79 protein-coding genes and 3 pseudogenes (1 of these 82 running past the window's edge) are annotated in these 93,510 nt (G+C 65.7%); 24 read left to right on the top strand and 58 right to left on the bottom strand.

Annotated features, from left to right (window positions below):
- Positions 1-151: 151 nt before the first annotated feature.
- Together DID96_RS04525 and DID96_RS04520 are read right to left on the bottom strand one after the other, a co-directional pair.
- Entirely contained in the window at positions 152-439 is a 288-nt protein-coding gene (locus DID96_RS04525) for a YciI-like protein (RefSeq protein WP_124598039.1), read from the bottom strand.
- Between the two features lie 345 nt (positions 440-784).
- A complete protein-coding gene (locus tag DID96_RS04520; protein ID WP_124598038.1) occupies positions 785-1,273 on the bottom strand; it encodes an adenosine-specific kinase in 489 nt (162 codons plus the stop codon).
- A gap of 159 nt (positions 1,274-1,432) precedes the next feature.
- Here DID96_RS04520 and DID96_RS04515 point away from each other — a divergent pair, with 159 nt between their 5' ends.
- Positions 1,433-2,407, top strand: coding sequence for a cysteine synthase A (locus tag DID96_RS04515; RefSeq protein WP_124598037.1), 975 nt, complete (start codon positions 1,433-1,435; stop codon positions 2,405-2,407).
- A gap of 101 nt (positions 2,408-2,508) precedes the next feature.
- Positions 2,509-2,994 carry an aminoacyl-tRNA deacylase gene (locus tag DID96_RS04510; protein WP_124598036.1) on the top strand — a complete coding sequence of 162 codons (486 nt, stop codon included), beginning with the start codon at positions 2,509-2,511 and terminating at the stop codon, positions 2,992-2,994.
- 463 nt (positions 2,995-3,457) lie between these two features.
- Here DID96_RS04510 and DID96_RS04505 read toward each other — a convergent pair whose 3' ends face one another.
- Positions 3,458-4,483 (bottom strand): IS110 family transposase, encoded by a 1,026-nt coding sequence (locus DID96_RS04505; RefSeq protein WP_124598035.1) that lies wholly within the window; start codon positions 4,481-4,483, stop codon positions 3,458-3,460.
- Positions 4,484-4,769: 286 nt separating this feature from the next.
- Here DID96_RS04505 and DID96_RS04500 point away from each other — a divergent pair.
- A pseudogene (locus DID96_RS04500) lies at positions 4,770-5,150 on the top strand (ISNCY family transposase); the annotation flags it as partial.
- Positions 5,151-5,624: 474 nt separating this feature from the next.
- Positions 5,625-6,275, top strand: coding sequence for a response regulator transcription factor (locus DID96_RS04495; protein WP_124598065.1), 651 nt, complete (start codon positions 5,625-5,627; stop codon positions 6,273-6,275).
- Between the two features lie 72 nt (positions 6,276-6,347).
- Here DID96_RS04495 and DID96_RS04490 read toward each other — a convergent pair whose 3' ends face one another.
- The 6 genes from DID96_RS04490 to DID96_RS04465 all read right to left on the bottom strand — a co-directional run bounded on the left by DID96_RS04490 (position 6,348) and on the right by DID96_RS04465 (position 12,688).
- The gene (locus tag DID96_RS04490) at positions 6,348-7,766 is read right to left on the bottom strand and encodes a cytosine permease (protein ID WP_185732170.1); all 1,419 of its coding nucleotides are present in this window, start codon (positions 7,764-7,766) and stop codon (positions 6,348-6,350) included.
- A gap of 17 nt (positions 7,767-7,783) precedes the next feature.
- Positions 7,784-8,857: a porin gene (locus tag DID96_RS04485; RefSeq protein WP_260463802.1), complete on the bottom strand. Its 1,074-nt coding sequence runs from the start codon at positions 8,855-8,857 to the stop codon at positions 7,784-7,786.
- Between the two features lie 308 nt (positions 8,858-9,165).
- Positions 9,166-9,657: a nuclear transport factor 2 family protein gene (locus tag DID96_RS04480; RefSeq protein WP_185732169.1), complete on the bottom strand. Its 492-nt coding sequence runs from the start codon at positions 9,655-9,657 to the stop codon at positions 9,166-9,168.
- Positions 9,658-9,730: 73 nt separating this feature from the next.
- Entirely contained in the window at positions 9,731-10,072 is a 342-nt protein-coding gene (locus tag DID96_RS04475; RefSeq protein WP_124598033.1) for a hypothetical protein, read from the bottom strand.
- A 14-nt stretch (positions 10,073-10,086) separates the two neighbouring features.
- The gene (locus tag DID96_RS04470) at positions 10,087-11,289 is read right to left on the bottom strand and encodes an SRPBCC family protein (RefSeq protein WP_124598032.1); all 1,203 of its coding nucleotides are present in this window, start codon (positions 11,287-11,289) and stop codon (positions 10,087-10,089) included.
- 58 nt (positions 11,290-11,347) lie between these two features.
- Positions 11,348-12,688 (bottom strand): acetamidase/formamidase family protein, encoded by a 1,341-nt coding sequence (locus DID96_RS04465; RefSeq protein ID WP_124598031.1) that lies wholly within the window; start codon positions 12,686-12,688, stop codon positions 11,348-11,350.
- Between the two features lie 214 nt (positions 12,689-12,902).
- Here DID96_RS04465 and DID96_RS04460 point away from each other — a divergent pair, with 214 nt between their 5' ends.
- The 4 genes from DID96_RS04460 (at position 12,903) to DID96_RS04445 (ending at position 16,247) form a co-directional block, all read left to right on the top strand.
- Complete coding sequence (locus DID96_RS04460) at positions 12,903-14,399, top strand: PAS domain S-box protein (RefSeq protein ID WP_124598030.1); 1,497 nt, start codon at positions 12,903-12,905, stop codon at positions 14,397-14,399.
- A 183-nt stretch (positions 14,400-14,582) separates the two neighbouring features.
- Positions 14,583-14,912 carry a non-heme iron oxygenase ferredoxin subunit gene (locus DID96_RS04455; RefSeq protein ID WP_124598029.1) on the top strand — a complete coding sequence of 110 codons (330 nt, stop codon included), beginning with the start codon at positions 14,583-14,585 and terminating at the stop codon, positions 14,910-14,912.
- Between the two features lie 14 nt (positions 14,913-14,926).
- Positions 14,927-15,937, top strand: a complete 1,011-nt coding sequence (locus DID96_RS04450) for a 2Fe-2S iron-sulfur cluster-binding protein (RefSeq protein ID WP_124598028.1) — start codon at positions 14,927-14,929, stop codon at positions 15,935-15,937.
- A gap of 31 nt (positions 15,938-15,968) precedes the next feature.
- On the top strand, positions 15,969-16,247 hold the full coding sequence (locus DID96_RS04445; RefSeq protein ID WP_124598027.1) for a SemiSWEET transporter: 279 nt from the start codon (positions 15,969-15,971) through the stop codon (positions 16,245-16,247).
- A 324-nt stretch (positions 16,248-16,571) separates the two neighbouring features.
- Here the strand turns inward: DID96_RS04445 and DID96_RS04440 are convergent, their stop codons facing one another.
- Genes DID96_RS04440 through DID96_RS04430 form a run of 3 tightly spaced genes read right to left on the bottom strand, consistent with a single transcriptional unit; the run spans position 16,572 to position 19,183 of the window.
- Entirely contained in the window at positions 16,572-17,384 is an 813-nt protein-coding gene (locus DID96_RS04440; protein WP_124598026.1) for a glucose 1-dehydrogenase, read from the bottom strand.
- A 1-nt stretch (position 17,385) separates the two neighbouring features.
- Positions 17,386-17,928 (bottom strand): flavin reductase family protein, encoded by a 543-nt coding sequence (locus tag DID96_RS04435; RefSeq protein WP_124598025.1) that lies wholly within the window; start codon positions 17,926-17,928, stop codon positions 17,386-17,388.
- On the bottom strand, positions 17,918-19,183 hold the full coding sequence (locus tag DID96_RS04430; protein WP_124598024.1) for a styrene monooxygenase/indole monooxygenase family protein: 1,266 nt from the start codon (positions 19,181-19,183) through the stop codon (positions 17,918-17,920). Before DID96_RS04430 ends, DID96_RS04435 begins: the two co-directional genes overlap by 11 nt.
- 280 nt (positions 19,184-19,463) lie before the next feature.
- Between DID96_RS04430 and DID96_RS04425 the strand changes: the two genes are divergently transcribed.
- Together DID96_RS04425 and DID96_RS04420 are read left to right on the top strand one after the other, a co-directional pair.
- Entirely contained in the window at positions 19,464-20,504 is a 1,041-nt protein-coding gene (locus tag DID96_RS04425; protein ID WP_124598023.1) for a type IV toxin-antitoxin system AbiEi family antitoxin, read from the top strand.
- Positions 20,485-21,357 carry a nucleotidyl transferase AbiEii/AbiGii toxin family protein gene (locus DID96_RS04420; protein WP_124598062.1) on the top strand — a complete coding sequence of 291 codons (873 nt, stop codon included), beginning with the start codon at positions 20,485-20,487 and terminating at the stop codon, positions 21,355-21,357. Before DID96_RS04425 ends, DID96_RS04420 begins: the two co-directional genes overlap by 20 nt.
- Positions 21,358-21,544: 187 nt before the next feature.
- On the opposite strand, the gene DID96_RS04415 is transcribed toward DID96_RS04420, so the two are convergent.
- The 16 genes and pseudogenes from DID96_RS04415 to DID96_RS04340 form a co-directional block, all read right to left on the bottom strand.
- Positions 21,545-23,875, bottom strand: coding sequence for a bifunctional diguanylate cyclase/phosphodiesterase (locus tag DID96_RS04415; protein WP_124598022.1), 2,331 nt, complete (start codon positions 23,873-23,875; stop codon positions 21,545-21,547).
- 27 nt (positions 23,876-23,902) lie between these two features.
- Positions 23,903-26,032: a bifunctional diguanylate cyclase/phosphodiesterase gene (locus DID96_RS04410; protein ID WP_124598021.1), complete on the bottom strand. Its 2,130-nt coding sequence runs from the start codon at positions 26,030-26,032 to the stop codon at positions 23,903-23,905.
- A 416-nt stretch (positions 26,033-26,448) separates the two neighbouring features.
- Positions 26,449-27,453: pseudogene (locus DID96_RS04405) on the bottom strand (reverse transcriptase family protein); the annotation flags it as partial.
- A 10-nt stretch (positions 27,454-27,463) separates the two neighbouring features.
- Positions 27,464-28,120 carry a type II secretion system protein gene (locus tag DID96_RS04400; protein ID WP_311767721.1) on the bottom strand — a complete coding sequence of 219 codons (657 nt, stop codon included), beginning with the start codon at positions 28,118-28,120 and terminating at the stop codon, positions 27,464-27,466.
- Positions 28,117-28,515, bottom strand: coding sequence for a type II secretion system protein (locus DID96_RS04395; protein ID WP_124598020.1), 399 nt, complete (start codon positions 28,513-28,515; stop codon positions 28,117-28,119). Before DID96_RS04395 ends, DID96_RS04400 begins: the two co-directional genes overlap by 4 nt.
- 9 nt (positions 28,516-28,524) lie before the next feature.
- Positions 28,525-29,076: a type II secretion system protein gene (locus DID96_RS04390; RefSeq protein WP_124598019.1), complete on the bottom strand. Its 552-nt coding sequence runs from the start codon at positions 29,074-29,076 to the stop codon at positions 28,525-28,527.
- A 3-nt stretch (positions 29,077-29,079) separates the two neighbouring features.
- Positions 29,080-31,431, bottom strand: a complete 2,352-nt coding sequence (locus DID96_RS04385) for a type IV pilus secretin PilQ (RefSeq protein ID WP_124598018.1) — start codon at positions 31,429-31,431, stop codon at positions 29,080-29,082.
- Positions 31,431-32,045, bottom strand: coding sequence for a hypothetical protein (locus tag DID96_RS04380; protein WP_124598017.1), 615 nt, complete (start codon positions 32,043-32,045; stop codon positions 31,431-31,433). The genes DID96_RS04385 and DID96_RS04380 overlap by 1 nt, the downstream gene beginning before the upstream one ends.
- Complete coding sequence (locus DID96_RS04375; protein WP_124598016.1) at positions 32,042-32,608, bottom strand: hypothetical protein; 567 nt, start codon at positions 32,606-32,608, stop codon at positions 32,042-32,044. Before DID96_RS04375 ends, DID96_RS04380 begins: the two co-directional genes overlap by 4 nt.
- On the bottom strand, positions 32,605-33,135 hold the full coding sequence (locus tag DID96_RS04370) for a hypothetical protein (protein WP_124598015.1): 531 nt from the start codon (positions 33,133-33,135) through the stop codon (positions 32,605-32,607). Before DID96_RS04370 ends, DID96_RS04375 begins: the two co-directional genes overlap by 4 nt.
- Positions 33,132-34,025, bottom strand: coding sequence for a hypothetical protein (locus DID96_RS04365; RefSeq protein ID WP_124598014.1), 894 nt, complete (start codon positions 34,023-34,025; stop codon positions 33,132-33,134). Before DID96_RS04365 ends, DID96_RS04370 begins: the two co-directional genes overlap by 4 nt.
- On the bottom strand, positions 34,006-35,667 hold the full coding sequence (locus tag DID96_RS04360; protein WP_124598060.1) for a GspE/PulE family protein: 1,662 nt from the start codon (positions 35,665-35,667) through the stop codon (positions 34,006-34,008). Before DID96_RS04360 ends, DID96_RS04365 begins: the two co-directional genes overlap by 20 nt.
- 80 nt (positions 35,668-35,747) lie before the next feature.
- Positions 35,748-36,950, bottom strand: a complete 1,203-nt coding sequence (locus DID96_RS04355; RefSeq protein WP_124598013.1) for a type II secretion system F family protein — start codon at positions 36,948-36,950, stop codon at positions 35,748-35,750.
- A gap of 53 nt (positions 36,951-37,003) precedes the next feature.
- Positions 37,004-37,462 carry a type II secretion system major pseudopilin GspG gene (gene gspG, locus DID96_RS04350; RefSeq protein ID WP_124598059.1) on the bottom strand — a complete coding sequence of 153 codons (459 nt, stop codon included), beginning with the start codon at positions 37,460-37,462 and terminating at the stop codon, positions 37,004-37,006.
- A gap of 183 nt (positions 37,463-37,645) precedes the next feature.
- Positions 37,646-38,320, bottom strand: coding sequence for a response regulator transcription factor (locus DID96_RS04345; RefSeq protein ID WP_260463801.1), 675 nt, complete (start codon positions 38,318-38,320; stop codon positions 37,646-37,648).
- Positions 38,321-38,430: 110 nt separating this feature from the next.
- Positions 38,431-38,964, bottom strand: a pseudogene (locus DID96_RS04340) (SCO family protein); the annotation flags it as partial.
- On the opposite strand from DID96_RS04340, the gene DID96_RS04335 reads away from it, so the two are divergent.
- Both DID96_RS04335 and DID96_RS04330 read left to right on the top strand, forming a co-directional pair.
- Complete coding sequence (locus tag DID96_RS04335) at positions 38,951-39,523, top strand: hypothetical protein (protein ID WP_124598011.1); 573 nt, start codon at positions 38,951-38,953, stop codon at positions 39,521-39,523. The pseudogene DID96_RS04340 and the gene DID96_RS04335 sit on opposite strands and share 14 nt — an antisense overlap.
- 169 nt (positions 39,524-39,692) lie before the next feature.
- A complete protein-coding gene (locus DID96_RS04330; protein WP_124598010.1) occupies positions 39,693-40,823 on the top strand; it encodes a histidine kinase in 1,131 nt (376 codons plus the stop codon).
- Between the two features lie 36 nt (positions 40,824-40,859).
- Here DID96_RS04330 and DID96_RS04325 read toward each other — a convergent pair whose 3' ends face one another.
- On the bottom strand, positions 40,860-41,645 hold the full coding sequence (locus tag DID96_RS04325; protein ID WP_124598009.1) for a response regulator transcription factor: 786 nt from the start codon (positions 41,643-41,645) through the stop codon (positions 40,860-40,862).
- 547 nt (positions 41,646-42,192) lie between these two features.
- Between DID96_RS04325 and DID96_RS04320 the strand changes: the two genes are divergently transcribed.
- Positions 42,193-42,825, top strand: coding sequence for a lytic transglycosylase domain-containing protein (locus tag DID96_RS04320; protein ID WP_124598057.1), 633 nt, complete (start codon positions 42,193-42,195; stop codon positions 42,823-42,825).
- Positions 42,826-42,972: 147 nt separating this feature from the next.
- Here the strand turns inward: DID96_RS04320 and DID96_RS04315 are convergent, their stop codons facing one another.
- The 11 genes from DID96_RS04315 to DID96_RS04265 form a co-directional block, all read right to left on the bottom strand.
- Positions 42,973-43,482, bottom strand: a complete 510-nt coding sequence (locus tag DID96_RS04315; protein WP_124598008.1) for a DUF1269 domain-containing protein — start codon at positions 43,480-43,482, stop codon at positions 42,973-42,975.
- Between the two features lie 150 nt (positions 43,483-43,632).
- Positions 43,633-44,871 (bottom strand): c-type cytochrome biogenesis protein CcsB, encoded by a 1,239-nt coding sequence (ccsB, locus tag DID96_RS04310; RefSeq protein ID WP_124598007.1) that lies wholly within the window; start codon positions 44,869-44,871, stop codon positions 43,633-43,635.
- A gap of 155 nt (positions 44,872-45,026) precedes the next feature.
- Positions 45,027-45,698 (bottom strand): cytochrome c, encoded by a 672-nt coding sequence (locus tag DID96_RS04305; protein WP_124598006.1) that lies wholly within the window; start codon positions 45,696-45,698, stop codon positions 45,027-45,029.
- A gap of 156 nt (positions 45,699-45,854) precedes the next feature.
- On the bottom strand, positions 45,855-47,243 hold the full coding sequence (locus DID96_RS04300; protein WP_185732168.1) for a cytochrome C: 1,389 nt from the start codon (positions 47,241-47,243) through the stop codon (positions 45,855-45,857).
- A 172-nt stretch (positions 47,244-47,415) separates the two neighbouring features.
- Positions 47,416-49,113 carry a c-type cytochrome gene (locus DID96_RS04295; RefSeq protein WP_124598005.1) on the bottom strand — a complete coding sequence of 566 codons (1,698 nt, stop codon included), beginning with the start codon at positions 49,111-49,113 and terminating at the stop codon, positions 47,416-47,418.
- Entirely contained in the window at positions 49,110-49,946 is an 837-nt protein-coding gene (locus DID96_RS04290) for a hypothetical protein (protein WP_124598004.1), read from the bottom strand. The genes DID96_RS04295 and DID96_RS04290 overlap by 4 nt, the downstream gene beginning before the upstream one ends.
- 5 nt (positions 49,947-49,951) lie before the next feature.
- Positions 49,952-50,791, bottom strand: coding sequence for an outer membrane lipoprotein-sorting protein (locus DID96_RS04285; RefSeq protein ID WP_124598003.1), 840 nt, complete (start codon positions 50,789-50,791; stop codon positions 49,952-49,954).
- A gap of 63 nt (positions 50,792-50,854) precedes the next feature.
- Complete coding sequence (locus tag DID96_RS04280; RefSeq protein ID WP_124598002.1) at positions 50,855-51,358, bottom strand: hypothetical protein; 504 nt, start codon at positions 51,356-51,358, stop codon at positions 50,855-50,857.
- Complete coding sequence (locus DID96_RS04275) at positions 51,355-59,967, bottom strand: Ig-like domain-containing protein (RefSeq protein ID WP_185732167.1); 8,613 nt, start codon at positions 59,965-59,967, stop codon at positions 51,355-51,357. The genes DID96_RS04280 and DID96_RS04275 overlap by 4 nt, the downstream gene beginning before the upstream one ends.
- 17 nt (positions 59,968-59,984) lie before the next feature.
- Complete coding sequence (locus tag DID96_RS04270) at positions 59,985-61,595, bottom strand: multicopper oxidase domain-containing protein (RefSeq protein ID WP_185732166.1); 1,611 nt, start codon at positions 61,593-61,595, stop codon at positions 59,985-59,987.
- Between the two features lie 66 nt (positions 61,596-61,661).
- Complete coding sequence (locus tag DID96_RS04265; protein WP_124598001.1) at positions 61,662-63,272, bottom strand: multicopper oxidase family protein; 1,611 nt, start codon at positions 63,270-63,272, stop codon at positions 61,662-61,664.
- 707 nt (positions 63,273-63,979) lie between these two features.
- Here DID96_RS04265 and DID96_RS04260 point away from each other — a divergent pair.
- The 3 genes from DID96_RS04260 (at position 63,980) to DID96_RS04245 (ending at position 66,791) form a co-directional block, all read left to right on the top strand.
- Positions 63,980-64,432: a MaoC family dehydratase gene (locus tag DID96_RS04260; RefSeq protein ID WP_124598000.1), complete on the top strand. Its 453-nt coding sequence runs from the start codon at positions 63,980-63,982 to the stop codon at positions 64,430-64,432.
- A gap of 150 nt (positions 64,433-64,582) precedes the next feature.
- The gene (locus DID96_RS04255; protein ID WP_124597999.1) at positions 64,583-65,767 is read left to right on the top strand and encodes a thiolase family protein; all 1,185 of its coding nucleotides are present in this window, start codon (positions 64,583-64,585) and stop codon (positions 65,765-65,767) included.
- Between the two features lie 316 nt (positions 65,768-66,083).
- Positions 66,084-66,791, top strand: a complete 708-nt coding sequence (locus DID96_RS04245) for an SDR family NAD(P)-dependent oxidoreductase (RefSeq protein WP_124597998.1) — start codon at positions 66,084-66,086, stop codon at positions 66,789-66,791.
- A gap of 59 nt (positions 66,792-66,850) precedes the next feature.
- Here the strand turns inward: DID96_RS04245 and DID96_RS04240 are convergent, their stop codons facing one another.
- Positions 66,851-67,783 (bottom strand): LysR family transcriptional regulator, encoded by a 933-nt coding sequence (locus DID96_RS04240; RefSeq protein WP_124597997.1) that lies wholly within the window; start codon positions 67,781-67,783, stop codon positions 66,851-66,853.
- A 318-nt stretch (positions 67,784-68,101) separates the two neighbouring features.
- Here DID96_RS04240 and DID96_RS04235 point away from each other — a divergent pair, with 318 nt between their 5' ends.
- The 3 genes from DID96_RS04235 to DID96_RS04225 all read left to right on the top strand — a co-directional run bounded on the left by DID96_RS04235 (position 68,102) and on the right by DID96_RS04225 (position 69,652).
- A complete protein-coding gene (locus tag DID96_RS04235; protein ID WP_124597996.1) occupies positions 68,102-68,566 on the top strand; it encodes a RidA family protein in 465 nt (154 codons plus the stop codon).
- 235 nt (positions 68,567-68,801) lie between these two features.
- Positions 68,802-69,221: an organic hydroperoxide resistance protein gene (locus DID96_RS04230; RefSeq protein ID WP_124597995.1), complete on the top strand. Its 420-nt coding sequence runs from the start codon at positions 68,802-68,804 to the stop codon at positions 69,219-69,221.
- Between the two features lie 89 nt (positions 69,222-69,310).
- On the top strand, positions 69,311-69,652 hold the full coding sequence (locus tag DID96_RS04225) for a DUF4148 domain-containing protein (RefSeq protein ID WP_124598054.1): 342 nt from the start codon (positions 69,311-69,313) through the stop codon (positions 69,650-69,652).
- Positions 69,653-69,914: 262 nt separating this feature from the next.
- Here DID96_RS04225 and DID96_RS04220 read toward each other — a convergent pair whose 3' ends face one another.
- The 10 genes from DID96_RS04220 to DID96_RS04175 form a co-directional block, all read right to left on the bottom strand.
- On the bottom strand, positions 69,915-70,382 hold the full coding sequence (locus DID96_RS04220) for a MarR family winged helix-turn-helix transcriptional regulator (protein WP_124597994.1): 468 nt from the start codon (positions 70,380-70,382) through the stop codon (positions 69,915-69,917).
- A 261-nt stretch (positions 70,383-70,643) separates the two neighbouring features.
- A complete protein-coding gene (locus tag DID96_RS04215) occupies positions 70,644-71,018 on the bottom strand; it encodes a GFA family protein (RefSeq protein ID WP_124597993.1) in 375 nt (124 codons plus the stop codon).
- A gap of 204 nt (positions 71,019-71,222) precedes the next feature.
- Entirely contained in the window at positions 71,223-72,149 is a 927-nt protein-coding gene (locus DID96_RS04210) for a LysR family transcriptional regulator (RefSeq protein ID WP_124597992.1), read from the bottom strand.
- 455 nt (positions 72,150-72,604) lie between these two features.
- Positions 72,605-72,817: a hypothetical protein gene (locus DID96_RS04205; RefSeq protein ID WP_124597991.1), complete on the bottom strand. Its 213-nt coding sequence runs from the start codon at positions 72,815-72,817 to the stop codon at positions 72,605-72,607.
- A 77-nt stretch (positions 72,818-72,894) separates the two neighbouring features.
- On the bottom strand, positions 72,895-73,332 hold the full coding sequence (locus tag DID96_RS04200; RefSeq protein WP_124597990.1) for a hypothetical protein: 438 nt from the start codon (positions 73,330-73,332) through the stop codon (positions 72,895-72,897).
- A 150-nt stretch (positions 73,333-73,482) separates the two neighbouring features.
- Positions 73,483-74,424: an ABC transporter permease gene (locus tag DID96_RS04195; protein WP_124597989.1), complete on the bottom strand. Its 942-nt coding sequence runs from the start codon at positions 74,422-74,424 to the stop codon at positions 73,483-73,485.
- On the bottom strand, positions 74,424-75,299 hold the full coding sequence (locus DID96_RS04190) for an ABC transporter permease (protein WP_124597988.1): 876 nt from the start codon (positions 75,297-75,299) through the stop codon (positions 74,424-74,426). Before DID96_RS04190 ends, DID96_RS04195 begins: the two co-directional genes overlap by 1 nt.
- Positions 75,296-76,375 (bottom strand): ABC transporter ATP-binding protein, encoded by a 1,080-nt coding sequence (locus DID96_RS04185; RefSeq protein WP_124597987.1) that lies wholly within the window; start codon positions 76,373-76,375, stop codon positions 75,296-75,298. The genes DID96_RS04190 and DID96_RS04185 overlap by 4 nt, the downstream gene beginning before the upstream one ends.
- An 82-nt stretch (positions 76,376-76,457) precedes the next feature.
- Positions 76,458-77,624, bottom strand: coding sequence for an extracellular solute-binding protein (locus DID96_RS04180; RefSeq protein WP_124597986.1), 1,167 nt, complete (start codon positions 77,622-77,624; stop codon positions 76,458-76,460).
- 583 nt (positions 77,625-78,207) lie between these two features.
- The gene (locus tag DID96_RS04175) at positions 78,208-78,486 is read right to left on the bottom strand and encodes a type II toxin-antitoxin system death-on-curing family toxin (RefSeq protein WP_124597985.1); all 279 of its coding nucleotides are present in this window, start codon (positions 78,484-78,486) and stop codon (positions 78,208-78,210) included.
- A 445-nt stretch (positions 78,487-78,931) separates the two neighbouring features.
- Between DID96_RS04175 and DID96_RS04170 the strand changes: the two genes are divergently transcribed.
- Entirely contained in the window at positions 78,932-80,500 is a 1,569-nt protein-coding gene (locus DID96_RS04170; RefSeq protein ID WP_124597984.1) for a prolyl oligopeptidase family serine peptidase, read from the top strand.
- A 94-nt stretch (positions 80,501-80,594) separates the two neighbouring features.
- Here the strand turns inward: DID96_RS04170 and DID96_RS04165 are convergent, their stop codons facing one another.
- From DID96_RS04165 to DID96_RS04140, 6 genes are all read right to left on the bottom strand, one after another.
- Positions 80,595-81,170, bottom strand: coding sequence for an alpha/beta hydrolase (locus DID96_RS04165; protein WP_124597983.1), 576 nt, complete (start codon positions 81,168-81,170; stop codon positions 80,595-80,597).
- A 25-nt stretch (positions 81,171-81,195) separates the two neighbouring features.
- Entirely contained in the window at positions 81,196-82,527 is a 1,332-nt protein-coding gene (locus DID96_RS04160; RefSeq protein ID WP_124597982.1) for an MFS transporter, read from the bottom strand.
- Between the two features lie 161 nt (positions 82,528-82,688).
- Entirely contained in the window at positions 82,689-83,744 is a 1,056-nt protein-coding gene (locus DID96_RS04155; RefSeq protein WP_124597981.1) for a 3-keto-5-aminohexanoate cleavage protein, read from the bottom strand.
- Between the two features lie 50 nt (positions 83,745-83,794).
- A complete protein-coding gene (locus tag DID96_RS04150; protein WP_124597980.1) occupies positions 83,795-84,643 on the bottom strand; it encodes a TauD/TfdA family dioxygenase in 849 nt (282 codons plus the stop codon).
- Between the two features lie 10 nt (positions 84,644-84,653).
- Complete coding sequence (locus tag DID96_RS04145) at positions 84,654-85,634, bottom strand: quinone oxidoreductase (protein ID WP_124597979.1); 981 nt, start codon at positions 85,632-85,634, stop codon at positions 84,654-84,656.
- An 18-nt stretch (positions 85,635-85,652) separates the two neighbouring features.
- A complete protein-coding gene (locus tag DID96_RS04140) occupies positions 85,653-86,576 on the bottom strand; it encodes a hemerythrin domain-containing protein (RefSeq protein ID WP_124597978.1) in 924 nt (307 codons plus the stop codon).
- A gap of 271 nt (positions 86,577-86,847) precedes the next feature.
- Here DID96_RS04140 and DID96_RS04135 point away from each other — a divergent pair, with 271 nt between their 5' ends.
- The 3 genes from DID96_RS04135 to DID96_RS04125 all read left to right on the top strand — a co-directional run bounded on the left by DID96_RS04135 (position 86,848) and on the right by DID96_RS04125 (position 91,865).
- Complete coding sequence (locus DID96_RS04135) at positions 86,848-89,559, top strand: LuxR C-terminal-related transcriptional regulator (protein ID WP_124597977.1); 2,712 nt, start codon at positions 86,848-86,850, stop codon at positions 89,557-89,559.
- Between the two features lie 198 nt (positions 89,560-89,757).
- Positions 89,758-90,882, top strand: a complete 1,125-nt coding sequence (locus DID96_RS04130) for a porin (protein WP_124597976.1) — start codon at positions 89,758-89,760, stop codon at positions 90,880-90,882.
- 278 nt (positions 90,883-91,160) lie between these two features.
- Positions 91,161-91,865 (top strand): glutathione S-transferase N-terminal domain-containing protein, encoded by a 705-nt coding sequence (locus DID96_RS04125; RefSeq protein WP_124597975.1) that lies wholly within the window; start codon positions 91,161-91,163, stop codon positions 91,863-91,865.
- 134 nt (positions 91,866-91,999) lie between these two features.
- Here the strand turns inward: DID96_RS04125 and DID96_RS04120 are convergent, their stop codons facing one another.
- On the bottom strand, positions 92,000-92,506 hold the full coding sequence (locus DID96_RS04120) for a MarR family winged helix-turn-helix transcriptional regulator (protein WP_124597974.1): 507 nt from the start codon (positions 92,504-92,506) through the stop codon (positions 92,000-92,002).
- Between the two features lie 159 nt (positions 92,507-92,665).
- On the opposite strand from DID96_RS04120, the gene DID96_RS04115 reads away from it, so the two are divergent.
- A protein-coding gene (locus DID96_RS04115; protein ID WP_124597973.1) for an MFS transporter crosses the window boundary here: on the top strand, positions 92,666-93,510 show its 5' portion. Its footprint extends 328 nt past the window's final position; 845 of the gene's 1,173 nt are visible here — the first part of the coding sequence; its start codon is at positions 92,666-92,668; its stop codon lies beyond the right edge, outside the window.

The raw sequence follows: 93,510 nt of genomic DNA, 5'->3' as shown, positions 1-93,510 counted from the left end.
TCACAGGTCGTCTGCCGCCTCTCCAAGTCTGGTCGTAGCAGGCGACAGGTAAGGAACATTACTTTGCATGACGAAATGTATATCTCAGACGGGGCTTGACTTCTGACTCCCCATAGAAGGGTCTGTTCACGCTAAGCGGGAACAGGCCCTTCTAGCGCGGCGCGTGCTTGCCGATCACGACGCGCCACGGACGCACGCGCCACGCCTTGACGAGGCCGTGCTGCACGTACGGATCGGCGCGCGCGAACGATTCGGCCACTTCGGCCGAATCGCCTTCGAAGACGAGCACGGCCTGGTCGGCCGGGTCCGCGAACGCGCCCGCGAGCACCAGTTCGCCGCGCTCGGTGGCAGCATGCGCAAGCGCGAGGTGCTCGGCGCGGAACGGTTCGCGTTTCGACAGGTAGTCGTCGACGAGTTCGTAGATCAACTGGTAATGCATGAATGGCTCCATGAGTCGGCGGGCTGCCGGCCAGCGGCGGACGGCAGGCAGTGTGGCGTCCGCTGGCGGATGTCGAAGTCAGTATAGGGCACGCGTGTGCCGTGTGCTGGATGGTTTCGGGCGCTGGTACGAATGCTCGACCGGGCATCCCGGAGAGTCATGGAAATCACGCTGCCTCGCTAAATGCAACTAACGGTCGAGTGCGATTCCACCAGCGGATTGACTCGAGCTTGCGCGTCGAAGCAATGCATTTCCCGGCTTGCCTGCAGGGAAGAGCGGGGTGCCGGGATCGGAATCGATCGATCGGCGTCGAGCCATGCCCGACGCGTTTATGCCTTTATGCAGTCACGCCTTGTAGCCGATCGTGCGCAGCAGGTCCTTGCGCCAGCGCACATCGGCCTCGGTTTCGATGCCGAGCGGCGGAAAGCCGTCGACGACGCCGACGATCGCGCGGCCTTGCGCGGTTTCCGTGACGATCACTTCAGTCGGGTTCGCGGTCGCGCAATAGATCCGGCAAACCTCCGGCACGGCCTTGATCGCGTTGAGCACGTTGACCGGATAGAAACCGTCGCCGAGGAACACGATGAACGCATGACCGGCGCCGATCGCGCTGGCGTTCCGGCATGCGAGCTCGACGAGGTCGGCATCGGTGCCGGAGCGGCGCACGAGCCGCTTGCCGGACGCCTCGCAGAACGCGAGTCCGAAGCGGATGCCTGGCACGGTGCCGACGAGCGCCTCGTGAATGTCTTCGACGGACTTGATGAAATGCGACTGGCCGAGGATGAAGTTCAGCGTTTCGGGCTTCTCGACGGCAACGGCTTGCAGCTGCAGCATGGCGGACCTCGTGTGGCGATGCGGCGCGGGCGTCGCGATGGGCTCTCCAAGCTTAGTACGCGGCGGTGGGCGGCGAAAGCGGTGAAAGCGGCAGGGCCGGCGGTCGCGTCCTATCCTTCGTTCTGTGGCGCGAGCGATGCGCGGCGGGAAGGAGGCATCATGGACGTGCGAGAAGGCTTCGTCGACTGCGTGGGGCGCACGCCGCTGATCCGGCTGGCGAAGCTCTGCGCCGAGACGGGTTGCGAGATCCTGGGCAAGGCGGAATTCATGAATCCGGGCGGGTCGGTCAAGGATCGCGCGGCGCTCTACATCATCCGTGACGCCGAGCGGCGCGGCACGCTCATGCCGGGCGGCACCGTTGTCGAGGGCACGGCGGGTAATACGGGCATCGGTCTTGCGCATATCTGCGCGGCGCGCGGCTATCGCTGCGTGATCGTGATTCCGGAAACGCAATCGCCGGAAAAGATGGAGATCCTGCGCACGCTCGGCGCCGACGTGCGTCCGGTGCCGGCCGTGCCGTACCGCGATCCGAACAATTATCAGAAGATTGCCGGTCGGCTCGCGGACGAGCTCGACAACGCGGTGTGGGCCAACCAGTTCGACAACGTGGTCAACCGGCAGGCGCACTACGAGACGACCGGGCCGGAAATCTGGCGCGATACGGCGGGCACCGTCGATGCGTTCGTCTGCGCGACCGGCACGGGCGGCACGCTGGCCGGCGTGAGCCGCTACCTGAAGGAGCAGAATCCGGAGGTGCGGATCGTGCTCGCCGATCCGTATGGCAGCGGGCTTTACAGCCAGGTGAAAACGGGCGAAATCAAGGCCGAAGGCAACTCGATCACCGAGGGCATCGGCTCGACGCGCGTCACCGCGAATCTCGCGGGCGCGCCGATCGACGACGCGGTGCGGATCGACGACCGGCAGTGCGTGACGATGGTCTACCGGCTGCTGCGCGAGGAAGGACTGTACGTCGGCGGATCGAGCGGCATCAACGTCGCGGCGGCGGTCTGGCTTGCTCGACAGATGGGGCCGGGACACACGATCGTGACGCTGCTGTGCGATCGCGGCGACATCTACCGCGCGCGGCTTTTCAATCGCGAATGGCTGCGCGAAAAGGGGTTGGAGCCCGTGTGAGGAAACGGGGCACCGAGGATTTCCATCCGCGCGAATGCGACCTATGCTGAACGAATCCGGTGCGAACGCCGTTCGCCCGTTTCGCCCAGACGAGGTGTGCCATGTCCATGTCTGCCACGTTGCAGGATTGCCTGCGTCAGAAGTCATCGCGGTACGAAGTCGTGTACCACCCATATAGCCATACGAGCATGGAGACGGCCGCGGCCGCGCATATCCCCGGCGATCGTCTCGCCAAAACGGTGCTGCTCGAAGACGACGACGGCTACGTCGCGGCCGTGTTGCCGACGACGCATGCGGTGCGCTTGTCGGATCTTTGGGCAAAGACCGGCCGGCATCTCGTGCTGGCGAAGGAAATGGAACTGCGCGAGCTGTTCAAGGATTGCGATGCGGGCGCATTGCCGCCGGTCTGCATGGCGTATGGCATGCAGACGTTCCTCGAGGAAAATCTGGCCACGCAGCCGGAAGTCTATTTCGAGGCCGGCGACCACGAAGCGCTGATCCATATGATGCAGGATGAATTCCTGACATTGATGGAAACGGCCGAGCGCGCGCATTTTTCGCACAAGATGCAAGGCATGGTGTCTTGAGCGGCGGTTTGGCGGTCGGTTGGCTGACGACGGCTGGAATGGCGGCCGCGGGGGGGGCCGTTTGAGCCGTGCCCGCGTCTGATGGACGGACGCGGGCGGGTGTTCGTGTGCGGGATTTGGGGCGCGTCGGCCGCGGTTAGCGACGGGGTTCGACGCGGGAGGGTCCGTAGAATCGGGTGGATATTGTATTTGACATAAGGTGAATTATCGCCGTTAAATCTGTAGCGGCTAAGTTGTAATCTATGGCCAGCCCGAATTTTGCAACCCCTGGTTCTGATGTCCTCATGGCTTGCGCAAATCTATCCGGAATCGTTGTTCCGCGATGAAAACCGCACCGGTCGATCCTCAAAATGTCGGCAGCTGCTGTGAGCTGTACAACTTGTCAGGTTCTTCGTCCGGTCGCTGTGCCGTTGGATCATCAAATTGCCAGCAGTCGCAAAACCTTGTTGGGTGAAACGGCGACTCAGTCCGCGAGCTTCAAGCGCGCGGGATCGTATGTGGTGTGTCTGGTTAGCACCGCCCAGGCGATACGCGCGAGCTTGTTCGCGACGGCACACGCGACCACGTTTGAGTGCCGACGAGTCAACATCGAGCGAATCCATTCCCCGAGCCTGTCCGTACGCTTTTCCACGCGCTGGATAACGGCTCGGGCGCCTTGCACGAGCAAGTGTCGCAGATGCCTGTCGCCTCGCTTGCTGATGCCGCACAGGACACTTCGTCCACCCGTGCTGTGCTGACGCGGCACCAACCCGATCGAAGCTGCAAAGTTCCGGCTGCCCTCGAACTGGGCGACGTTGCCGACTTCCGACGCGAGAAGGCTTGCCGTGATGGTGCCGATGCCGGGGATGGACAGTAACCGGGCTGCGTTCTCGTCTTCGCGAAGCTGTACCGTCAGATCCCGCTCGAGATCATCAACCTGCTGATCCAGGTAACAATAGTGAGCATGGAGTCGGTGGATGAGCTGGAGCAGCCGCGGTGGCAGATCGTGTACTGCAAGCACATCGGGCAGCCGGCGTAGCGTGGCCCTCGACAGAGGAACGACGATGCCGAACTCGAGCAGGATTCCGTGAATCCGGTTGATGGTGGCTGTGCGCTCTGCTACCAGTCCCTCACGCGCCCGATGCAAGGCGGCTAGAAGTTGTTGTGCCTCCGTTCGAGGCTCGACGAAGCGCATCGAGGGGCGGCACGCTGCTTCGCAAATCGCTTCGGCATCGATGTAGTCGTTCTTGTTGCTCTTCACGAAAGGCCGCACGTATTGAGCTGAAATCAGCTTCGCCTCGTGCCCCATCGCATTGAGCTTGCGCGCGAGCCAGTGCGAACCCGCACAAGCCTCCATGACGACGGTAACCGCCTTGAGATTGCTGAAGAACGGGAGCAACTGTACGCGCGAGAGCTTCTTGCGAAACACCTCGTGTCCCTTGGCATCTTGTGCGTGCAGATGGAAGACATGCTTGCCCAGATCGATGCCGATCAGCGTGATCTCGTTCATGGCGCTCTCCTCTACTTCGGACCGAATTGCCTATCGTAGAACGGTCGCAGGGATCGGGCTGGCCATTTCATTATGTCCGTTTCTAGCTAAGTTCAAATGTCCGCTTTTCGGTCCATCGTAAGCTGAGCGGCCGCCGGTTGTCCGGCGCTGGGAGCTTCGATGGCTGCGACAGAACGGATCACGATGACGATGCGAGAACTGGACCGATTCAAGGTCATTCAGGACGTCGCGGACGGCAAGCTCAAGCCGTGGCGCGCGGCCGAGCGACTCGGGCTGACGACGCGGCAGATTCGGCCTCTGGGTGCCGAGGCGGCAGCGCCCGCCCAAGGTCTACCAGCCGCGGGCGCGACGCGCGTGCCTGGGCGAGCTGATCCAGATCGACGGCAGCGAGCATCGTTGGTTCGAGGACCGGGTGCCGCAATGCACGTTGCTGGTGTACGTCGATGACGCGACGAGCCGGCTGATGCACCTGCACTTCACGGCGACCGAGTCGACCTTCAGCTACTTCGAGGCGACGCGCGCGTATCTCGAACGGCATGGCAAGCCGGTGGCGTTCTATAGCGACAAGGCCAGCGTGTTCCGCAACGTGAATCCGGGCAAGACCGGCAACCGGGCGACGCACTTTGGGCGTGCGATGTACGAACTGAAATCGGCCTGCTGCTGTGCAAGGAGAAAAATCGGCTCGATTCCCCGGTCCTCATATCCGCGCCGTTTTAATTCGATATCCAGATTATCCGTTCCACAGCGAATCAGGATGAAATCTGGATGCCGCTCGGGCGCATCCATGCACACATAAAATGCGGCATCTTCATCGAATCAAACCCGCATCGCGTCATGCAGCCGACGTGCCGCCCACGTGAATTCGGTGCAATTGCCGAGACCTGCGCATCCTGAGCGGCAGCCGCGCTGCTTTGCCTGTCCCACATTGGCGATCACCTGCTTCGTCTACGACAAGCCGTGAGGATTTTCCCGGCTGTCTGCGGGAATATTGAGACGTTAGAATTTCCCCATCCGCCCATCTGCGATTGAGCGCGCGTCGCGCGGCATGCGCCTCGAACGAATCGTGACGTCAATCCAGAATCAACACATCAAACTCCCCCGCTCACTTTCCCGACAAGTAGCGACGAGACAGGGAACCCACATGGACAGCCGTCGATCGAACACCCCTCCTTCCGAATGTGAGCCGAAGGTCTACATCGTGGACGACGACGAAGCGGTTCGCGTGTCGCTGCGATGGCTGCTCGAATCGGTTGGACACAAGGTCGACGTGTTTTCGAACGGGCGCGAATTTCTCTCCGGCGCCGATCCCCGTACCCCTGGTTGTGTGCTGCTCGACATCCGCATGCCCTATATGGGCGGATTCGAGCTGCAGGAAAGCATGCGTTCCACCGGATTCCGGTTGCCGATCATCTTCCTGACCGCCCACGGTGACATTCCGATGACCGTTCGCGCAATGAAGGGCGGCGCCTACGACTTCCTCGAAAAGCCCTACAACGATCAGGACCTGATCGACAAGGTCGCCGACGCGCTGAAGGTCGGCATGCGCGAATACCGGCAGGCCCAGGCGAACAGCCAGACGCAGGACCTGCTCAAGCAATTATCGGCCCGTGAGCGCGAAGTGTTCGACCTGCTCATCGAGGGCAAGGCCTCGAAGGTGATAGCCGCCGAGCTGAATATCAGCTACAAGACGGTCGAAGTGCATCGCGCGCACATCCGCGAGAAGCTCGGCGCGACGTCGCTCGCCGAACTCGTGCGGCTCGGAATGCGCGGAGCGACGCAGCACCAGGACTGAGTCGTTCCGATTCGTCCGGCATCTCCTGCGGGATGTGCCGGACGAACGCGTTGCCGCCAGTCAACCCGCGATCTAGCCGCGCGCCGGGTTCACGCGGCGCAGCATGCCGAGGCGCAGCACCGGATACAGCACGAACGACGTGAACAGCGACGTGAAGAACTCGATCGGCACGAGACGTTCGAGCACGTAGTGCGCGAGCACGAAGCCCGTCGCGACAGTCACGACGCCGGCCCAGTTGATCTCCTCCCCCGCCGGCGCGGAAAATCCGAGCTTGCGCTTGACGAACAGATAGTCGGCGATGATGATGCCCGCGAAGCACGTGGTCAGGACACCCAGCACGGTGATGAACGAGTTGAACCACGCGAGGATGGAGCCAACCAGCATCAGGCACGCGAACACGTTGGCCAGGACGACGAACGTGAATCGGCCGGGCCGCCAGCCGAACAGCGCGTCGGCGAGGTTGGTCAGCGACAGCGACGCACTGTACGTGTTGAGCACCTGCGCCTTCGACTGCGCAAACACCATCAGCAACGTGCCGAGCATGCCGCCGAACACGATGAATGCAACGGCAACGCTATCGGGGCTTTGCAGCGCGAGCGCCCGCGCGGCAGCCTCGGTCATGCCGCCGACCTTCACGTGATGGGCGACGATCTGGTCCATCCCTGCATACATGACGATCCCGCCAACGGCGACCATCACGACATCCATGAAGATATTGCCGATGACCGCGGCAATCGCGATATCCCGCGACGACTTCGCATAGCGCCCGAGGTCGGCGTCGATGAGTGCCAGTGCGCCTGCCGAGCCGATCATCACGTTCACGCAGAAGCTGAACTTGCCGGCGTCGGTGTCCGCACCAAGCGCGCGAAGCGCGTCGACCGGCATCTGCGCGCCGAATTGCGTGACCGACGCCCAGGTTTGGCCCGACGCAGTGATCACCTCGACCATCATGTAGGCGAGCACGGCCAGGAATGCCAGCAGCGCCATCGACGACACACGTGCGACGAGCGTGAAGCCGAACGCCGTCAGCAGGACCCACGCAACTGACAACGCACCGTACACGACGATGCGCATCGCAAGCGTATCGGGCTGGTTGAGGTAGAACAGGAAGCCCTTGTAAAGCAGTGCGTTCTCGAGGGCGATGAACCCCGTGATCATGAAACCGAACACGAGGGCAAGCAGCGCCGAGCCGCGTTGCCCAAGGCCGTGCTCGCGCGAAAGCACGGTGCTCGACAACCCGGTGCGGTACGCGATATGGCCGGCGCCCCAGCCGAGCAATGCGCCGATCACGGCCACGAATACGCCGGCGAGCAGCCCGATCCGGATTCCGGCAACGAACGTGACGAGTGCGCCGACGAACAACTGAATCAGCGTCGTGACGATGCCCGCGGTACTCCACGACAATTGCAGCCAGTTCTGGCGCTCGCTGTCCGGAACGGCTTCCAGCGCATGATCGTCGGTACGCGACGTGATGTTGGATTCGCTATGCATGATGAAGTCCCCTGTGCTCAGAAAAGGTGGCGCATGCCGACACGCACGGCCATTTGGTTGCCGCCGGCGGCAGGTCCCGCCAGTCCGGGGATCCACGCGTTCGCATCGGCATTGCCGCTCGCGCGCTGATAAACGAGATTCGTGTAGACATCCGTGCTCTTCGACAGCCAGTAGTCGAGCGTCACGCCGAACTGGTGTGCCTTGTTGTTGCCGAGATGCTCGTTGCCCTTCATGTATTGGTAGTCGCCGTGCAGGATCGTGAACGGTGAAAACATGTAGTCGATACCCGCCTGATAAACGTCGACGTGCGCGTTGTTGAACGTGTTCCGCGTATTGGTGTACATCGCGTCCAGCTGCAGCTTGCCGATCGTGTACCGGCCGCCGAGCCCCCAGTTGCGGATGCCCTCGTGTCCGTTATTGATCGACGGGTCCTTCGCATAGGTGTAGGCCGCATTCAGGCCGACCGGCCCGTTCGCATAGTTGACGCCGGCGCTGATCGTACTGTCGGTTCCGAACGAGCCGGCGACGCCGCCGAAGCCGTACATGACGCCGGCATTCAGCCCCCGGTAGTCCGGCGTCTCGTACTTCACGGAGTTGGCGACACGGAATGCCCCGGCAACGCGGTTGAAGTCGAGGCCGCCGACCGGCGTACCCAGCCCCTGAAATGGCCCCTGCTGCAGGTTATAAAGGCTGACGTAGCCGAGCGACTGGCCAAGACGCTTGGCCGACAGCGACTCGAACATGAACTCATACTGGTTCCCCAACATCAGCGTGCCCCACGGGCTCGCCAGCCCGACATACGTCTGCCGGCCGAAGGTGCCGCCGCCGATGGATTGGCCGTTCTCGACGCCGAACTGCCCTTCCAGCTTGAAGATCGCCTTGAGACCGCCTCCCAGATCCTCGGTGCCTTGCAGACCGAACAGGTTGGGAACCTGCATCCCGGTCGACAGAACCGTATTACGGCCGCCGCCCTGATTGCTGATGAACGTCACGCCGGCATCCAGCAGGCCATACAACGTAACGCTACTTTGCGCGGCGGCCGCCAGCGGTACCCCCATGACGGCCATCACGATCCATCTGGTTTTCTTCACTGTGTGTCTCCCGGGTTGTCGGTAGTTCGAGTCATGCCTGTTTGCGCTTGCCGGAAACGGTCGACCCGCGCATGCATCGACGCACGGTCCGATCCGTTCACGAATTCGGCGGATACGCATGACCTCAAACTTAAGAAGCCGAAATTGGCACCGACATTCGGTCGCGCACGTAAGAAGCTAGATGGGAATACTTATTTGTCTTTTGAATCGCCGTGATGGCCGAACGGCACTGCGTCGCGTGCCGCCATGAAAAAAGCCGCGTCCGTACGCGGCCCGAGTGAAGCTCTCGTAATTCGGCGCAAAACCGGTTACGTCGATGGACGTGGCAACCACGCCGCGTCGTGTCGATGGATGAGTCGCAGATCGAGAAAGACGCTCTGAAAGCACCACTGCCCCTCCTCGATCACGACGCGGCTGTCGTACTCGCCGCCGATCCAGTATGCAGCCGGCGGCTCGGCAACGTCATGGCCCTGGCGGATCTGCGCCAGCTCCCACAGATGCCATCGGCACCGTCCGTTCCGCAGAGCGTCGTCGATCTCGATCACCGGCGCGGTCATGTAATGCAGGCTCCAGACGATCTGCTCCGTGCCGATGCGCGCGAGCTGCGCAGCAATGACATCGCGGCCTTCGTGACGCCCGAAGCCGCCTGCCTCCCACACGGCATCGCGGCTGAACAGCGGTGCCATCAGCGCCGGATCATTGCGACGATCTGCCCCGTGGGCATAGCGGCCAACAAGCTGGCTGACGTCGGCAATTGCCTCGAGCCGGGCCATGCGCCGGGCGAGTGTCGATGCGGCCATCCGCATGTCTCCTTGCAAGAATGCCCGCGATTTCCTGCAGGACATCGCGGGTGTGCGGTCGAGCGGCGCCGGCTCAGTACCTTGCGTCGCCGTGTTCGGCGACGAAGCGCGCTTCGTCGAAGCTGTACGGCACATTCGGATCGCCGCGGTACAGTTCGATGTGCGGCGCGACCTCCGCGAGCGACAGCGCCAGCGACATCAGACGCGCGCCCTGCGCCGGCAGCTCGCCGATGGGAAACGTGTCGAGGTACGTCAGGATGGCCGGCAGGCGCGGCAGCATGTTGTCGTAGAAGTAGCGAAGCTCGCCGCGCGACGACGCGATGCGGCGTTGCTGCCGTTCATTCTGGGTCGGAAGCGCCCACGCCGCGACGAGCGGCTCGAGCATGTCGAATTCCTTCGGAAGCAGATTGTCCATTGCGTGCGTCTCCGTCATTGTTCCATGTATTGCTCGAGGACCTTGTAGCCATGCCGGAGGAGGATTTCCTCATCCTGAAGAAACATGTGCTGCTTGGCACCGGATTCGAGTGCGGCATGCGTGTCCTCCATGGTGGCTGTATCCTCGAGCCACGCGTTCCGCTGCAGCACCTGCGCAAACTCCACGGCCCAGCGTTCACTGTTGGTCTTCGGCGGCTTCACGTAATACTTGCCTTCCCACAGCGTCTTGTTGTGCGCGAGCGGCCAGAACTGATGGGTGAACCAGATGCCTTCCGAAATGTGGATCAGGATATTCGGGAACACCACGCTCAGCTCGAACGAGAAATCACCGCGGCGGTCAGGGTTGACGCCCGGCGGCAACATCGACGAGCCCCGTTGCGCGACGAGCGACGCCCCCGTGATGCCGTTCGCGATGCCGGCGACCGGCGTCGGCGTGGCATTGAGCGTCAGGCAAATGCCCGTCGTACGGTGCTCGCCGAACAGCGCGACGTCAGTGAGCCCGCTCGAAAACACGTTCGGAAACGAGCCGGCATGGATGGTCGACACGTGATAGGCCTCGGAGAACGCGTCGAGCGCGATCTTCCAGTTGCAGTCGAGCACCGTGTTGTAGCTGAAGCACTGGCTCATCTCCTGGAACGGAAAACCCGCGAGATGATGGCCGAGGCCGCCGAGGTAGTCCTGCAGCGACCGCTCCGGCTCCGCGCTCAGGTTGATGAAGATGAAGCCCTCCCACACATCCGTATGAACCGGCGTCAGGCCGCTCGACGATTTCTCGAAGCACGACGGAAAGCGCTCTTCCTCCGGCACCTGCACGAGCTTGCCCTGGCCGTCGTAGACCCAGCCGTGGAACCGGCATGTGACGACCGCGGCCTTGTTCCGGCCGAAGGTTTCCTCGCCCTGCTCGACGACGACCTTGTTGCCCCGGTGCGAGCAGGTGTTGTGAAAGCCTCGGATCTTGCCGTCCTTGCCGTGCATCAGGATCACCGACGTCTTCGCGAAGTGGATCTTCTTGACCTTGTAGTCGCCGACGTTCGGAATTTCCTCGATGCGCCCGACCTTCAGCCACGTCTTCGAAAACACGCGTTCCTTTTCGCGTTCGTAGAATTCAGGCGATACGCATGGCTCCACGGGAATCGGCTCCGTGCCGAGTTCGGGGTACTTGGCTGCCCATCTCAGGGTATGGGTGGTTGTGTCCATCGCTGCTCCTCTCAATGAATCGATTCGTCGTCTGTTGTCCTGATGGCCGGCGCGCGGCTCACGCGCGCTCTGGCGCGCCGTCATCGAGCCCGTATTGCGCGCGCGCCAGGTGCGCGATGCCGAGCCGCTCGAGAATGGCCATCGGGCACAGGAACGTGACCCGCACGACGCCCGGCAATCGGCTGATCTCGATCGAGCCGGCGATCGTGGCCCGGTTCAGAATCTCGTCGTACGCAAGGCCCGTGACGTTCGCCGCACGCTGCAGGCCGTTCTTCGTTGCGTCGTTGAGCGTGGCCCCCGATCCGATGAAGGTGATCGGGGCGTTTTCTTCGATCTCGTGCTGTCCGTAGCGCTCGGCGAGCGCCCTCACGTGTGCCCGCTGCGCCGCGTTCATCGGCCGCGCCATCGGCGGCAGGTCGTCCGGCCGCTGGAGCAGGATCGGCCCGTCGAGCGTCAGCCCCTTGATCACCTCGACCTGCAGTTCGACCTCGCCTGCGACGTCGGTCGCGTGGCCGGCGATCTCCCCGTTGCCTTGTTGCGCGTGCATGTCGCCCATGTACACGCCGGCCCCGGGCACCTTGACGGGGCAAATGACGATCGCCCCCTCGCGGACGCTGTTGGTGTCCATGTGTCCGTCGGTCTTGTTGGCGTCGAGCGTTTCGCGCGACATGCCGAACGCATGTGGCGCATCGACGAGGAATGCCCCGAAGTCGCCGGCGTTGTGCGAGTCCGGCATGTCGACCGACGGGATCGTCCCGATGTTGCCGAGAAACGGCTGCATGTGCGCCGCCAACCCGCTCAGATCCGCGCGGGCGAGCGACAGGATCGAATGCTGCTCGGACAGCTCCGGCAAGCGCGCCATCTTGCCCGGCATCCCGGCGATGCGTTGCGCGGCATCCTTGTCGACGGTCAGCGACACACGGTTCTCGCGGTCGAGCACGATGACGTAACCGTGGCTGAAGCGGAACGCGTTGACCTCGGCGCCGCAGACGCTGCAGTGGATCGCGTCGTCGCCTGTCCCCTCGACATGGCTCGGCGGGCTTTCGGTTCCGCATGTGGTGCAGCGCTTCGCGACGAACGGGTCGCCGACGTAGCGGCCTTCGACAAACGCCATCACGCCTGACGACGTCGCGAGCGACGTCACGTCGCAGCGCAGGATCTTCAGCGCCACCGCGTCGCCAATTTCGGCGCCGTCGACGGCGACGGGCTGCGTGACCTCGTGTCCGCCCTGGAAGATCGGCGTGATCATCGGCCCCCAGCAACCGGGGGGCGTGCCCGTCACGATGCGCCCGCCGTTCCTGACGGGGCCGAGCATGGTCAGGCGTGGCCCGATGACGCCCCGCGTATAGGCGCTCACCTCGACGACGTCCCGAGGCGCTGCCGACTGGGGATGGCTCATTGTTGTCTCCTCGCTCGAGTGCGGAGCGAGGCATCGCGCCCCGCCTTCCGCTTCATGTTGATCAGTGCACTCAAGCGTAGGGAAATCGCCTGCGGGCCGTTATCCGGTCGGACAATTAGCGCGTTAGGTGATAACACTTAACGGCGTGCCGGGACGCAGGGCGCCGCTTTCCCGGTGCTATGCTGACAAACGAATTACCGCGAGCGCCGATGCCATGAATGCCGTCAGTCACCTGAGCAGGACCAACTACCAGGAAGTCTTCGTCTACGCGAACGACATCATGGTGATCCACGACATGGACACCGGCGAGATTCTCGAAGCCAACCGCAAGGCGTGCGAGATGTACGGCCACACGATCGAGGAATTGCGCGGGATGTCGATCGGCGATCTGACCCGGAACCATTACCCTTACGACACGGAAGGAGGCTTGGCGCGCGTCTGGGAAGCGCGCGATTCCGGCGACACCGTGATCTTCGAATGGGTGATCCGCAATGCGGCCGGTCGCGAAACGCCCGTCGAGGTGAGCCTCAAGCGCATCACGCTGAACGGCATCGACCGGGTCATTGCGATGGCCCGCGACATCACCGAGCGCAAGGAGGCCCATGCCGCGCTCAAGGAGCGCGAGCGGTACTACCGCAAGCTGATCGAGAGCTCGTCCGACGGCATCGCGATCCTTTCCGCCGACGGCGTCATCCGTTTCCTCGGGCCGTCGATCCATTCGCTGCTCGGTGTGTCGGCGCGGGTGCTCGTCGGCCGGTCGGTATACGCGTTCATCGCGCCGGAAAACGTCGAACCGGTTCGCGATGCACTGCGCTCGCTCGCGCCAGGCGCGAGCGTCAACCTCGGCTACCGCATCCGGCACCGCAACGGCACGTGGCGGATCCACGAGGCGCGCTGCCGGAACCTGCTCGACGATCCCGCCGTGAACGGGATCCTGGTCAATTTCCGCGACATCACCGAGCGCGTCAGGGCCGAGGAAACGGCGCGCGCGCGCGAGCTCGAACTCAGCCGGATCGCGCGCATCTCGACAACCGGCGAGATGGCCACCGCGCTCGCGCACGAACTGAACCAGCCGTTCTTTGCGATCGTCAATTTCGTCGCGGGTTGCCGCCGGCGCATCCAGTCCGGCAATTTTTCGGCCGGGGATCTGCTGCGCGCGCTGGAGCTGGCGCAACACGAGGCCGAGCGCGCCGGCCGCATCATCAACAAGGTGCGCGAATTCACGTGCAACCGCACTTACCAGCGCCAGCTCATCGATGTACGCACGCTCGTGCATGACCTCGCCGACCTGATCGCGTTGCGGGCCCGGCAAAACGACGTGACGGTCGCCTACGCGCTGGATGACGCACCGTGTGAAATCGAATGCGATGATGTGCTGATCCAGCAGGTCGTGATCAACCTCGCCGTCAACGGGATCGAAGCGATGGCCGGCTCCCCGCTCGAGCGCCGTGAACTGCACATCTCGGTTGCGAAACGGGCCAACGGGAATGTGCAGATCACCGTTGCCGATACCGGCCCTGGCTTGCCGCGCGTGAGCCCCGACCGGATCTTCGCGTCATTCTTCTCGACCAAGCACGCCGGCCTCGGCCTCGGACTGTCGCTTTGTCATTCGATCGTCGACACGCACGGCGGGCATCTGTGGGTCACGAGCGCGGAGACGCCGCCCGGCACCCGCTTCCACGTGATGCTGCCGCGTACGGCCGGTGCATAGCGGCTGCGGCTGCTTGATCGACGCGCGGCCACGATAAGCGAAAACCTGTATTCGCTAAGCAGTCGATCCAATTTACCCGTCAGGAAGCCGTCACTACCCTGAAGCCATGACGTCCCGCATGCAGCGGAATCGGAGCGGCACCGCGTGCCGATCCGTGCACGTCGACAACCAGGGAACACCATCATGACGGTAGCCGAGCACACGATTCACTTTCTTTGCCACACCTCCGACGTGCCGCGCGGATGCGCGAAACGCATCGAACTCGCCGGCCGCGCGCCGGTTGCGGTCTACAACCTCGACGGCCAGTTCCACGTGACCGACGATACGTGCACGCACGGCGAAGCCTCCCTTTGCGACGGCGAGATCGACGGCGACGTCGTCGAATGCCCATTCCACCAAGGCGCATTCGACATCCGCTCGGGCAAGGCCGTGGGCGCCCCCTGCATCGTCGATCTGAAAACGTATGCCGTCGTCGTCGAAGACGATGCCATCGGCATTCGCATCACCGATTGACGGAGGGTATCGACATGCCGGAGATCCTTCTCGACGGATCGGCGCACCGCTTTGCGTGCGATCCCGACGACACCGTGCTCGGCGCCGGCTTGCGGGCCGGTTTGGGCATGCCCTACGAATGCACCGCGGGCGCATGCGGCACCTGCAAGTTCGAGCTGCTTGAAGGCACCGTCGACGTGCTGTGGGAAGACGCGCCCGGGCTCTCGGCACGCGATCGCGCGAAGGGACGGCAGCTCGCCTGTCAATGCCGCCCGACAAGCGACTGCCGTATCAAGATCCGGCTCGACGACGCGTGCCGCCCCGAGCAGCCGCCTCTCAAACAGGTCGTGACGTTGGTCGCGACGGACGACGTCACGCATGACATCCGCGAGTTCCGCTTCCGCGCTGCGTCGTCCGCCGTGTTTCGCCCGGGACAATTTGCCGTGTTGCAATTGCCGGGAATCGCCGGCACGCGTGCGTATTCGATGGCGAACCTGCCGAACGACGACGGCGACTGGCATTTTCAGGTACGCCGCGTCGAACGCGGCGCCGGGTCGGCGATGTTGTTCGACCGCTTGAAGCCGGGCGACCGCGTGACGCTCGATGGCCCTTATGGCATGGCATTCCTGCGGACGGAACCGGCGCGCGACGTCGTTTGCATCGCAGGCGGATCGGGCCTTGCGCCGATGCTGTCGATCGCGCGCGGCATGACCGACGCCGGCATGCTGGGCGCACACCGGCTGCACTTCTTCTATGGCGCACGCACGCCGCGCGACGTATGCGGTGATGCGCAATTGCGCGCGCTGCCGGGCTACGGCGAACACCTCACGTTCCATCCGGCGGTATCGTCGCCCGACGGCGCCGATGGATGGTCTGGCCGCACCGGCTTCGTGCACCAGTATGTCGAGGACGTTCTCGGCGCGAACCTGGCCGCCCACGAATACTACTTGGCCGGCCCGCCACCGATGATCCAGGCGCTGCTGGACATGCTGCACACCCGCCATCGTGTACCGATGTCGCAGGTGCATTTCGACCGATTCTTCTGACCCGCCATGCTCACGTTACCGGTGCCGCTCCATGAATACGACTGATGCCGTCGGCCTGATCGCCGGGATCCTGACGACCCTTTCGTTCATTCCGCAAGTCGTCAAGATCAGGCGTTCACGCTCTGCTCGAGATATTTCGTACGCGATGTACACGTGCTTCATCGCGGGCGTGAGTTTGTGGCTGTACTACGGCATTGTGATCGGCGCGCTGCCGGTCGTGCTGAACAATGCGGTCGTCCTCCTGTTGGCCGTCGTGATCATCGTGCTGAAATATCGCGTCGAGCGTGTGGGCGAGGAAGAAACCCGGTGAAGACCGGGTGACCACTCAAGCATCATCATTGAAAGGCCGCCGGATCGCTTTCTCGGAAAACCGATCCGGCAAAGGTGACACGCGTCATTCTGTGCGGTTACCCGCCCAGCCCGCGGCGATGTTGCATTCGTTTGCCCGATACCGGTCGGCTTCGGGCGCTTTGTTTGCGGTATTCAGGTGTCGAAACGATGTCCATCGATGCCGCGCCGCGCTTTTCGCGTCGAAGCACGTGCTGCAATCAGGAAATCGGAAAATTGACGCGGGGGAATGGGAAAAGGGAAAGGAAACGCGTCGGTCTCGAAACTGCTGACCGACGCGTGCCGTTCAGGCGGACGGCGCCATCAGTTCGGCGATCGGCGACAGGCCTTGCTCGGGGCCCATCGCCGAATAGCCGCCGTCAACGGCCAGATTCGCCCCGGTGATGAACGATGCGTTGTCGGACACGAGAAACAGCACGGCATTGGCGACTTCCTCCGGCTCCCCAATGCGGCCGAGCATATGGAATTTCTCGGCGACGGCATTGGCCTTGCGTTTGTCACCGCCGGAAATCGCATCGAGCACGCCGGACCACGTCCATCCCGGCGACACCGCATTGACGCGGATCTTGTCCCGAGCGAGATCGAGCGCCTGGCTGCGCGTCAATTGCAGAATTGCCGCCTTGCTGGCCGGATACAACCAGCGCCCCGCCTGCGCGGCAGACGCGCTCGTCGATCCGAAATTCACGACTGCGCCGCCACCGGCTTCGCACATGAACGGATGCGCGGCCTGCAGCAGCAGGCACGCGCCAACCACGTTGATATCGAAGGCCGCGTGCCATTGCGCGCGCGTCGACGCGAGTGCTTCGTCGACATACGCGCAGGCCACATTGACCAGAATGTCGATGCGGCCAAACCGCGTGTGTGCGGCCTGCACGCAACCACGAACAGCCGCATCGTCGGCGAGATCCGTTTCGATGAACATCGCACGTGTGCCCAGCGAATCGGCCAGCGCGAGGCCACGCTCGACGTCGATGTCGGCGACCACGACATTCGCACCACCGTCGCACAGCGCACGCGCGACAGCGGCGCCGATCAACGTCGAGCCCCCCGTCACGATTGCGGTCTTTCCGTCGATGCCCCAGCATGTTGATGGATTCATTTCAGGTTTCCTGAAGGTCCGTGTCCAGCTGACGCAATGCGCCCATGCAGAAGACCAGCGGCGCTTGCTCGTGCCAGCGGAAGCGGTTGACCCGGCCGACGAATATCACGTGATCGCCGCCCGCGTGCACGGCCTCGTTCTCACATTCGAACTGCGCAACGGCGCCCGCGATCAGCGGCACACCGCCCTGCCCGTCGACCGCGTCGACGCCGGAAAACCTGTCGTCGATCGGCCTTGAAAAGCGCGCACATATATCCAGTTGGGAGCCAGCAAGCACGTTGACCGCGAAGAACCGGCAACGCTCGAACGCGCGCACATTCGGCGAGCGTCGCGCCAGACTCCACAGGATCAGCGGCGGGTCGATCGATACCGACGAAAACGAATTCGCCGTGAGCCCGATCCGGCGGCCCTCGTCATCGACGGTCGTGACGACGGTCACGCCCGTGGCGAAGCAACCGAGTGCGCGCCGGAAATCACCGGGCGCCTGCGGAATCTCGTGATGATGGCGCCATGCGCGCGCGACGATGTCGTGTTCAGGCTGCATCGCACGCCACCCGCTCCGCGACGAAGCGCCGCGCCTCCGACAAGTCGGCGATCCACGGCCAGAACTCGCTCGGACGCTGGAAGCAGCGCACGAAGTCGTCGGCCACCGCACGCTGGCTCGCCGCTGCGCGCAATACGTGCATCACCGCATCGCCCGGCGGCTCGAGCAGCGCATTCGTGAAGGCCGTCGTGTAGCTCGCCGACGCATCCCAGAACGCGTCGAACGTCCGCTGCATCCACGTGGCGTCGAACGGCTCGCGACCGTGCGCGTCGATTGCGTCGATCAGATGCACCGCCATGCGCGACGCGTTGTTCGCGCCCTGTCCCGCAATCGGATCGTTCAGGCACACCGTGTCACCGACGCCCATCACGACGCGCCCGGAATCGAGGCGGCCGACGGGATGGCGTACCGTCGGCGTGAATGCGCCTTTGAGCCACGCGTTCGGGTCGGTCAGTTGCGCATCGTCGAGCAGGCTTGCGTCTTCCGGCGAGAAATCACGCATGACGCCGCGGGCGATCTCGAGCAGTTCGTTGCCGTCCGTCGCGGACTGGAAGCGATCCATCTCGCCGCCGGGGCGTGCTTCGAACAGGAAGCTCCGGCATTCGCCAGCGGCATGCGTGTAAAACGGCAGCGAAAAGAACTCGCCGACGCCGAACACGAAATTGAACCGCAGCGGCCGAAAGTCGGCCTTCGGCCACGGGCGGTCGCCGACAATCCGGGGGCCCTTGAGCAGCATCGCCGCGAGGTTCCGCGGCGGCTTGTCGTGCACGCTTCGCACCTCGTCGCGCGCGAACAGCGCATTGATCGCACCTTTGCCGGACCCGATGAGCGTCAAGTCATTGGCACCGGCGATGTCGTTCAGCTCGCCGATGTCGACTGATTGAAAGACGAGGTTGCCGCCGCGCCGTTCGAATTCCTGGGTCCAGCGGGCAAACTTCGTGCGCTGGTCGATTGCCAGCCCCGACCGGTCATGCAGCCGGCCCTTGACTGTCATCACGCTCGCGCCAGACGGCTCGCGGAAATCGACGAGCATCCCTTCACCGGCGGGCGCCACGTCTTCCCAGAAATTCAGGCCGAGCCGGCGCTCCCAATCCAGCGTTTCATTGAACAGAAACGCGGTGCTCGGGATCTTGCCCGCGAGCAGTTGATCAGGCGTGCGGTCCGTATACAGCGTGATGTCGTATCCGCGATCGAGCAAACCGAACGCCAGATGAAACCCGGCCTGCCCGCCTCCTACGATTCCGATCCTTCTCACGTTGCGTGTCTCCTGTTTGTTGAGGTTATGCGTAGCGTAGGAGGTCGTATATGGCCGGTAAATTCGCTCGGATACTTACGACGATAGATGGAAGCACTTATGTGCCGCGGCGCTTGCGGCGCCAGGGAACATCCCCGTCACCCGCGCTGGCCAGGGTTGGTTCAATTTTTCTTGATGTTCAAGATTCGTGAACGACGGGTATTCTTGAACCATTGGCGTGTTCAACATTTCAATCCGTTCACGGTGCGTGTGCACTCAAGAAAACTGAACGGAGTTGTTGATGAACACATCAACGGTTGAGCCACATCCACTGGTTGAGGCGGCCGCGCAGGCTTTCAGTGCAGCCTCGGGCATTGACACGTGTGTGAGCGCGCCGCCCCCCCATACGAAGTACGATGGAACTGTTGAATTCGGGCTGGAACCTCGAATCAGCCGCCTGGCTATGGTGGTCCAGTCAATTGACCGTCAGGAGCGACTCGCGGCCGTAACCGCCACCGCCCGAGCCCGAATGCAAGATGCGGGACATTTACTGCTCGTCACGTCGTATCTCACGCCGATCCTCATTGACGCCTGCCGCACGCTTGGGATCAATGCGATCGACGCGTCCGGCAACGCATTTCTGCGCGAGCAGAAGAACATCATTCTGGTATCAGGCCGGCCGCGTGCAACGACGGTTGGTCGTTCCAGGCCCAGCCGGTGGTCCAAGCGGTCCTTGCAGGTCATCCTGGCGCTGCTGGTCAAGCCCGCGTTGGTCAACCAGGGCCGACGCGACATCGCTGGATTTGCCAAAGTCAGCACGGGTACCGCGCAGATCACGGTGCAGACCTTATTGCAGCGCAGGGACCTGATCCAGCGCTCCGACGGATCGACGGCCTTCGCCGATTACGACCGGTTGCTTGATGAATGGGTCACCTTGTATCCCTCGCTGCTGCGACCGTCTCTGCAACTCGGCCGGTATCGTGCGGCGGCCCCGGACTGGTGGGCCGAGATGGCCTCCCCCAATTCCGACTGGATGTTCGGCGGCGAGTCGGCCGCGGCACTCGTGACGCACTACCTGAAACCCGAGATGATCACGGTGTACAGCCAAAAAGGTATCCCCAAGGAGCTGATCACTCGCGCCCGGCTGCGGCCAGATCCGACGGGCAACGTTGAAGTTCTGACGACACCAGTCGTATTGGGCCCTACTCCAGGTCTCGTCGATAACGTCGTCTATCCCGCGCTCGTCTACGCGGATCTCGTCGCAAGCGGTGATTCGCGCAACCTCGAAACCGCCCGGATGATTCGTGACCAATACATCAAACATGCCAATCAAGCTGCTTGATAGCCACCCATTTCCCGAGATCTCAGTTGCCGTATTGCGTGAAGTCTCATTCGCAGCGAATGCCGCCGGTGCGCAATGGTTCGTCGGCGGCGCGACGGCGCGCGACATCCTTACCACGCACCGCTTCGGCATCGAACAGTCGCGCGCTACCGCCGACGTCGATATTGGCGTGAGCATTGGGAACTGGCAAGGCGACCGAGCACTGCGCGCCACCCTTGTCGCAACGGGGCGATTTGAGCAAAGCGAAGAGGCGCAACGACTGAACTACGTTGTTCCGGAAATCGAGCACCGGACGTGGCTGGACATCGTGCCGTTTGGGGGCATCGAGGAAGACGGTGAGCGAGAGATCGGTTGGCCCCCGGATGGGGCGGTTCGGATGAACGTCGCAGGTTTTGAAGAAGCGCTGCAGGCGGCCCTGGAGATTGAATTAGCCTCCGATCTTGTCGTTCTCGTCGCCTCATTGCCTGCCCTCGCGATGTTAAAGATCATCGCGTGGCGAGACAGACACACGCAACATGCCAGAGATGCTACCGATCTGCGGTTCCTGCTCGCGAAGTATGCTGAGGCCGGTAACCATGGGCGCCGAAAAGGATCGCCTGGCCAAGACAGCACAAGCGCTTGCACCCATGCTGCGCAGCATCTCGAGCAAGCGCATGGAGCAAGCCAAGTACGAGGGTGTGGAGAACCCATACGCAGAGTCCAACATCAAGATCGTGGTGACCGATCAGGAGAACTGGCAGCGCGTCCAGAAGGAGATCCAGAGCCTCGAGTTCCAGTACTTGGTTGCCCGCAACGCAGCAAGGCGCAACGTTCCAGCGCGCGGATGCGGGGCTCTCGCTGCGCAGCAGGTTGACCTGGTCGTCGGTCTGCAAGGGACGGCGGATCAGACGTCAGCGCCCTGCCCGTCCAAGATCAGCTCTTCGACACTGCGTGAGCTTTAGCGGCCGCCGGTTGCTCGGCGCCGGGAGCTTCGATGGCTGCTGCACTCACGCCTGACGATCCATATCGGGTATTCAGTAATCCGGTCGTTCTGTTGGTGCTCACGCCCGCCTGGTCGTGGCCTGCGCGGCCAGCGCGGCCCGCTCGATCCAGCTGATGGCCGCCGCATCGTGCTCGCCCGGCGCGGGCTTGCCGATCAGGAAGCCCTGCACCTCGCGGCAGCCGGCTTCCGTGATGCACGCCAATTGCTCCTCCGTCTCGACGCCTTCCGCGACGGTCGTCACGCCGAGACGCTTGCCGAGATCGGCCACCGCGCGCACGACGGCCGCGCAGTCCGGGCGCGTGACCGCATCGCGCACGAAGCTGCCGTCGATCTTGATCTTGTCGAACGGGAACGCGCGCAGATGCGCGAGCGACGAGAAGCCCGTGCCGAAGTCGTCGAGGGCGACGCGCACGCCCATCGAACGCAGCGCGCGCAAGTCCGCAATGGCCTTGCCCTCGTCGTGCAGCAGCGCGGTTTCCGTCACCTCGATTTCCAGCCGGTCGGGCGTAAGGCCCGCGCCGGCCAGCGCCGCCGCGAAGGCCGGCGCGATCGTGCCGTGGCCGAGCTGCCCCGCCGACACGTTGACGGCGACGCGCGCGCCGTCCGGCCAGCGCGCCGCCTGCCGGCATGCCTGGTCGAGCACGAAGCGGCCGAGCCGGTCGATCAGGCCGCCGCGCTCGGCCACCGGAATGAAGCGGCCCGGCGAAATCCAGCCGGAGCGCGGGTGATGCCAGCGCAGCAGCGCCTCGCGCGTCGTGATCTGGCGGGTCCGGACATCGACGATCGGCTGGTAGAACACGTACAGCCCTTGGTTCTCGTCCAGCGCGAAGCGCAGCTGCGACTCGAGCGCGACCTGTTCCTGCGCGCTCGTTTCCATGTCCGGCGAGAACATCCGGTACGTGCCCTTGCCTGCTTTTTTGGCCGCGTAGAGCGCCATGTCCGCGCGCGACAGCAGCACCCCGGCGGCGTCGCCGTGATGTGGCGCCAGCACGCAGCCGATCGACGCGCCGATGCGGATCTGCTGATCGGGCGACGGCGCGTAGGGCGCGACGAGCGTGTCCACGAGCCGCGCGGCCGCGCCCATCGCGCCGTCCGCATCGGTGTCGCGCAGCAGTACCGCGAATTCGTCGCCGCCGATGCGCCCGAGCATCATGCCCGGCTCGGGGCACTGCCCGCGCAGGCGTTCCGCGACCTGGCGCAGCACCTCGTCGCCCGCCGAATGCCCGCGCGCGTCGTTGATGAGCTTGAAGCCGTCGAGGTCGATGAAGAGCAGCGCGAGCACCTTGTCCGAGCGGCGCAGGCTCGCGTCGAACTCGGCGAGGAACGTCGCGCGGTTCGGCAGGCCGGTGAGCGAATCGTGATGGGCGAGCTGATGGATCCGCGCCTCCGCCTCGGCCTGCTGCGTGACGATCGACCACGACAGCATCGGGCCGATGTAGCGCCCTTCGGTGTCGCGCACGGCCGAGACCTGGATGTCGAGCACCTCCGGCCCGAGCCGGATGCGGGCGCGATGCGGCAGGTTCGCCGGATCGGCGAGCATGCGGCGCTGGTGTTGCGGGTGCGGGTGGAAGAAGTCGATCGACGCGCCCAGCGCGTCGTCTGCGCGGATCGGCAGCAGGTGCTCGATCGAGCGCAGCAGGTTGCGCGACGTCGCGTTCAGGTAGTTGATGCGGAACGTCTCCGGGTCGGCCGTCATCACGGCGACCGGCATGTCGTCGATCATCCGCATCAGCCGCGTCTGCGCCTGCTCGCGAATGCGCGATTCGGCCTGCGCGTCAACGGTGCGCAGGAAGCCACGGTAGTTGACCGAGATGACGGCGATCAGCGCCGCCGACACGAAGGCCATGTTGAGCGCGGTGGCGACGAGCGTCGGCTGGCGCGTCGAGATGAAGAACGCGATGAACGCGACATTGACGATCACGGCCACGCTCAGCGCGGCCGTGCGCAGGTACATCAGGCTGAAGATGCAGCCGATCACCGTGATCGCCATGTAGAACGCGACCTGGGCCTGTTGCCACGCGTCGCCGTACGGGAACAGCAGCAGTGCCCACGTGGTGAACGTCACCGCGATCGGGATCACCAGCCAGGTCGTGACCGTGAGCGCGCGCGACACGGTTTCCGGCGTCGGCTCCAGGAGCCGGGCCTTCCGCCAGTGCAGCAGGCGCGCAAGCGACGCGAGCGTCATCGCGGCCGGCATCGCGACCGTCAGCCAGAGCGGCGCACTGCCCAGGTGCGTGACGGCGAGGCTCCAGGTGCTCGAGACGAGGATCAGGTACATCACCGGGAGCTGGCCGGCGAATACCCGGTATTGCGCCGCGAGCAGATCCGGGTTCCGGGCCGGCGCCGCGATGCTTGCCAGTCTTGCCATCCGTGCTTTGTGGTTTTTCATGTGAGCCTAGCCTGCTGCAACCCGGGTTCAGGTTGCCGTGTCCGGCGTCGTCGGGTGCCCGCGCTGGCCCGGTTCCATGTCGGCCATGACAGCCGCTTCAGGCACGGGAGCCGGCGCGCGGGCGCTGTTGTTGCCGGTCAGCGAAATCTGCCCGCTGCCGACAATCTCGTTGAGTGGTGCGGGCCGGCCGAGGAGAAAGCCCTGCGCTTCGTCGCAGCCTTCCTCGGCCAGCAGCGAAAGCTGGTTGTGCGTTTCGATGCCTTCGGCCAGGATCGGAATGCCCAGGCTCTTGCCGAGCGCGAGCACGGCCCGGATGATCGCGCGATCCTGCGGTTTCGCTTCCGCGTCCGCGACGAACGACTGGTCGAGCTTGATGCGATCGAACGGGAACGAGCGCAGCGTGTCGAGCGACGAATATCCGGTGCCGAAGTCGTCGAGCGCGATGCTCACGCCCAGCGCCTTGATCTGCCGCAGCGTGTCCAATGCGCGCTCGCGGCCGGCGAAGATCGTCGACTCGGTCAGTTCGAGCTGCAGGCGCGACGCCGGCAGGCCGGTTTCCTCGAGCACCTGCGCCACGAGCGCCGTCAGGTCGGTGTGCATGAACTGCATGGCGGATACGTTCACGGCGACGGCATAGGGCGGCTCCCACGTGGCCGCCCGCGCGCACGCTTCGCGCAGCACCCACGCGCCGATGTCCAGGATGACGCCGTTTTCCTCGGCGAGCGGAATGAACTCCGTGGGCGGAATCGTTCCGAGCGTCGCATGCTGCCAGCGCAGCAGCGCCTCGTAGCCGCGGATCTCGCCGGTCGCGAGCGAAGTCTGCACCTGGTAGTGGATGCTCAGCTGGTTGTCGGCCACCGCGCGGCGCAGGTCGGCCGCGAGGCTGCGGCGCGCACGGACGATCAGGTCCATCGCCGGCTCGTAGAAGCAGATCGGTTGCGCGATGCTGCCCTTGGCGCGGTACATCGCGAGGTCCGCGCTGTTGATGAGGATTGCCTTGGTGGTCGCGTCGTCCGGGTAGATGGCGACGCCGAAGCTCGCGCCCGGCACGACTTCGTAGTCGTCCACCCTGACCGGCTTGTAGAGCGCCGCCTCGAGCCGCCCGAGCAGATCCATCAGGCGCGTGCCGTCGTCCATCCGGCAGAGCGCCGCGAATTCGTCGCCGCCGATGCGGGCGACGAATTCGCCGTCGCACAGCAGGTTCGTCATGCGCCGCGCGAGGATGCGCAGCACCTCGTCGCCGGCGTGGTGGCCGCGCAGGTCGTTGATTTCCTTGAAGCGGTTCAGGTCGATGCCGATCAGCGCGAGCTTCGTGCCGTGCTCTTGCGCGAGCCCGATTTCGAGGTCCAGCCGTTCGTTGAAGCTGGCCCGGTTCGGCAGGCCGGTCAGCATGTCGCTCAGCGCCAGCCGGCGCAGGTGCTCGAGCGATTCGGCCCGCACGTTGCTGTCGATCACGTAGCTCACGAGCCCCGTGCAGACGATCACGAGCGACATGCCCGCGACTGCCAGCGCCAGCGGGCGCAGCGTGCTCATGTCGGTCCACGCGCCGTCGAGCGTCAGCGGCGTGATGCGTAGCGCGGACATCCCGGTGAAATGCAGTGCAAGGATCGCGAGCGACAGCACGCCGGCCATCTGGTTGACTGCGTGCGGCGACGGCCGCAGCGCGAGGTGCAGCGCGAGCGCCGCGAGGGTCATCGACAGCAGCACCGACGCGATCAGGTAGTCGACGTCCCACGACACGATACCCTCGACCCGCCACGCGAGCATGCCGGTGTAGTGCATCAGCACGATCGCGATGCCGACGATCGCGCCGCCGACCGCGGGCGCGGCCTTCACGGTGCGGCAGGTCGTCAGCGCGAAGCCGATCGTGCTGCCGCCGACCGCGATGAGCAGCGACAGGAGCGTGAGCGGCAGGTTGAAGTGCACGGGCGCGCCGGCGTCGAAGCCGAGCATCGCGACGAAGTGCGTGCACCAGATTGCGACGCCGGCCGAGATGGCCGTCAGCACATGCCAGCCGAGCCGCTGCGTGCCGGTCGTGTTTACCGTGCGCTGGAACAGGCGTGCGGTGACCCACGAGCCGGCCCCGCACAACAGCGCGGCAAGCAACACCAGCCAGAGATTGTGCCGATGAACGATGCACCCGAAAACTGTCGCCAAAACCTTCCTTCCCCTATCCGTCGCGTTGGCTGATGCCGTTCCTGATCGAAACGGCGAGGCGATGCCGCTTCGATCAGGAACGCCTTCAAGGTATCGGCATGTGATGAATTAACTGAATGCCGGGCGGCTGGGCGCAAACGATTGCCCGAAAGATATTTTTTTTTCTGAAAAAAGTGCCGGAACGAGGTGTCGGGTTTTGGCTTGCAGGAAGGTTGCCGACACCCCTCAGGGAGCTTACTCACCGTCCCCACACGCACCCGCTCTTGCCTGACCCGCATATGACCAGACATTCAACCGCCCAGCCTGCGTTTCCGGCATCGCTGGAAACGCCCCTCCATCGTCGGTCAAAAGACCATGCTCGAATATATTTCGGATGACTACGTAGTTATTCAGGGTAAATACCGATCCTGGCCCGCTCACGCGGTGCCGTCACCCTTATCCCACACGATCCTGTCGAAGATCGCCTGCAGCTTCGCTCCGCGCGCGTCGTTTAGCATCGTCGCGTGCGCGACACGTCCCGCGAGATAGCGAAAATCCGGATGCGCGACGCGGTTCTGCGATGCCGGCCCGTGCCGGACGCAGTTGGTCAGCATCGCCTTCAGCGTGTCGAATTCGTCGCGGGCAAGATTCGGGTGCCGGTTGACGACGACGCCCGCGAGCCGCTGTCGCACGCCTCGGCGCATCACGCGCGTCTTGCGCCACTGCAGCGCGAACCCCTCCTCGAGCGCGATCGCGCCGACCCTGGCCGGCAACCGGTCGGCCGTACGTGCCAGGACAGCGCCACCGGAAAACGCGAGATCGTCGGCATAGCGCGTATAGCTCGCGTCGAGCGAACGCGCCAGCGCGGCAAGCCGCGTGTCGAGCCGGAATGCGCACAGGTTCGCGAGCGCGGGCGACGTCGGCGCGCCCTGCGGCAGATGCCGGTTGCGATAGCGCTGACGGCCGGACCAGTCGAGCCTGTCGCGCAAGTCGGGCGCCAGCAGCCGCGCCGACGGCACGCGGTTGGTGCACAGCGCGGTCAGCGCCCTTGCAACTTCGAGCGGATAGCCGAGCGTGCGGAACAGCGCATGGATGCGCGCCGCACGGATCGACACGAAGAAATCGGCGAGATCGAAGCGGATCACGACGTCGCGATCTGCGTGCGGTGCGGCGAACGATACGATGCCGCGTCCTTTGCGAAAGCCGTGCGCAGCGTGATGCGGCGGTACGCGATCGAGCAATCCGTGCAGGATGTGGCGTTGCGCTTCGCGCAGGTGCCCTTTCGGAATCTCGACGAGACGGCAACCGCCGTCGCGCTTGTCGAACGCGCGGTACGTGTAGTGATGCAGCGGCATTTCGCTGCTGCGTGGCGCGACCCGCCAGCGATCGGCGAGCCAGTCGAGCTCGGGCACGCTCAGTCCGAGCCAGTCGGCGAGATCGCCCGACCAGCCGTCAACGCAGGCCACTCGGCGCCTGCCCCGGCAGGAATCCGCCCGCGAACCCGGACAAGCTCGGGAAGCTGGCCGCCTGAGCGGGCGCGGCCGCCACCGCATCGCTGGCCGGCAAGCTCAGGCCGGGCGCGAGGTAAAGGAACTTCCACTTCCTGTAAGTCTCCTCGCCCTCGAAATCCGAGTAGCGCTGCGGGAATCCCGCGCGCTTGACGCTCGCCAGATCCGAGCTGCTGTAGATGCCATAAAAGCGATCGCCCCGCCACAGGAAGCTCCAGTCGTTGCGTCCGGTGAGCGGATCCGGATACGCGCGGCGCAGATGATGCAGCGGCTTCGGCGTGCGGGTATCTTCCAGCAGATCGTCGACTGTCTGTGGGTAAGCGCGACCCAGCTGGTAGTAGCGCACGATCGCCCGCCGGTACTGGTCGCCGACGAACAGCAACTGCTTCTCCTGCTCGCGGCGCCGTTGCAGCGCCCACACATCCAGCGCGCCGGACAATGCGATCGACATCAGCATCAGCGCGATCAGCAGCGCCAGCAGCACGAGCCCGCGCTGACGCGCGGCATGCGGGCGGCAGCGAATTGCATGTGCCCGTGCATGCACTTTTGCATGCGCCTTTGCGCGCGCGATGCGGCAGGCAGCCCGGCTGGCATCGCTCATTTCGCCGCTCCCGCCGCTCCCACCGTATGCGGCGGCTCGCCCTGCGGGCTGCTCGCGGGTGCAATGTCGTAGACACCCGGCTTGGTCTCGTCCGGCGAAGCGATCACCGCCCATTTGTCGTCGCCGTTCACCGGATCGAGCGGGATCGCGCGCAAGTAATGCTTCGCGACCAGTGCGTCGAGCGTTTCCGGGTACTCGCCGTTGTCGCCGTAGTATTGGTCGATCGCGTTGCGCACCACCGCGACGTTCTGCTGCCGCACCTGCTCCTTCCCGCGCTCGATCGCATGCATGTAACGTGGCAGCGCCAACGTCAGAAGCAGGCCGATGATGGCCATCACGACCACGATTTCAATCAGCGTGAATCCGCGCGGCCTGCGCATGCGAGCGGGTTTCATGATCTACGGTCACCATTGTTTGTACGGAATGCCGTTGATGCCGACGCGATCGGATTTCGAGGTCACGTCGAACACGTCCTTGCCGGCGTCCGCGCTCCCGGACACGTCGCCAGCCGCCTGATCCGGCGGCGTTCCGTACGCGCGCACGGCCCAGGTGTCCTCGGCCGGCGTATCCGGGTCGCCCGCGAAGAACGGATCGCGCGGCACCCGGCGCAGGAACATCAACAGGCCGCCTTTCGGATCCCGCGCGTCCTTCACGCCCGTGACGAGCACGGTCAGCGACGGCGGATAGCCGGATGCCTCCGCGTCCTTGTCGATCTTTCCCGCGTCGCTCGCGTCCTTGTACGCGTCGACTGCGGTGCGGATCTCTCGCAACGCGGCGCTCAACTCCTGCTCCCTCTGCCGCTGCACGATCAGTTCGGAAAACGGCATGATCGCGAGCGCAAGAATCCCCACGAGCGCTAGCGTGATCACCATCTCGATCAGCGTGAAGCCGCGCCGGCCGCGCCGGCCATGACGACCGGTGCCGCCGACGCGCGTCGTGCCGTTCCGCGTGGCCACGGTTCAATTCCCGTTCTGGATCGAGTGAAGCGGGTTTTCGCTCGGGATGTCGCCCGCCGGCATCTGCAGCGTCGGCGGCGCTGCAGCCGCAGCAGGTGCCGCGGCAGCCGCCGCTGCCGCAGGCGCGGCCGGCTGCGGCGTCGCCACCGGCGTGACGCTGGTGCCGGGGGCCGGCTCCACTTCGTTACCCGCCGCGCTACCCGCCGCGTTACCCGCCGCTTCAGCCGCCTGCGGCGCGCTGCCCGCTGGCGCCGCCCCCTGCGCAGGCGTCGCGCCCGCCGCGGGCGCGGGCAGCGCGGGCGGCTGTCGCGAGAAACGCCCGCCGTACGGTTCGGGCGGCGGCGTCGTGCGAGGCGCCGGCGGCAACTGCCCGAACGCGCCGTTCTCCGGCGACGGCTGCGCACGTTGCGCCGCCGCGCCCAATGCCGGGGACGGGGCCGCACTGCCGCCCGACGTGCCACCGCCCACGCTGCCGGGCACCGCCCTCACCCTGGGCTTCGCGGCTGCGTCCGGTGCTGCGGGCGCTTCCGCGTTCAGCGACACCGGATCGAGCCGCAATTCGTCGGCGTGCACGTTGACGTCGGTGCCCGACCACACTTCCTGCGTGTCCGCATCCGCGGCGACCTGCGGCCGGACGATGTGCGGCGTGATCTGCAGCACGATCTCGGTCTTCTTGTGGTCGCCTCCATGATCCGAGAACAGCCGGCCGAGCAACGGCAGCTGACCGAGGCCCGGCACCTTGTTCGCGTTGCGGCGGTCCTCGTCCGAGATCAGTCCGCCCATGATCTGGGTTTCACCATCCCGAAGGCGCAGGCTCGTCGACGCGCTGCGCGTACCGATCTGATACGCGAGGGAACTCAGGCCTTGCGAATTGCCGCTCGAGATCGTATTGGTGATGTTGCTGACTTCGAGATTCATCTTGATGCCCACGTCACCGTCACGATAGACCTGCGGCTCGACTTCGAGCTTGATACCGACGTCGAGGTACTGAATCATCTGCGTGAACGACGGGCCGCTCGTGCTCGGCGTGCTCGAGCTCGAAATCACCGGCACCTTGTCGCCGATCATGATGCGCGCCTTCTCCTTGTTGCGCGTGCGGATGCGCGGGCTTGCGAGCAGGTTCGCGTCGGTATCCGTGAGCTTGAAATCGGCGGTGGCCGAGAGGCCGCTGACATTCAGCGCATTGACCGGCAGATGGTGCAGCGCGCCCCATGTATCGGTCGAACTCGGGGTCGACACCGTGAACGAGTTGGGCCAGTTGATCCCGAGCTGCGACATCCGATCGTGCGACACCTCCAGCACCTCGACTTCGAGCATCACCTCCGGCTCCGGCAGGTCCTGCGCGGCGATCATCTCGTCGGCGACCTTGATCATGTCCGGCGTGCCGCGGATCGTCACGGTGTTCGCGCGCTCGTCGATCACGACCTCCTTCAACTTCAGCAGGCTCTTCAGCAGCGACTGGATCTGCTTCGCATCGACGTTCGACAACTGGAACGTGCGCACCTTGAGCTCCTGATACTCGAGCTCCTTCGCGGGGGTCGCCGGGTAGATGAACAGCGTGTTCGCGTTCATCTGCTTCTTGTCGAGCTGGTTCTGCAACAGGATCATGTCGACCGTGTCCTGCAGCGACGCGTTCTGCACGAAGATCGTCGTCTTCAGGTCGGCCCGCACGTCGCGGTCGAAAATGACGTTCAGTCCCGACGTGCGCGACAGCGCTTCGAACACCATCCGCACGTTCGCGTCGCGGAACTGCAGCGACACCGGCGTGCGCATGATCGACGAAGCGGCGAGCTTGTCGTCCTTTTCCGCGTGCTGTTGGCGGCGTTTTTCGTCGAGTTCCCGTTGCATCCGCAACGCCATCGCATTGGCCGGATCCTCGGCCAGCACGCGGTGCACGCGATCGGCCGCCTGCGCGTACGAGCCGCGCTTCATCATGCGGTCGGCTTCCTGCAGGATCGCCAGATGCTTGCGGTCCTGCTCGATCATCGCGCCGACCTTGCGTGCGCGCTCGCTGGTCGGATCGAGCTCGGTCGCCATATAGACGGACCGGGCCGCGTCATCGAACTGGTTCTCCTGACGGAACTTGTCGGCGTTGTCGAGGAGCTGGTTGACGTCGGTGTCGCGATTGTGCATCGCGTCGATCTTCACCTGCGCGTTGGTCGGATCGTCTTGAACGTTCGGCACGTGTGCGCAGCCGCCGCAGGCGAGCACGGCCACGGCGACCGCCAGCGCGCGTTTCGTCGTGGTCCGGCCTGGCGGCGTGCGCCGGGGATCGATCGGGGTGGCAGGCGACAGGCGTGTCGATGGGCCGCTATTGCCGTCGCGGCGCGCACCCCGTGTGCGTGAGGTTTTCATCACTTTCCTTCCCCTGGAATGGACACCACCTGGATCTGGTTCAGCGGCAGATAGGTGAGCACCACGTTCGACTCCGAAACGGACTCGACGCGATACTGGCCGTCGATCACGTCGCCGGGCGAAACGATCAGCAACTGTTCGCCGTTACTGAGAAATACTTGCGGCTTCGCCGCCTTGGCATCGAGTTCGCCGACGTAGGCGAACGGCACCGGTGGCGCCGACGGCGGCGCCGGACGCGTTTCGGGAAGCGTCGGCACCACGACGGGCGGCGGCGGCAGCCATGACGAAGCGGTGAACGGGTCGTGCGCCGCTTCGACGGCAACCGGCGCACGCAATGCGGCGAGCTTTTCTTGCGGCGCTGCCACCTCTGCCGCCGACGCCGCCGTGCCGGACGATGCCGGTTGCGACGCGGGCGCGGCCGCCGCGGCGTGCGTGGCCCCCCGGGGCGTCGGTGTGCGCGCGCCGTCGCGATGCATGGCGGCGTAGGCCGAGACAGGCGCCGGCCCCCGCGTCGCCGCGACCAGCACGCAATAGCCGGCGCCGGCAGCGACGATGCAACCCAGCGCCAGCGCGATCTGCCGGCGCGAAGCGGGCTTGATGGCGGAGGCATTCATGGCTGCGCGCTCCGGTAGATGAGCTCGAAACGCACGCGCGCGTCGAGGATGTCGCTGCCCACGGCGGGGCGCTCGACGTGGATTTCCTGCAGCGCCGCGTTCGGCACGTTGTTGAGCACCGACGCAAGAAAATGCCGGATTGCGCCGTACTGGTCCTTGACGGGCAGCAGCACCTGATAGCGCGCGAAGCGCGCGCCGGAATCGGTCGTCACCAGGTACTCGGCGGAGCCGAGCGTCAGATGGCTGTCGCGCGCCTGCGCGAAGATCGATGCGATGTCGTCCGCGCTCTGCGAGAAGCGCGGGAACAGGTCGGGCAGCGCGTCGAGCGCCACCGCATCCGCTGCCGCGCTGCGCTCGCCGACCGGACGATGGCTGTGCATCGCGCGCACGAGCCCGACAGGATCCTGCAGTGCGCGGGTATCGGCTTCCAGGCTGGCGATCGCCGTGTACACGATCGCCGCTGCACCGATCATCAGTACGCCGGCGAATCCCGGCAGACCGAAAGCGCGCCGCAACTCGAAACCCAGCGTGAGCAGCCTGTCCCGCAACCAATCCGCTTTCATGATTTTCTCCAGACGGCCGTGACCTGGAACCGCACGGGCTTGCCCGGCACGTTGTTCTCGACGATGTGACCGTTGAGCGCCGCTTCGCGCAGCAGCACGCTCGTCTGCAGATACTTCAGGTACGCGATCATCGCGTCGAGATCCTTCGCTTCGGCCGTGATGCGGATCTGGGCCTGCGCCGGGTTCTGGTCGATGCCGATCAGCGCAACGTCATGGTCCGGGTAGTCCTCGACGATCGAAAAGAGCTCCTGCCACGGCACGGTCAGTTCGCGCAGAACCGCCTGGGTCTGCTTTTCCGCCAGCTTTGCGGCCGGCGTCGGCGGCGGCTTCACGACATGCCGCTGCGCGAGCGTCCGGTGCCGGACGGCCTCCACTTCCGCGTGGATGCGCCCGTTTTCCGCGTACGCATGCCACAGCCGTGCACCGCACACGGCCAGCAGCAGCGCGGCCGCGCCCAGCAGGATCAGGCCGCTCGTCCCGGTGCGGGCGCGGTGCCGGCAAAAGTCGATTTCGAGGCTTCGCATCATTGCGCGTACTCCATCAGCCGACGCGCGGGTGAACCGTCGTTCGCCGGCATGGCAGGCCGTATCGCGGCCGCAAATCGAGCTTCGAGCAGCGCTTCGAACGGCGCGGAATCCGCGTCGATTCCGCACAGATAGACCTTGCAGTCTTCGCGCTTGAGGCCCGAGCGCGTCGCCGAACGTTCGAACAGCTGCTCCGCGAGTTCGGCGAGCCGCGACGCGTCGCTCGCATCGCCGGGAAAGAGGCGCTGCGCGTCATAAGCGGCCCAGCCGCCGCGTTCGATCATCACGGCCTGCAGCAGCTCGTCGGCGACGAACAGCAGCAGCGCATCGCCGTCGGTGTTCACCGCGACGCGATTCAGCATCTCCGGAAGACACGCTCTCAAGCTGCGGATGCGGACGTCTCCGGATGCGCCCAGGTCGTGCACGCCGTCATGCAGCGTGCGCGACATCGCGCTCGCAAACAGCGCGCGGCCGCCATGTTGCACGCAGAAGCGCACGACCAGCGATGCACCGTCGATTCCGTACGTGTCGGAGAAATGCGCATGCGCGACTTCTTCGAGCTCGCGCATGCGCAGCGTGCGGAAGTCGCCGCGCAGTATCGCGTGGTGGCACCAGAAATCGTCGAGCACGATGTGCGCGCTGCGCTTGAGCGGCTTCGCCGCGCTCGTCTGCGCGTCGGCGGCAGCGGTGCCGGGCTGGGTGGCAAGCGCTGCGCGCAGGGCATCGAGCACGCCCGCTTCGCTGCCGAACTGCTCGTCGGGGATGGCGATGCTGACCGGATCGGCGGCGGGCAGGTACTTGCGCGGGTGCCACAGTCCGGGCGCGCGGACTCCGACGACGATCTCGCGCGTACCGACTCCGATCGCAACCGGACTATTCGACCATCGTGACACGGTTGATCTCCTCGAGTGTCGTCTCGCCGCGCCTGACCAGCTCGACCGCCGCCGAGCGCAGCGTCTTCATCCCGTAGCGCAGCGCCGCCGCCTTGATGTGCCCGAGCGGCGCGCGTTCCGACAGCAACTGCCTCAGCTCGTCGTTCATGCGCAGCGCCTCCGCGATTGCGCGGCGCCCGCGATAGCCACTGCCGCGGCACATCGCGCAGCCTGCGCCGCGGCGGAACAGATAGCTGCCGCTCGTGCCTGGGTCGATGCCCGAGCGGGCGAGCGTATCCGCGTCGACCTCGTCCTCGGTCAGGCAATCGGGGCAGCACTGGCGCAGCAGCCGCTGCGCAACCACACCGTTCAGCGCGGACACGAAGCTGTATGGATCGACCTCCATGTTCGTGAAGCGGCCGATCACGTCGAACACGTTGTTCGCGTGGACGGTCGTGAACACCTGGTGGCCGGTGAGCGCGGCCTGCACCGCGATCTGTGCGGTTTCCGGATCGCGGATCTCGCCGACCATGATCTTGTCGGGGTCGTGCCGCAGGATCGATCGCAGCCCGCGCGCGAACGTCAGGCCTTTCGCCTCGTTGACCGGAATCTGCAGGATCTCGCCCAACTGGTATTCGACCGGATCCTCGATGGTCACGATCTTCTCGAGGCCGTTGTTGATCTCGGTGAGAATCGCGTAGAGCGTCGTGGTCTTGCCGCTGCCGGTCGGCCCGGTGACGAGCAGCATCCCGTAGGGCATCGACGCGATCGAGCGCATGAAGCGCGTGTCGTCCGGCTGGAATCCCAGCGCCTCGAGCGTCAGGCCGCCTGACGCCTGGGAAAGCTGGTAGCGGTCGAGAATCCGCAGCACCGCGTCCTCGCCGAACTGGTTCGGCATGATCGACACGCGGAAATCGATGTCGCGGCCCGCGTACGACGCCTTGAAGCGCCCGTCCTGCGGCACGCGGCGCTCCGCGATATCGAGTTCGGAGATCACCTTCACGCGCGACAGCACCTGGTCCGCGACGTCGCGCCCCTCGACGCGGCCCACCACGGTGAGCACGCCGTCGACACGGCACTTGATCATCAACCCGTTCGCGCGGCATTCGAGGTGGATGTCGCTCGCGAGCATCTTGAGCGCGTCGTAGATCGTCGAATTGAGTAGCCGCACGACCGCACTGTCGTCGCTGCTGATGCCCTGCAGGGTCAGCGCGAGCGACGCCGGGTCGGGCGTGCTCTGGATCGGATCGTCGAACGCGAGCGAGTCCATCGCGCGCACGTCCTTCTCGCGCACGGTCAGATACGCGTTGATGTCCCCTGCGCTCGCGAGCGCCCAGCTGTACGGCACCGCGGGCCGCGCGCGCATCCGGTGTTCGATCCAGCCGCGCGTGCGGGCATCGAGCGGATCGGCGATCGCGAACAGCAGCGCGTTGCCGCCGTCCGGATCGCGAAAGCACACGCACAGGCGCGTCGTCGCGTCGACGAACGGCACCATGTCGAAGTCCGGCTCGAGGCGAGCGAGTTCACGCATCCCGATCGGCCTCATCCGGAATTGCGCGGCGAGCTGCGCGCGCAGCTCGTCCGCGCTGAGCGCCGATTGCGCCATCAGCACTTCGAGCGCACGAATGCCGGAGCCGTGCTGTTCGCCGAGCGCGCGCAGCATGTCACGCAATTCCGCGCGCGCGTCGGGGAGGTTTTCCGGTGTGGTGGTGACGGTATCCACGCGTTTTCCCCAATGACGATCTACTGAATGCTCGACGCGATCTCGAAGATCGGCAGGTACATCAGCACGACGATTCCACCGATGACCACGCCGATCACGATCATCATCGCGGGCTCGATGAGTCGCGAGATCAGATCGATCGTGCGGGACACCTGCGCTTCCTGGAACGCGGCGATCCGGTCGAGCACGGGCCCGAGGCCGCCCGTCTTCTCGGCCACCGTCAGCAGGCGGTACGCAATCGCGTTCGCGAGGCCGGCCTGCTGGAACGCATCGGAGATCCTCGCGCCGTTGCGCACCTGCTGCAGCGCGCCCGCAAGCGCGGCCTGGTCCGCGTGGCCGACGAGGCCGCGCGCGAGGTCGAACGCGCGGACGGCCGGAATGCCGCCGTCCACCAGCATCGACGTCGTGCGATAGAACTGCGACTGGCGAAACACGCGGAAGTGTTGCCCGATGCCAGGCAGCGCCAACAGGCGATCGGCGATCCAGATCCGCAGCGCCGGACGACGCAACGCGATGCCGGTCGCGACGGCCAGCACCGCGAGACCGACGCCGAGCTCGGTTCCGTGCGCGTGCACCATGCTGCCCCACGCCATCAGCAGGCGCGACATCAGCGGCAGTTCGCGCCCGCTGTGTTCGAGCAGCGTCGCGAACCGCGGCACGACGAAGCCGAGCAGAAACAGCACGACGGCCGCGCCGACGAACAGCAGAACCGTCGGATAGATCGCCGCGGACACGACGCGCGCGCGCAGCTCGTGGAGTGTCGCGCTGTTGCGCGAGTAGCGGGTCAGGCTATCGGCGAGACCGCCGGTCTGTTCGCTCGCCTTCACGCACGCCACCATCACTGGCGGGAAGATGTGGCTCGCGTGTTCGAGCGCCGCGGACAGCGACTGCCCCTCTTCCAGTTGCCGCAGCAGATCGCGATACACCTGCGCGGACGCTTCGCGTCGCGCGTTGCCGCCGAGCGTGCGCAAGGCGTCGACGACGCCCACGCCCGCTTCGAGCAGCGCCGCGAGCTCGCGCGCGAACATCTCGACGTTGAACCGCGCGCTCGGCATCCGGAGCCGGCTCGCGCCGCGCCGCTGCCGGCGGGCATCCGCGCTCACCGAGACGACGCGAAGGCCGCGCGAGCGCGCGAGCGCTGCCGCGCTCGCCGATGAATCGCTGTCGATGCGAAGCGTCTGGACCGAGCCATTCGTATCGAAGACACGCAGCACGAACTTCACGTCGACTCTCCTTGCAGACTTGCTCACGACGCGCGTGGCGGCGCCACGCATCGCTACCACGACGAGATCGTCACGTTCTCGCCGGTGCCGCCGCCGCGCCCGTCCTTGCCGAGCGAATACAGGTCGTAGTCGCCGTGCTCGCCCGGCGAACGATACTGGTACGGACGATCCCACGGATCCACCGGAACGGCCTTCTGCAGGTACGGGCCGCTCCACCGCGGCTCGTTCTGCGGCTTGTTCACGAGCGCGTCCAGACCTTCTTCGGTCGACGGGTACGCGCCGACATCGAGCCGGTACTGGTCGAGCGCCTGGCCGAGCGACACGATCTGCGCACGCGCGACCTTCACGTTCGACTTGCCGACCTGTTCGAAATACCGTGGCGCGACGAGGCCCGCGAGCAGGCCGATGATGACCATCACGACGAGCAGTTCGAGCAACGTGAAGCCGCGGCTTGCGCGCGTGCGCCGAGCGCGCTCGGCGCAAACCCGCGGATGCCGCGGATGCCCGGGCATGCCGGGCTGGATCGAGGACGATTCGTTGCGCACGGCCCCCTCCCTGTATCGACCTGCGGCTTCAGCAACGCTGAAGCCGTTGAATGCATTCTTGTTCAGGGCGATACGGGTCAGAAGTAGGGAGTGCCGTCCATCGACATGGGTAAAGCCCCCCCAGTTGCGCGGTCCCTTTTTGGAGGGTTTTCACACACGCCCGTCGTCGTTCAGCGCGAGCACGCCGATGTCGATCGCGAAGTGGACAAGGCCGGTCAGGTTCGCGATGCCGAGCTTGTGCATCAGGTTCGCGCGATGCTTCTCGACCGTTTTCGGGCTGATCTTCAGACACTCGCCGACCTGCCGGCTCGTGTGCCCTTCGACGACGAGCCGCATCACCGTACGCTCGCGGCTCGTCAGCGTATTCCACAACCGCGCCTTGTGCGCGTTCTCGTCGCGCAATCCCTGGAGGCCGACACGCGAACGGTACGCGTCGAGACTGACCACGCATTTGCCCTGCATCACGAAACGCATTTCGCGGACCAGATCGGCGAACGACGAGTCCTTGACCACGTACCCGTCCGCACCGGACGCGAACGCCTCCCGCACGTTGTCTTCGCTGTGGTGAACGGTGAGGACGATGATCCGCGTATGCGGCGTATCGCGCTTGATCGTCGCGATCGCTTCAAAGCCGCTGCCGCCCGGCATCGACAGATCCATCAGGATCAGGTCGGGCAGCGTCAGCGCGGCGAGACGGCAGGCTTCGATCCCGCCGCTCGCCTCGCCGGCAATGCAGTAGTCGTCCAGCTCGGAAACCATGCGGCTCAGGCCGATGCGCAGCAGATGCTGGTCCTCGACAATCAGCACGCGATGCTTCTTGTCCAATTTCGCTGCTCCTTGCCGAACGCGTTGCGCGTGGGATTCCTTGCGCCCGGCCGCTCTGGCGGCCGGCGCAAGCCCGTTATTTATCAGCGTGAACAGGGCCTAAACAGGGCCTAGTTGGATGCGACGACGTCGTGATACGCATCGAGCAGTTCCGACGGCGTCGCGAAGCCGTCGATGCGCAGCCACGACTGGCCGGGCGCGGCCCGCAGGAACGTCACCGGCGTGTGATTCATCTTGTCGCCACGGTAGACGTTGAACGCGCGCTGCGCGGCGATGCTCGCGTCGACCGTGCCCGTGTAGTGCTGCCACTCGGGCCCGGCCTCGAAGCGCGCCGCATACGCTTTGAGCCGTGCTGGCGTGTCCTCTTCCGGGTCGATCGAGATCGACACGATGTGCACCTTGTCGCGGTCGGGGCCGAGCTCGCTCTGCAGTTGCTCGAGCGTCTGGCTGATCATCGGGCAGATGGTCGTGCAGGTCGTGTAGATGAAAGTCAGGATCACCGGCCGGCCGTCGTTCAGTTCATCGACCAGCGACACGGCCTTGCCGTCGTCCCGCACGAGCTCGACCGATGGCAGCGTGTATTGGGCCCGCATTTGCGTCGTGCCCGGCATCACGGCGTGATGCATGTGCATGTGGGCATCTTCGGTCGTGTTGACCGTGGTGCCCTCGACGGCGCTTTCAGCGGCGTCACCTTCGGATTTTCCGGTCGCGCTCTCCGTGGCCTTCTCGCTAACGGTGCCGGTCGCGTTCTGCCTGGTATTCTGCGTGGCGCTCTCGCCGGCGCTCTCGGGCGTCTGCATCATGCCCGGCATGGCATCGTGGGACATCTGCATGTCGGTGCCTTCCGCCGCGCCCCCGGTGGTGCTTTCCGTGGTGCTCTCGGTCGTGCTCTCCGTGGCCTTCTCGACGACGCCTTCGACGGTGCCCTGCGGGGCGTTCGCTCCGGCACTCATGGCCGCGCTTTCGGCAGCATTCGCGGTGGCGTTCTCGCCGGTGCTTTCGACAGCGCTTTCAACGGCACTGTCGGTCGTCGCGGACCATGCTGCGCTCGCGGCGAGCGTTATGCCCGCGACTACGAATGCCCCCATCGTCGATCTGGCAATGCTTTTCATGTCGGTCTCCCTGGCGATGCGCAACACCGTGACGGTTTCATTACCTCGCAAGTGCAGTGTCCTGAATTCGGACGAAAGCGTCATGGGATGACGACCCCCAAACGCCGGTAGGGTATGTCCGCTTGCTGGAACACCCGCAGTGTGCTGCGGGGAAATCCCCGCATGACGACTCCGCAATCACCCTGTTGCGACTTGCGTGGATCGCGTCCTAGAATGGCAGAACCTTACGGTTTCCTGAAAACCGCGCGCAGGGGGCTCCCATGATTGAACGCCAGCCTGACGGGCCGCAGATAAAGCTGCTCGATCTGATCGATGCGATGCGCAAGCTTCGCGGCGCGGTCGGTTCCAGCAATCGCGGCGCCGTCGTCACCGATGCGCGCGGGGCAGCGCTTGCGATTCTCACGGCCGACGGAATCTTCGTATCGGCCAATCACAGCACGGCATCGCTGTTGGGCTATTCGAGCGCCGACCTGATCGGCAAGCATCTGTTCGACATGGCGCCTGACGACGCCCGCGCCGAATTGGCAGGTGAATTGTCGACGAGCGCCGCCAGCCAGTGCCATTCGTTCGAGGCGACGCTCAGCGGGCGAACCGGCAATCCCGCCCATCTCGTGCTGCATCAGCAAGCGCTTCCCGACACGGCAGCGGGCGTCGGCCTGTTGCTGACGCTTTTCGAAGAACCCCTGGCCTTCGAGTCCGATCCGCGCGAGGCGGCCGAGCCGCCCGATGCGAGTGCGCGCACCTGCCAGACGTGGCTGGCGATGGGCCAGCAGAAGGAACGCCATCGGCTTGCCGCGGAACTGCACGACGGCCTCGGTCAGGCATTGACGCTCATCAAGCTGATGAACGAGGACGCACTGATGCGCATTCGTCGCGGCGAGATCGAAGACGCCGCGAACTTGCTCGATGCCACCGTCTTCCGGATCCGCGAGACGATCGGCGAAGTGCGGCAGATATGCGGCGAGCTGCGCCCGCCGATGCTCGACAAGCTCGGCCTGCCCGCGGCATTGGCGTCGCTGTGCCGGCGTATCGAACGCGACGCGGAAGTGCTGTCGGTCGAGTTCAATTGCGACGTCGACGACGACGACGTGCCGGAGCATCTGAAGGCGGACATGTTCCGGGTCGCACAGGAGGCGCTCAACAACATCGTCAAGCATGCGGGGGCCACCGAAATCGCGCTCGGCTTGCGACACGACGCGGGCGGCCTGCTGCTGACGATCCAGGACAATGGCATCGGCTACGAGAACCGCCCGCTGACGACCGAAGACGCACACACCAGCGGGCTCGGCCTGATCGGCATGCAGCACCGCGTCGAGTCGCACGGCGGCACGTTTTCGATCGTGTCGCCGGCGACGGCCGGCACGCTCGTCTCGGCGCGCTGGGCGCTCTGACACACGCGATCACGCTCGGCCCTCGGCCCTCAGCCCTCAGCCCTTCGCTTCGCCGAGCGGATAATCGTCCATCTGCATGCGCGCGCCGGCGGCTAGCGTCTGAGCGTCGGTGTCGGTCTGGTGCGTGGGCACGTCGTCCGCATTTGGCTCCGCGCACTTCGCCGCGAGCGTGGTCAACATGCCCATGCTCATCGCGACGAGCACCAGCTCCGTCAGGTTCGCGATATGGAGCTTGTGCATCATGCTCGCGCGATACTTCTCGATCGTCTTCGGGCTCAGGTTCAGGTATTGGCCGACCTGCCTGTTGGTGCGCCCTTCCGCAATCAGCTTCAGCACGCTGCGCTCGCGCGCGGTCAGGATGTCCCACGCCTTTCTCGGCGCAGGCATCTCCCGGCCCGTCACGAACGAGTCGACCATGTACCCGTACACGTCCGCGCTCAGGTGCTTCTTGCCCAGCATGACCGTTCGCATCGCGAGCAGCAGCTCGTCGAATGAGACGTCCTTGAGCACGTAGCCGTCGACGCCTGCACGCAGCGCTTCCCGCACATACTCCTCGCTCTGGTGAACCGTGAGCGCGACGATCCGCACGTTCGGCGATCGTCGTTTGATCGTTGCGCTCGCATCGATGCCGTTCATCCCGCGCATCGACAGATCCATCAGGATCAGATCGGGGGCGAGCGTCATCGCCTGATGACACGCCTCCTTGCCATCCCTTGCTTCGCCGACGACGTCGTAATCGCCTTGCGCGCAAAGCATCGATCGCAGGCCATTTCTCAACAGATCATGGTCCTCTGCGATAACCACGCGATATTTGGTATTCACGACTTCAACTCCCGGTTGCCACCCCCCGGGCTGCTGCGCTCCGTTCATCGTGGACACGGATTGCGCAGTTCCGGAAACTCTCGCCGGGTGTTTCCCGGCGCAATTTATTAAGTGAAATTTCCGACAACCGACTGCTATGCGGTTGGCATCCGCAAGCTTCGTGCCATTGCGTGGCGAACCAGTGGCAGCAGGGATGACGCTCAGGCGTGCCCGCCGCGAACCGATGCAGCCCGTCGGGAGTGTTTCACAATTGAATCAGTAGACCTTTTCCGGTGCGTCAGTGTGACTACGGATAGCGGAAATGCCGCTCGCCTTTCAAGATTGGGGAAAAGAAATTGGCTGTTGCGACGCCGGAAATAGAAGAAAAAAACAGCGCGCCGTAAGGATTGTCAATTTTCGTTTATTACCATCCGTTACCGCCCATATTGAATGTAACAATCTTGCACCGCTTTGCGTAACGGCCATTCCGGAATCGAAGTGTAGGGAGGTGCCCCATTGCCGATCCGATTTTTCATCAACCACAATCCAGGTGCAGGAGACCTGGAAGATGCACCATTGTCCTTCATCCCGACTGGGAATCGCGATCGTTGCCGCATGCGTGGGGCTCGGCGCGGCTTGGTCGTCGGTTGCGCATGCACAGATATTCGGCACGGTCACGCACAGTGGCGCAATTGTCCTGACGAACGAGCCTGGCAACGCCAGCCTGAAGGTGATCGTCGCGGGCGACCCGCCCGCCGAGCCCGGTGCGAAGCATGCGGCTTCGAAGCTGTCAGGCGGCGCCGCGCTGTCCTTGTTCGCGGACGTGATCGAGGAAGCGAGCCGCGCGTTTCACGTTCCGTCCGAACTCCTTCGCGCGGTGATCGACGTCGAATCGGGATACAACCCGAAGGCAGTGTCGGATAAAGGCGCGCTCGGGCTCATGCAGCTGATGCCGGGCACCGCGCGACGGTTTTCGAGCGGAGACATGCTCAACCCGCGCGACAACGTGCTCGCCGGCGCGCGGTATCTGCGATTCCTGCTCGACCTGTTCAAGGAGAATGTCGAGCTCACGGTGGCCGCATACAACGCCGGAGAGAACGCGGTGATTCGCGCCGGCTATCGCGTCCCGTCGTTGCCGCAGACGCGCCAGTATGTCCCGCGCGTGCTTGCGCGTTACAAGCAGCTTCTCGCGTCGAGCTGATGATCCGTGCCGTCAGCGCGCACGAATAGGTTGCCGGGCATTGCCGGGCGTCGTGTCGGGGCGACGCCCGGCAACGCGTGCCGATCCCCTCCGGCTGGTTAACAGGCCCAAGGCGGCTCAAGGCGGCTCAAGGCGGCTCAAGGCGGCTCAAGGAAACGCGGGAATGGTCGGATCCTCGCCCTGGAGATGCGCTTCGGCATGGTGAAGCTTGATCAATTCCTCGATCTCGTGGACGCGATCCTTCGGGATGTCGATCATCATCAGCAGCTCGCCGCGCTCGATCCCTTCTTCGAAACGCTTCAGGCGTGAACTCGGCACATCGACGCCAATCATCGACGCCGCCCATGCGCCGAAGCCGGCGCCGGACAACGTGATCGTCACGAAGGCGCCGCCGGCGATCGGCAAGCCCGCTGGCGGAAATGCCAGCGCGAGCAGCGCCAGCAGCATCCCGGTCGCGCAACCGACCGCCGTGCCTCGGGCCAGCGACGGCAGCAGGTCGCTGCGTTGCGCGAGCGTGGCCTCGGGCAAACCGTCGCGCAGCACGCTGTGGTTTGCGATCACGTGGATGTGCCGCCACTCGACTCGCTGCACCAGAAGCTCGGTTACGACCGACTGCGCGCATTGCGGCGTCGGCAACAGGAAATATACGCGTCTCATGGCTACGACCCCTACCGTGCGTCAGGAATGCCTGGGTGTTCCTGATGACATTCTGGTCCGGCGCGCCCCCCGCTTGTAGTGGGAAGACTCGCCGAAATGCATGGGTAGAACGCAGTAGACGCCCGCAGTAGACGCCATCTCGCGGGCGCTTCAAAGTTTGCCGTAGCTGTGCAGCCCCGACAGGAACATGTTGACGCCGAGGAACGCGAACGTCGTGACGACGAGCCCGGTCAGCGCCCACCATGCGGCGGCCGTGCCGCGCAGGCCTTTCATCTGGCGCATGTGCAGCCATGCCGCGTAGTTCAGCCACACGATCAGCGCCCAGGTTTCCTTCGGGTCCCAGCTCCAGTAGCCGCCCCATGCCTCGGCCGCCCACAGCGCGCCGAGGATCGTCGCGATCGTGAAGAACGCGAAGCCGACCGCGATCGACTTGTACATCACGTCGTCGAGCACGTCGAGCGCTGGCAGCCGATCGGCGAGCACGCCGCGCTCCTTCATCAGGTACGCGACCGACACCATCGCCGACAGCGCGAAGCTGCCGTAGCCGATGAAGTTCGCCGGCACGTGGATCTTCATCCACCAGCTCTGCAGCGCCGGCACGAGCGGCTGGATCTGCTGCGCGTCGCGCGCGATCGAATACCACATCAGGAAGCCCACCGCGGCGCTGATGATCAGCAGCACGAATGCGCCGAGCGCACGCGTGCCGTAGTGCTGTTCGTAGTAGAGGTAAAAGAGTGCCGTGATCACGCAGAACAGCACGAACACTTCATAGAGGTTCGAAATCGGAATGTGGCCGACGTCGGTGCCGATCAGGTACGACTCGTACCAGCGCACCATCAGGCCGGTGAAGCCCATCAGCACCGCGGCCCACGTGAGCTTCTGGCCGATCGCACCGCCTGATTCCGCGCGCGCCAGCGTGCCGATCCAGTAGAAGGTCGTCGCGAGCACGAACAGTGCGCTCATCCACAGGATCGCGGACTGGCTCGACAGGAAATACTTGAGAAAGAACGCCGAATCCGCGCGCGCGAGGTCGCCATGGTAGATCTGGATCGACAGCAACGACAGCGCCGCGATCGACGCCATCAGCAGCTGCGCCGGCTTCCAGCGCCAGCCGAGCGTGATGAGCGCCGGTACCGCGCACGCGAGCACGAGCCTGTCGTAGTCGTTCATGGACGCGTAATAGCGCGACAGCGCGAAACCTGCGCCCGCGACCATCGCGAGCGCGAACAACCAGTCGAGCGGCGACACTCGCGCGAGGAACTGCCGCACACGGAATTGACGCGCGTCGTCCGGCGCAGATGCGCGAACGGTGCCCGACGCGGCGTGTTGCTGATGTGGGGGCCTGTCGACTGGCGCCGTACCTCCACGAGAGGATTGAATCGCCTTCATGGTCATTCACCAGGATGGAACCGCGTACTACCGGAATAAAAAAACAGTGCCCCGCCCCGGGGGAGACGAGACACCGAAACGATCACCGCCAGCGCCGTTTTGTCCATACGGCCTGCAGCGCGTGCCGCAGGCGGCGCTGGTCTGGTGCAGTGCGATCATTGATCGGCCGGTGGGCTCGTCGAAACCTCTGCCTCCGGCGGAAATGCCTCGACGTAAGCCGCGACGGCACGCATGTCCTGCTCCGACATGTTTGCACACACGTCCTTCATGATCTTGCCGCGGGGCCGTGTATCGGTTTCACGGAAGACCTTGAGCTGCTTTATCACGTAGTCCGCATGTTGCCCGGCGAGACGCGGAAACCGCTCCACCCCCTCGCCGTGCTGGCCGTGACATGCGATGCACGCCGCGACGCCCTTGTCCGGCAGGCCCGACAGGAAGATCGCCTTGCCCTCGCTGATGAGCGTGAGATCTACGACGTCGCCGAGCGTCGTCGGCTGGCTTGAAAAATACGTTGCGATTTCATCGATCTGCGCGTCGGTCAGATGCGTGAAGCCCCACATGTACCGCTTCGCATTCGGATCGGAACGCGCGTGATTCTTGAAGTCGGCCAGTTGATCGACGAGGTATTCCTTGCGCTGTCCGGCGAGCTTCGGAAACATCGGCGACACCGACACGCCGGTCGCGCCATGGCAGTTCGAGCACACCTGCAACGCGATGGTCTTGCCCGACACGGCTGCGTTGTCGATCTGCCGCGACCGCTCCAGGTCGTGACAGGCCGACCCTGCGAGCAGCATCGCAAGCGAGACGATATGGGCCATCCTGTTCATGTTACGAACCTCCTTGCCGCGATTTTTGCCGCGCCCTCGATCGATCCCGTTCGGCGGTGGCGCGCATGCGCATCGACACGCGATGCGAGATGCGCGCCGCCCGCTCGTTACGCGTGCTCCAGTCGGCCGGGCGCACGGGAAACGCCGGACGGGATGTCAGAACGAAGCGACCCATAGATAGAGAAACAGCGTGTCGTTGTCCCTCGCATTGCGCCCGTTGCCGTCGTAGTTGGTGGTCGCACCGAGGAACTTGGTGAAATGCGTGTATTGCAGGCCGACGCGCACGTACTGAACGGGTATCCAGAAGATTTCCGGCGTCCAGCCCTGCGTGTTCGGATGGAAATTCGCGCTGGCCGAGTACAGCGTGCTGTCCGGCGTGCCGGTCGTATTGAAGAACGACAGGCTCACGCCGTATTTGGCCTGGTAGATGTACGACGCCTTGAGCCGCAGCGAGTTGAGATTCGCCGCCGTGTTGTCGGCCAGCACGAAATTGTTCGGATCGTGAATGTTTTCACGCACGTAGCGCGCCTGCGCGGTGACCGTGTGCGGTTCCAGCAGGTACTGGTACTGCGCGTCGAAGCCGTAGTCGCGATAGCGTGTCGCACCCGTGCCGAAAATCGGGAAATTGTTCGGGTCGTTCGGATAGACGTTGACGCTGAACCCGAACGCACCAACCATCACGCTATGGGGCCCCCAGTCGTGCGTCAGTGCAATGCGCGCATACGGGTTGTAGCCGCGCAGATAGGTCTGCGGGTGGTCCGGGTTCCCTGCCCGGTTGCCCTTGCTCAGGAACGACCAGATGCCGTCGGCCGTGCTGTATGCGGTCAGCTCGGCATAAACCGTCTTGTTCCAGTACAGGTACGCACCCGTGCCGACGACCTGCATCGCGAGGCCCCCTTCGATGATCGGCGTGGCCGGAACGCCGGCAACCGGGCTGATCGCCGACCCGACGTACGGATAGCTCCAGGCCGGCGCGGTGTTGAAGACGTCCTGCACGGTCGGATTGTTGTGCAGCGTCAGGCCGAGGATCAGATCGTTCGACGGCGACATGATCCGGTCGACGAAGCGGAAATCGGTGTTGTCCGATGCCCACCAACCTTTCCATTTCCCGCTGCCGGGGTCCTGATGATCGTAGTTCGCATAGGTGAACTGAGCGAAGCCGCCGATCTTGTCGGTGATCTTTCCGGCGAGGAACACGCTCGCAAAATCGAAAATCGGCAGGCCATTCTTCGGCGTGATCGGATTGCCGTTCGCGTCGCTGTTGGCTCTCGTCTTGCTCAGGTCGCCGACGGCCATCGCGGCGATCGGAATCGTGCGCTCGCCGAGCGTATAGCCGTTCAGCTTGAACATGCGCCCATACGGCGTGAGTTCCGGGAACTGCCCACCGGCATGACAGGCGACGCAGCTTTGTCCGGTCTGGCGCGCGAAGATCGGCAGCGCCTGTGCGATGGACACCTGCAGCAATGCGAGCGCCGCGAGCACGACCGTCCAGCCACGACGTAGCCAGTGATGTCGCGTGCCACGGCCGACAAGAATGCTTGTCATGGCTGATTCCCTCCCCCAACGCCCTGTGTCGTTACGCTCCGGCGTGACGTTCGAACGTCACATGGTGTCTTCATTGTGCGAGCAGCCGACCGGAGGCGGCATGGGGCAACCCCCTCTTATTACGATCTGATTTCTACCCGATCCGCGCGCAACGTGGCTGCTCAGGAAGCGATCAAGGGACGATCCAGTCCCCGTCAGCCGAGACTTTCATGCGATCCGGCCCGGCGAACCGCACGATATAGCCGCCCTTCGACGCGAAGGTTTGTCCGGACGCGAGCGTCAGGCGCGGATAGTAGCCGGTCAGGATGCGGCGTTCGAGCATGTCCTGGATGCGCTCGACGAGGTACTCGCGTACGAACGCGTCGACCAGATGGCTGAGCGTCTCGGCGAGCAGGCCGCACGCGAGATACGTGTCCGCCTGCACCTGCGGCGCGACCATCGGGATCTGCCGGATCGTGAACCAGCCGAACGCAAAGTCGACGCGCACGCGCCGTCCTTCGGGCAAGTCGAACGGGTACGCGAGCCGCGTCACGCCGCGCCAGCTCGTCGGCAACGGCGTGTTGTCGAGCCCGCCGAGGAGCCCCGACATGAAGACCGTGTCCGACACGGGCTGCACATGGTCGAGCGCCGCGATGTCGGGCGGCCGCAGCCACAGCACGAGCACGTCGTCGCGCGATATCCGATGCAACGCGTGTGCGACGCTGTCGCCGCGGGCGAGCACGTGGTTCGACACCGCGATGCCGTGGCCTTTCAGCGCCGCAGCCAGCGCCTGTGCGCCCCGCTCGCCGTTGTCGCCCGCGCGATAGACCTGCCACACCTTCTTCACCGCTTTTGGCGCCGGCCTTGTATCGGCTTCGTCGAGAATGCGCTTCGCGATCAGATCGGCCTCGAGCAGCACGCCCCTCGAGAAGTACACGGAATAGAAGTCGTGATCCGTCCCGACCGGCACTTCGACGTTCGGAAACAGGCAAGGCACGGCCTCCTGTTCGCAGAAGTCGTGGACGGGCGCCCAGTTCCGGCCGCCCAGTCCCGACACGACGGCCAGCACGGGTTGTCGCGCGAGAAACTGTCTCAACTGCTCATGCCACGTGTCGGGCGGCCCCTTGAGCTCCCACACGTGCAGTTCCCAGCGGCGATTGACCATGAACATCATCTTGCGCGTCGAGCGCAGCGCCGGCGTCGTGCCGAACGGAAACGTATTCTTTTCCGCGAAGTAATGCTGAAGCACGTCGAGCATGCCCGCCCGCTTCACCGGGTCCGCATCGGGCGTGACGATCGTCGCGAAATGCAGCACCGTGTCCGTCACGCCCGACGGCTTGTGCTGGTCGAGGCGTTGCAGATAGCCGGTCAGCGCAGCCATGTCGGCGTCGCTGAGCGCGTAGTGCGGCATCAGGTTGCCGAGCGGCCGGCCTTCCGAGTCGACTCCTTCGCGTATCGCTCTCGCGAGCAATTCTTGTGTGTACGGCTCGCGATCGGTGCGCATGCCCGTAACATACGGAATGTCGAGATCCTCCGCGGTTTGCGCGCGCGGATGAACCAGGTAGCGCCACGTGATCGGCGGGATCGTGTTGTTGCCTTCCTTCGAGCCCAGACCGCTGCGCCGGTGACAATTGATGCACGCGGCGGCGGCGCCGTGCAGGCGCACGCCGTCTGCGTGCACTGCTTCGAGCGGCTCGCCCGAGCCGAGAATGCCGCGCTGGAAAATGGCCTCCCCCGCATCCAGCGGTGCGATAGTCGCCGCCACCTCGCCGCAGGCCGCCTCGCCCGCGATCACGCTCAGCGCGGCCAGCAGCATGCACCGCACGAGCATGCGCGACGCGAGCGGGCGCGCGCCCACGAGAGCGCGCAGTCGCTGGCGGATGCCGTTCATGGCTGTGGCGTCGGATGGCCGGTGGCCGGCTGCGCCGGTGCCGCGTTGGCATCGATCGAAACCGGACGGCGCTGCCCCGGCGTTGCGGGCCGGGCGAAGATCATGTCGTCGAGCGGCGGGTTCAGCGTCACCTTGTCGATGAACAGCGTGTCCTTGTTCGGCGACGCCGCCGCACCGCTTTCGATTTTCAGCGGTATCTGCAACCCGTCGATACGCTTGTAGTTGCTGTAGGTCATCTCGACCGTGACCACGCCGCGCGGGCTGCGCACCTGGCGGTCGGCCTTCACGTCCAGGAACGTCTGGCCGTCGATCCACAGATGGCGAATCGCGCCGGAAGGCAGCTTCACCGCAAGGCGATACGCACTGTGCCCGTCCAGCTGATCGACGCCGTCCAGCGTCACGCCGACGCCCTTCGCGTCATGGTCGATCAGCAGCCCGTCGATCACCTGCTCGTCGCGCGCGGACGTCAGTTCGTCCACCGTATAAGGCCGCACGTTTGCGCCGCCCCCGCTGCGCGCGCCCAGCTTCCAGCCTTCGTGGCCGTCGAACACGCGCACGGCCTTCTGGTTGTACACGGTGATCTCGAAGCGCGTCTTGTTCGGGCGTTTCATCGCGAGGATGAACGGCATGTCCCGCACCGGCGAGTTCGCGCTGTCCACATGGCCCGACCAGACCATCGTCTGGATGTTGCGCCACGCGTCGAGCCCACCTCGCGCCGCGATGTTCTTCTCGACGACCTGGTCCGCACTCAGACCTTGCCCCGGTATTTGCTCGCACGCACACAAGGCCGCCGCCGCGCAGGCGGCGACCACCCACGATCGGATTCGTGTCATGGCCTTCACCTCGTCCGGATATCGGGCGCTTGGCTCGTCACCTTGGCAAAGGAGAGCGGCGGCTTGCCGAACAGCGTGTCGTCGGCCGGCTGGTTCATCGCGACATGGTCGATCGTGATCTTGTGCGTCTGCTTGACGCCGCTGACGACAGTCTCGAGCGTGTGCGGCACGACGACGCCGTTCTCCTTCTTGTAATCGCGATAGAAGACGGCAACGCTGTGCGTCTTGCCGTCGAGCACGCGCGGCTCGCCTTCGATCTTCAGTTCGAGAAAGCTCGCCGCATCGACCCACAGGCGGCGCTCCGCGCCTTCCTTCGTCGTCAGCTTCAGCACGTACGCGCGGTGGCCTTCCACCTGCTCGGTGCCGAGCGCCTGGATCGTCGTGCCCTTGTTCGCGTAGTCGATCAACGGGCCGTCGAGCTCGGCGGATGCGGCGGCGGACTTGAGCTGCGCCGGCGTATACGGCACGACCTCGTTGCGTCCGAGGAACGGCTTGACGGTCCAGCCTTGCGCGCCGTCGAACACCTGCAGCGCCGTCTGCTGCTCGAACTGGATTTCGAGCCGGCTCTTGTGCGGACGCTTCAACGTCAGCGTGAACGGCAGCTTGACGTTCTTTTTGCCGCCCGCATCGAGCTCGCCCGTCATCTTCATCGACGACACCGCTCGCCACGCCTGCAGCCCTCCGCGGGCCGCGACATTGCGTTCGACGATCTGCGCCACGCTCAGATGCGATGCCGATGGCGCCTGGGCATTCCCCGCTGCCGATGCCGCGAAGGCGGCCTGGCTGCAAGCCAAAATGCCGGCGACGCACGCCGCCGGGATCGACTTGAAAAGAAACCGGTTCATGACTTGTCTCCTCGCAGGCAATCCGCCGGCCCCCGCCGTGCGGCCTGCTGCGCTTGGGTGTGATTACTCGACCACCAGACCGTCGATATGGAGCGAACCGACCAGCACGCTGACCCGGTCGCCGCGCTTGATCGGCCCTCCCTTGTTGGAAAACACCATCCAGTACTCCTGACCCGCCTCCAGCTGGCCCGACTGTCGCAGCGCACCGATCTGGTCCATCACCGGAACCACGAGCATCGCGTGGCTCGCTTCCCCGTACAGATAGGCAGTTGCCTTGGGGTCGGCGAGTTGCTGCGCCTTCTGCGGATCGGTCACCCGGTAGCTGAAGCGGATCAGGTTGCCCGATGCGGTGCTGCGCACGTGCAGGTCGCTGATGCCTTTCGCCAATTGGTAATACGCCTTCGCCTCTCGCGGCAGGCTCACGGGCGCGTACGGCGAGTGCACGCGAGCGGCCGGCGTGCCCTGCCCGGCCTGCCCGGCCGCGGCCGGCAGAGGCCGGACCGTGGCGAGGCAGGCGCCGCTCGCGAGCAGCAGCGCCGTTGCCATGTGGAGGGGCGCGCGCTTCATGGCAGCGTTCCCAATACGTTGTTGAGCGCCGCTGGCAATGGCGCGGGTGCCGGCACGTTAATCGCGGGGGCCGGCACGTTAATGACCGGCACCGCCGCCGGCGCGGGAACCGGCACGTTAATGACCGGCAACGCCGCTGGCGCCGGAAGCCGCACGTTGTTGAGCGGTGCCGCCACTGGCGCGAGGATCTGCGGGAGAAGGCTGGCCAGGCCGGACGGCTGACTCCCCAACGCGAGCGGATCGATCGGGTTGCTGCCGAGCGCCCCGGACCGCACGAACTCGACCGCGCCGATGTCGTAACCGCTGTCTTGTCCCTGTTGCCCTTGTTGCCCTTGTTGCCCCTGTTGGCCTTGCAAGCCTTGTGGACGTGGCGTGCCGAAGATGTCGTGATTCGGTGCGCCGGCTCCCGTGGCTGCGCCGATCGCCGGCGACGTGCTCTGGATCGAGTAGTTGCCCATCATCACGTTATAGCCAGGCTTGCCCGCCAGCGCCTCGTTGAACAGCGACAACGGTCCGTACGACATGTTGATCCACTGGTTGCCTTCATCGGGCGTCGCCGTCGGCATCAACCCGAACAACGGGTTCGGCAGCACCGCGTCGGCAATCCCGGGCGGCACGGCAAAGCCGTTTCCGTTGAGTTCCGGCGGCACGCGCGAGCCGTTGCAGTACTGGCCGATCGTCTGCGGGTTCTTCGCAATGTTGCCGTTCCCTGCGTAACCTTGCGTGCTGGTCAGGATCGAGTGCTGCGGCGTCATCGTTAGCCCCGAACTGTGGTTGCCGGGCCCCGTATCGCCGTACGCGCCGATGTCCCAGTAGGCGGGCGGAGTCGTGCCACCCGTCACGCAGAAGCCGGTCGACGTTCCCTTCTGGTTCAGCACCGGGTTCAACGTGACCGCGTTCTGCACGCCCGGGATGGTCGGGTCCGGTTTCGCGCTCACCGAGATATAGAACGAGCGGTTTTGCCAGAACAGGTCGTTGGTCAGCACCGGGTTCGAGAACTTCTTGCAGGTCAGGTCGTTTCGCACCGGACACCCGACGGTCCCGGTGAAGCCCACGGGCGGCGTGAGCGCGGCCATGAGGAGCTGCGAGTTGGGTGCGGTCTCCAGGCCGGCCGGCTGCGGCGTCGACTTCTCGATGTAGCTCGTGCACGTCGTTTCCGAGCTGTTCGGGCTGGTCGTGCATCCCGGCGGCAGCACGTTCGATTGCGACGCAGCCGGCGTATTGAAGAGCACGCCCGCCGACGCCGTCGCATCGTTCGCGATCACCGTGTTGTTGATGAAGTTCACGCGCAACGCATCCTGCAGCGATACGCCGCCGCCCGACCAGCCTGCCACGTTGTCCGCGATGATGTTGTTGATCACGTTGACCCGATACCACTTCTGCGGGTTGCCGAGGTTGCGCTGCACATCCGTGCCGTTGACGTTCTGCAGCCGCAGGCCGCCGCCCTTCCCGCTTTCCGCGGTGTTGCCCATGATCAGGTTGCCGTCGACCAGGATATCCGGGCCGACGCCGTCGGACAGCTGCGGCGCGCAATCGACGTCGACGGTGGAGTTCTCGCAGAACGTGCCGTCAGGCGGCACGCCTTCCACGATCATGCCTCCGCCATATGTCGGGAGCGTCGGGTTGTTGCTCTGGTTGAACAACACCACGTTGTGCGACAGGTCGCCGTTGTAGCTGAACCCGAAGTGCGCGACGCCGCCGCCGTCACCGCCGCTGACGTTACCGCATACCCAGTTGTAGTTGAAGTGGTAGTAGTCGGCACCCGAGCAGAAGGTCACGCCGCCGGCCGACGCTGGCGTGGTCGAATTGATTTCGTCCCCATACGAAGCGTTCGACGTGACCGCGTTGTGATGGACGTTGACGTTCGTGTTGTACAGGAACGGCAGTTGCGTCACGCCGTCCGGCGCGATGGACCCGTCCGGCACCTCGACCTGGCCGATCGTGATGCCGCCCGTCAGCGTGCCGGCATTGCCTGTCACGCGGTTGTTCGATACCTCCGTGTAATGGTTCCAGCCATGCAGGAAGATCCCGCCGCCGCCTTGCGAGCTGTTGGTGAACGTGATCCCGTCGATGCGCGACGGATTGCAGATGAAGCTGCTGTAGTTCGGGTTGTTCTTGTCCGTCGTGCAATCGCTCGTCTTGAGCGGCGTGCAGATGCCGTTTGCCTTGCAGTCCGTGCTCGGCTGCACGCCCTTCGCCAGCACCGTGATGCCCGCGCCTTCATACGCACCCATCAGTGACGGCTCCATCAGCAGTTCGCCGAGGTTGCCGTTTTGCATGCCGTCCCAACCGATGGTCGGCTCGAACGGGATCGGATCCGCGTGGCCCTGCTTGTCCGCCGTGCACTGGTTCTGATAGGTGCCGGACGGATCATACGGGTTGTTGGCCGTAATCGGCCCGCCGTTCAGCGACGTGCCGAACAGGCACGCGATCAGCCTGCGCCACGGATCCAGCTTGCCCGACGGATGCGTGTTCGCGTTGACCGTCACCGACGGCGCGCCGACACCTTGCAGCCGGACCGGCTTCCACATCACCAGCATCTCGTTGTACGTCCCCGGACCGACGACGATCAGGTCGCCCGCGTTCGCGCTGTCGATCGCGCTCTGGATCGCGTTGTTCGCGCCGTTCTCGCCGTTGACGTAGGTCGGCGCCTTGCCGCCGATCGTCACGGTGACCGTGTCGATCGACCGCTTGCCGTTGCTGGCCGTGATCACGAGCTCGCCGCACTGTGTCGGTGTAGTCACGCCCATCTGCTGGATCGTGCAGGTCGAGGGTGCCTTCATCGTCGGCGGGAGCGGGATGCTCAGGTCGGGCACATTGACGACGATCGTCTGGTCGCTCCACCTCACGACATGCGCATTGACACCTGCGATCGTCACCTTTCCCTGCGTACCTCCGAAGCCGTAGTGGCGCGTGATGAACTTCTGGTTGAACGGCGGCGTGGGCGTGCTAGGTCCCGAGTACGCATTGTTCGGCACCTGCTGGTCGCCCAGCGCGGTGATCGTCAGCGTCTTGCCGGGTGCGCTGACCCACGGGCCCACACCGTCGCCGTTCGCGCTCGAGATCGCGGGCGTCGCATCCGGATACGCACAGTCGGGCTGGTTGTATCCGTCAGCGAAGGCCTGCACCGGCACCACCGGCGTATCCATGTACTGCGTCTGTCCAGGCATGAACGGAATCTCGTAGCAGAACTGGCTGTATGCCGGGTTGTACATCGGATCGGCAATCGTCTTGCCGGGGTTCTTTGGATCGGGGATCGGGCCCGGGTCGTTCATGCACGCGACCATCATCGTCGGTGCATAGCCGGTCGGGTTCGGAGGATTGACTTCCCAGGTCGAGAACGTCAGCCCGTTGTAGATGCCCCATTGATCCGAATACGTGCGCGAGATTTCATTGCCGGAGAAATCCTTGAACGAAACCGGCACGTTCGGCACCGCGAACTTCTCGCCGAACTGCGGCGAATACGGATCGAACTCCGACGAGAAGTCGTCGAGCATGAAGCCCGTATAGTGCGCGGACACATGCGTCGAGCTGAAGATCCAGAACTTCGCGAGCACCGATTCCTCGTTCGTGAGCACCACTTCCTTGCGATCGCACAGATGCCGCGATGCACCCGCGAACGGCGCGACCTCCTGCGATCCCGGGAACAGGCTGATGTAGTCCGGCACGATGCGCAGCGCGCCGACGCACGGCCAGAACCGCTCGACGCTGCCGGTGTCGCCTTCGGCATGCGGCGTCGAACCGAGGTTCGTGGTCGGGTTCTGCGCGTTGTTGATGTTGTAGGTCGAGTTCACCGCAGCCTGGTCGGGGAGGATGAAGATGTTGCCGATCCCGCCGAACTGCTGCGTCACCGGCGCGATGTAGTTGTCGCCGATCAGGATGTTCTTGTCCTCCTCCTTCACCAGTTCGTAGCCCGGCGGCACGATGATCTCGACCACGTACTTGCCCGGAGGCAGCATCGGCGTATGGTCGACGGGATTCAGGTTCGTCGTGCAGATCTTGCAATTCGTCCCCGTTGCCGTCGGCTTGCCGCTTGAATCCGTCGCCGTCACGCTCGGGAACTTGTACGCTCCGTCATACGGCGCCGGCTGGATCTGGTTGAACACGTGCATGCCGTCATAGCACTTGTATTGCGCGCTCGAGGGCAACTGACGATGCAGCGGATCGAGCCAGTTGGTGCTCTTCTGCAGCGTGAACATGAACGGGTCGTTCGGATCCTGTCCCGGGCAGTTCATGTTCGGCGTCACCTTGTCGGCGCGGAAGCCCTGCGCCCAGTCGTCCCAGCTCGATGTCTTGGTCGTGTCCACCAGCGTCAGGTTCGTGGTGCCGTCCGTGGCGGTGCCCTCCTGGTACAGGTTCACCGTGACGTTCGGCACGTCGGGCGTCCATTTCGTGTGGATGAGCAGCGTCGGATCGTCGAACGGCCGCGTCGATGCGTAGATCACCTCGCCGCGGATCCCGCCGTTCTCATTCGGCGCAAACAGTCTCTTGCCGTACTCGATGAACGAGTTCTGGCCGGAGAAGCCCTGCCACGCCTCCGACGTCACCCACGGCGGATCGACCCGGCCGGTCGAACCGGTGCCGGTGGTGCTGCAGTCTGCGTCCGCGCAGTACCGGGCACCCGGCACCTGCAGGTTTGCCGGCAGCGAGAAGCGCTCGGCCGTGTTCGCGAGGTTCGCGGCAATCGTCGACGTCCGGGCGCCCGGCACCGTGGTGCTGTCGACCACGCCGCCCGCGTCATAGACCACGTGCGTGCCTGTCGGCGCATAGCGCGTCATGTCGTCGTCCACCACGTACCAGTTGAACAGCGGAAACACTTCGTTGAACGGCGCGATGCCGTTGGCGTCCGTATTGTTGAAGTTCGAGAAGCTGCCGTCGCGAAACCGCATATTGACCGAGGCCAGTGCGATGGGCGCGTCGTTGGTTTCGTCCCAGATGCCTGTCAGGTTCTTGTCAATGAAGGTCCGTGTATAGAGGTTCGTCTGCCACTGAAGCACCGGAATCTCGCCAAGGTCGACCGTCGTGCTCCCGTTGGCAGCAGGAAGCTGCACCGCCTTCGCGAGCCCGTCGACGATCTGGTCGTTCCATTGATCGAAGATCGTGATGCGCGTCGTGCCGCTGGGCAGGTTGCTGATCGTGAACTTGCCCTTGTCGTCGCATTTCGTGAAGCCGTAATCCTCGCCGTCGGGGTCGCCGACGCTCACGTAGCACTGCGAGAAGGCCAGCGAATCGTGCGACCCGCTGCTGTACAGGTTTTCGTTCGGCGGACGGCTGTAGTGCAGGTTCGTGACGGTGCCCGTGATCGTGTTCGGGCACGGGCCCGTGTCGCACAGACCTGTCTTCGACGCATTGGTCCGCCGCGCGTTGATGGTCTGCGGATTCGCGAAGCCGATCGACACGTGATAGCCGGCCGGCCCGAACTCCTGGAAGTACGCGGGCCCGCCGACCTTGATGAACGCGTCATGCGCCTTCTGTCCGTCGAGCGTGTTGGTCTGCAGCCATTCCTCCCCGCGGCCGATCCGGTCAGCCGCCGGCGTCGCGATCACGCCGTAGCGGCCCGGCATCAGGTTCGCAATGACGGCCTGACCGACGAGCGGCGACAGCGTCTTGCCGTCGGATTCGTATTTCGGGCAGGTCGGGATCATGCCGACCAGGCCGCCGGCCTGCGCCGTGATCGGGCATGCGTTGAGCCCGGTGAGCGGGTCGATGGTGCCCTGCAGCGAATTCGACAGCGGCATGTTGAACATGTCGTAGGTCATCTGCCCGGTCGGGTCGCCCGTGCCCCCGGCGTCGTCCCAGAGCTTGATCTCGAATCCGCCGAGACCGGGTTCACGCGCCGTGCCGAAGCCGTCCGAACCGCCGCTGACGTCCACTTCACCGTTGAGCGGCGCATCGTCCTCGAACACGAACACCGAGAGCTTCGCGGTCTGATACGGCGTTTCCGTCAGCAGCACGTTGAGTTGCCCTGCTTGTCCGGCCGCGGTCTGTCCGGCCCGCGCGGCCGCGATCTGCGCGGGCGCGATCGGCGCGCCGCCCATGCTGTGCCCGCACTTGCCGGTGCCCGGCGCAAAATCCGGGCCGATCGGGCCCGACGGGCAGTCCAGCGCAATGCTGAACTGCCGCGCGCCGTTGTACGGTGCGCCGCCGGCGTTCACAAACGTGTTGCCGGCGTCGCCAGGCATGATCGAGATGTAGTAGTGCTTGGTCGGATCGAGCGCGACGTATTTCGGATCGACGGGCGCCTGTTGTGTGGGGTTCAGGCCGGTGGTGCGGCACACGCCGTTGCCGACGTCGCAGACGGCTGCCATATGCTTTTGGTGCGTCGGGTCGTACACGGTCTGGCCGGATTCGCACGCGACCACGCCGACGCAGCCCGCGGCCACCACCGGCATGTAGCTCGTGTGGAAATTCGTGCCGAGACTCGGGACCGGCAGAGGCGGACAGTAAGACGGCCGCCCCGTCGACGAGTTCACCTGGCAGGCCGGATCGATCTGCATCGTGCGGTCTTCCTCGATGATCCAGCGATAGTCGGTGAGCTTGACCGCCTTGTTGGGGAACACGGCATCGGGCGCCATGCTCGGCGCATCCATCACGTTGACCACGAGCCCGCTACCGGGATTGAAGGTGACTGTCACTGTTCCCGTGGTCGTGCTTTGCACCTTTTGCGTATTGGTGACCTTGTACTGGAACGTTACCGTCTGCGCAGCTGCGTTGCTGGTGGCAAGCGGCGGCGTCGTCGGCGTGGCAGTAAACGATCCGTCCGGATTCAGCGTCACAGTGCCGTTCTGCGTCGTCCCGACGAGCTGCGCCGTGAGCGGCAGCCCGGCCGGATCGCTCGCGCTGGCGAGCACGCCGGGCGCGCCGACCTGCATTTGCAATGCGATGTTGCTCGTGAAGCTGGCGTTGCCCGCCGTTGGCATCGACATGCAACCGTTGCTGCTGGTGCAGGCCTTCAGCGTTACCGTCCCCGTCACCATCCCCGTCGCCGCTTTCGCGCCGTTCGTCGATTGATAGGTGAAGGTGTCGTCGGTCGTGCCGGCGGAAAGATAGGTGAACGTGCCGTCAGTGTTCAGGGTGAAACCGTTAGGGACAGCGAATTTAGGCGCGGTCGCGAGCGTCACACCGTATACGCCAGTATCGCTCGCGATCACCCCCTTGGCCGGGTCCGAGACCGTCAGGGTCACGTTCGGCACGAAGTAGTAGGTTGCGGGCGTGGTGGACGGGGTTTCACCGATGCCTGCGGTTGCCGACGGCATCGCGTTGTTGACCGCGATGTAACCTTGCATCCCGCCGTCGCGGAGATTGTTGGTCGACAGGCTCAGCTCGCGGTCGTACACAGGCAACACTCCCGCGGCCGGCGCGTTCACGATCACGTCGCTCGTCTTGCCGGCGGCCATGAACACGGAATTCTGAATGCGCGGATTACCAGGCAGCAGGTTGCCGTCCTCGGCGATGAGCGAGAACCCGGGAACAGGCGACGCGGCGCCCGTTTGCGCGCCGACCACCGCGGGAATGTGCATGCGCAGGCCGGCGTTCACGAGGCGCACGAGGATCTGCCCGGTCGATGCCGTCACGGTCGCGCTCGGTGGAAAGGCCGACACGTTCGGGTTCGTGCGGTCGAACGCGACGCCGTTGATCAGGTAATAGCGCGGATCGTAGTTCACTGCCGGCGGATAGCAGGTGCCGAACGACACGGACTTCGAATCGCCGCACCCGCCGGGTTGCCCCGACCACGCGGCCGTTTCGCTGAAGCCTTTGGTTGCAACGGCCGCGGCGACCGCTGCATTCTGAACCGGATCGATTTCGCTCATGACGAGCGGTACGTCGGCGTCATAGCAGGTCGGCGTATTCGAGGTCGCCGGTTGCGGATAGGCCTCCATCGTCGACTTGCAGGTCGTGGTGGCGACGCTCGGGCTCTTCACGACCAGCACGCCGTACAGGCCCATCGGCCCCTGGATCGACGGGTGCGTGCCCGATTCGAGCAAATAGGTTCCGGGCTTGAGGTTCGCCCAGGTGAGCGTCGTGTACGCCTTCGGATCGGTCGTCGGCGCCACCTCGGTTGCGAACGACTGGACGCGAGGCCCTTGCGAGGGTGGCGTGAATGCCGCGGGTGGCGACGTGTACGCGGTCGGCGCAGATGAGGTAGACGTGACGATCGGCCAGGTCGTCGCGGTTTGCGTCGGATGCACCGGACTCGCTACGGACGTCGCATGGTCGCCCAGCCCGCCGCCCAGTTGCCCGACGATGACGAGCGACGTCGGCACCGGGGTCGGCAGGTTGTTCGTCAGGTTGATCTGCAACGGCCCGGCCGACACGGTAATCACCACCGGCGACCAGTTCGCGCCGGCGGTCGTATTTGCCGCCGCGCAGGTCGCATTCGCGGCCGGCACCGTTGCGTTGGCAGCCGTCGTGCAGGTGTAACCCCACATCGGCACGGACTGTCCGTCCGGCAACAGCGCGGTGGAGGCTTTTGCCGTCAGATTGACGACCGCCGGCTGCGGGGCGGCCGCCTGTGCGAAACATGCGTCGCCGGCCGACAGCAACATCGATGCCGCGACCCCTGCCTTGAACAGATCAAGGAGCGTCGCTGTGAGCTTGATGGACCTCATCGCCTTTCTCCCCACCACTAATTGGATTCGTCGATCGGAAATACCGGGGGATCGACGAGCATCATCATCATCATTCCGCCTGGGAAGATGTTGTTCGTCGTGATCTCGCGCTCGTTATGCGAGTGCCACATGAATGCGAAGCCTGCTTCCTGCGACGGCGAGTTCAGGACCGTGCCGCTGGGTGGCGTCGTACCGTTCGGCCCTGTCGCGCGCACGGTCGCGTCCGGTCCGAGATACGGACTGCCGCCATACCAGAAGCCGTTCGTCAGGATGTTCGAGTCCGGCAGCGTGACCGGCCCGCCGCTGGCGACCTTGCCGAACGGCGCCTTCTCGAGCGCCTTGCCATGGTCCTGGCACCACTCGTAGTAGTTCGGCGCGTTGCGCGGGGCCCCCGACGCGGTCGTGTAGTAGCCGTTCGCGTCCGGGACGCAGACGCTGGTGTCGCCCGGGTAGCCGTGCCCGTAGACGTCCCAGTTCAGGCCCTTGCCGGTCCAGTAGAAGATCCCGTCCATCGTCAGGCCCGGCGTCGTGGTCGTCGTGAACAGCAGCGGGCCGGCCGGCAGTTGCGGCTTCGTCGGGTTGGTCGGGTCGACCGGGCTCAGCAGCAGGTTGCCGTCGCGCGCGAGCACGCGCACGTGGTTGCCGTGCTCGTGGAACGGATGCTGCCAGCGGCCCGTGCCGATGATCCGCAACAGCACCAGTTCGCCCGGATGCATGTGCGGGTTGCCGTTATACGGCTGGTGCGGATACTGCGGCGCGTAGTTCGGATCCATGTCGTCCGGCATCGAACGGCCATTGACCATGAAGTACGCCGGGTGATACGGCTCGGTCTCGACGGTCATGCAGCCGGTCGGTTTCTTGCACGACGAATTCACCAAAACCTGCTGCTCGGCCTGCTGGTGGATCTTCGGATCCATTTCGGAGAACTGAAATAGATACTCACGATCGTAGCAGGCCGCGCTGTTGTCGAATGCCGCCGGCGCGTTGCGGAAATCGTGCTGGCTGAAGGGCCTGCCCGTATCAGGGAACGCCATGCAGCCCGCCGTGTTGACCGATGTATTCGGCAGCACGATGATCGCGCCGTACATTCCCATCTCGACCTGCAGGTCGCCCTGCGTGCCGCTGTAATAGGTATGCGTGCCCGGCGTCGAGGCGACGAACGTGTAAGTGACCGTCCCGCCGCCGTTCGCTGCCTCCTGCGCCAGCAACCCGGGCACGCCGTTGGTAGCGGACACGACGAACCCCGGAAAGAGGATCGACGTGTTGCCAGCCGCAGCGGGCAGATTGTTGGTGAGCGTCACGGTGATGGTGTCGCCCTGCCTGACGATCAGCGTCGGACCGGGAATCTGCATCGTCGGACAGGTCGCACCTGTGATCGTCGACGGCGAGAAGACGGGCGGCGTGCCGCCCGCCGTGCAGCCGTAGCCCCACGAATAGACGCTTGTGCCGTCGGGCTGCGTGATGCGCGCTTCCGCGGCGGTGAGGTTGAAGACCTTGCCGGTAATGCCCGGCGCGGCGGCTTGCGCGTGCAGCGACAGCAACGCGGCAAGCGTTGCGACACCGACGCGTGCAAACCGTCCAAGGTGCGCGAGCGTCGCTGTCCACGCGCGGTGAGTGATGTGTCCCACGGCTTTTCTCCTCAGTGCAGGACTTCCCGGCCTGGCCTGCCCGATGACGCGGGCGGGCCGTGGTCATCAATTGCAAAGCTTCAAGCTCGGATCCACCGACTTGCAGATGTGGACCTCGGTCATCAATCCGCCGAAATTCTCCTGATCGTTCGACAGATGGTCGAGATTCGGCGTGTACAGGTAGAAAACCTGACCCGCGTGGTATTTACCCGGGTCGCTGGCATCGAGAATCAGGTCGAGCGACTCGCCGCCGCCGAGCGTGATCGAGTTCGTGTCGTATGCCATGTTGTTGCCGGCCATGTCGCGCAGCAGGCGGGCGTTGATCCCGATCACATGCATCGGGATGCCGAGCGACGCCAGCGTCTGGTATTCCGTGACGTCGAGATCCGAGATCCGCAACAGCGCCCTGCCGCCAGCCGGAATGTTGATGACCGATGGCAACGGTTGCGAGAAATGCATCGCGGCATCCGATGAGGGTGTCTGCATCGACCCTTCGGTCACCGTGTCCGGATAGCTGCGGCCGTTCAGCAGGAAGAACTTGTCCTTCATGTCGGTGAACGGCTCCGGATTGAACGTCATGCCGACGAAGTGGAAGTTCGGATCGAAACCGTGTATCTGGACCGGATATTCGACGTCGTACGCAGTCGAGCCGTCGCCGTCGTTGTACGCATAAAGCGGCAGTTGCGGCGTCGCAGCCCCCGGGGCCACGGTGATGTTGGCGTTGGGTATGCGTGCGGCCCCGTTGTCCTTCGGCGGCAGCGGTGTCGAGCACAGAATGTCGTTGCCGCAGCGGGTTCGCAGGTCGGACTGCTGGGTGACCAGTGACGCGTATAACGACTGGCCCTGGGGCACGCGGTCCTGGCGCGGCCGCACGAAGATCTGGCCGACCATGCCCATCTGCAGGTGCTCAGGCGGCGTGATGTGGCAGTGCCAGAAGTAGGTGCCCGCATCCGGTGCGAGGTAGTAGTAGGTGAAGCTCGCGCCGATGTTGATCGCGACCGACGCATCCGGCACGCCGTCATAGAACGACGATGCGTTCGGATAGCCGTGGAAGTGCACCGTGTGCCGTTCGAACAGGTCCGGGCGCATGATCATCCCGACGTTCGTCAGCGTGAGGAAGAACTCGTCGTCTTCGTCGATCGCCATCAGCGGCGCCGGTTCGTTGCCGTTCATCACGCCGATGTCCATGATCTGACGCGGATCGACGTGACCGGTCAGCAGGGCGTTGCCGGTCAGCCCGGCGGCGGCGGCCTCCGGATCGGGCACGAGGCCGACCGCGCCGTTGTAGGTCAAATCGTTTTTGGGATCGCCGACCGTGTTGAACACCGACGCGAGCTCCGTGCCGGGCAGGCCGGCCCGGATGTCCGCGAGCCCGGACAGCGGACCAAACGCGAACAGGTAGGTCTGCACGCCATTGGCCATCGTCGCATAACCGTCGCCGCCCGAGATCTGCTGGCACTTGATCGCGCCGTTCACGGTGCCGGTTGCGGTGGAGTTCTGTCCTGTATAGGTCGGCTTCGTGTAGGCCGGTTCGCCTACGCCGGGCGCCAGCGCAGTCGGGTGGGATGGCGTGGTGAACGGACACTGGACGCGAAACGACTGCGCGAACGACGGGACTGCGCACATCAGACACAGCAGTGCCGCCACACTGCTGCAAGCCATGCGGGTACTGAACATATGACCTCCATCCTTGGGGTCAACCAGCGATACGCGCTGGACGCCATGCTCTGCTGCGAACGCGGGCTGGTGACGTCTTCGCACTGACCCGTATCTGGATTCTGCAGATGCGCGCGACAGGCCGGGATGGGGCACCCCCCTACTTTTGAATAGGGGGGTGCCTAGCGAATGGGGAGGCGCTTTGCTCCGCACGGGGGTTGGCGCGCGGCCGTCGGGCTGTCGCGGGCGTCGGGAACGCGGCGGGCTTTCGTCATATCAGAGCGGATGAGCCACTCGGGGGCGCGGGAAGCGGATGCACGCCTGGAAATTCCGTGTCCGCGCTAGACGTTCGGGTAAACGTTCGGCTTCGTCAGGCGGTATCGAGACCAGACGCGTTTTCCGATCGCCCAGTTTTGTACAACAATCGTGCTGTATTGATAAAAAACTTATCTCAAGAGGATGATGGAATCGCAAACTGACCCATCTCGAAATCGCACGAATCACGCCGCCGAAACACCGTATCGAGTGTTCATTCCAATCGGTGGCGCCCGCGAGCGTCCGCGCTCATTATTGTCAGATCAGGAATTCCGCATTCCGAGCGCTCCTCTTCCCGCGCGCCGGAGGGTTTCCTACAGTTGCCAAAGTTGCCCCAAGCCAGGAGCGCCCCGGAACGACAGCACGCCAGCGCCGCCGTCCGGATCGCCTTTCCCTCTGAAACGGATCTGCCCATGACTTCACGGCCTCTCTATTTCGACGATCTCGCGCTCGGCGACACCTTCGTCACCGGCGCACACGAAGTGAGCGCATCGGACATCAAGCGCTTCGCGGCGGAATTCGACCCGCAGCCGTTCCACCTCGACGAAGATGCCGCGCGCGACACGATGTTCCGCGGGCTCGCCGCGAGCGGCTGGCATACCGCGGCCATCACGATGCGGCTGCTGGTCGCCAGCGGACCGAAGCTGGCCAATGGCATGCTCGGCACCGGCGTCGAGATCGCATGGAAGCTGCCGACGCGCGCCGGCGACGTGCTGCACGTCGAAAGCGAAGTGGCTGAACTGACCCCTTCCCGCTCGCGCCCGAACTACGGGACGCTGGCGCTGCGCTGCAAGACGATCAACCAGCATGGCGAAGTGGTGCAGGACCTGACCGCCAGGATGATCGTCGAGCGCCGCCCCGCGTGATGCGCATCGCCCGACGCCATTCAGCGCGCTAACGGCGTTCAGCCGCCCTTCTGCAGCCCAGCCGCGAAATTCCACGTTGACAGTATGCATATGCATAGGTAACTATCCGTCACATGCAGCGCACCTGTCAACGCAAGCGAGGAACGCATCATGAGTACACGCGAAGTCGTGATTTGCCACCCCGTCCGCACGCCGATCGGCACGTTCAATGGATCGCTGAAGGACACGCCCGCGACCGAACTCGGCTCGATTGCCGTGCACGAAACCCTGCGGCGCAGCGGCCTCGACGGCGCGGCTGTCGATACGGTCGTGATGGGCAACGTGATCCAGGCCGGCAACAAGATGAACCCCGCACGGCAGGCGTCGATCGGCGCGGGCGTACCCGTGCAGGTTCCCGCGCTGACGGTCAACCGGGTCTGCGGATCCGGCGCGCAGGCGATCACGACTGCCGCGCAGGAGATCATGCTGGGCTTCGCGCAGGCTGCAGTCGCGGGCGGCATGGAGAGCATGGAACGTGCGCCGTACCTGCTCGACGGCGCGCGCTGGGGCTACCGGATGGGCGAAGCGCCGATCCATGACAGCATGCTGCGCGACGGTCTCGTCGATGCGTTCTCCGACAAGCATTCGGGGTGGCATACCGAAGATCTCGCGAGCCAGCTCGAGATCTCGCGCGACCGTCAGGACCGCTGGGCGCTCCGCTCCCAGCAGCGCTTCTCTGCCGCGCTCGCGGGTGGGAAGTTCGATGCCGAAATCGTGCCGGTCGACATCCAGCAGCGCAAGACGCGCATTGCGTTCGCCCGTGACGAGACGCCCCGCCCCGATACGACGCTCGACACCCTCGCGAAACTGAAGCCCGCGTTCCGCCCGGACGGCACGATTACCGCGGGCAACGCGCCGGGCCTCAACAGCGGCGCATCGGCGATGCTGGTTGCGGATCGCGCGTTTGCCGATGCGCACGGGATCGTGCCGAGCGCCCGGCTCGTGTCGTTCGGCGTCGCCGCTGTCGAACCCGGCATGTTCGGTCTCGGCCCCGTGCCGGCGGTGAAGATCGCGCTCGAGCGAGCCGGCTGGGTGCTGCGGGATGTCCAGCGTTTCGAGATCAACGAAGCGTTTGCGGTCGTGCCGATCGCGGTCGCCGGTCAGCTCGGCATCGACGAGGAGATCGTCAACGTCGAAGGCGGTGCGGTCGCGCACGGCCATCCGATCGGCGCGACGGGCGCGGTGCTCACGACCCGCCTGATCCATTCGATGAAGCGCGACGGCATCACGCGCGGCGTCGTGACGCTTTGCATCGGCGGTGGCCAGGGCATTGCGCTCGCGATCGAAGTGCTGTGACGCGGATCAGCCATGCGGGATGGACTGGAAGCTGGGCCGGAAGATGGGCCGGGAATGCCGCAGCGCCCGCTATGCATGGCGCTTCTCATGCTCCAGAAGCCACTGCTTGCGGGCGAGCCCGCCACCAACCGGTGAGTGCCCCATCCTTCCCGATCACCCGTTGACGTTCGCCGCCACCATTTGTTACCGCGACGCAAGACTGTTGCTCCATGGTGGGTCTTCGTAGCCGGTCCGGATGCGCCTAAATTTCGTTCCATCGGATTCGTTGATCCGGTCGGCACTGAAGCCGAAATCCATTGAACAATCGAGGCAAATCATGAGCGCATCCAAAGTCGTCATCGTCACCGGCGCGTCGCAAGGCATCGGCGCCGAAACCGTGAAGGCGTTCCGCGCACGCGGCTATCGCGTCGTCGCGACGTCCCGTTCGATCGAACCGTCGAACGGTCCCGATCTCGTTACCGTCGCCGGCGACATCGGCGATCCGGACACCGCGCGCCGCGTCGTCGCGACCGCGATCGAACGTTTCGGCCGCGTCGACACGCTCGTCAACAACGCGGGCATCTTCATCGCGAAACCGTTCACGCAATACACGGCGGAAGAATACGCAGCGATCAACAACGTGAACCTGAACGGCTTCTTCTATATCACGCAGCGCGCGATCGACGCGATGCAGAAGAACGGCGGCGGCCACGTGGTCAGCATCACGACGAGCCTCGTCGATCACGCGAACAGCAACGTGCCGTCGGTGCTCGCGTCGTTGACGAAGGGCGGCCTGAACGCCGCAACGAAATCGCTCGCGATCGAGTATGCGAAGGCAGGCATTCGCGTCAATGCCGTGTCGCCGGGCATCATCAAGTCGCCGATGCACGCGGTCGAAAGCCATCCGACGCTGGCTGCGCTGCATCCGGTCGGCCGGATGGGCGAGATGAGCGACATCGTCGGCGCGCTGCTCTATCTCGACTCGGCACCGTTCGTGACCGGCGAGATCCTGCACGTCGATGGCGGCCAGAGCGCCGGCCACTGAGCACGGCCGTGCGTCGTTCGAGTGTGACGTGAGCGGCGGGAGCGGCCTGCCGCCCAGCCTCAGCGCGCCCGCTTGCCCGGCGCCTGCGCCAGATGCTCGACGAGGTAATCGACGAACACCCGCACGCGCGACGACAGATAGCGCGCATGCGGATAGAGCAGGATGAACGGCCGCGACCTGCCGCCGTAGTCGGCAAGCACCTCCACGAGCCGCCCGTCGCGCAGGTCCTGTTCGACGATGAAGCGGTACGTCTGGAACAGCCCCGCCCCGCTGCGCGCGAGCGTCACGCCGGACAACACGTCGCCGGACGTGCCGTACGCGCCTTTCGTCGCGACGTCGAGTTCGCCGGACGCGTCCCGGAATGCCCACAGCAGGTTGCGGCCGCTGCTCGGCAGTTCGAACTGGATGCAGTCGTGCGCCTGCAGATCGTCGATCGATTTCGGCTTGCCCGCGCGCTTCAGGTAGCCGGGCGTCCCGACCACGACCATCTCGGCATCTTCGAGCTTGCGCGCGATCAGGCTCGAATCGTCCGGCGCACGGCCCCGAATCGCGAGATCGAAGCCCTCGTCGGCGAAGTCGATGTTGCGGTTGCTCAGGTGCGCTTCGACTTCGACGTCCGGATACTGCGCGCGGAACGCCGGCAGCAGCGGCAGTACGCGATAGTGTCCATAAGGCGTCGGCATGCTGATCCGGACGACGCCGGCGGGCGTGGTTTGCTGGCCCGTCGCTTCGCGCTCCGCATCGACGAGTTGCGACAGTGCCTGCCGGCATTGCTCGAAATAGCGCCGCCCCGAGTCGGTCAGGCGAATCTGCCGCGTCGTGCGCACGAACAGGCGTACGCCGAGACGCTCCTCCAGCCGCGCAACCGAGCGGCTCACGGCCGCCGGCGTGACGCTTGCGGCGGTCGCCGCCAGCGTGAAGCTGCCGAGTTCCGCCGCCAGGCAGAACAGCTCGATGCTGCCGAGCAGCAGGTCGTCGAATTTTCGTTGCATGCGCTGTTCCGTGGCGTCTCAGGTGCGTCGCTGGGGCCGGCGCGGGTCCGCCGGCATTGAAACGCGGGCACGCGCGAGCGCTGCGCTGAGTGTGCACGAAGATCGTGCGGGAATAAAGCCGCCCCCGACATGACCAAGGCGACGCCGGCGCCGCATTCCGCCGGGTTCCGCTGCATTCGTTACATCGCGTCCCGATACCTTTGCACCGATGACATTTACCGCTGGCGGTCGCGCAACTACAGTGCCTGACAGGCATTCGGCGTGCAGCACACCGCGCCACCCGACCACGCTTGCTTCCATACCGCAAAGGAGAACGACATGACTGTCCAGCAAAAACTCGCCGAACTCGGCCACACCCTGCCCGTTCCGCCCCAACCGATGGGCAACTACACGGCCGTCAGCGAAGCCGGCAATCTGCTGTTCATTTCCGGGCAGGTGCCGCTCGCGGACGGGAAGATCGCCTATGCGGGACGCGTCGGCGAGCAGCTGTCCGTCGAAGAAGGCCAGCGCGCGGCGCAGCTCGCCGCGTTGAACGTGCTGGCGCAGATCGACCGACATCTGGGCGGATTCGATCGCCTGCATCACATCGTACGCGTCGAAGGCCACGTGAGCTCCGCGGCAGGATTCCACGGCCAGCCAGCGGTGATCGACGGCGCGTCGGACCTGTTCGCGGCCGTGCTGGGCGACAAGGCCGGACATGCACGTTCCGCGTTCTCGCACGCTCAGTTGCCCGGCAATGCAGCGATCGAGATCGTCGTGATCGCGCAGATCCTGCCGGCCTGAAACCCGCGCGCCCCCGCGGCGGACGCATGTGCCGCGGGGGCGCGACGCCCTTCGCTCCGGGATGCGCGCACCGTGCGTGCAAGCGACGCGTCCCGCCCATTTCATTGCGAACCCGATTTAAGTCGCATGCGATGTACTCGAATGCGCTTGACATCGCTGCTCTTCTCGTCCAATATGCATCGCATGCGATTAAATCGCATGCGTTAAAAACCTTTCTTCTCCCAAGGAGTTCACGATGAGCAGGATCGAAAATGTGCTGTACACCGGCAAGACGCATACCTCTTCCGGTGGCCGTGACGGCGCGGTGCGCAGTTCCGACGGCCGGCTGGATCTTCAACTGTCGTCGCCGGGCAGCGCCGGCCGCGGCACGAATCCGGAACAACTGTTCGCCGCAGGCTGGTCGGCCTGTTTCATCGGCGCGATGCAGCTTGCCGCGCGTGCGTCGAAGATCACGCTGCCGGCGGATCTCGCGGTCGATGCCGAGGTGGATCTGGGCACGGCAGACGGCGCGTATTTCATCCAGGCGCGCCTGAACGTCAGCCTGCCTGGCCTCGATCGGGATGTCGCGCAGCGCATCGTCGATACTGCGCATCAGACCTGCCCGTACTCGAAGGCGACGCGGGGCAACATCGACGTCGCGATCAACATCGTCTGAGCACATCCATGAACCTGCCGGACGACCGCGGCCTGCCGGCCCGGCCCGTCGGCGCGAATGCAACCGAATCTCTCCTGTCGAGGTCAACCATGAAGATCCAACTGATTGCTGCCCTTCTCGTCGCTGCTGCGGCGTCCGTTACCACTCCCGCGTTCGCCAACGGCGACGCCGCGTCATCCGGCACGGTCACCCGCGCGCAAGTTCGCGCGGAACTGGCCCAGCTTGCCGAGGCGGGCTTCCGGCCGAACCGCCCGAACGATCCGCACTATCCGGACGACATCCAGGCAGCGCTGCGGCAGATTCACACGAGTGACGCCGTGGCCGTCGATACGTCTGCGTCCGGCTATGGCAGCGACGGCGGTGCCGTCACGGAAGGCGGTCGCCCGAATGTGATGCGCAGCGCCGAACGTTCGATTTACTTCGGTCATTGAGCGGATCGCCGGTCGGGCAAATGCTGTCAGGACGGTTTGCGAATGACCGAGCGGGATGTCGTCTCGCAAGCGTTGGTGTCACTGAAGTCCTGCATAAATATCGCATGCGATGTAGTCACATGCGATATTTAATCGAGTCGCTTCGTATTATGAAAACCCCCGGCTTACACGCGTAGGACCGGGGATATTCCCGGCCCGCCGCTCCTCTCCACCGATCACGAATGCCTGTTCCGCGGAACGGCGGCCGCGCCGCCGCCCCACGTCACGCCTGTTCCTGCTCTTCGACGGAACGAATGAGGTTGTTGCGCAGCGTGACGATGCCCTTCTGCATCTTCGCGAATTCATCGGGCTTCAGGCCGGTGGCTTCGACGAGATCCATGTTGAGGCCCTTTTCGCGCAGGCGCCGGCCGTTTTTCGTCAGGCTGACGAGGACTTGCCGCTCGTCGGCGGGATCGCGCCGGCGCTCCAGGTAGCCCATCGCCTCGAGCTTCTTGAGGATCGGCGTCAGCGTATTGGATTCGAGGAACAGTTTTTCGCCGAGGCTGCCGACGGTCTGGTTGTCTTCTTCCCACAGCGCAATGATCGTGATGTATTGCGTGTACGTGAGGCCCAGTTCCTCGAGGATGGGCTTGTAGGCCTTGCCGAACGCGAGGTTCGCCGAATAGACGGCAAAACACAGGAAGTCGGACAGCTTCGGGGTGGTGCGCGGATTCGTGTCGGTCGATTTCAAGAGCGTGCTCCTCTGCAAAGATGGCTCGCGAATATCGACATTATATATCGCGTGCGATCTTATCGGAAGCGGTTGGAATTTGACCGGGCACCACTGCGCAGGCGGTTTAATGCGCGTGCGATCGCTTCCCGCGTTCGCCGGTGCGTTTGGCTGTTCCGCCGATCCGCGTGCAGCTTTCGGAAATCAGCGAACACTGCACCGGATGGGCGATCTCGGTTGCGAACCCGCCCGCGACGAACAGGACGATGGCGAGCAGGCGCCTCATGCGTCGTCCACGACGGACAGGCTCGCGCCATCCGCGACCGTGGCGTCGAGCGCGTACGGATCGACGCCGTCGACGCAGCCGAGGTTGACGCGCCAGAGGGCCGGATCCTTGCGCGTCTGATGGAACGGATGGATCCCGCAATGCTTGCAGAAATAGTGCCGCGCCACGCGCGTGTTGAACTGATACAGCGTCAGCTCGCTTTCGCCTTCCAGGATCCTGAGGTTGCTGCCGTCGAACATCGGGCTCATCAGGACGCCCTTGCGGCGGCACAGGCTGCAGTTGCAGCGGCCCGCCGGCGTGATGGCGGTGCGGACTTCGAATTTCACGGCCCCGCAATGGCAGGACCCTTTGAGCCAGGCAGCTTCTTGCATGGTGCGCTCCGTATCAGGTGGAGCCTCTGTTATAGCGCAGGCCGAGGATCGTCATGTATCGCGATGTATCTCCGCCGTGCGCGGATACACCACCTTTCAATTCGACCGTCGATCGCGTGCGATGCCGGCCGGGAAACGAGCAACGGGAAGGAACGGCCAAGGCGCGAACCGCCGGGCGCCGGAAGCAGGCTTCGGGCACACGGCTCAAACGCCGTCGGTGATCGACGCGAGCCGCGCGAAGTGCTCGCGCAGCCGCGGCGCCGCGAAATCGACGAACGCCCTGACCTTCGGGACCGACAGCCGCCCGTGCGGCGTCAGCAGATGAATGGGCAGCGGCGCATGCTCGCTGTCGCGCAGCACGATCTTCAGCGTGCCGGCGTTGACCTGGTCGGCAACGTGATACGAGAACATCCGCGTGACGCCGCGGCCGGCGACCGCCGACGCAACCGCGCCGCGGATCGTGTTGACGATGAAGCGCGGCGTGAACTGGACCACCTGCGGGATCGCGGCCTGGCCCGACTGAGGGAAGCTCCATGAATCGAGCCCGAAGTGCGTCATCGAGACGATCTGGTGCTGTGCGAGATCGGCCGGCGCGTTGATCGGCGGATGCGTCGCGAGATAGTCCGGCGACGCAACCACGACGCGCCGCACCGCGCCGACCGGAATCGCAACGAGCGTCGAATCGGCCAGGTGCGCGATGCGCAGCGCGACGTCGATGCCCTCGTCGATCAGGCTGACGGGACGGTCGAGCAGCTGCAGGCGGATCGACACGGCCGGATGGCGGTCGATGAATTCGTCGACGAGCGGGCGCAGCACGTCCTCGCCGGCGGCGACCGGGGCCGTCACGGTCAGGAGCCCGCGCGGCGCCGACTGCTCGTCGGCCACCAGCATGTCGGCTTCCTCGAGGTCGGCGAGGATGCGGCGGCACGCGGCCGCATACCGCTCGCCAGTCTCGCTGAGCCGGATCGTCCGCGTCGTGCGGTACAGCAACGCGGTGCCCGTGTGCGCCTCGAGAAACGCGATCGCCCGGCTCACCGCCGCGGGCGAGCGGCCGAGCCGGCGGCCTGCGCCCGCGAGGCTGCCCTCGTCCAGCGTGGCGACGAACACCTTCATCGCATCGATTCGGTCCATGTCGGATCAGGGTCGGCAGAACAGTCGAGCGTGCAGTCTACCGCACGGATCGCCGGCGGCCGGGCATGCGCGCGCGTTCCGAACCGGCCTGCGCAAGCCGGTTTCGGCGTTGCCGTGACGCGCGGCACGCAAACGCGCAGATCGCGCCGGTCCGGCTTTCCGTACCGGAAAGTGCGATCGTGCAAAGGGCGAGCACGCCACCACGCACGAGGAACGGGAGCCAGTCAGAGTGATTGAGAGTGCATCCGCAGCATTGCGTCAGACGGCCGGAGCGGGTCGACGTGAGCGGATGGCTTCAGGCTCGGCGCATGGCGTGCGCTGCGATGCAGAGAGTTGACGTGATAGATGAGGTGATTTCGATGCACGCGAGGTCAGGCGACCTGCACGCGGGTGATGCGGCATGCGCGCATCCGGAGCCTGAAGCGGCAGGACGCGCCAGCATCAGGATCTCCGGCTCAGTACGCGGACATCTCGACGCACGGGTCGACCGAACTCGGTGCGCAAACGGCGGAATACTTCGCGCTTTCGCGCATCAGCGCTTCACCCTCGTGCAGCGCATCCTTGATCTCCGGATGCTGCGCGTACGCGATGAATGCGGAACACACGACCGCGGACATGCAGATCAGCGAAAAGGCAATTCTTTCAATGGCTTGTAAACGTTCGGGCATGATTCGACCTTTCATCCAGGTCGACATTATATCTCAAAATAAGGGTTTTCCCTGACGTGGCGGCGCAGCGCAGCCGCTTACCGCGGCGCCGATGCCGCGCTCGCCGCGTTCCCTGGCCAAGCCTTGCCGATCCGGTCGATCAGCGATTTCGCCGCGCCCGTCGCGAGCGCCGCGTCGACGTTCGACGTCTGCCACGCGCCGTCGGCGCCCTGCACGAACGTCAGTTGCGCGTGCGTCGGCGCGGCGTCGGGGTCGCGCCACGTGAACACGACGTTGCACGCGTAGGTGCGCTCGCTGACCTTCTTGCAGTCGCCGTCGGGCTGGATCGACACGACGTCGGCCGACACCGGTAGCGGCTGGCCGAGCAGCGCGTTGAGGCCGCCGTGGTTTTCGGCTTCGAGCGCGCGGCGCACGGCCGCGTCGACGTCGCGCGTGCCGGGGCCGTCGTGGAACAGGTTGCAGGCGGCGACGAGCATCGTCGAGACGCCGAGCGTCAGCAGCGTGTGGAGCTTCATGGTGGTTCGTGATTCGGTGAGCGTCGGAAAGCGCACCGCGCCCGCGCCCCGCAAGACGCCGGCCGCGCGCCGGTATGTCGCGTAGTCTGCAACGATCGCGCCCCGCACGCGGTATCCATTTGTAACCAATTGCACGCAGCGCGCGGCCCGTTACTGCCGCTCCTGCTTCACACGGCTCACGAGTTGCGTCGGGCTCACGAACTGCAGCGCGATCACGACCCACACGAGCGTGATCGCCATGTAGATCATCGCCATCGCATCGATCGACTGAGGCGCGCGCACGCCGGTCGAGAACACCGCGTAATACAGCGCGACGACGAGCGTCTGCGTGCTCGGCCCGGCCGTGAAGAACGTCAGCTCGAACATCCCGATCGTGCGCACGAGCACGAGCAGCGCGGCGGCGAGCATGCCCGGCACCAGCAGCGGCAGCAGCACGTAGCGGAAATAGCGCCACGTGTTCGCGCCGAAGATGCGCGCGGCCGATTCGAGGTTCGGGTCGATCTGCTCGATGAACGGCGTCATCACGAGGATCACGAACGGCAGCGCCGGCACGAGGTTCGCGAGGATCACGCCGGACAGCGTGCCCGCAATCCCGACCTTGTACATCACGGTCGCCATCGGAATCCCGTACGTGACGGGCGGCACCATCAGCGGCAGCAGGAACACGAGCAACGCGAAGCGCTTGCCCGGAAACTGCGCGCGCGCAAGTGCATACGCAGCCGGCACGCCGAGCGCGATCGACAGCAGCACGACCGCGCCGACCACTTCGACCGTCACCCACAGCACGCTCGCGAGCTGGAAGTCCTCCCATGCCTTCGCGTACCAGTGCAGCGTGAAACCCTGCGGCAGCGGCGTGCCGAACCAGCGCGTCGCGACCGAATTGACCGCGACGGTTGCGATCAGCAGCATCACGTTCAGCAGGAAGAACGCCATCACGCCCCAGACGAGCGCCTTCCAGGCGCGGGCGCCCACGTTGCCGCGCACCTTTTGCGGTTTCATCGCGTTGACAGGCCGCGTGCCGTCGTCGCGTCGCGCGTCGTGCTGGCCGGACTGCGAAGGCCACGTCCGCGCGGCATGATTGTCGGTTGCCATCAGCCCTTGCCTCCCGTCACCGGCCCGGTATAGAAGAAGCGGCGCGCGCCGAGCATCGACGCGACCACCAGCAGCTGCACGAAACCCATCACGATCGCGATCGCCGACGCGAGCGAATAGTCGTAGCTCTCGAACGCGGCTTCGGCCGCGGCGATCGAGATCACGCGCGTCGGGCCGGCCGGCGCGCCGAGCAGCACGGCCGACGGAAACACCGAGAACGCCTGCACGAACGACAGGCATGCGGCCATCGTGAGCCCCGGCACGAGGAGCGGCAGGTAGATCCGGCGGAACTGCTGCCACGGGTTCGCGCCGAGCGTCGCGGCCGCGCGTGCGAGCGTCGGGTCGATGCCGCTGATGTACGACAGCATCAGCAGGAACGCGAACGGAAAACCCGACACGATCAGCGACACCAGCACGCCCCAGTAGTTGTGCGTGAGGCGCACTTCGTCGGTGTACAGGTGCAGCCCCTGCAGCGCCTGCGGGAACCAGCCGTTCGGGCCGAAGTACGTGAGCATCCCGTCCGCGACGAGCACCGTGCCGAGCGTGACCGGGATCACGAGCAGCGTCGTTACGAGCTTCTGGTACGGCGAACTGCGGCGCAGCGCGAACGCGACCGGCACCGACACGCCGACGTTGATCAGCGTCGCCGGCACCGCGAGCTTCAGCGTGACGATCACGGTCGGCCACATCGCAGTGTCGGTGAAGAACTGCACGTAGTTCGCGAGCGCGCCGCCGCCGTTCATCGGCTGGAACGACAGCACGAGCCCGTACGCGAACGGATAGATGAACAGCGCGACGATGAAGCCGAGCGCGGGCGTGACGAGCCAGCCTTTCGCGTCGCGCGGCGCGCCGCCGGGCGCGAGGAGCGTGCTCATGCCGTTTCTCCCGCGTAGACCAGCGTGCGCTCCGGCGCGACGCGCAGCCGCAGGCGCTCGCCTTCGCCGAATTCGCCGGCCACGCGCGCCCAGATCTTGCCGAACGGCGCGACCGCGCGCAGCAGCGAATCGCGGCCGCCGTACTCGACGGTCTCGACCGTCGCGTCGAACGCATTGTCGTCCGCCGTGTCGGCGCGCGCGAAATCGTCGGGGCGCAGCGCGACCGCGACGTCCTTGCGGTCGAAGCCGGCCATCGGCACGCCGGTGAGCCGCACCCCTGAAGCGGCGACCGTCACGTAGTCGCCGGCCATCCCTTCGAGCGTGAACGGCAGCACGTTGCGATAGCCCATGAAGCGCGCGACGTGCAGGTTGTGCGGCCGCGTGTAGACCTCCTTCGGCGACGCGACCTGCTGCACGACGCCCTCCTTCATCACGACGATCCGGTCGGCCATCGACAGCGCCTCGTCCTGGTCGTGCGTCACGTAGATCGTCGCGCGCTCGAGCTGCGTGTGGATGCGGCGGATCTCCGCGCGCATCTCGATGCGCAGTTTCGTGTCGAGATTCGACAGCGGCTCGTCCATCAGCACGAGCGGCGGCTCGATCACGATCGCGCGCGCGATCGCGACGCGCTGCTGCTGGCCGCCCGACAGCTGGCCGGGCAGCTTGCGCTCGTGGCCGACGAGCTGCACGAGCTCGAGCGCCTCCTGCGCGCGCCGGCGGGTGTCCTGCTTCGACACGCCGCGCATCTTGAGGCCGAAACCGACGTTGTCGAGCACCGACATGTGCGGGAACAGCGCGTAGTTCTGGAACACCATGCCGAACCCGCGGCGCTCGGGCGGCAGCACGTCGATACGTTCGTCGTCGAGCCAGATGCCGCCGCTCGTGAGCGGCTGCAGGCCCGCGATGCAGTTGAGCGCCGTCGACTTGCCGCAGCCGGACGGGCCGAGCAGCGCGATGAACTCGCCGCGCCGGATGTCGAGGTCGAGCCCGCTCAGCGCGGCGACCTGCGCGCCTTCCGTATTGGTGAAGCTGCGGCATACGGAGTCGAGGCGCAGCTGTTCGAAAGTGTGCTTCATCACGTGTTCCTGACTGCCTCCGATGACGCGGGCGCCGCGGCGCCCGCCCGGTCGTATCTGCTTCGGTATCTGCTTCAGTGCGCTACTTCGACTTCTGCGAACCGATCTCGCGGTCCCATTTCTGGAACGCGGCGACCATCGCCTGCGCGTTCAGCGGCTGCACGTGCGGACGGTCGGCGAGGAGCTTCGCGTACTCGGGGCGGCCGAATTTCCTGACGGCTTCCTGGCTGTGCGCGGGCGCCATGTCGAGCGTCACGCCTTTCACGGCCGGGCCCGGATAGAAGTAGCCGTCGTCGTAGGTCATTGCCTGCTGCGGCGGTTCGAGCAGGAAGTTCATCAGCTTGAACAGCACGTCGAGCTTCTCTTTCGGCACGCCCTTCGGAATCACCATGTAGTGCGCGTCGTTGACCCACGTCATGTTGTCGAACGCCTGAACCTTGACGTCGGCCGGCACGATGCCGAGCGCGCGCGGGTTCAGGTCCCAGCCGGTGACGGTCACCGTCATGTCGCGGGTGCCTTCGCCGAGCTCCTTCATCACGGCCGACGTGCCGCCCGGGTAATACGGGATGCAGTCGTTCAGCTGCTTGAGGAACGCCCAGGTCTTGTCCCAGCCGTTGATCGGGTCTTGCGGATTCTTGTCGCCGAGCACATATGGCAGCCCCATCAGGAACGTGCGCCCCGGGCCCGAGTTCGCCGGGCGCGCGTAGATCAGCTTGTTCGGATGCGCGTTGCACCACGCGAGCAGTTGCGCGGGCGTCTTTGGCGGATCGCTGACTTTCGCGGGGTTGTATTCGAGCAGCGGCCCGGCCGGCATGTATGTGACTTCGAGGCCGAAGCCCTGCGCGAGATCCTGCATCTTGCGCGGGCCCGGCGCGTATTTGTCGAGCACACCGGGGAACGCGCCCGCGTTGTCGGGCAGGAGCTTCAGCCACAGGTTCTGCTCGATGCCGGCCGCAAGCGCGTCGGTGCCGGTCAGCACGAGGTCGATGTCGGAGCGGCCGGCCGCCTGCATCGCCTTGATCTTGCCGGGCAACTGCGGCGCCGGCGCGTTCGTGAACGTGACGCTCGACACGAGGTTCGGGTTCTTGTCCCTGAACGCCTCGATCGCCTTTTGCGTGAGCTGCAGATTGCCTGCGACGTCGACGATGTTGATCGAAACCGGCGCGGCGACAGCCGCGGCAGCCGACAGCGTGAAGCCCAGCGCCAATGCGATGCGGCGGACGCGGCGCGCGATCCTGGATGAGTTCATGTCTCCTCGCTTGTGGTCAGGTGGATGGGACCTTTCTTTTGGGAAATCATGACTTTGTTATACGATGTCGGTCAACAAAAAACCGTGACGGACGGGGCGGGAGTTTCCCTAACAAAGGCCTTCCAACGGGCTTCGATTCGTGAACATGACCGAGTTGACGCAATTCCGGCGACTGCGGCCCATTGTGTTAAGACGTCATACATCAATGCACGACACTATGGAACCGGTTCAATCAAATGGCTCGACCCGACGACTGGGTCGGGGTTGCCTGCACAGCGATTTCAGTCGAGATGATGCATTGCTGCAAGCGTTGCTGAATGTCGGATGTGACCAGAATGATCAGCATGGGAAAACGACGCGCCATCTTGATTTCTGACGGCCGAAGTTCCATGTGTGTGCGGTGCGGCGCGCTTACTGGATTCACAAGTCGGAAGCCAGCCGGCCCGCGGTCGCAGCAACCGTCGTCCGGCTCGGGGGGTGATGTCGTCGTCAAAGTGACTTGGACATTTCCCAGACAGCACTGAAGTACTCGGCAAGATCCTCGCTCGTCACACGTCCATCCGCAACGTCGACCATGATCTCTTCAAGATCGGCAATGCGTGGTCCGCTCCATATACGTCAGCGCGCAGGTCAAGCCTGTACGTTTGTTTGCATCATTGAATACATGGCCACGAGCGATTGCGACCGCATACGTCGCGGCTATACCGAACACATCGTCAAGACCAGCGTAGTGTGCATGGTTTTCGACACGATGCAATGCCGCCTCGACGCCGCCGCGACCAGCATGAGCGAAGCCTCCAAGACCGCCAAAGTCCCGAATGATTTCGTCGTGGATGGTGATGACGTAGTCGAGGTCCAGCAAGTCAACGATCCTTCAATGCAATCAGCACGTCTCGATGTTCCGAAATGACTTTCCGTGCGGCACGTAGAACATCGCTCTTCTCAGCGGCCGTCGAAGCCTTTACCTCAGTTGTAGGGCGGATGATCGTACGGGGCTTCAACTCAACCCCGTACAGTTCCTTCCTTTTGGTGGTCATAATGGTTCCCCATTTTCGTCGAATGCAATATAAATCAATTGCTTATCCCGAATTTTTCTGCGGTCGCGGCGGTACTGGCAATCATAGCACCAGGCAAACCGGCTCCGGAACTGTGAGGGTGACTGCCGTTGCCGGCCGCGAATCCGCGTCAACCTTAAGTCCGGGCGCACCGACACGCTATGCTCGCCGCAAGCGAAACGTCAGGCACACCGTTGCCGCATCGGGCGCCGAACGCACGTGGCCATTGCGCTGACCGGCGGGCTATCGTCCGTGCCACGCGCCAGCCCGCCGCTGCTGACAGGCGTCGATCGAACGCACCTGTGCGTGATCGACCTGACGACGCGCGAGGTCCGGCATCTGAACGGGCCCGACGGCTACAGCCTCTTTTCGCCGGTCTGGTCGCCCTGCGGAACGAGGATTGCCGCGGCGGCATCGAACGGCGAAAGCACGCGGCTCTGCGTGGTGGAGGTGGGATCGGGACACGCGCGCCTGCTCGGCGAGCAGGATCTGCGCATCGACTTCAGCCCGGTGGCGGGAATGTGCTGGATCAGCGAGACCGCACTCGTCTGCCGCCTGTTGCCACCCGGCGCGCAGATCGACGCGATTCGCCTGACGCACGACACGCGCAAACGGGCGTCTGCTGCGTGGCGTCAGCAGCTTGAGGGGCAACAGGCGACAGCCAGCGCATTGCAGGCGGGCGCCGATGAAGAACGCGCCGACATCACGGTGATCGACATTGCAACCGGCTCGATCGAGTCGTTCCCTGACGCAAATGCGATGCCGAACGCCGTGGCGGATTTTGCGAATCGACCGATGCCGTTCACAACAGTGGATGCGCAGATCGAGGACCTTTATGCAAAGGACAGAATCCTGTTCTCCGATGCAGCGACCGGACAGGTCTTGAGCGTCGCCCGGTCCGGTGACGGCACGACCACGCTGAAGTGGCGCCCGAACGGCGCGAGCGACGACCTCGCACTGATCCGCTGCAATCTCCATCTTGCCGGCGTCCGGAAAAGCGCCGTTCGGGATCTGACGTATCGCCTGCCAGGCGGCGCAACCGCCGTGACCCGCTGCATCCTGCCGCCGGGCTGGCGAGAGGGGCAGCGGCGTCCCGCTATCGTGTTCGTCTATCCGGAAATCTGCCGCGACGTCGGGTCGCCGGAGCACCGGATGCCGGACCAGCCCGGATGGCTGAATCTGCATCTTCTGGCGGCGCAAGGGTACGTGGTTCTCGAACCGAGCCTGCCCTTCAGCCGCGACGGCAAGGCCGATCTGATCGATTCGCTTGCCGCGGGTGTGGAACCGGCGCTCGACGCCGCTGCCGAAGCGGGCCTGATCGATCGCGCGCACGTACACGCACTCGGGCACAGCCGGGGCGGATGGGCGGCGATGGGATTGCTGGCGACGACGGCGAGATTCCGGTCGGGCATCTCGCTCGCCGGGTTCTCCGATCTGATCGCGCTGCATGGCCAACTGGACAGCCGTTGGCGGTACCGGGAACGCTGCGACGCAATCGCGCTCGACGAACCCTGCGAGAACAGCTTCGCGCTCCCCGGGCCGCCCGCGCAGCATGCCGACGCCTACATCCGCAACAGTCCGCTGTTCCGCGCCGCATCGATCGACGCGCCGCTGCTCATGCTGCATGGCGATCTCGATTCGTATCCGCCGATCACGCAGTCCGAAGCGATGTTTCATGCGCTTCACCGACTCGGCAAACCTGTCGAGTTCGTCCGCTACTGGGGCGAGGATCACATCTTCGCGAGTCCGGCCAACGTGCGCGACGCGTTCGGACGCATCGTCGCGTGGTTGCAGGCGCTGAGTCCGGTTTCGGTCGCCTAGGCAATCCGCGGCCACCGCCTGGCGCGTGGCGTCGTCGGGCAGGCGACCCGGCCCGCGCCGCGGCGAGACCACCCGCCAGGCGCGCGACTGCCGCTCAACCCGCGCCCACCGCCTGAACCTCGGCGATCAACGCAAGCGCCCCGGGCCACTCGCCATAGCCTGACGCCGGATTCAGATGCCCGACCTCCCCCAGGTCGACGAGTCCGCTGCCCCACTCCGCCGCCATTGCCTCGACGCGCTCGAAGCGCGCGAGCGGATCGTTGCGGCTCGCCGCGACGATGCTCGGAAACGGCAGCGGCCGGCGCGGTACCGGCGTCCAGCCGTGTGGCGCAAGCGCGTCGGGCGTCGGATAACCTGCGGGCATCGGCGTATCGAGATCCGCCGGCGTCGCGAGCACGGCGCCCAGGATCGGGCGCGTCGCCTGCTGCGCCCAATGCACGGTGATCATCACGCCGGCACTGTGCGCAACCAGAATGACCGGGCCGTCGATCGCCGCCAGCGCCGCATCGAGCGCTGCGACGCGCGCGGCGCGGCTCAGCTTGTCGTGTTCGAGCGGCGCGACCGACCGCGCGTTCGGCAGGCGCCGTTCGAGATGGGTTTGCCAGTGGTCTTCGACGTGATCGCGCAAGCCGGGCACGATCAGGATGGTGGGCGTGGTCGCCAATGTCATGCTGCCTCCAAAAATCCAAAGAGAATCAACGGGAGTTGTCCGGCGCCTGCCGCAACCGCGACAGACGCCCGAGATCGGCCGCATAGCTCGCACGCCCGATCACGAAGATCACGGCAGCCGCGAGCGGCACGGCAGGAATCCATTGCAGCGCGCCGACGAGCCCGACGTGATCGGCCACCCAGCCGGTCAGCAGCGGCCCGGGCGCCATGCCGAGCAGGTTGTTCGCGAGCGTCAGGGTCGCGAAGGCCGACGCGTGGATCGCGGCCGGCGTGAGGTTCGCGACCATCGCGCCGGAGGCGCCTGACGCGCCCGCGCCGACCATCATCCCCGCACCGATCAGCGCGAGCTGCAGCGGCCCGGGCGGCAGGCGGAACGCGATCGCCAGGCAGCAACACGTCAGCAGGCAGTACGCGATCGCGGTCATCCATTTGCGCGCGCCGTCGGCCTTGCTGATCCGGTCGGTGACGATCCCGCACATGACCATGCCGACGCCGGCCAGCAGCACGAAACCCGCCGCGGTCACCGCGGCCCGGTCGGGCGCCATCGCGTAATAGCGGTTCAAGTAGCTCGGCAGCCACGCGAACATCGCGCCGGGCACGAACAGGTGCAGCCCGCTGCCGACATACGCGCAGATCACCGAGCGCGACGAGAACAGGCCCGACATCAGCGCGCGGAGGCTGCCGCGCATCCCGGGCGGCGCATGCGAGTCGCGCCGGCACGGCTCGACCCGGCAGGCCGCGAGGCGCCGCTCGGTGACGACGCCGCGGTACGCGACGAGCAGCACGATCCCGAGCGCGGCCATCACGCCGAACGACCAGCGCCAGCCGAGATGCGCGCCGACCACGCCGCCGAGCGCCATGCCGAACACGGAGCCGAACGCGCCGCCGGCCATGAACGCACCCGTCAGCGTCGCGCGCAGATGCGCGGGGAAGATGCTCAGGATCAGCGCGATCCCGACGCTGCCGTACGCGGCCTCGCCGAGCCCGACGAACCCGCGCGACACGAGCATTTCCGTGTAGTTGGTCGACAGTGCGCAGCCGAGCGTGGCAAGGCTCCACAGCGCGGCCATCAGCACGATGCTGCGCACGCGGCCGAAGCGGTCGGCGAGCACCGACAGCGGAAACGTCAGCACGCCGACCAGCAGCGCGACGACGCCGCTCAGCGAGCCGAGCTGCGTGTCGGACAGCCCCCACGCGTGCTTCAGCAGCGGAAACACGGCATTGAGCACCTGCCGCGACATGTAATCGGACAGCAGCAGCCCGACGGTCAATCCGAACACGATCCAGGCGAACGCGGACGTGCGGCTGCGTTGCGCGGGCACGTCCTGCATCGCCGGCTCGGCGTGATGAATCAGCATGAATGTCTCCTCCAGTGTCCGGCGCGCGGCGGCGCTTCGTGACGCCGCTCGGTTCGCCCGGCTCCGTTGGCCGGAGTCGCGGGCGCGCCATGGAGTATTCGATCGGCGGACGGCGGCGCTGGCGAGCCGCCGTCCGGCTGCGGTCCGGCTGTGCGATGGCGTCAGGCCGCGCGCAGCGGCACGTTGACCTGGCCCGGTCGGCGGTTCGGCGCCATCCCGAGCTGCGCGAGCGTCTCGTCGACGGTGTCGTACTGCACGCCGATCTTGTAGATCGCCTTCGCTTCCTTGCCGGTCGCGATCTCGCGGCCCAGCTCGCGCGCGATCCGCACGCACTGCTCGACCTGCTGCACCGATGTCATCCGGTTGCCCTTCTGGTCGATGATCGTGTCCTCGATCCCGCAGCGCGGATGCAGGCCCATCGCCATCGCGATCGTGTTGATCGGCAGCACGTTCTTCATCAGCGATTCGAGCGTGATGCACGCGCCGTCCGGGCAGCGCCGCACGAATTCCATGAAGTTATATGGGTTCGGGCCGTCGAAGCCGCCGCCGATGCCGACCCACGTGACGTTCAGCGGGCCGCGGTACACGCCACGGCGGATCATCCGTTCGAGCGTTTCGAGCGCATGCATGCCGGTGAGCTGGAAGTGCGGCTGGATGCCGGCCGCCTGCAGCCGGCGCAGATGCTCGTCGGCCCAGCCGGGGCCGGCCGGCACCGTCATCTCGCGATACGCTTCCCAGTACGCGGCTTCGTTCAGCGACGTGCCGGCGATCTCCTGGCGGTTCATCAGCTCGGTGATGTTCATCTGCACCGTGTTGATCGCGACCGTCACCTGGTCAGGCTTCGGGGTCAGCTCGGCGAGCATGTGGCGCGTGTCGTCGGACAGCCACTTCGCGTCGGCGCCCTCGCCTTCCGGTGCGAACGAGATCGAGCCGCCGACCTGCAGGATCATGTCGGGCACCGCTTCGCGCAGCCGGCCGAGCAGCTCGTTGAATTTCGACAGCCGCTTGCTGCCCTTGCCGTCCGGCTCGCGCACGTGCAGGTGCAGCACCGTCGCGCCCGCGTTGTAGCAATCCACCGCCTTCTGCACGTGCTCGTCCATCGTCACCGGAATGTCTTCCGGGAAATCCTCCGGCATCCATTCGGGGCCGTACGGCGCGACCGTGATGACTACCTTGTCCTGGTTCTCCGGGTGCAGCGAATCGTCGAGAAATTGCATGTCGTCCTCCAGTTTGAATCGTTGTGCTTGTGTTTCGTGTCGATGCGGGCTCAGAACGGCACGTCGCCGACGATCCCCGCGCGTTCCATCTTGCGCACGCACCGCGGGTAGTCCATCACCGCGTAATGCTGGGTGCTGCGGTTGTCCCAGATCGCGACGCTGTTCTTCGCCCAGCGCCAGCGCACCTGGTATTCGGGGATATAGGCCTGGCTGATCAGGTACTGCAGCAGCTGGCCCGCGCCCGGGTTCGCGTCCTGCCCGAAGCGCACCCGCTCCGGCGTATGGAAGTTCGTGAAGTGCGTCGTGAACGCGTTCACGTACAGCACCTTTTCGCCAGTCTCCGGATGCGTGCGCACGACCGGATGCTCGGCGTCCGGATACTGCGCCTTCAGTGCGAGCCGCTTGTCGATCGGCATCGCCGCGCCAAAACTCGCCTCGATGCTGTGTCGCGCGCGCAGGCCCTCGATCTGCTGCTTCACGTGCGCGGGCAGGTTCTCGTATGCAAGCACCATGTTTGCCCACATCGTGTCGCCGCCGACCGGCGGACACTCGACGCAGCGCAGCACACAGCCGAACGGCGGCGCCACGCGCCAGCTCGCATCGCTGTGCCACGCGTTCTCGTAGCGGTCGTTCGGCTGGTCCGGCGACTTGTAGATCCGCACGAGGCCCGGATGCTCGGGGTCGCTGCCCGCGACCGGATGGTCCTCGAGCTCGCCGAAGCGCCGCGCGAACGCGACGTGCTCGGCGCGCGTGATGTCCTGGTCACGCAGGAACAGCACGCGGTGCTTCAGCAGCAGTGCGCGGATCTCGGCGAACAGGCCGTCGTCGTGCACGGCGTCCGCGAGGCTGACGCCGGACAGTTCCGCGCCGATCGCACACGTCAGTTGTTCGACTCGCATGGCCGGCTCCTCAGACGTCGAACACCGACGAACCCGTGGTCTTGCCCGCCTCGAGGTCGCGGTGCGCGCGCACGGCGTCCTCGAGCGCGTAGCGCTGGTTGATCTCGATCCGGATGCGGCCCGCGGCGACGTGATCGAACAGCTCGCCCGCCAGCGCCGCCTTCTCGGCCGGGTCGGCGATGTAGTCGGCGAGCGCGGGGCGCGTCAGATAGAGCGAGCCCTTCATCGCGAGCAGCTGCGGATTGAACGGCGGGATCGGGCCCGACGCGGTGCCGACGCACACCATCAGGCCGCGGCGCTTCAGCGAATCCAGCGACGCGTCGAAGGTGTCCTTGCCGACGCTGTCGAACACGACGTCGACACCCTTGCCGTCCGTCAGCTCGCGCACGCGGCCCGCGATGTCTTCCTGCCGGTAGAGGATCACGTGATCGCAGCCGTTGGCCCGCGCGACTTCCGCCTTCGCTTCGCTCGACACCGTGCCGATCACGGTCAGCCCGAGCAGCTTCGCCCACTGCGACACGATCAGGCCCACGCCGCCGGCCGCCGCGTGCAGCAGGATGCTGTCGCCCGCGTTGAACGCATGGATGCGGCGCATCAGGTACGCGGACGTGAGGCCGCGCATCGTCATCGCGGCCGCGGTGTCGCACGCGATCGCATCGGGCAGCCGGATCAGCGGCGCGGCCGGCACGAGGCGTTCGGTGCTGTATGCGCCGAGCGTGTTGATGAAGCCCGTATAGGTCACGCGGTCGCCGACCGCGACATTCGTCACGCCGTCGCCGATGGCCTCGACCACGCCCGCCGCTTCCACGCCGATGCCGGACGGCAGCGGCACCGGGTAGAGCCCGCTGCGGAAATAGGTGTCCGCGAAGTTCAGGCCGACCGCCGCGTGCTTCACGCGCACCTCGCCGGGCCCCGGATCGCCGACCTCGACGGTTTCCCAGCGCAGCACTTCCGGGCCGCCGGTCTGATGGAATCGCACTGCATGTGCCATGTGTTTCTCCGTGGTATGTCAGTCGGATGCGCGTTGCGCACCCTCGGGTTCGTCCGTGCCCCGCGTCGCGGCTGTGTCGCCCGCCGGGCCCTCGTCCAGTTTCGTCCAGTCGGCGTCGCTCAGATAGCGGCGCGCCGCCGGGAAAATCACGCCTTCCTTGCGTCCCATCTGCTCGAACACGCCGCGCGCGTAGCGGGCGAGTGCCGCGTCGAACGCGGCGGACGGCAGCACGGCGTCGGCCATCCGCGCCAGCGCGTCGAGCGCTTGCGCGTCGCGGCGATGCTGGCGGTCGAGTTCGTCGAGTTCGGCCTCGACGCTTTCGGTGCGCGAGCGCAACGCGGCGAACAATCGTGCCTCGGCGCCCGCGCCGAAGCGTTCCGCCTGCAGGCCCGCGAGATCCGCGAGCACGCTGCGGCACGCGGCGGCATCGCGTCCCGGCTCGCCGGCATGCGCGGCACAGCTCGTCAACGCATGCAGCAGCGCGGCCACCGCGCGATGCGCGTCGAGACAGCGGGCGATCACGCGCGCCGCGGCCGGCGAGTGCGACACCGCGCACACGAGCACCGGCACGCCGCTCGCCGCGCACAGACGCTGCCGCTGCGTGCAGGCGTCTGCGTCGGCGCCTGCATCGGCGCCTGCATTGGCACCGGAAGGCAGCGCCGCGACGCAGATCAGGTCGCAGCCGAGCTGGCGGGCAAGCTCCCAGAGCGGAGCCCCGCAAGCCGGCGCGATCGCATACGAGACGCCCTGCGCCTGCGCGGCCGCTTCCACTTTCGCACCGTGCTCCGGCGTCCGCGCTCCGGGTAAATACGAGTCCGGCGCGGCGTCGGGCAGCACGAACGTGACCCGCGCGCTCATCGCCCGCGCCAGCTCCAGCGCGTGCCCGACCGCGTCGATGCCGCCGGGCGCGCCGTCGACCTTCACGAGCAGATGGCGATACATCGTGCTGCTCCGCTTATCCGGCGAGCGGGACGCGGGTTCGCGTGCCGGTCGATGCAGTCGTCATGGGGGCTCTCCTCGTCGGATTCGTGATTCGTCGGAACCCATGCTATCGGCGCGGGGCCGTTGCGGCCCCACTCGCGACGGGGGGGATTGACGCAAGGAGGGGGTTCGACCGATCCTTCCCTCCACGTTCCACACCGGACGCTGGCCAGCACGGCACGGCCGGGATTCCGACCTGCTCCCCCGACTAGCTTCCCGACTTGCTCCGCAGATGGCCCACCCACCCGATCGCGTCGATACCGCCCCCACCGAGCTGGTCCTGAAAACGACCGCGCCGCGCGTGCCGGCGCAACTGCTCGCCCGCGCGCGGCTGAGCCTCGCCGCGCCGGGCTGCGACGAACGCCCGATCACGCTCGTGCAGGCGCCGGCCGGCTACGGCAAGACGTCGCTGCTCGCGCAATGGCGCCGCGAATACCTGGCGCTCGGCCGCGCGGTCGTGTGGCTGTCGGCGGACGAGCGCGACGACGCGCCGCGGCTGCTGCAGGGGCTCGTGCAGGCCGTGCGGACCGGCTGCGCGCGGCCCGCGTTCGGACGCCTGATCGCGCGCGGCGCGCCCGATGCGGCACGCGCGCTGGAAGGGATGACCGCGTGGCTCGCCGAAGTCGCGCAACTGTCGATCGATGCGCTGCTGATCGTCGACGAGGCGGAGCGGCTGCCGGCCGCCGGCCTCGACGCGCTGACCTACGTGCTGCACAACGCGCCGCAGAACCTGCGCGTCGTCGTCGCCGCGCGGCGCGGGCTCGACCAGGCGGCCGCTGACCTGCTCGCGGGCGGCCAGTGCCTGCTGGTCGGCGCCGACTGGCTGCGCTTCACGCTCGACGAGACGATCGCGCTCGTCGGCGCGCGCTTCGCGCAGCGCGTCGATGCCGATGCGTGCGCGCGGCTGTTCGAGCGCGTCGACGGCTGGCCGCTCGGGCTGCAGCTCGCGATGGCCGCGATGGCGCGCGCGGCCGATCCGCGCCAGGCCGTCGACGCGCTCGCCGCGCGCGCGGGCGGCACGCGCGACCGGCTCGTCGAGTTGCTGCTTGCAAACCTGTCCGCCGACGATACGACGTTCCTCACGCACGTGAGCGTCGTCGACCGGCTGCACCCGTCGCTGTGCGACGCGCTGCTCGACGATGCCGGCGCGTCCGCGCGCCTCGCCCGCCTCGCCCGCGACACGCCGCTGTTCATCGCGTCGGACGACTCGGACTGGTGCCGGCTGCATCCGCTCGTGCGCGACGCGCTGCGCGATCGCCTCGCGGCCGGCCCGGACGCGGTGCGCAGCGGCCTGCACGCGCGCGCGGCCGGCTGGCTCGACGCGCACGGGATGACGGACGAGGCGGCCCGCCATGCGTATGCGGCCGGCCAGCTCGAGACGGCTTATGCGCTCGCGCAGCGCTGCCTCGAGGACGCGATCAAGGAAGGCCGCATCAACGACGTGCTCGACTGGCTCGCGCGCCTGCCCGACGCGGAGCTCGACAAGCGCCCGACGCTGCGGGTCGCGGTTGCGTGGGCACTGGCGCTCGGCGAGCGGCACGTCGAGGCGCGTCGCCAGATCGCGGGCATCCTCGCGGCGCCCGACACGCCGCGCGCGATGCGTTACGAATGCGCGCTGATCCTGAGCGCGGCCGCGTATTACGCGGACGAGATCGACCGGTTCGTCGAGCTGTTCGAGCCGTGGGCCGAGTTTGCGCCGCCGGCCGCGACCTGGCTCGCGCAGATGCACGCGAACCGGCTGTCGGCGCGCGCGATCATCCTCGGCGAGCCGGCGCAGGCGCGCCGCTTCCAGCAGAGCGCGCCGCGCGGCGAAACGGCGGCCGGGTTCGGCTATGTCGCGCGCTGGGGCGAGCTGATCACCGGCCTCAGCTACCTGTCGGAAGGACAGGTGCAACTCGCGGACGACGTGCTGTCGCCCGCGCTGGCCCGCGCGGAAGCCGATCTCGGCCGCCGCCATCCGCTGACCTGCATGTTCGCCGCACTGTGCGCGGCGATCGCGTACGAGGCCGATCGCGTCGACCAGGCGGCCGCGCTGCTCGCGAACCGGCTCGACGTGCTCGAGCACGCGGGCATCCCCGACACGGTGCTGCTCGGCTACTGCACCGCGGCGCGCATCGCGATGCTGCGCGGCGTCGAGCATCGCGCGATCGACCTGCTCGAAGCGCTGGACGCGATGGGCGTCGCCCGCGAGCTGCCGCGGCTGTCGGTCGCGAGCCTCGCCGAGCAGGTGCGGATCCACGCGGCGCGCTACCGCGAGGCGACCTGTCACGCGCTGGTCGAGCGGATCGATGCGATCGCCGCGGCCGAATTCCCGGCGCACGGGCCGCTGTGGCGGCGCCCCGTCGTGCTGCTGCAGGCGACCGCGCATGCGGGCGCGGCGCTTGCCGCGCGCCGCTGGGACGACGCATGTGCGGCGCTCGACGAAGCGGCGGCGCTCGCCCGCGAGATGAACGTCGGCCGCGCGCGCATCGAGATCATGGCGCTCAACGCGTTCGCGCTCGAGCAGTCGGGCCAGGGCGGCCGCGCGCGGCTCGTCGAGGCGATGAACCTCGCGGACGTGTTCGGCCTGACGCGCACGCTTGCCGACGCGCATCCGGCCGTCGCGGACTGGGCGCGCCGGGTCAGCGACGAGGACGCCGCGGGCGCGGGCCTGGCGGGCCAGACGCGCCATGCGTTGCCGCCGCCGCGCGTCGTGCCGCCCGCGCCGCGCAGCGCCGCCGGACCGCGCGCGGTGCCGAGCGTCGTGCTGACGCCGAAGGAGCGCGCGATCCTCGAATTGCTCGCGCGCAACCTGTCGAACAAGGAAATCGCGGTCGCGCTCGCCGTCGGCGAGGAAACCGTGAAATGGCACCTGAAGAACCTGTTCGGCAAGCTCGACGCCAGTTCCCGCAAGCATGCGGTGCGCCGCGCGCTGGTGCTCGGTCTCCTCGAAAGCGCGCAGTAGCGCCTCCCTTCCCCGTCGATTCTCCGTAACCCTGCCCCCCGCGCGTGGGGGGGAGCGGCCGCGCGCCTTTGCGTAGTCTTTCCGCATGACGCAACCCGACGTCGCCCGCGACGTCGGCGCACCTCGCCTGACGATTTCCCCCGCTTGAACCGGGCAGGCTCGCTCCCGTCCGGCCATCACACCAATATGGAGACTTCGATGAAGACGAAACTGGCCGCGCTCGCCGCGCTTGCCGCCTGTTCGGCGGGCGCGCACGCGCAATCCTCCGTCACGCTGTACGGCGTGGTCGATACGGGCATGCTGTACCAGAGCACCTCGGCCGCTTCGTTCAGCCCCACCGCGCCGAACACCGGCAAGGTGTTCCGGATGAAGGACGGCGGGATCTATTCGAGCTTCTGGGGAATCAAGGGGCGTGAGGACATCGGCGGCGGGTATGCGATCAATTTCAAGCTGCAGGGCTCGTTCGACAGCGGCACCGGCAAGCTCCAGTTGAGCGACACGCCGGGCGCGGTCGCGATCTTCAACCAGGTCGCGTCGGTCGGCGTGTCCGGCCCGTTCGGCACATTCACCGCGGGCCGCCAGATCGTGCCGATGATCTACGCGATGGCCGATACCGACGTGCGCAACGCGGAGTTCTTCGGCAGCACGCTGACGGCATGGCTCGGCATCAACACTGCGGCGGGCTGGCCCGGCACGAGCACCAACGGCGCGATCGGCGCGCTGTACGACAGCAATGCGCTCGTCTACCAGTCGCCGACGTTCGGCGGCGTATCGATCGCGCTCGAATATGCGCCGGGCGGCGTCGCCGGGCAGATCCAGGGCGGCACGCGCGAGTCGGTCGTGCTCAAGTACTCGAACTACGGACTGAATGCCGCGGCCGTCTACTACAACGGCCACGATGCGAATCCGGCGCCCGGCTCGACGCCGACCGGCGTGAACAACAACCGCTTCATGTACTTCGGCGCGAAGTATACGATCCACGATTTCTCGGTGTCCGCGTCGTACGGGAACGGCAAGAATCCGGCGCATTCGGACCAGGCGAATTTCGACATGCTGTCGGCCGGTGTCGGCTATCGCTTCACGCCCGCGCTGCAGGTCACGTCGGCCGTGTACTACCTGAAGGACCGCAATCGTTCGGCGAACAAATCGACGTCGGTCGTGCTGGCGGCCGACTACAGCCTGTCGAAGCGCACGATGGTTTATGCGCAGGTCGGCCACGTGAACAACCGCGGCACGATGGACCAGATGCTCGCGTACGGGCAGCCGGTCGCGCCGGGTGTCGGCACGACGGCCGCGATGATCGGGATCCGGCATAACTTTTGAGCGGGGCGCGTAGCTGGGGGCGCCTGGCTCGGGGCGCGTACCCGGAGACGCCTCGTTCAGGACGCCCGACCCGGTGCGCACGGCCGGCGGCGAAGCTTACGGCAAGCAAGCCCCGGCGCCCGCCGGCTGCACCGATTGCGCAGATCGGCTACAGTGGCCGGCTTGGCGCGCCCCGCCGCGCCGCCCGGCATCGCCGCCCCGTTCCGCTCTCGCGGACGGGCGCGTCACGCCGCGGTGCGGCGGATCGCGGATGATCCATCTCGACGAGCGAATCTTCCATGCCCGACCTGTCCGCCTTCCCGATCACGCAAAAATGGCCGGCCCAGCAGCCCGACCGCCTGCAGCTGTACTCGCTGCCGACGCCGAACGGCGTCAAGGTGTCGATCATGCTCGAGGAAACCGGCCTGCCGTACGAGCCGCATCTCGTGCGCTTCGACACGAACGACCAGCTGTCGCCGGCCTTCCTGTCGCTGAACCCGAACAACAAGATCCCGGCGATCATCGACCCGAACGGCCCGGACGGCAAGCCGCTCGCGCTGTTCGAATCCGGCGCGATCCTGATCTACCTCGCCGACAAGACCGGCCAGCTGATCCCGAAGGATCTCGCGGGCCGCTACGAGACGATCCAGTGGGTGATGTTCCAGATGGGCGGCATCGGCCCGATGTTCGGCCAGGTCGGCTTCTTCCACAAGTTTGCGGGCCGCGACTACGAGGACAAGCGTCCGCGCGACCGCTACGTCGCCGAGTCGAAGCGCCTGCTCGGCGTGCTCGACGCGCACCTCGCGCAGCGCAAGTGGATGATGGGCGACACGTACACGATCGCCGACATCGCGATCTTCCCGTGGGTGCGCAACCTCGTCGGCTTCTACGAAGCGGGCGACCTGGTCGGCTTCGGCGAATTCCGCCACGTGGCGCGCGCGCTCGACGCGTTCGTTGCGCGCCCGGCCGTCGCACGCGGGCTCAATATTCCTGCGCGCGACTGATCGGCCCGGCCGGTCGCGCGTTCGCCGCGCCGGCCACCGCATACCCGCCGCGTCGCGCAGCCCGGCCGGCCGTTCCCCGAATTCCCGAACCGCAGCGTGAGTCACCGCCGCGCCGCAACCGGCGATGCAGCCGCCTAGTCGGGATCGCCGCCGGCCTCGCCCAATCCCGCCAGCAACTTGCCGAGCAGCCGCGCGAGCTGCGCCTCTTCCTCGTCGGTCAGCGACGCGAGCATCGCCCGCTGGTTGTCGACATGCGCGACCACGGCGTCATCGATCAGCGCGCGGCCCGCGTCCGTCAGCGCGACGAGCGTGCCGCGCCCGTCGGCCGGATTCGGCCGGCGCTCGACCCAGCCGGCCTTCTGCAGCCGGTCGATGCGCGCAGTCATGCCGCCCGACGACATCATCAGCGCGTCGTACAGCGCGGTCGGCGTCAGCGCGAACGGCGCGCCGCTGCGGCGCAGCGTCGCGAGCACGTCGAATTCCCCCGGCTGCATCCCGTAGCGCGCAAACAGCGGATTGAGACGGTCGCGCGCAATCACGAGCGCCACTTCCTGCATCCGCCCCATCACGAGCATCGACGATGCGTCGAGATCCGGACGCGCGTCGCGCCATTGCGCGACTGCCTGTGCGGCTCGATCCATTGACGTTCCCTCCATTGAGGTGCCATCCATTAACCCTCCTCGGCGAACAAGTTATCTTGACGTCGAGATAAATCGGCATTTATCTTGACGTCGAGACAATTTACACGAAAACGCGCGGCACCACGATTCGGCGCCGCGTTTGACACCGAGGGCTATACGATGAATCGTTTCAATACACCCGGATGGCGGCTCGCCGCCATCGTGCTGGTCGGGCTGAACCTGCGCCCCGCGCTCGCGGCGGTCGGCCCGCTGCTCGACATGATCCAGCGCGCGACCGGCATCGCCGACAGCACGGCGAGCCTGCTCACGACGATCCCGATCGTGCTGATGGGGCTCGGCGCACTATGCGCGCGCCGCCTGCAGCGCTCGCCCGGGATCGCGGGCGGCGTGGGAATCGGCATCGTGCTGATGGGGCTCGCGTGCGCGGCGCGCGTCGGTGCGCAGCATGCGTGGCTGCTGCTCGCGAGCGCATGCTGCGCGGGCGTCGGCATTGCGATGGTGCAGGCGCTGCTGCCCGGTTTCGTGAAGGCCAACTTTGCGACGCGCATCGGCGGCGTGATGGGCGTCTACTCGACGTCGATCATGGGCGGCGCGGTGCTTGCAAGTGTGGCCGCGCCGCTTGTCGCGACGCGCTGGGGCTGGCTCGCGGCGCTCGCGTGCTGGGTCGTGCCGGCGGTCGTGGCCGCACTCGCGTGGCCGGTCGCGAGCCGCGGCGGCGTGGCGATCGCCGCGCCGTCCGCCACCGCGTCGCAGCCGTCGCGCTCCGCACGTGCGTGGCGGCTTGCGCTGTTCTTCGGGATTGCGACCGGCGCGTATACGCTCGTGCTCGCGTGGCTGCCGCCGTTCTACATGCGGCTCGGCTGGTCGCCCGCGGCGGCGGGCGGACTGCTCGGCGGCGTCACGCTCGCGGAAGTCGTGGCCGGCCTGACGATATCCGCGACGATCGACCGCGTGCCCGATCGCCGGCCGGCGCTGATCGCGGCAATCGCGGCGCTGCTCGTCGG

This window comes from Burkholderia sp. Bp8963, assembly GCF_003854275.1.
Classification (GTDB): domain Bacteria; phylum Pseudomonadota; class Gammaproteobacteria; order Burkholderiales; family Burkholderiaceae; genus Burkholderia.
This window is presented reverse-complemented; position numbering and strand designations above follow the sequence as displayed.

Excerpts from the sequence above, each read along its gene's own strand:
- DID96_RS04525 (WP_124598039.1), bottom strand. The coding sequence starts at position 439 with ATGCATTACCAGTTGATCTACGAACTCGTCGACGACTACCTGTCGAAA.
- DID96_RS04520 (WP_124598038.1), bottom strand. The coding sequence starts at position 1,273 with ATGCTGCAGCTGCAAGCCGTTGCCGTCGAGAAGCCCGAAACGCTGAAC.
- DID96_RS04515 (WP_124598037.1), top strand. The coding sequence starts at position 1,433 with ATGGACGTGCGAGAAGGCTTCGTCGACTGCGTGGGGCGCACGCCGCTG.
- DID96_RS04510 (WP_124598036.1), top strand. The coding sequence starts at position 2,509 with ATGTCCATGTCTGCCACGTTGCAGGATTGCCTGCGTCAGAAGTCATCG.
- DID96_RS04505 (WP_124598035.1), bottom strand. The coding sequence starts at position 4,483 with ATGAACGAGATCACGCTGATCGGCATCGATCTGGGCAAGCATGTCTTC.
- DID96_RS04495 (WP_124598065.1), top strand. The coding sequence starts at position 5,625 with ATGGACAGCCGTCGATCGAACACCCCTCCTTCCGAATGTGAGCCGAAG.
- DID96_RS04490 (WP_185732170.1), bottom strand. The coding sequence starts at position 7,766 with ATGCATAGCGAATCCAACATCACGTCGCGTACCGACGATCATGCGCTG.
- DID96_RS04480 (WP_185732169.1), bottom strand. The coding sequence starts at position 9,657 with ATGGCCGCATCGACACTCGCCCGGCGCATGGCCCGGCTCGAGGCAATT.
- DID96_RS04475 (WP_124598033.1), bottom strand. The coding sequence starts at position 10,072 with ATGGACAATCTGCTTCCGAAGGAATTCGACATGCTCGAGCCGCTCGTC.
- DID96_RS04470 (WP_124598032.1), bottom strand. The coding sequence starts at position 11,289 with ATGGACACAACCACCCATACCCTGAGATGGGCAGCCAAGTACCCCGAA.
- DID96_RS04465 (WP_124598031.1), bottom strand. The coding sequence starts at position 12,688 with ATGAGCCATCCCCAGTCGGCAGCGCCTCGGGACGTCGTCGAGGTGAGC.
- DID96_RS04460 (WP_124598030.1), top strand. The coding sequence starts at position 12,903 with ATGAATGCCGTCAGTCACCTGAGCAGGACCAACTACCAGGAAGTCTTC.
- DID96_RS04455 (WP_124598029.1), top strand. The coding sequence starts at position 14,583 with ATGACGGTAGCCGAGCACACGATTCACTTTCTTTGCCACACCTCCGAC.
- DID96_RS04450 (WP_124598028.1), top strand. The coding sequence starts at position 14,927 with ATGCCGGAGATCCTTCTCGACGGATCGGCGCACCGCTTTGCGTGCGAT.
- DID96_RS04445 (WP_124598027.1), top strand. The coding sequence starts at position 15,969 with ATGAATACGACTGATGCCGTCGGCCTGATCGCCGGGATCCTGACGACC.
- DID96_RS04440 (WP_124598026.1), bottom strand. The coding sequence starts at position 17,384 with ATGAATCCATCAACATGCTGGGGCATCGACGGAAAGACCGCAATCGTG.
- DID96_RS04435 (WP_124598025.1), bottom strand. The coding sequence starts at position 17,928 with ATGCAGCCTGAACACGACATCGTCGCGCGCGCATGGCGCCATCATCAC.
- DID96_RS04425 (WP_124598023.1), top strand. The coding sequence starts at position 19,464 with ATGAACACATCAACGGTTGAGCCACATCCACTGGTTGAGGCGGCCGCG.
- DID96_RS04420 (WP_124598062.1), top strand. The coding sequence starts at position 20,485 with ATGCCAATCAAGCTGCTTGATAGCCACCCATTTCCCGAGATCTCAGTT.
- DID96_RS04415 (WP_124598022.1), bottom strand. The coding sequence starts at position 23,875 with ATGAAAAACCACAAAGCACGGATGGCAAGACTGGCAAGCATCGCGGCG.
- DID96_RS04400 (WP_311767721.1), bottom strand. The coding sequence starts at position 28,120 with ATGAGCGATGCCAGCCGGGCTGCCTGCCGCATCGCGCGCGCAAAGGCG.
- DID96_RS04395 (WP_124598020.1), bottom strand. The coding sequence starts at position 28,515 with ATGAAACCCGCTCGCATGCGCAGGCCGCGCGGATTCACGCTGATTGAA.
- DID96_RS04385 (WP_124598018.1), bottom strand. The coding sequence starts at position 31,431 with ATGAAAACCTCACGCACACGGGGTGCGCGCCGCGACGGCAATAGCGGC.
- DID96_RS04380 (WP_124598017.1), bottom strand. The coding sequence starts at position 32,045 with ATGAATGCCTCCGCCATCAAGCCCGCTTCGCGCCGGCAGATCGCGCTG.
- DID96_RS04375 (WP_124598016.1), bottom strand. The coding sequence starts at position 32,608 with ATGAAAGCGGATTGGTTGCGGGACAGGCTGCTCACGCTGGGTTTCGAG.
- DID96_RS04370 (WP_124598015.1), bottom strand. The coding sequence starts at position 33,135 with ATGATGCGAAGCCTCGAAATCGACTTTTGCCGGCACCGCGCCCGCACC.
- DID96_RS04360 (WP_124598060.1), bottom strand. The coding sequence starts at position 35,667 with ATGCTGCGCGCGCTCGGCGAACAGCACGGCTCCGGCATTCGTGCGCTC.
- gspG (WP_124598059.1), bottom strand. The coding sequence starts at position 37,462 with ATGCCCGGGCATCCGCGGCATCCGCGGGTTTGCGCCGAGCGCGCTCGG.
- DID96_RS04335 (WP_124598011.1), top strand. The coding sequence starts at position 38,951 with ATGTGGGCATCTTCGGTCGTGTTGACCGTGGTGCCCTCGACGGCGCTT.
- DID96_RS04330 (WP_124598010.1), top strand. The coding sequence starts at position 39,693 with ATGATTGAACGCCAGCCTGACGGGCCGCAGATAAAGCTGCTCGATCTG.
- DID96_RS04320 (WP_124598057.1), top strand. The coding sequence starts at position 42,193 with ATGCACCATTGTCCTTCATCCCGACTGGGAATCGCGATCGTTGCCGCA.
- DID96_RS04315 (WP_124598008.1), bottom strand. The coding sequence starts at position 43,482 with ATGAGACGCGTATATTTCCTGTTGCCGACGCCGCAATGCGCGCAGTCG.
- ccsB (WP_124598007.1), bottom strand. The coding sequence starts at position 44,871 with ATGAAGGCGATTCAATCCTCTCGTGGAGGTACGGCGCCAGTCGACAGG.
- DID96_RS04305 (WP_124598006.1), bottom strand. The coding sequence starts at position 45,698 with ATGAACAGGATGGCCCATATCGTCTCGCTTGCGATGCTGCTCGCAGGG.
- DID96_RS04300 (WP_185732168.1), bottom strand. The coding sequence starts at position 47,243 with ATGACAAGCATTCTTGTCGGCCGTGGCACGCGACATCACTGGCTACGT.
- DID96_RS04295 (WP_124598005.1), bottom strand. The coding sequence starts at position 49,113 with ATGAACGGCATCCGCCAGCGACTGCGCGCTCTCGTGGGCGCGCGCCCG.
- DID96_RS04290 (WP_124598004.1), bottom strand. The coding sequence starts at position 49,946 with ATGACACGAATCCGATCGTGGGTGGTCGCCGCCTGCGCGGCGGCGGCC.
- DID96_RS04285 (WP_124598003.1), bottom strand. The coding sequence starts at position 50,791 with ATGAACCGGTTTCTTTTCAAGTCGATCCCGGCGGCGTGCGTCGCCGGC.
- DID96_RS04280 (WP_124598002.1), bottom strand. The coding sequence starts at position 51,358 with ATGAAGCGCGCGCCCCTCCACATGGCAACGGCGCTGCTGCTCGCGAGC.
- DID96_RS04275 (WP_185732167.1), bottom strand. The coding sequence starts at position 59,967 with ATGAGGTCCATCAAGCTCACAGCGACGCTCCTTGATCTGTTCAAGGCA.
- DID96_RS04265 (WP_124598001.1), bottom strand. The coding sequence starts at position 63,272 with ATGTTCAGTACCCGCATGGCTTGCAGCAGTGTGGCGGCACTGCTGTGT.
- DID96_RS04260 (WP_124598000.1), top strand. The coding sequence starts at position 63,980 with ATGACTTCACGGCCTCTCTATTTCGACGATCTCGCGCTCGGCGACACC.
- DID96_RS04255 (WP_124597999.1), top strand. The coding sequence starts at position 64,583 with ATGAGTACACGCGAAGTCGTGATTTGCCACCCCGTCCGCACGCCGATC.
- DID96_RS04245 (WP_124597998.1), top strand. The coding sequence starts at position 66,084 with ATGAGCGCATCCAAAGTCGTCATCGTCACCGGCGCGTCGCAAGGCATC.
- DID96_RS04240 (WP_124597997.1), bottom strand. The coding sequence starts at position 67,783 with ATGCAACGAAAATTCGACGACCTGCTGCTCGGCAGCATCGAGCTGTTC.
- DID96_RS04235 (WP_124597996.1), top strand. The coding sequence starts at position 68,102 with ATGACTGTCCAGCAAAAACTCGCCGAACTCGGCCACACCCTGCCCGTT.
- DID96_RS04230 (WP_124597995.1), top strand. The coding sequence starts at position 68,802 with ATGAGCAGGATCGAAAATGTGCTGTACACCGGCAAGACGCATACCTCT.
- DID96_RS04225 (WP_124598054.1), top strand. The coding sequence starts at position 69,311 with ATGAAGATCCAACTGATTGCTGCCCTTCTCGTCGCTGCTGCGGCGTCC.
- DID96_RS04215 (WP_124597993.1), bottom strand. The coding sequence starts at position 71,018 with ATGCAAGAAGCTGCCTGGCTCAAAGGGTCCTGCCATTGCGGGGCCGTG.
- DID96_RS04210 (WP_124597992.1), bottom strand. The coding sequence starts at position 72,149 with ATGGACCGAATCGATGCGATGAAGGTGTTCGTCGCCACGCTGGACGAG.
- DID96_RS04205 (WP_124597991.1), bottom strand. The coding sequence starts at position 72,817 with ATGCCCGAACGTTTACAAGCCATTGAAAGAATTGCCTTTTCGCTGATC.
- DID96_RS04200 (WP_124597990.1), bottom strand. The coding sequence starts at position 73,332 with ATGAAGCTCCACACGCTGCTGACGCTCGGCGTCTCGACGATGCTCGTC.
- DID96_RS04195 (WP_124597989.1), bottom strand. The coding sequence starts at position 74,424 with ATGGCAACCGACAATCATGCCGCGCGGACGTGGCCTTCGCAGTCCGGC.
- DID96_RS04190 (WP_124597988.1), bottom strand. The coding sequence starts at position 75,299 with ATGAGCACGCTCCTCGCGCCCGGCGGCGCGCCGCGCGACGCGAAAGGC.
- DID96_RS04185 (WP_124597987.1), bottom strand. The coding sequence starts at position 76,375 with ATGAAGCACACTTTCGAACAGCTGCGCCTCGACTCCGTATGCCGCAGC.
- DID96_RS04180 (WP_124597986.1), bottom strand. The coding sequence starts at position 77,624 with ATGAACTCATCCAGGATCGCGCGCCGCGTCCGCCGCATCGCATTGGCG.
- DID96_RS04165 (WP_124597983.1), bottom strand. The coding sequence starts at position 81,170 with ATGACATTGGCGACCACGCCCACCATCCTGATCGTGCCCGGCTTGCGC.
- DID96_RS04160 (WP_124597982.1), bottom strand. The coding sequence starts at position 82,527 with ATGCTGATTCATCACGCCGAGCCGGCGATGCAGGACGTGCCCGCGCAA.
- DID96_RS04155 (WP_124597981.1), bottom strand. The coding sequence starts at position 83,744 with ATGCAATTTCTCGACGATTCGCTGCACCCGGAGAACCAGGACAAGGTA.
- DID96_RS04150 (WP_124597980.1), bottom strand. The coding sequence starts at position 84,643 with ATGCGAGTCGAACAACTGACGTGTGCGATCGGCGCGGAACTGTCCGGC.
- DID96_RS04145 (WP_124597979.1), bottom strand. The coding sequence starts at position 85,634 with ATGGCACATGCAGTGCGATTCCATCAGACCGGCGGCCCGGAAGTGCTG.
- DID96_RS04140 (WP_124597978.1), bottom strand. The coding sequence starts at position 86,576 with ATGTATCGCCATCTGCTCGTGAAGGTCGACGGCGCGCCCGGCGGCATC.
- DID96_RS04135 (WP_124597977.1), top strand. The coding sequence starts at position 86,848 with ATGGCCCACCCACCCGATCGCGTCGATACCGCCCCCACCGAGCTGGTC.
- DID96_RS04130 (WP_124597976.1), top strand. The coding sequence starts at position 89,758 with ATGAAGACGAAACTGGCCGCGCTCGCCGCGCTTGCCGCCTGTTCGGCG.
- DID96_RS04125 (WP_124597975.1), top strand. The coding sequence starts at position 91,161 with ATGCCCGACCTGTCCGCCTTCCCGATCACGCAAAAATGGCCGGCCCAG.
- DID96_RS04120 (WP_124597974.1), bottom strand. The coding sequence starts at position 92,506 with ATGGATCGAGCCGCACAGGCAGTCGCGCAATGGCGCGACGCGCGTCCG.